The organism is Paenibacillus brasilensis, assembly GCF_009363115.1.
Taxonomy (GTDB): Bacteria; Bacillota; Bacilli; order Paenibacillales; family Paenibacillaceae; genus Paenibacillus; species Paenibacillus brasilensis.
Map to the genome: position 1 here is coordinate 4,423,947 of NZ_CP045298.1, position 115,343 is coordinate 4,539,289.

Below are 115,343 nucleotides of genomic sequence, written 5' to 3' on the forward strand. Positions count from 1 at the left end.
TTGAGAAGTGTGGCATCTGGATTGGAAAAGGCGGGCGTTGTGTCAGATGCCAGTGCATTTGAGGCTGCGGCTAAGGCTCAAAAAATCAATACCAAAATTCGTACCGGTACCTACCAGTTTGCCAAAGGTGAGGATTTCGGTTCTATTATTACTAAAATTACGAAGAAGTCGTCCAACTGACCAGTACGGGAAGTGGACGGCTTTATTTTTTTACTAAAAAGCTCGACAGATTGAAGTAAACGGGTCGCTTTTGCGTGGGTTCAATTATTGTCGAAAAGTTAGTTGCAACGATGCAAGTGTTATGGTATATTAATTGACGGTGTTAAAAACGCACGTCGGTTAATTTCGTAAAGGGTGCTTTCAATAGAAAGTCTTTATGAAAGATGATGTCGGCGGAGGACACACAAAAAACCAAACTTAGGAGGTGTGTGAAGATGGCAGTAATCTCCATGAAACAGCTTTTGGAAGCTGGGGTTCACTTTGGTCACCAAACACGTCGCTGGAACCCGAAAATGGATCGTTATATCTTCACTGAAAGAAACGGTATTTACATCATTGACTTGCAAAAGACAGTGAAAAAGGTTGAGGAAGCTTACAACTTTGTAAAAAGCATTGCAGCTGAGAATGGTACAATCCTGTTCGTCGGCACAAAGAAACAAGCGCAAGATTCTGTTAAAGAAGAAGCAGAACGCGCTGGTCAATTCTACATTAACCAACGTTGGTTGGGTGGAACTTTGACTAACTTCCAAACCATTCAAAAACGTATTGATCGTTTGAAACAGCTTGAATCTTGGGAAGAGGATGGTACATTCGCAGTTCTTCCTAAAAAAGAAGTTATCATTCTTCGCAAAGAAAAAGATCGTCTTGAAAAATTCCTGGGCGGTATCAAGAACATGAAGGGTCTTCCAAGCGCCCTGTTCATCATTGATCCACGCAAAGAACGTATCGCGGTTGCTGAAGCCCGTAAATTGGGTATCCCAATCGTTGGTATCGTTGATACTAACTGCGATCCGGATGAAATCGACTATGTTATCCCAGGTAACGATGACGCGATTCGTGCTGTTAAATTGCTGACTGGTAAAATGGCTGATGCAGTTATGGAAGCAAACCAAGGCGAAGAAACTACAGCATAATATTTCCTTTAGGAAATACCTATATGAATTAAATGAAAAGGGTGGTTGGCAGGTGTATAACCTCTCACTACCCTTTTTTTAAGGGATAAAACTTGTGTATACCACGGAAAACCAAATTTGGAGGGAAATAATATGGCAGTTAATGCTAGCGCAGTAAAAGAGCTTCGTGAAAAAACAGGCGCAGGAATGCTGGATTGCAAAAAAGCGCTTGAAGAAGCAAATGGTGATTTGACAAAAGCGGTTGAAGTTCTGCGCGAAAAAGGACTTGCAGCTGCAGCCAACAAAGCAGGTCGTATTGCTACTGAAGGCGTTGTCGAGTCCTACATCCATGCAGGCGGTCGTATCGGCGTACTGGTAGAAGTAAACTGCGAAACAGACTTCGTGGCTAAAACTGACCAGTTCAAAGATTTTGTACGCGACATCGCAATGCACATCGCTGCATCGAACCCTCGTTATGTTCGTCGTGAAGAAGTGCCACAGGAAGAGATTGAAAAAGAAAAAGAAATCCTGAAAGCACAAGCTTTGAACGAAGGTAAACCAGAAAAAATCGTTGAAAAAATGGTTGAAGGCCGCATCGGTAAATTCTACGAAGAATTCTGCTTGCTGGAGCAATCTTTCATCAAAGATCCAGACAAAACAATCTCCACACTTATCAACGAAAAAATCAGTACGATTGGCGAAAACATTTCCTTGCGTCGCTTTGTTCGTTTTGAGCTGGGTGAAGGTCTGGAGAAAAAAGAAGACAACTTCTACGATGAAGTTATGTCTCAAGTAAAACAATAATTACCAATGAACGGTAATTGAATATGAAAAAACGGAAATGGAACACATCAGTGTTCCTTTTCTTGCAACAGGACACTTATCCTGTTACATAAAATATAAATGATATTGGAGGGTGATCATTTGGAAAAACCTGTGTTTAAGCGTGTAGTCCTGAAAGTTAGTGGAGAATCGCTGTCGGGACCAAACGGTTATGGAATTGATGCAGACACGATTGCATCCATTGCCGAGCAAGTCAAAGATGTTGTGGAACTGGGTGTAGAAGTTGCTATCGTATGTGGAGGCGGCAATATCTGGCGTGGTATCGCTGGTAGCGCCAACGGGATTGATCGGGCAACGGCAGATTACATGGGTATGCTGGCAACGGTAATGAACTCACTTGCCTTGCAGGATGCTTTGGAGCAAATTGAAGTACCTACACGTGTGCAGACATCCATCGCGATGCAACAAATTGCAGAGCCTTATATCCGTCGTAGAGCTATCCGCCATCTGGAAAAAGGCCGGGTTGTTATCTTTGCTGCAGGTACAGGAAATCCGTTCTTCTCGACTGACACTACAGCTGCTTTGCGAGCTGCTGAAATTGAAGCTGAAGTGATTCTGATGGCTAAAAATAAAGTGGATGGTGTATATTCGGCCGATCCGTTTAAAGATAGCACAGCCGAGAAATATGAGCAGCTTACGTATTTGGATGTACTTAATAAAAACCTCGGTGTCATGGATTCCACAGCTTCCTCGCTGTGCATGGATAACAATATTCCGTTGATTGTCTTTGCTATTACAGAGCAAGGTAACATTAAACGTGTCGTGCTGGGTGAGAAAATTGGTACGATCGTCAAAGGGAGTGTAAATTAATGCCACAATCCGTGAAAAAAAGCGCAGAAGAGCGCATGCAAAAAGCAATTCAGGCATTGCAACGTGATCTTTCATCTTTGCGTGCAGGGCGAGCGACACCAGCTTTACTGGACCGTGTGCAGGTTGAGTATTACGGCGCAATGACTCCAGTCAACCAACTGGCGAACGTAAACACCCCTGACAGTCGGACCTTGATGATTCAGCCTTGGGACAAATCCTCCTTGGCAGACATCGAGCGTGCTATCCAAAAATCCGATCTGGGTTTGACGCCTTCGAATGATGGGAATACCATCCGTCTGAGCATTCCTGCTTTGACAGAGGAGCGCAGAACTGAGCTGGTAAAGATGACGAAAAAGAACGGTGAAGAAGCGAAGATCGCTATTCGTAACATCCGCCGCGATGCAAATGATGATATCAAAAAAATGGAGAAAAGTGATATTTCCGAGGACGAATCTCGTAAACATCAGGAAGATATCCAGAAGACGACCGATAAATATATCGCTGAAGTGGATAGAGTTTTAGCTGCAAAAGAAAAAGAAATTATGGAAGTCTAAAAGAATGGCAGCCCCTCCCTTACGGTGGGGTTTGTCTCTTTTCAAGCCTGAGGCACATTTTCAGAGAATGCTGGAGGAACTGGAATGATCAAACGGGTTCGGTCTTGGTGGAACAGGGAACAAAATCAGCAAACACCGGCCATTTCAAAAGACAATATTCCGCAGCATGTTGCTGTCATCATGGATGGAAACGGCAGATGGGCCAAACGGATTGGAATGCCGCGGATTGTAGGGCATCAAAATGGAATGAAGGCAGTGAAGCGCACAGCAATTGCGGCGGATGAACTGGGTATTAAGTATTTGACTATGTTTGCTTTTTCGACTGAAAATTGGACGCGTCCAAAGGACGAGGTTGATTTTCTAATGAGGCTACCACAGGAATTTCTGGCTATTGAGCTGGATGAGCTGATTGAAAGAAATGTGCAGGTACGTATGATGGGAAACAAGGAACACTTACCTTCTCATACCGTTGATGCGCTGACTGAAGCGATTCGGCGAACCGAAAATAATACCGGACTTGTTCTTAATTTTGCATTAAATTATGGAAGTCGACTGGAAATCACAGAATGTATGCAGACGTTGGGACGCCAAATTGAGAGCGGGAAGCTCAAAGCAGAAGATATAACGCCCGATATGATCGGTAACACGTTGCTTTCCAGTGATATGCCAGACCCTGATTTACTGATTCGGACAAGTGGTGAGCTTAGACTTAGTAATTTTATGCTCTGGCAGCTTGCTTATAGTGAGTTATGGTTTACGGATATTTATTGGCCTGAATTTAAGAAAGAGCATTTATACGAGGCAGTGATCGAATATCAGCAAAGATCACGACGGTATGGCGGACTGAAGTAAATGGAGGATGAAAGCCGTTGAGACAGAGATTAATTACCGGTATTCTGGCAGGCGTATTCTTTTTGGCGATGGTCCTGTGGGGCGGCTTGGCCTACCATTTGCTTATTTTGGCAATGGCCCTTATCGGATTTTATGAGTTCGCACGAATGACGCAGGTATCTCCTTTTGGGGGTACGGCATTACTTGGGTACGTGAGCATACTGGCTTTTGTGTTCCCTTATCAACCTTTGGGTTTGCATTCACCACTATCCTTTGCCAGCATGCTTTGGCTGCTAATGATAGCTTTCATGATCATTACAGTAGGAACAAAGAACAAAATCCCTATTCAAACGGTAGCTATGCTATTCCTTGGTACCGTTTATATAGGTTTTGGATTTTCGTATATTGCTGAATCACGTCATATGGAACATGGGCTATTATGGACTTTTTTATTGCTGGCTTGTATATGGGCAAGTGATGCAGGGGCCTATTTTGTAGGTAAAATGGCAGGAAAGACGAAGCTATGGCCTGCGATTAGTCCAAACAAAACAGTCGAAGGGTCCATCGGTGGGATTGTTTTAGCACTGGTTATAGCTCTGCTATTCGCCGGATTGTCAGGAGGACTGCTGCCATGGTCCAAAGCCTTCGGTATTGGCTTGGCTTGTGCGGTTGTGGGGCAACTGGGCGATTTGGTACAATCTGCGTATAAACGAGTGTACGGCATTAAAGATTCCGGTAATCTGCTGCCAGGACACGGCGGGATATTAGACCGCTGCGACAGCTGGATTGTCGTTTTTCCATTTGTACATATGCTGATGCTGCTTCCATGAAACTTACCTGGTGATTATTCGTTCATGCTCAGGATCAATCTCTATGCTGCTCACGCCGCGTCATTCGAAGGATGAAACCAATAGCATAGCTGCCCTGAATAACAAACAATAAGCTCCTGGATAAAAGTGATTTTCAGGATAGGAAGGTGCATCATGAAAAAAATTACGGTACTCGGTTCAACCGGATCTATTGGAACACAAACGCTGGATGTCGTTTCCATGCACCCGGATCAGTTTGCTGTTGAGGCTTTGGCGGGCGGTTCTAATATAAAGCTACTTGCTGAACAGGCGCATTTTTATCAGCCTAAAAAAGTGTCTGTCGGTACCAAGCAGCTGGCGGAGGAAATTCGTCCTTTACTGCCATCCGGCATGGAACTGCATTGGGGAAATGAAGGACTCGTTGAGCTGGCTGCAAATACAGAAGCAGATATGGTTGTGACGGCTGTAATGGGCAGTGTCGGATTGCACTCCACGCTGGCCGCGATTGAGGCTGGGAAGCAGATTGGATTGGCCAATAAGGAAACACTGGTTACTGCTGGTCATCTGGTCACAGAGCGAGCTCGGGCGAAAGGAGTGCCGTTGCTGCCGATTGACAGTGAGCATTCAGCTATCTTCCAATGCTTGAATGGTGAGCGCATGAAAGATGTGGCACACATCACCCTCACGGCATCGGGCGGTTCTTTCAGAGATTTGACAAGAGAACAGCTTCGTACAGTTACGGTGGAAGACGCACTCAAGCATCCTAATTGGTCGATGGGCGCCAAAATTACGATTGATTCAGCAACGATGGTAAACAAAGGGCTGGAGGTCATAGAGGCGCACTGGCTGTTTGGGCTTGACTATGAGCAAATTCACGTGTTGCTTCATCCGGAAAGCATCATTCATTCCTATGTGGAGTTTCAGGATACAAGCATTGTTGCCCAACTAGGGAATCCGGACATGAGAGTACCCATTCAATATGCATTGACTTATCCTGAGCGGATGAAATCCCCGGCAAAACCGCTGTCACTAGCAGAGGTGGGTAAGCTCCATTTTAAGGAAATGGACTTTAATCGTTTTCCTTGTTTAAGACTTGCCTGTGAATGTGGTAAAATGGGTGGTACAGCACCAACCGCATTTAATGCAGCTAATGAGATTGCTGTTGCCCGTTTTCTGCGTGGAGAAATTCCTTTTCTGCATATTGAGTCTATTATTGAACGTGTGCTGGAGCGACATGTCAATGTGGCTAACCCTGATCTGTCTGAGATTGAAGCCTGTGATCGTGAAACTCGCAGCATAGCTGCCGGGCTATAAGGCTGACTTGGGATTGGAAAAGCGAAATGTGATTCTCTTGTGCAGGATTGGAGAATAATGATAATCTAGGAGTACAAACTCGATCTCATTGAAAGGGGAACGAAAACGATTGGAAACGATTCAAATAGTGTTGATGACGGTGCTCATGTTTTTCGTCATAGTGACGGTGCATGAATGGGGGCATTATTATTTTGCCAAACGCGCCGGGATTCTGGTACGGGAGTTTGCGATCGGTTTCGGTCCGAAACTGTTTTCTTATAAAAGAAACGAGACGCGATTTACGCTACGTTTGTTGCCTTTCGGTGGTTTTGCCCGCATGGCGGGAGAAGATCCGGAGGTCAATGAAATTGAAGCCGGACAAACGATTGCTGTACGCGTAACGGACGGTGTCGTTAAAACCATTTATCTGGATCAGCTGGATAACCGTAAAAATGTAGTGCGTGGTGAAGTGTTGGATATTGATCTGGAACAGGCGCTGACTGTAAAATTGGATGTGGATGGCGAAGATCAGCAATACACTGTACACCCGCAAGCGATGATGGTAACCAAAGGACAATCCATTCAAATTGCTCCGAAGGACCGGCAGTATGGCAGTAAAACGGTGGGACAGCGTGCAATGGCTATTTTTGCTGGGCCACTGATGAATTTTATTCTTGCTTTTATTCTGTTTGGTCTGCATATCCAAATGGTCGGGATACAAGTGGAAAACCCCACTTATGTTCAAATTAGTGAAATTACAGCGGGGATGCCTGCTGCTGAGGCTGATTTGCATAAGGGAGATATCATTGAATCGGTTAATGGTACTGCAATTGGTGCGAATGTTGAAAACTTGATCAAGCTGATTGCTGATTCTCAGGATAAGCCGATGAAGTGGAAAGTTCGCCGGGATAATCAAACATTCGATCTCACTATAACACCTCGTGCAATGGAGGGGCAAAAGGGCGGCAAAGTAGGTATCGTGCCTGAACTTCCAAAGCGCCAGGCAGGTGTTGGAGAGACGTTTAAATTTGCCGGACAATCCATGGTAAGAACAACCGATATTATTTTCCAAGGATTTAGCCAGCTCATTCAACGCTTTTCTATTAATGATCTGGGCGGTCCAGTACGTACTTTTGAAGTGACGGGACAAATTGCCAAGCAGGGCATTGAGCAGTTAACGTATTGGACTGCTATCATGAGTCTCTATCTGGGGATATTTAATTTGTTGCCGATCCCGGCACTGGATGGTAGCAGACTTGTGTTCCTCGGTGTGGAGGCGGTTAGAGGACGTCCCATTGATCCGGGTAGAGAGGGAATGGTCCATTTCGTTGGTTTTGCTATGCTATTCCTGCTTATGATCGCGGTCACGTACAACGATATTTTACGCTTAATTAATGGTTAATTAGAGGCGGACTTATATAAAAACGGTCTGTATGGGAGGACATGCATTTCTATGTCGAACGATAAACAGTTTGTCGAGGAAATTACGCCACAGAGCGAAGATTTTTCCCGATGGTATATTGATGTTATTAAAAAAGCAGAACTGATGGATTATTCCCCGGTTCGCGGGTGTATTGTATTCCGCCCAGATGGTTTTGAAATTTGGGAGCACATCAAGGAAGCCATGGATGTACGTTTCAGAGAAACGGGGCATCGAAATGCCTATTTTCCAATGTTCATACCCGAAAGCTTTTTCCAAAAGGAAAAAGAGCATGTGGAAGGATTTAATCCTGAGCTTCCTTGGGTAACCGAGGCTGGAGGGGAAAAGCTGGAAGAGCGTCTTGCAATCCGTCCGACTTCGGAAACGATGATTGGACATATGTACTCCAAATGGATTCAATCCTATCGGGATCTGCCTGTGCTAATTAACCAATGGGCTAACGTGGTACGTTGGGAAAAACGGACATTGCCTTTCTTGCGTACAAGTGAATTTTTGTGGCAAGAAGGTCACACAGCTCATGAAACAGAGGAAGAAGCACGCGAAGAAACGATGAAAATGCTGGAAGTGTACCGTGAGGTCATCGAAGAAGTTCTGGCTATTCCGGTTATTACTGGGCAAAAAACGCCATCTGAAAAATTTGCAGGTGCGAAGGATACCTTCTCATTGGAAGCGATGATGAAGGATGGGCGTGCAGTACAAGCTGGGACTTCCCATTATATGGGGACCAATTTTGCGGTTGCATTTGATATTAAATATTTGAGCCGTGAAAACAATCTGGAGTTCGCACATACAACTTCATGGGGAACAAGTACACGTTTGATTGGTGCACTGATTATGGTCCATGGAGACGATCGTGGTCTGGCTTTGCCTCCTAAAGTTGCACCTACGCAAGTCGTTATGGTTCCAATCGGACCACCTAAGAAGCGTGATGCAGTTATCGCGCGTGCAGATGAATTGTTCACTGAGTTGAAGCAAGCAGGTGTACGTGTGAAAATGGACGACCGTAGCGATGTAAGTCCGGGTTGGAAATTTAATGAATATGAAATGCGCGGTGTACCGGTACGTTTGGAAATCGGACCTCGTGATATGGAAAATGGTGTTTGCGTACTCGTATCCCGTATTAGCGGGGAGAAAAAAATTGTTCAGCAGGACAACCTGGTAGAGGAAGTCCAAGCAATGCTTGCACAGGTACAACTTGAAATGTATGATCGCGCGAAGAATTTTATGGAAGAAAACTTCTATTCCGTCGATACGCTGGATGAAATGAAGGCGCTCATGGAAGAAAAACGTGGCTTTACTTTGGCAGGTTGGTGTGGATCTGAGGAATGTGAAGACAAGGTCAAAGAAGTAACAGGTGCTACAAGCCGTAATATACCGTTTAAAACAACCGAGCAAAAGACCATATGTTTGTGCTGCGGCAAACCAGCCAAGCATACTGTAGTGTTCGCACGGGCGTACTAATAAAGAAGTAAAGCAAACCCATTATACTCACTTCATTTTCTCTGCCAGCAGTATAACTGTACGTGGCAAATGCCCCGTAGGATTTATATTGCCGTGATGGAGGGGTGAGGTGGGCTACGAAAAGCTTTTGCGGTCGGAGATGTTTTTGACGCAGAAGCTTTTCATGTTTTCAGAATGTAGAATTGAACATGAGGAGAACAGCTGTACACTAAGAAGACAGCTAGGCTAGCATCATTAGAAAATGGGGGGAAAGCCATGGGCGGAGCTGAAGAAAAAAGAAAGCGGCTGGAACTGCTGATGAAACAGGTTGTGATGCCTGCAGGAGTGGTTGAACCTTACTTTTTGGACGGTTGGATTGATCAGGTGGAAATTAGCCGTACCAATAAGGATTGGAATATCATCATTGTCAAGGAGACACTTGTCCCTGCTCAGGTGTACCGTACGTTTTGCATTCAGGTACAGGAAAAGATGAATCATATCGCTAAAATAACGTTTCAGTTTCATTATAGTGAGCAGGTTCAGCCTGGTGATATTATCGGCGAATACTGGAAGCTTTTTCTGGAGTGGGTGCATCGTGAAATTCCCTCTGTAAACGGTTGGATGAATCGGGCTGTGCATGAGTGGGAAGATGGGCTATTCATACTGACGATGAGCGATAGCATGTCGCTGGAGCTGGCACGTAAAAAACAGATTGACCAAGCTATTATCAAATTTTACGATAAATATTTTGGACTCTCCATGCGCGTTAAAATTCAGGTGGGTGAAAGTAACCAGGAGGCGTTGCAGCAGTTCCAAGAGAAGAAGATGCAGGAAGAACGCGAAGTTATTCAGAAGATGATGGAAAGTATGGAATCTGAAATGCCGCCTGAAGATGAGGAAGAGGGAGATGTCCGGCTTCAATTTGGTTATGAAATCAAAGAACCACCTGTTCCGATGCAGGATATTCAGGACGAAGAAAAGAAGGTCACGTTACAGGGAACAATCTTCGGTCTGGATAGTAAAGAGCTGCGTAATGGCAGTACACTGTTTACATTCTATTTGACGGACTTTAGTGATTCGCTACAGATGAAAATGTTTGCAAAAACAAAAGAAGATCTAAAGATACTTAGCCTGCTGGCTAACGGAAAATGGGTCAAAGTCCGCGGTCGAGTAGAATACGATCGTTTTATGCAAATTCCCGAGCTGGTTATGATTCCTTCCGATCTGGTTGAAGTACAGGCTCCACCTACTCGCAAGGATAATGCAGAGGAAAAGCGGGTTGAGTTCCATCTGCATACGAAGATGAGCGCAATGGACGCTGTAGCCTCGATTGACCAATATGTCAAAACAGCCGCCAAATGGGGTCACAAGGCGATTGCGGTCACCGATCATGGTGGTGTGCAATGCTATCCTGATGCTGCTAAGGCAGCAAAGAAAAACGGAATTAAAATGATCTACGGCATTGAGGCCAATGTGGTTAATGATGCAGTTGAGGTTGTGATGCAGGCGCAGCCGTTAAATTTGAAAACAGCGACTTATGTCGTTTTTGATATTGAAACTACCGGTTTGTCCGTCACGCAAAATAAAATCATTGAGATAGCGGCTGTCAAAATGCATGAAGGCAAGGAAGTTGACCGTTATGCTACCTTTGTTAATCCGCATGAGCGTATTCCCTACAATATCCAGCAATTGACCAACATTAACGATGAAATGGTCAAGGATGCACCCGATGTGGAACCAGTTATGAAGGAGTTCGTAGCTTTTGCTGGCGATGCTGTGTTGGTTGCCCATAATGCGAGATTTGATGTCGGTTTTATCCAGGCAACTCTTCGAAAGATGGGTTTGCCTGAAATGACCAATCCGGTACTGGATACGCTGGAACTGGCCCGTTTGCTTTTTCCAACCATGAAGAATCACCGCTTGAATACACTGACGACCAAATATAAGGTTGCGCTTGAAAGCCATCACCGAGCCATTGATGATACGGTTGCTTTGACAGAGGTGTTGAATGGTTTGCTTAATGATGCGGAACAAATTAAAGGTATGAAAATGCTCGACCGTTTGAATGACTATGTGGGAAAGGATTTATCGACCGCTCGTCCGTTCCACTGCTGCATTTATGCCCTTAATCCGATAGGTAAAAAAAATCTGTACAAGCTGGTATCGATGTCTCACACCGAATATTTTAAGCGTGTGCCTTGTATTCCTAAATCTAAATTGTCTGAAATGAGAGACGGACTGCTCATCATTTCCGGCTGCGAAAAAGGAGAATTTTTCGAGGCCGTGTTGAACAAATCCGAGGAGGAAGCCGAGGAAATCGCCCAGTTTTATGATGTGCTGGAGATTCAACCTTTAACGATGTATATGCATCTGGTGGAAAAGCAGCTGGTAAGCGGACCTGATGCCCTGAAAACGGCCTTACGCAAAGTATGCGAAATAGGAAAACGACTTGATAAGCCCGTGATTGCTACAGGCAATGTTCACTATTTGGAGACTCGCGATAAGCTGTACCGTGATATCACCATTCACGGCATTACGGGATTTAGCCCGCTAAAGGATATCCGTAAGCCGGATGCTCATTTGCGGACAACGGATGAAATGCTGGCGGAGTTCGAGTATTTGGGTGAGGAAAAAGCTTATGAGGTCGTTGTGACAAACACCAGCGAGCTTGCGGACCGTTTTGAGGAACTGGAACTGTTCCCTGACAAGCTGTTTACGCCATTGCTGGACGGAGCCGACGAGGAAATCCGTAATACATGCTATGAGACGGCTCAATCCATTTATGGTGAACCCTTGCCTGAGGTCGTTGTAGCACGTCTTGAAAAAGAATTGGAACCTATTATTAAATACGGTTTCTCCGCTAACTATCTCATTTCCGAGCGTCTGGTTAAAAAGTCTAATCAGGATGGATACCTGGTAGGTTCACGGGGGTCTGTTGGCTCATCTGTGGTAGCTACTTTTCTCGGTATTTCTGAGGTTAATCCATTGCCTGCCCATTACATTTGTGGTAATCCTGAATGCAGACACAGCGAATGGTTTTTGGACGGAAGTGTACCGAGCGGGTTTGACTTGCCAGATAAAAACTGTCCGAATTGCGGAGGCAAGCTCAAGGGTGAGGGGCAGGATATCCCCTTTGAAACGTTCCTCGGCTTTAAAGGAGATAAAGTTCCGGATATTGACTTGAACTTCTCCGGAGAATATCAGCCTGTCGCACATAACTATACGAAGGTGCTGTTTGGTGAAAAAAGTGTTTTCCGTGCAGGAACCATCGGTACGGTTGCCGAGAAAACGGCGTTTGGTTTTGCAAAAAAATATGAAGAGGCACACCATAAAAAATGGCGCGGGGCCGAGCTGAACAGGCTGGCTTCCGGCTGTACAGGTGTAAAACGCAGTACGGGACAGCATCCAGGCGGGATCGTTGTTGTTCCCGATTATATTGAGGTCGAGGACATTACACCGGTGCAATATCCGGCTGATGATACGAGCTCGGAATGGAAAACGACGCATTTTGATTATCACGCTTTTGATGCGAATTTACTCAAGCTCGATATTCTGGGCCATGATGATCCGACCATGATGAGGATGCTTCAGGATTTGACCGGGGTTGATCCTACGACAATTCCTATGAATGACCCTAAGGTGATGAGCATGTTTAACTCCACGGAGGCACTCGGTGTAACACCGCAGCAAATCCGTACACCTGTTGCAACCTATGGTGTTCCAGAGATGGGGACAAAGTTTGTACGCCAGATGCTGGTAGAGTCGCAGCCGAGTTCTTTTGCCGATTTACTGCAAATATCCGGTTTGTCTCACGGTACGGGCGTATGGCTGGGGAACGCGCAGGAATTGATCAAAAATAATACCTGCAACATCAAAACCGTAATTGGTTGCCGGGATGATATCATGCTCTTTTTGATTTACAAGGCGGGGATGGATGCAGGTCTGGCCTTTAAAATTACGGAGAGCGTGCGTAAAGGTAAGGGACTTAGTGCCGAATGGATTGAGGAAATGAAAAAATGCAAGGTGCCACAATGGTACATTGATTCCTGTCTGAAAATCCAGTACATGTTTCCAAAGGCGCATGCTGCAGCCTATGTTATTTCAGCGGTGCGTACAGCATATTTCAAGCTGTATCATCCGATTGAATATTATGCGACTTATTTCTCAGTACGTGCAGCCGATTTTGATATTGAGCTGTGCTGTCAGGGGTATGATGCGATCGCGAGGAAGATTGTCGAAATCGAGCAGCTTGGTTTTCAGGCACCGCCAAAAGAAAAAGGGATGCTGCCGATCCTGGAAATGGCTTTGGAAATGACAGCTCGCGGTTTCAGTTTCAAATCCATTGATTTGTACCGTTCCGAAGCTACACGCTTCAAAGTGGATGGAGATTCGCTCATCCCTCCGTTCGGAGCCCTTCAGGGGATTGGTGATAATGCGGCGCGTAACATCGCAGCTGCCCGCGAGCAGGGTGAGTTTTTGTCTGTCGAGGATTTTCAGCAAAAGTCGAAGGCCAGTAAAACCATTGTCGAAATGCTGTCCCAGATGGGATGCTTCCGTGGTCTGCCGGAGAGTAATCAGCTGTCTCTGTTTTAATTCGTACCACAGTAGTCAAGCTCTGGCACTTGTCACATAACTACGGTTATGTTATAATTTTTTTGGTAATCATGGAGATAAAACTGTTGCTAAAAGAGTGGGGAAACCCACTCTTTACTGTTTGATACACAGTTACAACGTGAAAACGTTATTTTTGGGCCAAAACCGGTACGCCGGTTTATTTGCAGTGAGCCCGAAATGAACATTACATCAAATAAAAATGGAAAATGCCGGTGATGAAGAAGCATTGTCCATAGTAATGGGGCGTCTTTTTTCACCACAGGAAAGTTTACTTTTGGAGGTTATAATCTTTGAGCACACCAAAGATCAAATCAGCAGTAGAAGAAATGGCCCAACCTTATCTCGATGAGCATGGCTTTGAACTGGTCGATGTCGAGTATGTTAAAGAGGGCAGCAATTGGTTTCTTCGCGTTTTTGTAGACAAAGACGGAGGAATTGATCTGGACGACTGTAGTATGATCAGTGAGTATCTGGGCCAAAAGCTGGATGAGAATGATCCGGTTTCTACAGCATATTTTCTGGAGGTATCTTCACCAGGCGCCGAAAGACCGCTGAAAAAAGCGGAGGACGTTGCTAAAGCGGTAGGCAAAAATGTATTTGTTACTACATACGAGCCGATCAACGGCCTGAAGGAATTTGAAGGTCGTCTGCTTTCTTTTGAGGATGGAGAGCTTACCATTCAAAGCGGACAAAAGAAGCATGCCATACCTTATGAAAAGGTAGCTGGTGCAAGGCTCGCGATCATATTTTAATTCGGGTTTGATTGTTGCTGTTTGACATGACTTCATGTTTTATACCTCGTGTGCTGACCAGGACACAGGTGCCATCATTTGAAAGGGGGAGCAGTAATCCATGAGTATGGATTTTATTGAAGCAATGAACGAGTTGGAAAGAGAAAAGGGGATCAGCAAGGATGTGCTGTTTGAGGCCATTGAAGCAGCATTGATTTCCAGCTACAAACGGAATTTCAACACTGCACAGAACGTGCGTGTTGATATGAACCGCAACTCGGGAGTCATTAAGGTATATGCGCGCAAGCTGATTGTTGAGGAGGTTCTGGACCCTCGCACCGAGATTTCGTTGCCGGCGGCTCGTGAAATTAATCCGCATTTTCAGTTGGAGGATATCGCTGAAATTGAAGTTACACCACGTGATTTTGGACGGATTGCTGCACAAACAGCGAAGCAGGTCGTGACCCAGCGCATCCGCGAAGCGGAACGGGGATTGATCTACAACAAGTTTGTGGACAAGGAAGAAGATATTGTAACAGGAACCGTACAGCGCCAAGACCCGCGCAATATTTATATTGATTTGGGCAAGGTAGAAGCGGTTCTGCCGTTGAGCGAGCTGATGCCGAATGAGAAATTTAATCATCTGGATCGAATCAAGGCTTATATTACCAAGGTAGAGAACACAACCAAAGGGCCGCAAATTATGCTGTCCCGCTCACATCCGGGTCTGCTAAAGCGTCTGTTTGAACTCGAAGTGCCTGAAATTTTTGACGGTGTTGTAGAGATTCGTTCTGTAGCGCGTGAAGCAGGCTTCCGTTCTAAAATCGCGGTTCATTCCCGCAATGAAGAGGTTGATCCGGTAGGCTCCTGTGTAGGACCTAGAGGAACACGGGTACAAACTATTGTGAATGAGCTGCGTGGTGAAAAAATCGACATTGTGCGCTATTCCGATAACGTTGACGAATACGTTGCTAATGCGTTAAGCCCATCTAAAGTACTTGAAGTACAGGTGTTTGAAGAAGAAAAGATGGCACGCGTCATTGTACCGGATTATCAGCTTTCTCTGGCTATTGGCATCAAAGGGCAGAATGCTCGTCTTGCTGCTAAGCTTACGGGCTGGAAAATTGATATTAAGAGTGAAACACAGGCGGAGGAAGAGCTTGGCAGACCAAGAACTTCCACCGATGAAATGCATCAGGATTCCGTGTCAGTAGATTAAGCGGAGTGTAGGGGGGTTAATGCATGAAACAGAGAAAGATACCTTTGCGCAAATGTGTGGCCTGTCATGAAATGATGCCAAAGAAGCAGTTGATCCGTGTCGTCAAAACCCCTGAAGACGAAGTGCTGATTGACTTGACCGGTAAAAAGTCAGGACGCGGCGCTTACTTGTGCGGCAAAGCCGCCTGCTTCAAGCTGGCTCAAAAAAGTAAGGCACTGGATCGAGCATTGAAGCACTCGGTTCATCCTGACATCTATGAGCAGCTAAGTCGTGATTTTGCTGCCGTCGAGGAAGAATTCCTGGCGGCACAAGGCAGCGTGCAGGATGAATAAGGCGCTGTCTGGATTGGGTCTTGCCATGAGAGCTGGCAAGCTGCTAACAGGTGATGAGATCGTTTATAAAGCGATCAGGTCTTCAGAAGCCAAGCTGGTCATTCTTGCGAAAGATGCTTCAATGAATACTCAAAAGAAATTCCGCGACAAATGCGGGACGTACAAAATCCCCTTATTGATAGGATTTGACCGGGAAAGCTTGGGAAGCAGTATCGGCAAACCTGAACGGGTGGTGCTGGCTGTGACAGATCAAGGATTCGCGAAATTGATCATGAAACATGCGGGGATAATGTCGGAGGTGGAGTATATTGAGTAAACAAGAAAGCAAAGACAAAGTGCGGGTATACGAATACGCCAAATCGTTGAACATGAGCAGCAAAGAAATTATCACCATTCTTAAACGGCTGGATATTCCCGTGAACAACCATATGAGCGTCATGGAACATGATGCCGTAGGTAAAGTGGAAAACTTTTTTAAGAATATCAAATCCAATGCTGCGGTCAAGCAAGGTGGAGCAGACACGGCGCAAGTAAGCTCGAACCAGACTCGTTCAAGCCAAACCGGTTCAAGCCAGGCCGCTTCAAGTCAGAACAGTAATCATTCAACTGAGCAAACCAAAAATCAACAGGAAAAGCAGGTAAGTATGAATAGGACAAACAACAACCAAAACAGTAATCGAAGCAGTGCTCCAAGAGCGCAGGGTAGTCAGCAGGGCGGTCAAAACCGCAGTCAGCAAAGTACGAATAAACCGAGTGGTCAGCAAGGCAGCCAGAACCGCAGTAATGGTCAACAACAAGGAGGACAACAGCGTTCCACTAGTAGCACAGGTACGCGTTCTCAAGGAAGTAGCCAGGGTGGTACGGCAGTAAGAACATCTTCATCTACGGGGAGCAGCAATGCGAACCGTAATAGTGGTGGTGGCAACCGTACAGGCAGCAGTAACGGTAATAACCGTTCCGGTCAAGGCCGTTTCGACGATAACCGTCAAGGCGGAGGACGCGGTGGTAACGGTGGCCGTGGTGGTAATAACCGCGGTGGTAACAATCGTGGTGGTAAATTTAACAACCGTGGTAAAGGCCAACCGCAGGAGCGTCGTGAGAAGATCGACAACACGCCTAAGAAAATTATTGTGCGCGGTGAGATGACCGTAGGCGAAACAGCCAAGCTGCTTCACAAGGACGCGTCAGAAGTTATCAAAAAGCTGATTATGCTCGGAACAATGGCGACAATCAACCAGGAATTGGATATGGATACCATTCTTTTACTGGCTGGAGATTTCGGCGTTGAAGTAGAAGTGAAGATTCCGGTAGAAGAAGATCGCTTTGAAACTGTGGAAGAAAATGATGATCCAGCGGATCTGAAAACACGTCCACCAGTTGTAACAATCATGGGTCACGTCGATCATGGTAAAACCACTTTGCTGGATGCTATTCGCTCCACGAATGTAACGGGTGGCGAAGCCGGTGGTATTACACAGCATATCGGTGCATACCAGGTTGAAATCAACGGTAAAAAAATCACCTTCTTGGATACACCGGGTCACGAAGCCTTTACTGCAATGCGTGCTCGTGGTGCTCAAGTTACAGATATGACGATTATCGTGGTTGCAGCTGACGACGGTGTTATGCCACAGACGGTCGAAGCCATCAACCATGCCAAAGCAGCAGGCCTGCCTATTATCGTGGCTGTGAACAAGATTGACAAACCGGATGCGAACCCGGATAAAGTGAAGCAAGAGTTGACGGAATATGAGTTGGTACCTGAAGAGTGGGGCGGAGATACTATTTTCGTCAACGTCTCAGCGAAACAAAGAATGGGTCTGGAAGATCTGCTCGAAATGATTCTGTTGGTAGCTGAAGTGAATGAATACAAAGCGAATCCGGACAAACGGGCACGCGGTACCATCATTGAGGCTGAGTTGGATAAGGGGCGCGGTTCTGTAGCTCGTGTGCTCGTGCAGAACGGTACTCTGAAAGTCGGCGATGCCTTCGTAGCGGGGAACTGCTTCGGGCGTGTACGTGCCATGGTCAACGACAAAGGTCGTCGTCTCAAGGAAGCTGGACCTTCTACACCAGTTGAAATTACTGGTTTGACAGAAGTTCCACTTGCTGGTGATCCGTTCATGGTGTTTGAGGATGAGCGCAAAGCCCGTGCTATCGCTGATAGACGTGCGATCACGCAGCGTCAGTCCGATCTGGGCAGCAACACCCGCGTAACGCTGGATGACCTGTTCCAACACATCAAGGATGGTGAGATGAAGGATCTGAACGTCATTATCAAAGGTGATGTACAGGGTTCTGTCGAAGCGCTGAAGGGCTCCTTGAACAAGATTGAAGTTGAAGGTGTACGCGTAAAAATTCTTCACAGTGGTGCAGGGGCAATCACCGAATCCGATATTATTTTGGCTGCGGCTTCCAATGCTATCGTCATTGGTTTTAACGTTCGTCCAGATAATCAGGCCAAATCTACAGCAGAAGCTGAAAAAGTGGACATTCGTCTGCATCGCGTTATTTACAATGTCATTGAAGAAATCGAGCAGGCTATGAAAGGCATGCTGGATCCTGAGTATAAAGAAAATGTGATCGGACACGCTGAAGTACGTAACGTGTTCAAAGTTACTAAAGTCGGTACGATTGCTGGCTGTATGGTGACGTCCGGTAAAATTACCCGTTCAGCAGAAGCACGTCTGATTCGTGACGGCATCGTGATTTTCGAAGGCAAAATCGACTCACTGAAACGCTTTAAGGACGACGCAAAAGAAGTTGCCCAAGGTTACGAATGTGGTATTACCCTTGATGGCTATAATGATGTTAAGGAATCCGACATTATTGAAGCGTTCGTCATGGAAACAGTGGAGCGCTAACGGCAGAGAGGTGAGCATCCATGGCTAAAATACGTACAGGTCGAGTTGGCGAGCAAATTAAGAAGGAACTAAGCCTACTCATACAAACCGAATTAAAAGACCCCCGTATCGGTTTTATTACGGTGACGGGTGTCGATGTCACAAACGATTTGTCCCAGGCGAAAGTATACTTGAGTGTACTTGGGGATGAAGAACAAAAAACTTCTTCCCTGAAGGCATTGGACAAAGCGAACGGTTATCTTCGTTCTGAACTTGGCAAACGGATACGGCTTCGCCATGTTCCTGAGCTGATTTTCAAAATTGACGAATCTATTGCTTACGGCAGTCGAATTGAAAAGCTGTTGAGTGATATCGACAAGGACGAAAAATAGGAATTCCTGTTGGTGTGAAGAAACCATGAACTGAATGTAAAGGAGACGGCAATGCATACCTATGAACAGGCGCTTCAACAAGCGAAGGAATTTATTCTGGAGCATGATGATTACCTGATCGTATCGCATGTACAGCCGGACGGAGACGCAGTCAGCTCCACCGTAACGGTGGGCTGGCTTCTCTCATGTCTGGGGAAGAAATTTACCATGTTGAATGAGGGAGCTATTCCCAAACGCATGGACTTTTTATGGCATGCCGATGAGATTATGGATATGAGCCAGCAACCGCCAGAACGGAAATACAACCGGATCATTTGCGTGGATTGTGCAGACTACCGTCGTGTTGGTTTGACAGAACAGTTTTTTGCGGAAGATGCCGTTATCCTGAATATTGATCATCATCCAACGAATGATGCGTATGGTACGGTGAATGTAATTAAGTCGGATGCAGCAGCAACAGCGGAAATCCTTTTTGATTTACTGGAAATGTTTGCCGTAAAGTGGGACGTTGAAGTAGCGACTTCTGTGTATACAGGACTGCTGACGGATACAGGAGGCTTCCGGTATTCCAACACTTCGCCAAAGGTGATGTCTATTGTGTCACAGTTGCTCACTTATGGTGTAGATGGTCCATCTTTGTCTGAAAATTTGCTGGAAGAAATGACATTCCCGCAAATGAAGGTGCTGACCAAGGCATTGCAGACGCTCACCATGTCGGAGGATGGTAAAGTCGCCTGGGTGGTTGTTACACTTGAGGATATGGAAGAGTGCGGAGCTGTGAACGAGGACTTGGAAGGGATTGTTAACTATCCAAGAAATATTCGTGGCGTTGAAGTAGGCATTTTCTTTAAAGTGATCAATGAACAAGCGGTTAAAGCCAGCATGAGATCGGCAGGCCGTGTTGATGTAGCTGCGTTAGCCCAGTCGTTTGGAGGCGGAGGCCATGTTCGTGCGGCGGGCTGCCGGCTAGAAGGCAAACTGGAGGATATTATCAAGATCGTTGTAGGGCGGGTGAAAGACGAGCTATGAACCCGTTGAAGAAGGAACAGGCAAGTTGGGAAGGCGTTCTGCCCGTCTATAAACCCGCTGGATTTACCTCTCATGATGTAGTGGCGAAGGCTCGTCGTTTACTGGGGATGAAGCGAATCGGACACACCGGAACGCTTGATCCGCAGGTAACCGGTGTGCTGCCCTTGTGTCTGGGACGTGCTACCCGAGTCGTAGAATACATGCAAGAGCGGCCCAAGGAGTATCGGGCTATGCTGAGATTAGGCATTGCAACCGATACCGAAGATCTTACGGGGACAGTTATTGAAGAAAGTGAACGTCCGGTAGAAGTAACGGAACTGGAAGCCAAAGCGACGCTGGAGCGTTTTGTTGGTACGATTTCTCAAGTGCCGCCGATGTATTCCGCACTCAAAGTGAATGGCAAACGTCTATATGAACTGGCTCGAGAAGGCAAAACCGTAGAGCGCAAAAGCCGCGAAGTAGACATTTACGAGCTGGAAATGACAGGATTTGCTCAGACAGGATCATATGTGGACATTTCCTTCCGTGCTTTATGCTCCAAAGGGACATATATCCGTACACTATGTGTTGATATTGGCCGTGCCTTGGGATATCCTTCGACGATGGTCAAGCTGGAGCGAACCATGTCTGCGGGAATTTCCGCAGAACATTGCCTGACGTTCGAAGAGATAGAGCGCTGCGTAGCGGATGGCAGTTTGGGTGAGCGGCTTATTGCAACCGATCAGGCGATTGACTATATGCCTGAGCATACGGTGGCCGAAGCGAAGGCAACTGCAGCTTTGCAAGGCCAACGTTTGTCGCTGAGTATGATTTCACCACCTGTGGACGACAGCCAGCCCTTCCGTTTGTATAAAGAGGATAAAACGTTTTTAGGTATATATGGACGAGATGAATCAGGGGCAATTGCTCCAATTAAAGTTTTTTTATAAATTTTCAGCGGAGCTGAACAATTCTATAATTACAAGAAAAGCTTCCGCTGGGCGTGGTCGCTTCTGTGAAAGTAACGTCGATAGACGTTTTTCTTACCCCGAATTGTGCTATAATTTTGACGAAGTTAGTCAAATGATGTGAAATGCAGGTGAATGAATATGATTACCGTTTCGTTGTCTTATCCATTGAGCGATGAGCTTTTACAGCAATGGGGGCGTCCACAGGTCACGGCGATTGGTCAGTTCGACGGTCTTCATCTGGGGCACGCAAGCGTCATACACCAAGCCGTTTCGCTGGCTCGGGAACAGAAAGTGCCGGGTTCTGTCATGACATTTCATCCTCACCCAAAGGAAGTCATGAAGAAAGGTGACTATGAAGGTTATTTAACACCGCTTGCGGACAAGCAGACTATTTTGGCCGAAATGGGTGTGGATGTTCTTTATATTATGAGCTTTAACGAGGATTTTTCCAAGGTCAGTCCTGAGGCGTTTATGACAGATGTACTGCTTCCTTTGCAAATTCAAACGGCAGTAGTGGGCTTTGACTTTCGGTTTGGCTACCGAGGGGCAGGGCATGAGGATACGCTTCGCAAGCTTGGTGGGGAGCTGATGACTGTGCACACTGTACCCCCGTTTGAACTGGATGGGGAAAAGGTGAGCAGCTCTGGCATTCGCCGTGCTTTGCAGACCGGGGATCTAACACAAGCGTCTCGCTGGTTGGGACGTCCTTACCGTATACGGGGGACTGTTATGGATGGAGAGAAGCGGGGGCGTACCATCGGATTTCCGACCGCCAATCTCAAATTAGATGATACTTACGTAATTCCGGTCAAGGGTGTATACGCTGTACGGGCACTCGTAGGCAACCGTTGGATAAGCGGTGTCATGAATGTAGGAGTCAAGCCTACCTTTCATGAAGGCGTGCTGAATCCGTCGTTTGAGGTGCATTTATTTGATTTTAATCAGCAGATTTATGGGGAGTCTGTGCTGGTTGAGCTTCATCATTACATCCGTCCTGAACGTAAATTCTCTTCAGTGGATGAGCTGATCAGTCAAATTGGCAATGACGCACAGACAGCTAAAAAGCTGTTGGGCTAAATTATTTACATAAGACAGGCGCTGTGTTATACTGACTTATGTTGTGTAAACAACGATGAACCTTAGCTTGGTTGTCCGCTTTCACCGGCGGCTACGAGGCTAGTGGCGATTATAATGAAGGAGGTGAACAGGATGGCATTGACTCAAGAGCGTAAACAGCAATTGATCGAGGAGTACAAAACTCATGAATCCGATACAGGATCACCTGAGGTACAAATCGCTATCCTTACTGAAAACATCGTCAACTTGCAAAGTCACTTTCGTTCGCACAAGAAAGACCATCACTCCCGCCGCGGGTTGTTGAAAATGGTCGGTCAGCGTCGTAAGCTTTTGGCTTACCTGAAGAAGACTGATGTTAAACGTTACAGTGCGTTGATCGAACGTCTCGGACTGCGTCGTTAATTTTCAGACATGTAATGTGAAAAGAAGCCTGGTTGTTCACCGCTTGTCCCTGCTAAGGCGACGGCGGACAGCAGCCGGGTTCTTTTTTGAAATGGGAGTCTTTTTTGAAATGAGAAACTTTTTTAAAATTACATATCTTATTTGAATGTGAATTTCTTATGAATAAGACTTGCGCAGGAAATACTGGATATGTATAGAACTTTTACAATGGAATGAAATGGAGGGATACCATGGAGCAACGTGTAGAAATGCAGCTCGGCGGAAGAAAGCTGGTGCTGGAAACAGGACGTCTTGCGAAACAAGCCAATGCGGCAGTTAAAGTAAGCTACGGAGAAACAGTTGTGCTTTGTACCGTGACTGCTTCCCGTGAACCGAAAGATCTGGACTTTTTTCCGCTGACAGTAAACTATGAGGAAAGATTATATGCTGTTGGGAAAATTCCAGGTGGATTTATTAAACGTGAAGGACGCCCAAGTCAAAAAGCGATTTTATCCAGCCGTTTGACAGACCGTCCGATTCGTCCATTGTTTCCAGAAGGCTTCCGGAATGACGTACAGGTATTGAATCTGGTGATGAGTGTTGATCAGGATTGTGAGCCGGAAATTGCAGCAATGATCGGAACCTCGGCGGCACTTAGCATTTCGGACGTGCCTTTTAACGGGCCGATTGGTGGAGTTGCTGTAGGCCGTGTAAACGGACAATTCGTGATTAACCCGGACATTGCCCAACAGAATACCAGCGATATGTACCTGGTTGTAGCCGGAACGAAAGATGCCATCATGATGGTAGAAGCTGAAGGTGACGAAATTCCAGAGGAAGTCATGCTGGAAGCCATTATGTTCGGCCATGACGAGATTAAGAACATTGTCGCAGTCATTGAACAATTGGTTCAAGTGGCAGGTAAAGAGAAAATGCAGGTTAAGCTGCATACTGTTGATGAAAAAGTGAACAGTGAAGTACGTGCTTATGCAGCTGGACGTTTGGTGGAAGCTGTTAAAATTGCAGAAAAACATGCCCGTCAAGAGGCGATTGATGCAGTTAACGAAGAGACAATTGCCCACTTTGAAGCACAATACATAGAGACGCCTGAGCTTCTGAAAGACGTGAGCGAAGTTCTCTATGATATCGTTAAAGAAGAAGTTCGTCGTCTGATTACGCATGATAAAGTGCGTCCTGACGGTCGTAAGCTTGATGAAATTCGTCCGATCGAAAGCGACACGAGCATTTTGCCACGTACGCATGGCTCGGGCTTGTTCACACGTGGTCAAACGCAAGCGCTTAGCGTTTGTACACTTGGCGCATTGGGTGACGTACAAATTCTGGACGGTATTGATCTGGAAGAAACGAAACGTTTCATGCACCATTACAATTTCCCTCCATTCAGCGTAGGTGAGGCTCGTCCTTTGCGTGCGCCGGGTCGACGTGAAATTGGACATGGTGCTCTTGGGGAGCGTGCGCTTTCCAAAGTAATCCCTTCCGAAACTGAGTTTCCATACACCATCCGTCTGGTTTCCGAGGTGCTGGAATCGAACGGTTCAACCTCCCAAGCTAGTATTTGCGCAAGCACACTGGCTATGATGGATGCAGGTGTACCGATCAAGGCTCCGGTTGCAGGTGTAGCTATGGGATTGATCAAGGACGGAGATCATGTTTCCGTGCTTACGGATATCCAAGGCATGGAAGATCATCTGGGTGATATGGACTTTAAAGTGGCTGGTACAGCAGAAGGTGTAACTGCTATTCAAATGGATATTAAAATTGACGGTATTGACCGTGAAATTTTGCAGGATGCGCTCAAGCAAGCTAGAGAAGGACGTTTGTTCATTCTTAGCAAGATGATGGAAGCCATCCAAAAGCCACGCGAGCAGTTGTCTCCGTATGCTCCAAAAATTATGACGATGCATATTAATCCAGACAAAATCCGTGATGTTATTGGCGCGGGTGGTAAAATCATTAACAAAATCATCGAAGAAACCGGCGTGAAAATTGATATCGAGCAAGATGGCCGTGTGTTCATCGCTTCCACAAACCAAGAGATGAATGAAAAGGCGCGCTCCATTATTGAAGGTATCGTTAAGGAAGTTGTAGTCGGAGAGATTTACATCGGTACAGTGAAACGGATTGAAAAATTCGGTGCATTCGTCGAGATTTTACCGGGTAAGGACGGTCTGGTGCATATTTCTCAACTGTCTACTGAGCGTGTAGCCAAAGTTGAGGATGTAATTGCTATTGGAGATACGATTACGGTGAAAGTAACTGAAATCGATCAGCAAGGCCGTGTCAATTTGTCCCGTAAGGCGGTTCTGACAGCTGAAGCTCCTGCAAAGTCCTAGGTTCTGATACCGCGGACCACAGTAACAGAAAGTCTATCCGTTTTTTACAGAACACGGGATTTGATAGTATTATTTAAGCTTTTGGAAAGAGGCAGAGCTACGTTTCTGGCTCTTTTTTCATACATATGCACAAGTGTGCCGAAGTGGGCTGCTAGAAGCTTACTGCGTCATAGTTCTTGTCCTCTCCGCATACAATGTGGACAAACGGGCGGGAGGATGAAGGGACCATGAGAAGGGCAAAGACAGCGGCGTGGGTTGTAGCCAGTTTGGCCATCACGCTGATCATCGGGCAGTTTAGCGGGGTTCGTGATTACATTGGTCAATTACGTGACGGACAAGGTACAGAAGTTAACGAGCCTGAGGCTGTAACAACGATGGTGGTTGCGGCTTTACCTGATAATGCGCTTATGCAGCGACTACGTACTGAAGCAGCCCGTCAGCGGCGGGAACCGGTTGATGCCAAGATCGACAGAGTATGGAAGGCTATTCCGGGTTATAACGGACTGGAGGTCGATCTGGAGGCGACCTATCGTAAAGCGATAAAGGCCCCAGACCGCCCAATCCAGTATGTGTATCGGCAATTGGCGCCCAAAGTACATTTGAACCAGCTGGGTAATGTGCCAATTTACAGGGGAAATCCCGAGAAGCCGATGGTCTCCTTCATGATCAATGTGGCTTGGGGAAACGAGTATATCGTACCGATACTGAATACGCTGGATCAGGAAAAGGTCAAGGCTACGTTTTTTCTGGATGGAAGCTGGTTGAAAAAAAATACCGAACTCGCCAAGGAGATTCAAAAAAGAGGACATGAGCTTTCGAATCATGCCTACTCTCACCCCGATATGAGTCGTCTGAGTCGGGAAAGGGCCACACAAGAAATACAGAAGACGGAAGTGCTTCTTCAAGAAATCTTGGGTGTGAAAAACAGCTGGTTTGCCCCGCCGTCAGGTGATTTTAATCAGCAAACCGTTGATCTGGCCGCAGAACTCGGACTCAAAACCGTGCTGTGGACATTGGACACCGTAGACTGGAGGCATCCGTCGCCAGAATCGGTGGTTAACAAAATCAGCAGTCAGGTTGAATCAGGCTCCCTGATATTAATGCACCCTACGGATTCCTCAGCGGCGGCTCTCAAGGGCATGATTCATGCCATTCGGAGTAAGGGACTCGTGCTCGGAACTGTCAGTCAGACGCTTTCCCCTGATCGGCAGCTGCCTGCTCCGGTTGAGTGAACGTCTTTTTTCTGTTAGGATTGAACATTATGGCAAAGTATGCAATTCAGTTTAGGAGGGCCAATCGTGGAAAGAATTCAACTCAAAAACGGCCTAAGAGTGGTCATTGAAAAAATTCCAACCGTGCGTTCAATTTCTTTTGGTATCTGGGTTAAAACCGGCTCCCGGAATGAAACACCGAACAATAGCGGTATTTCTCATTTTATTGAACACATGCTTTTCAAAGGAACAGAGCGCTTCAGCGCAAAGGAAATTGCTGAGCAATTCGACGCCATCGGAGGAAATGTTAATGCGTTCACTTCGAAGGAATATACCTGCTATTATGCAAAAGTGCTGGATGAGCATCTGCCGATTGCGGTTGATGTGTTGTCTGATATGTTCTTTCATTCCAAATTGGATCGTGATGAACTAGCAAGAGAGAAAAATGTGATTCTTGAGGAAATCTCCATGTACGAGGACACACCAGATGATATGGTGCATGATCTTGTATCTCGGGCAGCTTATGGTGAACATCCGCTGGCTTATCCGATACTCGGAACCGAAGGGCATCTGCTTGCTATGGATAGCTCACATCTCAGCCACTATATGAAGGAGCATTATACAATTGATAATACAGTTATCAGTGTGGCTGGCAATGTTGATGATCGACTTATCGAATTGCTGGAACAACATTTTGGACATTTTGATAATTATGGAACCGCTTCGCCGCTAACAGTACCTGCGTTTAACGGTGAACTGTTGTATCATGAGAAAGCGACGGAGCAAAATCACATTTGCTTATCGCTACCCGGATTTGCAACTGGCGACGAACTCCAGTATGCTATGGTATTGCTGAATAACGCGATCGGTGGCGGCATGAGCTCACGTTTGTTTCAAGAAATTCGGGAAAAGCGCGGGCTGGCTTATTCGGTTTATTCCTATCATAGCTCTCATGCGGATAGCGGTTTGTTCACGATCTATGCTGGAACCGCTCCTAAGCAGACCAAGGACGTACTGGACTTAACGCTGGAGCTGCTGCGGGATGTGGCTATCCACGGATTGGACGAGAATGAGCTTCATAAAGGTAAGGAACAGCTAAAAGGAAGCTTGATTTTAAGCCTTGAAGGTACCGGTAGCCGAATGAACCGCCTTGGAAAAAATGAGTTGATGCTGGGCCGGCATTATACGCTGGATCAAATGATCGAACATATCGAGCAAGTGACGGCTGATGATGTGAACAAAGTGCTGGACCGGATGTTCTCGGAGCCGTTTGCTCTGTCGATGGTCGGAGCGAATGATTCAGCGGTTAAGGATATGAGGAGGGACTATTTTGTTAACTTACGTGGAAATTAACAGACTTGAGGGCAATGAAGATATTGAGTTGCCTCGTAAAATGTCAGAGCTTGCATCCGGGTTTGACCTGTATGCAGCGGTACAGGAGGAGCTGGTGCTGGAGCCGGGCAAACGTTGCCTCGTGCCAACCGGATTTGCAATAGCGATGCCAGCGGGACTGGAAGCACAGATCCGTCCGCGTAGTGGACTAGCTCTCAAGCATGGTATTACCTGTCTCAACACACCGGGGACGATAGATGCGGATTATCGTGGGGAAATAAAGGTACTGCTTATTAATTTGGGCGAGGAATCGTTCACGATTACACGTAATGAGCGAATTGCGCAAATGGTATTTCAGGCTGTACCTGAGGTGGAATTGAAACAAGTAGACCAGTTGTCTGAGACAGTGCGTGGTGCTGGGGGCTTTGGCCATACAGGACGCTGAGTCTATGATCATTTTATGCATATAAATACACAAAAAAAGCTGTCCCATCATCATGGGCGGCTTTTTTTGCTTTTCACCCCTTTCCGGGCGCTTGCATAGAATAAAAGCATATCGTGTCTCGGAAAGGAGTGATCTGGATGCTAACAGGAATACGCATCCTTGTTTTGGGTGGCGATGCAAGGCAGCTTGAAGTCATCCGCAAATGTGTGGACATGGATGCTACTGTCAGCGTGGTTGGTTTTGATAAGCTTGAAGCGCCACTTAAAGGAGTATCACTAGAGCCATTGTCAGTCAAGCTGCTGGAATCGTCAGACGCGCTGATTCTGCCGGTTGTGGGATGCGATGAGGAAGGGAATGTGACTGCACTTTTTGGAGCGCAAAAGCTCCAATTTTTGAATGAGCATGCTGCTGCTCTTCCACCGCATTGCGTTGTGTACACAGGGATGGCGAGGACATACTTAAAAGATATTTGTAACAGGCACGATTTGAAGCTAGTGGAGCTGCTGGATAGAGATGATGTAGCCATATACAATTCCATACCTACGGCCGAAGGCGCATTGATGATGGCCATTCAGCATACAGATTTTACGATTCATGGTGCCGATTGCATGGTTCTGGGCATGGGACGGACTGGATTTACCATGGCAAGGGTACTGCAGGGCTTGGGAGCCAAGGTGAAGGTTGGAGTACGGCGGGCAGAGGAAGCGGCGAGAGCGGTGGGAATGGGATGGAGCCCTTTTATGACAAGGGATCTAGCGTGTGAGACACAGGGAGTTGACTTGATTTTTAATACGATACCCTCTATGATAATCACAGCGCAAATCCTGTCTAAATTGCCACTGAGCACCGTGATTATTGATCTTGCCTCCGCCCCGGGCGGATGTGACTTCCGTTATGCGGAAAAACGTGGCATTACGGCTGTGCTTGCCCCCGGCCTTCCCGGTATTGTTGCTCCCAAAACTGCTGGTACCATTATAGCGAATACACTGGTGCAGTTGTTAATGGAAGATAATCCTGAGCGGGGGGATGCACAATGAGTTGGCAAGGGAAAACAGTAGGTTATGCCATTACAGGCTCACATTGCACATTTGAAGAGGTAATGCCTGTTATACAGCGCTTTGTTGATGAGGGTGCTAAGGTCATTCCCATTATATCCAATACGGTACTAACAACGGATACTCGCTTTGGTAGTTCGCAAAGTTGGCAAAAACAGTTGAAAGATATAACAGGGAATGATATCATTTCTACAATTGTGGAGGCTGAACCACTGGGACCCTCCCAAATGCTCGATGTGCTGGTGATTGCACCTTTGACGGGGAATTCGATGAGCAAGTTGGCGAATGCAATGACAGACAGTCCGGTGTTAATGGCTGCCAAGGCGCAATTACGCAACGGTCGTCCACTTCTTTTGGCCATATCTACTAATGATGGATTAGGCTTGAATGCTGCCAATATCGCCAAGTTACTTGTAGCTAAAAACATCTTTTTTGTGCCGTTCGGACAGGACAATCCATTTAAAAAGCCAAACTCGCTTGTGGCTAATATGGAGCTGATTCCGGAGGCTGCTTACGAAGCAATGCAGGGCAAACAGCTTCAGCCGATGATTGTGGAACGCAAGACCCTATGAAGTACTATAGTTAACTGCTGAGCATCCCTCGCCCAGAAGATGATTCGATTATGTATCGGATCTAATTTCTTGTTGGCGGTGGATGCTTTCAGAATAAAAAAATGGTTTTTTAGTCGAGAAGGGGAGATACACCAGATGAGCAATAGAAAGTTTAATGTAGCTGTCGTTGGAGCGACAGGCGCTGTAGGAGAACAAATCGTAAATCTGCTGGAAAAAAGAGATTTTCCTGTGGACAAAGTCAAATTTCTTTCTTCGCCTCGTTCTGCCGGCACGTTAATTAACTTTAAAGGTCAGCAGATTCCAGTAGAGATTGCTACCCCCGACAGCTTTGAAGGAATCGACATTGCCTTGTTTAGTGCAGGTGGAGACGTAAGTAAGGAACTGGCACCACATGCAGTTCGTCACGGGGCAGTTTGCATTGACAATACGAATGCATACCGAATGGAACCGACAGCTCCTCTTGTAGTACCTGAGGTGAACAGCGACAAAATTGCCGAGCATCAGGGTATCATTGCCAACCCCAATTGCTCCACCATTCAGATGGTAGCTGCTTTGAAACCATTATATGATAAGTATGGCATTTCTCGTATAATTGTATCCACATATCAGGCAGTTTCCGGCGCTGGAAGTCGTGCCATTGATGAATTGAATCGTCAAAGTGCAGCGATCCTTCATGGTGAGGAAGTTCAGCCAGATCTGTTGCCGGTGGGTTCATTGCCAGTGAAGCATCAAATTGCTTTCAATGCTATCCCGCAAATCGATAAATTCCAGGACAACGGTTATACACTGGAAGAAATGAAAATGGTGCGTGAAACGAAAAAAATACTGGGTGACGAATCCGTAGACGTAACGGCAACATGTGTACGTATTCCTGTCGTATACGGTCACTCGGAATCTGTCTATGTAGAGCTTAAAAAAGATTATGATTTAGAAGAAATCCGCAATCTGCTTGCTTCAGCTCCTGGAGTAACGCTGGTGGACGATCCTGCTGCGCAGCTTTATCCGCTGGCATCCGAAGCTGCAGGAAAGCCGGATGTATTTGTGGGACGTGTACGCCGTGATTTGGGCAATAGCCGTGGATTAAATTTGTGGGTTGTATCCGACAATCTGCTCAAGGGAGCGGCATGGAACGCGGTGCAAATCGCGGAAATTATTGCTGCAAATGCGGAGTAACGTTCCCAAGGCAGGGAGTAAGATGGGGGAAGAATGATGGGTATTTTAGTTCAAAAATTTGGGGGGACCTCGCTGTCCACACCCGAAGCACGCCAACTTGTGCTGGGACATGTGAAGAGAGAACTGGAACAAAATGTTCAACTGGTTGTTGTTGTATCGGCCATGGGGAGGAAAGGAGAGCCTTATGCGACGGACACGCTGCTCGATTGGGCGGCGTCTAACGGCGATAGTCTTCCGAAGCGCGAACGGGATTTACTGCTGTGCTGTGGTGAAATCATTTCTGCTGCTACATTATGCAGCCTGATGGAGAAGGAAGGTATTCCTGCTACGGTGCTGACTGGTGCACAGGCAGGTTTTGTTACGGATGATCAATACGGCAATGCCCGTATTTTGGATATAAAGCCGGATCGAATTGTGGAAGAGCTGAATCAGGGCCGGGTCGTTATTGTGACAGGTTTTCAGGGACAGACGGCAAACGGTGATATGACTACACTGGGCCGGGGTGGCAGTGATACATCAGCCACTGCGCTAGGTGCTGCTCTTCATGCGGATATGGTTGACATTTATACGGATGTAAACGGCATATTGACCGCAGATCCGCGTATTGTAGAAAATGCCAAGCCGCTTTCGCATGTTAGCTATACGGAAATTTGTAATATGGCTCATCAGGGAGCAAAGGTTATCCATCCACGTGCTGTTGAAATCGCTATGCAGGCGAATATTCCGGTTCGTGTTCGGTCCACTTTCTCTGAAGGAGAGGGTACGCTGGTTACACACCCTGAAGGCTTCAAGGATGTGGAGGCAGACATCGTAGACCGTTTCGTGACCGGTATTGCGTATGTCGGCAACGTCACTCAAATTACCGTAGTATTAAAGCCAGGTTTGGAACATTTGCAGCTGAAGGTATTCAAAGCTATGGCTGAGCACGGAATCAGCGTTGATTTTATTAATGTCACTCCATCCGGAGCGGTTTATACTGTGTCGGATCAGGATGGAAGCAAAGCAGTTGAAGTATTGAACAATTTGGGTCTAGAGCCTAAGATTCTGGCCGGATGTGCTAAAGTTTCAGTCATAGGTGGAGGTATCAACGGGGTACCGGGCATTATGGCGACGATTGTAGAGGCATTAGCAGATTCAGATGTACAGATTCTTCAATCGGCAGATTCCAATACGACCATCTGGGTACTTGTAAAAAAAGATGATATGGTGCAGGCTGTACGCGCATTGCATAATAAATTTGAACTCCATCAGTAGGTGCATGTCCGTGCTCGGACTTGCAAAAAAAGGAGGCAGCATGGTGAACTTCGGCAGACTGATTACCGCGATGGTGACACCTTTTGATCAGCAAGGAGAGATTGACTGGGCTGCATTGTCCTCGTTAATTGATTATTTAATAGAAGAACAACATTCAGAGTCACTGGTCGTATCAGGGACAACAGGGGAGTCCCCTACTCTGAGTGATGATGAAAAAATCAAGCTATTTGCATTTGTTGTAGAAAAGGCAGCCGGACGATGTAAAATCATTGCCGGAACTGGAAGTAATAATACACGTCATTCCATACACCTGACCCGTGCCGCGGAGCAGGCAGGAGCAGACGGTGTGCTTCTGGTAGTGCCTTATTATAACAAACCGAATCAGGAAGGGATGTTCCGGCATTTTGAAAGCATAGCGAACTCTACTTCCCTTCCAGCTTTATTGTATAATGTTCCAAGTCGTACCGCAGCGAGTCTGACAACTGAAACGACGCTGCGTCTTGCACAAATCCCGAACATTGTGGGCACCAAAGAATGCGCATCACTCGCGCAGGTTACACAGATTGCAGCGGCAGCCCCAGAAGGCTTTGTAGTTTATTCAGGTGATGATGCGTCTGGACTACCCGCTATGGCTGTAGGCGCATACGGTATTATCAGCGTAGCCAGCCACGTGGTAGGCGCAGAAATGAAGCAGATGATCGAAGCACTTGTTGAAGGGCGTGCGCAGGAGGCAACAAAGTTGCATCAGCAGTTGTTTCCGGTTTTCAAAGGCTTGTTTGGCTGTCCTCATCCTCTGCCTAATCCAGTCGCTGTAAAATACGCATTGGAATTGCGGGATGTTAAGGTAGGTTCGGTTCGGCTGCCGCTTATTCCTCCTACCGAGGAGGAAGCGGAGTTTATTAAGAAGTTATTTACTCGATAATTAAAAATCCCGCAGTGAGAGTTGACTCATAGTAGGAGTATATTGTCAGAGGTAATCCTATCAGCAAAACCGAGAGAATTTATAGCCTGAAGATCCTTCGGCATGAAGGGCGTTCTTATGGAGCGCCCTTTTTGTCGTGCTTTTAACCATCTGTCTAGATAAATGGACTGGACTAATGCTTTTAAACAGCGATGGGAAACCTAACGTAACAGACAGGATGACTTGTTTTTTCGTATTTTAATCATGTATAATGGGGTCAAGTGACTGGGTGCGGTATTTTTTTGAAAATTAAATAAACAAATCAAGGTACGACGTCCAACTACCATAGGAGGTTTAGATTCATTTGTCTAAAAAAACAAACAACGATAAATTGATGATTTTCGCTTTGGGCGGCGTCGGTGAAATCGGGAAAAATATGTATGTCGTTCAATACGGCAATGACATTGTCGTGGTGGATTCCGGTCTGAAATTTCCGGAAGAGGACATGCTTGGCATTGATATCGTTATTCCTGATATTTCCTACCTTACAGAGAACCGCGACAAAGTAAGAGGCATTGTGCTGACTCATGGTCACGAGGACCATATCGGCGGTTTGCCTTACGTGCTGAAACATTTGAATGTACCGGTATACGGTACCAAATTGACGCTGGGATTGGTGGAGAACAAGCTGAAGGAAGCGAATCTGCTTGGCGAAACCAAACGTATTTTGATCAATGCTGATTCCGAAATCAAGCTGGGTTCCACGCTGAAGGCCACATTCTTCAAAACAAACCATAGTATTCCGGATTCTGTAGGTGTATGCATTGATACTCCTGAAGGTGCTGTTGTTCATACAGGCGACTTCAAGTTTGATCATACTCCGGTTAACGGACAATATGCAGATTTACAGCGTATGGCTGAAATCGGTGCACGTGGCGTACTGGCTCTTTTGTCAGATAGTACCAATGCTGAGAAACCGGGCTTTACACCTTCGGAAAAGAGCGTTGGCATCGTGCTGGAAGATATTTTCCGTAAGTCGAGACAGCGTGTGGTTGTAGCAACTTTTGCTTCCAACGTACACCGTATTCAGCAGGTTATTAATGCTGCGGAAGCGACAGGACGCAAAGTGACGGTTATCGGTCGCAGCATGGTTAATGTCGTAGGAATTGCTTCTGATCTGGGCTATTTGGAAATTCCAGATGGAATGCTGATCGAGCCTGAAGAAGTTGGCAAAATGTCGGCAGATCGCGTAGTTATTCTCTGCACAGGCAGTCAGGGCGAGCCAATGTCCGCTTTGACAAGAATGGCTCGTTCTACACATCGTAAAGTAGATATTCTTCCGGGAGATTCGGTTATTATTGCAGCTACTCCGGTACCTGGTAATGAAAAATATGTGGGTCGCACGATTGATGAATTGTTCCGTTTAGGTGCCAATGTATATTACAGCGCAGCTAATCCGGGGATCCACGTATCTGGGCACGGAAGCCAGGAAGAACTCAAGCTGATGTTGAACCTGATGAAACCTAAATTCTTCCTGCCAATTCACGGTGAGTTTAGGATGCAACGCCGTCATGCTCTTCTTGCTGAAGGAGTAGGTGTAGAGCCTGAAAATATCTTCATCACAGATATAGGTGAAGTCATTGAAATTCAGAACGGCGGGGCACGCAGAGCTGGTAAAGTTACAGCAGGCAACGTCCTAATCGACGGACTGGGTGTAGGGGATGTAGGAAATATCGTATTGCGTGACCGTAAATTGCTCTCACAGGACGGTATTCTGGTTGTTGTTGTAACGCTGAGCAAGCAAGATGGCACGATTAAATCGGGCCCGGATATCATTTCCCGTGGTTTCGTATATGTTCGTGAATCGGAAGGCTTGTTGGATGAAGCCAATCGTATTGTCTCAAGTACATTGCATAAGCTCATGAGTGAAAATGTAAATGAATGGGCTTCCCTCAAGACAAATGTCAAGGATGCACTGGGTCGCTTCTTGTACGAGCAAACTCGTCGCAGACCGATGATCCTGCCAATTATAATGGAAGTGTGAGTCAATTGAAATTTGTTGGAAAACCTGAATTAAAAACTTAAGTCACAGGCACACAGTCGCCTCTCTCCCGCAGGAAATATTGGACGGTTTCCGCGGGTTGAGAGGCTTTTTTGGCTTTTTTAGCTGAGTCGAACGCATGGGAGTGGGTATAAAAGATTCCATTTTCATCCCATACTATAGGGTGAATACGGGTCACATAGATGCGTAAAGCGAAAGGAAGATCACCCAATATGGAACAATACAGCAACTTATCATCTGGCAACGAGGAAACGGAAGCGCCGGATCAACCGGAAGTTGGGCAAAGACCTGCTTTACCTGCAATGGAGGCCTTACAGCAGTTGGGACAAACCTCCATGCCTGGAAGCGAATCCAATATTTTTTGCATGACGATTATCGGCCAAATTGAAGGACATCTCATTTTACCACCTCAAAACAAAACGACAAAATATGAGCATATCATTCCTCAACTGGTCGCGGCAGAGCAAAATCAACGGATCGAAGGCTTAATGATATTGCTCAACACAGTTGGTGGTGATGTAGAGGCAGGGCTGGCTATTGCTGAAATGATCGCTTCCATGAGTAAACCAACGGTGACCATCGTCATTGGCGGAGGACATAGTATCGGTGTGCCGATTGCCGTATCATCTACCTATTCCTATATTGCCGAGAGTGCGACAATGACCATTCACCCCATTCGTATGAGCGGACTGGTCATCGGAGTACCGCAAACGTTTGAGTATATGGAGAAAATGCAGGAGCGTGTCGTGCGTTTCGTCGTTTCCCATTCCCGTATCACGGAAGAGAAGTTCAAGGAACTGATGTTCAAAACCGGGGAATTAAACCGCGATATTGGTACAGCAGTTGGTGGAGCTGATGCAGTAAAATATGGATTGATGGATGCGGTTGGTGGCATCGGAGAGGCACTGAAACAGTTGAACACCATCATTGAAACACGACGCCAGCAAAACGGGATGCCAGGGACTCAGCAGCAGGCCCCATTTGCTTCTTTTTCACCCAATGCTACGGGTAGCCCTACAGGGACACTTTCAGGTGAGCATAATGGGGGGATGCCCCAATGACCTTATATACTGTGATGCCAATGGAAATGGTGTGGGAAGGTATGTGGAAGGAGCCAGAGGGGGTTGCTGAGGTTCGGGTGGATGGTTTGCTTATGCAGGTGCAGCCTCTCGAAAGTCGCCGAGGAGTCATTGTCCGATTGTTGGACTGTCCACTGGAAGCCTACCTGAATCCGCGTTATGAGCCAGGGAAAGTCATCGAGTGGTCGTAGAAGGTGTCGAATAACACAAAAATAGGTCGTGTATTGTTGAAAAAGAACATATGTGCGGATACCGAGTGACGTGGTATAATATTCTTCTGGGGGGTGACCTTGTATGTCCAGAAGAAGAAAAAAGAAAAAGAAAGCAGTGTTTGGCGGAGTACTAAAATTTGAAATTTACGGCATTGTGCTGATTACATTGGCGGTCATTGCGCTATCGGGTGAAGCGGCGGTTGGTCGGTCGCTATCCAAGATGTTCGGGCTTGTACTGGGAAAATTCTATTTTGTTATCCCTCTGATTGGCATTTATTACGGTCTGATGGTGATGATTCACCGTAAATGGCCGAACCAGTGGAACTCCCGTAAAACGGGATTGCTGTTACTGGTATTTGCCTTTACACTTATGAGTTCTATATCATCCATGGAGCAGCGTTTGGGGCCGATTAACGCGCTTCAGCCGGGCGGAGTGATGAGCCAAATACATATAGATATGCGTGAGCAGTTGCTGTCGCCTGACAAGCAAGGTCATACCTCCATGCTGAACAAGGATATTAGCGGCGGGTATGTCGGCGCATTGCAGCTTACCGTTCTGTTGTGGCTGTTCGGACTTACAGGAGCCAAGCTGATTATGATTGTAATGTTTGTTATTTGCTTCATGCTCTTGACCCAGCTGTCTTATGTGGATTTGGTACGGATTGTACGAACCAAGCTACTGGCAGCAGGGGGGATCATACGAAAAAAGTGGAATGGTAAAGCTACTCCACTTTCGGCATCTGGCAGAAGCAATAGAAAAGTTAAGTCCGAGCCCATTCCTCCTTATGAGGAGGATATGGATGATGACTTTGAAGAAATGCAGCCTCCGGCAGGCAAGCAGCCGATTTTCTTTCAGTTGTTTGGTCTTAAAAAATCAGATAAAGCTGACAAGGAAGAGCATTCCGTCCACATGAATGAGGATGATCATGAGCCTCCATATGAAGCTGAGGTTGCACAATCCCATTGGAGAAACGCAGGTCATGGGGAAGAGCGGCCTGATATGGTCGAGCATGCTGAGGAGGAAGCTTCAAATCCGGTAAAAAGGTCACCGATTATTCGGGATTTCTTTGAACAGGTGAAGCATGAGGAAAGAAGATCAGCAGCTGAATCTGAGGAGTCTTTGGCAGGGGCAGAGCAGTCGGATTCTGTCTATGATGAGCGGCTGGATGATAACTTCACGGATGCTGCTGTGAACACAGATATGGATGATGCATCAGCGGCCCAGAGTCCAACGGGAGGTATTGAAGGACAAGCTCAGACGACTGCGACCGGGCTAACTGGTGTAGAGACTGAAGATGTCGATACAGCTATGCCTGCTCCACCGCCGCCTAAACCGTATAAGCTTCCATCGTTTCGTTTGCTGGCCAAACCGCAAAATACGGGCAAAGGTATGGGGCAGAAGGATTACATGCAGACGGCACGCAAGCTGGAGGCAACGCTGGAAAGCTTCGGTGTGCGGGCGAAGGTACTGGAGGTTGTCCGTGGACCTGCCGTAACACGTTATGAAATTCAGCCGGACATTGGTGTGAAGGTCAGCCGGATTGTGAGCCTGACGGATGATATTGCGCTTGCGCTTGCTGCAAAAGATATCCGTATGGAGGCTCCGATTCCTGGCAAATCTGCTATCGGAATTGAGGTTCCGAATAATGAAGTTTCCATCGTAACGATGCGTGAGGTAATGGAGACGACCGTTTTCCAGGAATCAGCTTCCAATTTATCTATTGCATTCGGACGTGATATTGCAGGTCAGACGATTGTCGGTAATTTAGCCAAGATGCCCCATTTGCTTGTAGCCGGAGCAACAGGCTCGGGTAAATCAGTGTGTATTAATGGGATTATCACAAGCATCTTGTACAAAGCAAAGCCAGATGAGGTCAAATTCTTGATGGTCGATCCTAAAATGGTGGAGTTGAACGTGTACAACGGAATTCCGCATTTGTTGGCTCCAGTCGTGACTGATCCGAAGCGTGCCTCACTTGCTTTGAAAAAAATCGTAGTTGAAATGGAAAAACGCTACGAGTTATTTTCCAAATCAGGAACACGTAATATAGAAGGCTATAACAATCTGATGAAAGATAATCCGGCTGCATTTCTGCCATACATTGTCGTTATTGTCGACGAGCTGGCGGATCTGATGATGGTAGCTGCCGGAGATGTGGAGGATGCGATTGCCCGGCTTGCCCAAATGGCGCGTGCCGCAGGCATTCATCTTATCATTGCAACGCAGAGACCTTCGGTTGATGTAATCACTGGAGTTATTAAAGCCAATATCCCCTCACGTATTGCCTTCGGTGTTTCTTCGCAGGTGGATTCCCGTACCATACTGGACATGGGCGGAGCCGAGAAGCTGCTTGGACGCGGTGATATGCTGTTCATGCCGATGGGAGCCTCCAAGCCGGTTCGCGTTCAGGGGGCGTTCATGAGTGATCAGGAAGTGGAGAACATCGTTAACTACGTGCGTGAACAGGGTGAAGCGCAGTATGATGAAACGCTGGTGCCGGAGGTGGAGGAGGTATCGGCTGATGCAGATGAAATGCTGGATGAGCTGTATGATCAAGCCGTCAACATCATTTTGGAAGCTAAGCAGGCCTCTGTATCTCTTCTTCAGCGCCGGATGAGAATCGGTTATACACGTGCTGCACGACTAATTGACTCTATGGAGGCTCGCGGAGTAATTGGCCCTTACGAGGGCAGCAAGCCACGGGAGGTATTAATCTCAATAGAGCAATATCAGCAAAATAAAGTTAGCTCCTGATTATTCGCTTTTATCCAGAACAACATTAAATCGCTGTTTGTACGCTTGGGTGGTTGCTTCAATGTGGCAACTTCATCCGTACAGACAGCGTTTTTTTGTGCTGTTTTTTCAGGTGTTGCGGCTGCTTGTTGAAAGAAGATTAAAAGGGTGAATAGCTTCAAGCGGAGCTTGTCATAATAAACGTAGCCATCCTGTTAATCCCACAAAAGAAAGGTAGATCACAGCATATGAAAAAGACAATGGTCTGGATTTGCACGGGTATTCTCGTAGCCTCGGCTATTACGTACACAGGGCTTTTAAAAAATGAATCTGTACAGCAGCACGCACAACAGAAAGTACAAGCGGCCCAGCCTTCTCAGCCGACATTTAGCTCAGAAGCGATCAATTTTGGTTCTTACGGTCAGGATGTATATGAGTTGCAATCACGATTGAAGTTCCTGGGCTTTTTCGGCGCTCAAGTGGACAGCCATTTCGGTAGCAGTACATTAAAGGCTGTCAAAGGTTTCCAAAAGGAATTTGGTATGACTCCAGACGGAGTGGTCGGAGCGAAAACAAAATTGAGGCTGGTGAACGCAACTCCGAATTGGAAGCCAACAGAAACTCCTTTGCACCGTAGCAACCAAGGCTCTGCAAAGGGACAGACGACGGCTAATAATGATCAAAATGATGAAACGATGGGCTCGGCCAACACGATGGGACTATCTGAAAATGATCTTAAAATCATGGCCAATGCGGTCTATGGTGAATCCCGTGGCGAGCCGTTTGAAGGTCAAGTGGCCGTAGCGGCAGTTATTTTGAACCGGGTCAAATCCCCTAGTTTTCCAAACACACCGTCTGGGGTGATTTTCCAACCGGGAGCCTTTACAGCTGTAGCTGATGGCCAAATCTGGCTCACGCCGAATGAAACTGCGCAGAAGGCAGTACGCCAGGCACTGAACGGCTGGGACCCAAGCGGAGGCTGCCTCTATTATTTTAATCCGAAAACAGCCACCTCCAAATGGATTTGGAGCCGTCCGCAGGTGAAGACGATTGGTGAGCATATTTTTTGCATGTAAATCGCCGAAGCAGCCGGAAGCTTGTCTCCGGTTGCTTCTTGGCTTTTGCATGGTTAGAATAAAGATTGGCACACTTTACCTCTTTACAGGAAAATGGTTCATAGCGGCTCATGCTAATAAAAGGCTAGACGAAATTGACGCCACAAAGGAGTTTTGGACTTGAACAAAACAGGTTTCGAGCGTGGCACGCGCAGACAATTAAGGATTCATGTACTGCCGACCAAACGCTTTAAGACGTTTGCCATATCGTTGTATGTAGGTACTCCACTCCGAGAGGAAACTGTAACCCGAGTGGGACTGACACCATTCGTACTGCGCCGGGGTACAGAATCATATCCGCAGACTACACAATTCAGAGAGCAATTAGAACAATTGTATGGCGCGGGCTTTGGATTTGATGTTTATAAGCGCGGTGACTATCAGATCGTACAATTTCGTATGGATACGATTAATGACAGCTTTGTAAACAGCTCGGACAGCTTGCTGGATCGTTCGTTTGCTTTTCTCGGAGAAGTATTAACAAAGCCAGCCCTGGAAAATGGCGCTTTTCAAAGTGGATATGTTCAGCAGGAACGAGAAAATGTTCGGAAGAAGCTGGAATCTATAGTTAACGATAAAATGCGTTATGCCGCAGAACGCTGCTTGGAGGAAATGTGTAAAGATGAGCCTTATCGTCTGTACCCTCTCGGTCAGCGATCCGATCTCGAACATATAGATGCACAGGGCTTGTATCAGGCTTACGGAGAATGGCTAAATCATGCCAGCATGGATTTATACGTTGTAGGAGATACAACGCTGGATGAAGTTGAGAAGTATGTTGATCGGTATTTTCAGTTAAACCGTTCAGCGGAAACAGGGTATGCTCCCGAACAGCCCAAGTCGGTGGAGCGCGATATTCAAACAGTGGTAGAGCGTCTTGATGTGAATCAGGGTAAGCTCAACATGGGTTTACGTACCCCGATTACGTATGGTGATGATCGTTATGCTTCTGCTCTGATGTACAATGGAATTTTGGGCGGGTATCCGCATTCAAAGCTGTTCGTCAACGTGCGGGAGAAGGAAAGCTTGGCCTACTATGCCTCTTCGCGTTACGATGGTCATAAAGGCATTGGCACGATTCAGTCCGGAATTGAAATTCCTAATTATGAAAAAGCGGTTACGATTATTCGCAAGCAATTGGAAGATACGCAAAATGGAGCGATTACCGAGCTGGAAATGACTCAAACGCAGGCGATGATTCGCAACTTGCTCAAGGAAATGCAGGACTCCGCTTTTGAAATGATTGCCTATGATTTTAACAGACAGCTTTCCGGTAAAGAGCGGACGGTAGATGAGCTGCTGAGCCAGGTGGAGGCTGTCAAGGTGCAGGATGTTCAGGATGCCGCCCGGACGTTCCGACTGGACACTATTTATTTTTTGAGAGACCAGAAGGGGGAATAACGGGTGGAGCACATACCTTATGAGCATTTGCAGGAAACGCTGTACTATGAAGTAATGGATAACGGCTTACACGTCTATGTGTTGCCCAAACCAGGTTTTCAGAAGACCTATGCTACTTTTGCGACAAAATACGGTTCAGTTGATAATCATTTTCGTGTGGAAGGTCAACAGCCGATCAAGGTGCCAGATGGCATCGCACATTTTTTGGAGCATAAAATGTTTGAAGAGCCTGAGGGCGATATTTTTGCTACCTTTTCTTCCAATGGGGCATCGGCTAACGCATTTACGAGCTTTGATCAGACCGTATATCTTTTTTCCGCAACCGAGCGTATTCAGGAGAACTTGACCACGCTGGTCAATTTTGTGCAGCATCCTTACTTCACAGATGAAAATGTAGAGAAGGAAAAAGGCATTATTGGCCAGGAAATCAATATGTATGGGGATAATCCGGACTGGCGGAGCTACTTTGGTCTGATTGAAGCATTATACAAAGTTCATCCGGTGCATATTGACATTGCGGGTACTGTTGAATCCATCAGCACGATCACAAAGGAAACGCTGTATAGCTGCTATGAAGCTTTTTATCACCCAAGCAATATGATTCTTTTTGTGGTCGGCGGGGTGGACCCGGCGGAAGTGATAGAGCTGGTGCGTAACAATCAGGCGAAAAAGGACTATAAGCCGCAAGGAGAAATCGAGCGGATTTTTGATGAGGAACCTACCACAGTTGCAGAACCGCGCCGTGAGGTGAAGCTGGCGGTTTCTCTGCCGAAGCTGCTGTTCGGATTCAAGGAAGCCAAGGTTGGTCTGACGGGTGAAGAGTTGCTGCGTGATGATTTGGAAACCAAGCTGATGCTTGATCTCCTTTTCGGTTCCAGTACAGAGCTGTATCAAAAGCTTTACGATGAGGATTTGATTTCGGACAGTTTTGGTCATGAATATAACTGTACGACTCAGTATGCTTTCTCTGCAATCGGCGGGGATACCAAAGATCCTGATCGGTTGCTGGCGCGAATACGTGAAGAGGTGGAGTCCATCCAGAAGCATGGTTTCGTTGCAGAGCATTTTGAACGGGCACGCAAAAAGAAAATCGGTGGTTATTTGCGTACACTCAACTCACCCGAAAATATCGCACACGAATTTACAAGGCATCGTTTTCGGGGGAGTGATTTTTTTCAGCTGCTTCCGGTCTATGAAAGCATTACACTAGAGGATGTAAATCGCCGTCTCAAAAATCATATCCAGTGGGATCAAATGGCAATATCTCTGGTGGTGAGTCCGTAATGTCTAGGGAGAGGAACCCGATGACCATCAAGAACGGAGCATTAAAAGCCATAGGCGATACGACCGTGCTGATTACAGGAGCGAGTGGGGGAATTGGGGCGGCTATTGCCGAGCGTTTTGCCTCGGTAGGGATGAACGTTGTCATTCACTACATGAAGTCCCATGAAAAAGCGAACGAAGTTGCCCGTCGTTGTATGGTTTATTCGGGCAAGGTAATGACCGTGTCGGCTGATTTGCGCAGCAAGGAGCAGATCGAACGTATGCGGGAAAAGCTTGAAAATCACGGAATGAAGCCGGATATTCTGGTAAATAATGCTGGATTATCTCATTATGGACTGCTATCGGATGTGTCGGAAGCGGAATGGGACGAAGTGATGGCCGTCAACGTTAAGGGAACCTTTTTGTGCTCGCAGGCTTTTATGCCCCATATGATTTCTCAACGCTATGGCCGCATTGTAAATGTGTCATCCGTGTGGGGAATATGTGGTGCTTCGTGCGAAGTGCTGTACTCCACCACCAAAGGAGGAATTAACGCTTTCACGAAAGCGTTGGCTCAAGAGGTTGCACCTTCCGGGGTAACAGTAAATGCTGTAGCTCCGGGTGCAGTGGATACCCCGATGCTGGATCATTTGGATGAGGGGGAAATTACCAGTTTGGAAGAAGAAATTCCTGCCGGGCGATTGGCTCGACCTGATGAAATTTCGTCCCTGGTATATTTTCTCGCACTTCCTGAGTCAGGTTATATAAATGGTCAGGTCATAAGTCCTAATGGAGGATGGGTGACTTAAGGAAAACAGCGCTTGGAGGAATCCACCAGTATAGTAAGCGTCTGAGAAGAGAATATTACAACTGTTGATTTTAAATCTGAATCATCTAAGGAGGATTTAAGCATGTCAACAGTCGTAAAGGATTTTGATGTTTGGAAAAAGTTCCTCGGTCAGCGTGTAGAGCAAGCGGAGAAGCTGGGAATCAGTCAGGATACCATTGCAGAGCTTGCTTATGAAATTGGTGACTTTCTGGATGAAAAGGTCGATCCAGCCAACCATTCCAACCGCGCACTGAAAGAACTGTGGGAAGTTGCCGATGAAAATGAGCGTCACACCATCGCCCGGTTAATGGTCAAATTAGCCAAAAGCAACGCATAAAGCAGGAATCCCACATGAAAAGCTCCCTTTTGGGGGGCTTTTCTGTAATGGTTACAGACCTGTTCTTGTAATTCCATTGTAATTTATATATCATAAACGTGATTGAAGCATACAACTTAATGGATACCTTTCAGGTCTCAATAATTGGTTTTGTCGAATGATGTTATTTTATGATACAATAATGCTTTGATTGGAATTTTTGATGGTTTGAATCTGAATGAGGTGCTAACGTGACGGAGGAAACGAAACAGTGGTACATGGAGTACAAGATACATAAAAATCGACCCGGACTGCTAGGGGACATTGCTTCCATGCTTGGTATTCTGGGGGTTAATATACTGACGATCAATGGTGTTGAAGGCGAAAGACGGGGAATGTTACTGGAAACGGACGATGATGAGAAAATACGCATTCTCGGAGACACGTTGAAAAAAGCCAGCAACATTACAGTCACGGCCTTGCGTGCTCCGAGACTGGTCGATATATTGGCAGTAAGACATGGTCGTTACATTGACCGGGACTCGGATGATCGTAAAACATTTCGCTTTACTCGCGATGAGCTTGGGTTGCTGGTCGATTTTTTGGGTGAAGTATTAAAGAGGGACGGCAATCAGGTCATTGGCCTTCGTGGAATGCCGCGTGTAGGTAAAACGGAATCTATAATTGCCAGTAGTGTATGCGCCATGAAGCGCTGGACTTTTGTATCCTCGACGCTTCTGCGTCAGACAGTGCGTAGTCAGCTTTCCGAAGAGGAAATGAACCCGAACAACGTATTTATTATTGACGGGATTGTGAGTACGATTCGATCAAATGAAAGACATTATCACCTGCTTCAGGAAATTATGAGCATGCCAAGCACTAAAGTAATTGAGCATCCTGACGTATTTGTGCGTGAATCGGGATACAGCTTTGACGATTTTAATTTCATTATTGAACTCCGCAATAATCCGGCTGAAGAAATTATCTATGATACCTTTACAGCCAGTTATACAGAAGAGCTTTAAAAAAAAGCGTAATTATACAAGGAGATGATGACATGTCAGAACTGGGTCAGCAATTAAAGGAGGCCCGGCTGCAAAAAGGATTGAGCCTTGACGATGTTCAGGAAATGACGAAGATACGCAAACGTTATCTGGAAGCCATTGAGACGGGCGATTACAAAGTGCTGCCGGGAAGCTTTTATGTCAAAGCTTTTATTAAAACGTACGCCGAAACGGTCGGTTTAAATCCCGATGAGATTTTGGAAGGACATCAAAGCAATGTACCTGAACCAGAACCGGAAGCGGTCATGGAGCCTGTTACACAGAAACGCTCTAGCCGTCCCGCTACAATTGGGAATCTTAAGTGGTTGCCTACCGCGTTAATGTGGCTTTTTCTAGTTCTTATTGGTGGGGTTATTTATGCTTATTGGGTAAGCAACAATCATACAGCTCCAAAAACAGCAGAAAACACAACACCGATCACAACACCAAGTTCGTCTACTCCTGATACTACGAAGGGTGGAACTACGACGCAACCGCAGGACACAACAACAGCTCAACCGAATAACCAAACGACGGCTCCTAACGGTGGTGGCGGGAAAACCTCTGATACAGGACAGACAGGACAGACTCAGCCAGGTGGTACGGTAACTGATAATCCCAATGGAACCTCACCTGACAACAGCCAGCAGCCGAATACGACTGCGCCACAACAAGGTGTAACTGTGGCACAGGACGGCAAGCAAGGCAAAACGACGATTTTCAAGGTCTCTAGTGCGACTGGGGCCACGGTCAAGGTTGATATTAAAGCAACGGGCGAAAGCTGGCTTGAGGTGTACAAGGGACAAAACTCCCGTGGTGAAAAGCTGAGCTATGGTATGACTAAAAGCGGGGATGCCATGTCTTTTGATATTGGTCCCGAAGGTTTATATATCAAATCAGGACGTTCTTCTGCCACAGACATTTCTGTAGCTGGCCAGCCGATAACCGATAACAAATCGACTACTCGTGTACTGATACAGCAAGGAGAACCTTCTTCTACCGGAACAAGTGCTGGGGTGACGGGTTCACCTACAGATTCGACGACAGGCAGTAATACGGATTCTGCGCAAAGCAGTACAGACTCTACAACTACGAACGGCGAATAAACATCTTCGTGCGAGTAAATACTAATGACTGTAATTCTTGGGATGCCAGTCATTTTATTTCCGCAAAGTGAGGTGTATACGTTATGACCGTCAGCTGGATTGTGACCGGACTGGGGATAATTGTAAGCTTGCTTGGCTATTATCTGACACCGAGTGCTTGGGGCTATGGCATACTGGGCTTTGGCCTTGCTCACATTGTGCTTGGAGTTTTGGATATGTTCCGAACTCCAACCCGCGTCCACTATTAGACATTTGGAATCGTGAAATGAAATAAAGGCGTTTTTGTCAGTGAAACTGGCAAGAGCGCCTTTTTAGTGAGCGGATTATTGGATTTTTGCAAATGACTAGCCTATAATTAGATATTGAACTTTGTTGTGGAAAGGGAAGTGAAACGATGGCTTCAGAAAATTCATTTGATATCGTCTCCAAAATGGATATGCAGGAGTTAACGAATGCCGTTCATCAGACGGAGCGTGAAATTGAAACACGGTTTGATTTCAAGGGGAGTAAAAGTAGCCTAAAGCTTGAGAAAGAAGCTCTTACGATTGCATCGGAAGACGAATACAAGCTGAATGCGGTGATTGATATTTTACAATCTAAAATGGTCAAGCGGGGATTGTCTCTTAAAAATGTGGAGTTTGGCAAGTTGGAACCAGCTTCTTTAGGTTCAGTGCGCCAACGTCTTACGCTCAAGCAAGGGATTGACCAGGATAATGCCAAAAAAATTAACATTCTGATTCGGGATTCCAAGCTAAAAGTGAAAAGTCAGATTCAAGGTGATCAAATTCGCGTGACCGGAAAAAACAGGGATGATTTACAGGCGATCATTCAATTGCTGCGTAAAGCTGATTTGCCATTGGAGCTCCAATTTACGAACATGAAATAAAGCCGTTTTCCCTCAGGCTTTGTGTAGGAAAAAACGTTGCTTGATGTGAGGCAGGTTATTTTGACATGCGTTTTGCACCATATTATACTTGTAACGAAAATGCAGACAATTCAGGTGTACAGCGCTTGTCGGAAGCGATTTACATAGGATTGAATTCAATCCGAAAACTGCCATTTGTAATCAAGTACGATAATCAGGGGAGAGTGTGTTGTGAATTTACCCAACAGAATTACAATTACGCGGATTTGCCTAATTCCGGTGATGATGCTGGCTTTGCTGGTGGATTTTGATTTTTATCCGCCGCCGATTGAGATCGGAGCTTTTAAGTTGCCGTACAATCAGCTGATTGCGGCTATCATTTTCCTCATAGCAGCCAGCACGGATGGTCTTGACGGATACTTGGCCCGTAAAAATAACATGGTCACCAATTTGGGCAAGCTGTTGGACCCCCTTGCTGATAAGCTTTTGGTAACCGCCATTTTGGTTTCTTTGGTAGAAATGGGCAAGATTGATTCGTGGATTGTTGTTGTGATTGTTAGCCGTGAGTTCGCGGTTACGGGTCTGCGTCAGATTGCCTTGCTGGACGGTTCAGTGGTCGCTGCAAGCAATTGGGGCAAATTAAAGACGATCATTCAGATTGTTGCCATTGTAGCGCTGCTCATTAATAATTTCCCGTTTGTTTTTCTGGGTATTCCGTTTGATTTAATAGCGATGTGGGCGGCTGCGTTAGTTACCATTTATTCGGGTATAGATTACTTTGTGAAGAATATTCATTTGCTGAGTTCCTCCAAAGTTTAACAGGATACATTTTAATGGAAGCAGCAATAGGGACCACACTTATTGCTGTTTCTTTACATAATTCCCACAACATTTGAAGTACAGGAGGAAAATGATAATGAAAGCTGAAATCATCGCAGTAGGAACAGAATTATTGCTTGGACAAATCGTGAACACAAATGCTCAATATCTGTCCCAAGAGTTGGCCGCAATCGGAATTGATGTATATTTTCAGACTGTAGTTGGCGATAACATGGATCGGCTTCAGGAAGCGGTACGGCTGGCTCAGAAGCGTGCAGATATTATTTTGTTTTCCGGTGGTTTGGGACCAACTCAGGATGATTTGACCAAAGATGCGATAGCTGCTGTACTCGGACGGAAATTGCACATAGATCGTCTTGCCATGGACAAGCTTGAACAGTTTTTCCGCAACCGTGGGGTAGAAATGACCGAGAACAACCGCCGGCAGGCGCTTTCTATTGAAGGGGCTACCCCACTTGAAAATGAGACAGGGTTGGCTATAGGGGATGCCATCGCGCAGGATGGTAAATTTTATGTGGTTTTACCTGGTCCTCCTAAGGAACTTAAACCGATGTTTGAAAATCAAGCGAAGCCTTGGCTGCTTCAGCAGGCATTAAGCGGTAAGGAAATGCCGATTTATTCGAAAATGCTAAAATTTGCAGGGATTGGTGAGTCCGCGCTGGAAACCCGGCTTCTAGATCTGATTCAATCTCAGACGGACCCGACGATTGCTCCTTATGCCAAGGAAGGGGAAGTCACGATCCGCATATCCACCAAGGCGGCTAGTGAAAGTGAAGCGTTAATCAAGCTGACGGCTACGGAAGCAGAGATTCAACAACGTCTTTCCGAACACATGTATGCAAGCGAGGATGTCACGCTGGAGAAGGTCATCGTGGATCTGATGTCCAAACGCGGGCTAACGGTTAGTGCTGCGGAAAGCTGTACAGGCGGGATGCTGATGGAACACATTACTTCCATACCGGGCAGCTCTGTAATGTTTCAAGGTGGCATCGTGTGTTATTCCAATGAAATGAAGATGAAGCTGCTTAACGTTCCTTATGATTATTTGGAAGGGGATCATGCGCCCGGCGCAGTGAGCAAGGAAGTGGCCCTTGTGCTTGCAGAACAGGCAAGAATGGTCATGGACAGCGATTTCGGACTTTCAGTCACAGGTGTAGCCGGACCCGGATTTTCCGAACGAAAGCCTGTGGGCTTGGTATATATCAGCATTGCTGAACGGGACAAGGAAACGGAAGTATATGAGCTGAATCTCAGCGGAAACCGTGAAACAATTCGTCTGCGATCTGTCAAAGCAATCCTGTACAGATTGTGGCGAAGATTGGTGGAGAACGAGAAGCTCTCCTAATGATGTAGAAATGGCGAATCGTAGAGTTGTTTTTGATAGACTATTCATGATATAATTATAGTATCGGAAGAACCGTTGCAAAGCTTTTTGCCTGCGGTTCTTTTTTTATTTTAAGAGACGGATGCAATTATAGTAGAGAACCGGCTGAGCAAAAAAACGAATGTATGTTCGAAAAAATGCTTGGCAAGCGTGTCAAAACAAGGTATTATTAAAGTACAAACAATGAAGGATGTGAGTTTATTGTCAGATCGTCGTGCTGCGCTGGATATGGCGCTCCGTCAAATAGAAAAGCAATTCGGTAAAGGTTCCATTATGAAGTTGGGTGAGTCCACTCACATGCAAGTGGAAACGATCCCCAGTGGTTCAATTGCTTTGGATATTGCGTTAGGAACGGGCGGCTTTCCAAGAGGCCGGATTATTGAAGTTTATGGACCGGAATCATCCGGTAAAACGACAGTAGCTCTTCATGCTATCGCAGAGGTGCAAAAAACAGGCGGACAAGCCGCCTTTATCGATGCCGAGCATGCGCTTGATCCGTCGTATGCGAGCAAGCTGGGTGTCAATATTGATGAACTGTTACTCTCACAACCAGATACAGGAGAACAGGCGCTGGAGATTGCCGAAGCTCTTGTACGTAGTGGAGCAGTAGACATTATCGTCATTGACTCTGTAGCGGCACTTGTGCCGAAGGCAGAGATTGAAGGCGAAATGGGAGATTCCCACGTCGGTCTTCAAGCACGCTTGATGTCGCAGGCATTGCGTAAGCTGTCTGGAGCCATTAATAAATCGAAAACCATTGCTATCTTTATTAACCAGCTGCGTGAAAAAGTAGGCGTTATGTTCGGTAACCCTGAAACCACACCAGGTGGACGTGCATTGAAGTTTTACTCAACAGTACGCTTGGATGTCCGCCGTATTGAAAGCTTGAAGATGGGGAACGACATTGTGGGTAACCGCACACGTATTAAAGTCGTGAAGAATAAAGTTGCCCCTCCTTTCCGTCAGGCGGAAGTGGACATTATGTACGGTGAGGGTATTTCCAAAGAAGGCAGCTTGATCGACATCGGTACGGAGCATGACATTGTCGACAAGAGCGGAGCCTGGTATTCCTACGAGGGCGAGCGCCTCGGTCAAGGACGTGAGAATGCGAAACAATTTTTGAAGGAAAATCCGAACATTGCTAGCACAATCGAGCAAAAAATTCGGGTGGCGAGTAATTTAATTACGACGGTTGCTCCACCGACAGAAGAAGAGTTGGCGAAGGAAGCTAAAGAAGAGCAGGAATTGCTAGAGCTTGAATAAGCTTGGCTGAATCTTGGTTTCTGTTCTGTCATGTGAACTGGAGCCTGGGGATTATGGCACAGTCCGTTTGAATAGCATAATTCTGATGCCCTGCACAGTTGTGCAGGGCATTTTTGCATCGAACGCGGCCTGTTCTGTCAGTGGAATCTAACTTTTGCGTGGCAAGCGCTCTCAGCTTGCCTTCGTGAATTTCAAAGTGAGGGAAGCACATTGCAATTGCAGAATGAAGATGAATATAGCTCGGAAGAAAATGAACAGCAAGGTATTTCTCATTTTCCGGATAACGAAGGATTGATGATTACCAAGGTGGAGCAGGGACAGGGGCGCAAACGGGGAAGATATATTATTCACTTCGGCCCGTATTCACTGTCCGTGTTGGAAGATGTAATGATCAAGTACAATATGTTTAAAGGAACGTCATTCGACAAAAAAGAATTGGAAGATATCGTTCTAGCAGATGAAAAGCAGCAGGGTTACGTATATGCGCTCCACTATTTGGGGCGAAAGCCGCGTACACGTCAGGAAATTGCACAGCGATTGGTGCAAAAGGAACTGAATCAGGCTGTTATAGAAGAAGTGTTGGCGCGACTGGAAAGGGAACGGCTCGTGGATGATGATTTGTACGCCCGCCAGTGGGCAAGGCAGCGTATAACGAGCCAACGTAAGGGGAAGATGTGGGTAAGGCAGGAACTTCGTCAGAAGGGCATCTCTAAAGCCTCTATCGGTGAAGCTTTAGGAGAGATCACCGATAACGAAGAATGGGAGAGCGCTTTAGTTATTGGACGCAAGAAATGGGAACAGGTACGTGGTGATGTGACGGAGAAAAAACGAAAAACGTATCCTTTTCTCATGAGACGCGGATACTCGGGTGACATGACACGCCGAGTAGTCAATCATCTCACTGCGGCTGAGCAAAACGGAGCTTATGAAGACGAGGAATTATCGCAGTGGGATGAATAGTTGTTAACTGTCGGTCATTCATCGGATGATGACCTGACTGGTCAGGGCAAGCAGGTTATTACATGGAAACAACACGGCAACTTACTAAAGTTTGCATTCCCTTGACAATGCCATTTGTCAAATAATAAAATATATATGAAACGATACTTGTGGAATGCCCTTTTTCCTTCCAAAAAAGCGGAATCCACGGTAAGTTCTCATCGCCAAATAACAAGTGATGCCGCTATGCCAGGCGGAATTGTACATGTGAGAGCATGTGCATATGAAATGAAGCGACCTTGTGTCGTTATCTTAGTTTGACGATTAAAGTAAATGTGACAATTGCAAAAAGTCCCAAGGAATGCCTTGGAGGAACCAACGGGGAGGTGAACAGTATGATGACTGCGATCTGGTTCGTTCTCGTTGCTGTAGCCGCGTTATTCTTTGGGTTCGGGATTGGTTATTTTATTCGCAAATCTATTGCAGAAGCTAAAATCTCCAGTGCGGAAGAAGCTGCCGCGCAAATCGTGGAGAACGCGAAAAAAGAGGCGGAAGCACTGAAGAAGGAAACGGTATTGGAAGCGAAAGATGAAATCCACCGCATCCGTGCCGAAGCTGAAAAAGAAACTCGTGAACGTCGTAATGAAATTCAACGACAGGAACGAAGATTGCTGCAAAAAGAAGAATCGCTGGATAAAAAATTGGAATCGCTGGAACGCAAAGAAGAACAAGTGGCCAACAAAGAGAAACGAATCGATGAAACCCAGCAGCAAATTGATTTGATTTACAAGAGCCAGGTAACTGAGCTGGAGCGTATTTCCAATCTGACGATGGAGGATGCAAGAAGTATTATTCTGACCAACGTAGAGCAGGAAGTTCGTCATGAAACAGCTCAGATGATTAAGGAAATTGAACAGCAGGCCAAAGAAGAGGCGGACAAAAAGTCTCGTGAAATCATCACACTGGCCATCCAACGCTGTGCAGCAGACCATGTAGCAGAAACGACGGTTTCTGTTGTCACGTTGCCAAACGAAGAAATGAAAGGCCGGATTATCGGGCGTGAAGGCCGTAATATCCGTGCACTTGAAACCCTTACGGGAATTGACCTCATTATTGATGATACGCCGGAAGCTGTTATTTTGTCCGGATTTGATCCGATTCGTAGAGAGATTGCGCGTACTGCGCTTGAGAAGCTCGTAGCGGACGGACGGATACATCCGGCACGTATTGAAGAGATGGTTGAAAAATCCCGTAAAGAAGTGGACGAACGAATCCGCGAGTATGGCGAACAGGCCACCTTTGAAGTAGGCGTGCATAGCCTGCATCCGGATTTAATCAAAATTTTGGGGCGTCTCAAGTTCCGTACAAGTTATGGACAGAACGTATTGAAGCACTCGATGGAAGTTGCATACTTGACAGGTCTGATGGCCGGGGAACTGGGCGAGGATGTTGTACTGGCAAGACGGGCAGGATTGCTGCATGACATCGGGAAGGCGCTGGATCACGAAGTGGAAGGATCACACGTTGAAATTGGCGTGGAACTGGCGAAGAAGTACAAGGAACACCCGGTCGTCATCAACAGCATTGCTTCACATCACGGCGACTGCGAAGCGACTTCAGTAATCGCCATGCTGGTCGGAGCAGCAGATGCACTGTCAGCTGCAAGGCCGGGAGCGCGGCGTGAAACGCTAGAGACGTACATCCGTCGTCTTGAGAAGCTGGAACGCATCTCCGAGTCTTTTGAAGGCGTTGAAAAATCATACGCAATTCAAGCGGGACGCGAAGTACGTGTCATGGTACAGCCAGAGAAAATTGATGATGCGGAAGCATTCCGACTGGCCCGCGATATAACGAAAACGATTGAAAATGAACTGGACTATCCTGGTCATATCAAGGTTACCGTCATTCGCGAGACCCGTGCGGTAGAATACGCAAAATAAAAGCATTTCAATGAAAAGTGGCCGCTGCTTGTAGGGCCACTTTTCATTATGTAGGGCAGACTAGGGAGGGTTTTCTATCAACGTATTATTTATTGGAGACATCGTCGGCAGTGTAGGCAGAAAGGCACTGAGGGAAAATCTCCCTTCGTTAAAGTCAAAATATAACCCGCATATTATTATTGTCAATGGAGAAAATGCGGCTTCGGGAAGAGGGATTACTCCAGCCATCGCCAGAGAGTTTTTTGATTGGGGCGTTCATGGGATTACGATGGGGAATCATACTTGGGACAATAAGGAAATATTTGATTTTATAGATGATGAGCCGCGTATTATACGCCCGGCTAACTTTCCGCCGGGAACACCAGGACGGGGGTATACCGTTGTAAAGGGTGGAGGTAAAGAGCTGGCCATCGTTAATTTGCAGGGCAGAACCTTTTTGCCAGCTATTGATTGTCCGTTTCGCGCAGCAGATGACATTGTAGATGAGCTGCGTAAAAAGCACAAGCATATTCTGGTCGATTTTCATGCTGAAGCAACGTCGGAAAAGATCGCCATGGGCTGGCATCTGGATGGACGTGCTTCCATTGTGGTTGGTACACACACACATGTACAGAGTAATGATGATACCATTTTGCCGCAAGGAACTGCATATCAGACAGATGCGGGAATGGTAGGTCCCTATGAGGGAGTGCTTGGTATGCAGAAGGAGGCTGTGTTACAGAAATTCCAGACGCAGCTTCCGGTACGTTTTCAAGTGGACATGGGCAAATGGCATTTTCATGCCATTAGCGTAGAGTTGGATGATAGCAATGGAAAAGCCCGCAAAATTCAGAAAATTAGACTTAAAGAAGATGAATGGCGGATGGATTGACCTTCTTACAAGCTACTCAAGGAAACAATATGGAAAACTGTCACTAAAAAGCAGGAATTTTTTGCTGACCCTCGAATAACATCTAATAGTGGAATCAAACCATCATCATTCCCAGGGGAGGTACTTACTATGGATGTATTAAAAGTATCAGCAAAATCCAATCCCAATTCAGTTGCAGGCGCGCTTGCAGGAGTACTGCGTGAACGCGGAAATGCAGAATTGCAGGCGATTGGAGCCGGTGCACTAAACCAAGCCATTAAAGCGGTAGCCATTGCCCGGGGATTTGTCGCACCAAGCGGAGTGGATTTGATTTGTATTCCTGCTTTTACAGACATTGTTATAGACGGAGAAGATCGGACCGCAATTAAATTGATTGTAGAGCCGAGATAATAAATGAACGTTGCCTGAGCCTGTTTACGCTTCGTAAACGGGCTTTTTTGCTTTGTGGCTTGTTGCGATATGATTTTTAAAATACATTTCGTGCTTCAGCTATGAATGGGGGAAAGTGCATGGACGGTAAGTCAAATACCAAACGGCCAGTTGTTGACTTTCATTGTGATGTACTGTGTAAAATGCAGCTCAATCGGCAGGTGGATTTTAGTCATTCATCACTTGATGTTACAAAAGAGCGATTGCTGGAAGGTGATGTACAACTGCAAACGTTCGCCATATATATATCACAGGTATTGGGCAGGCCAAGAATGGAGCATGTAGTTCGTCAAATTGAGCTGTTCAGGCAGCATGTCGTATCTCCCTTAGGTGGACTTAGAGCCTTGCTATGGCGGGAAGACCTGCAAGAACAAGGCTCACCGACAAAAAAGCTGACGTATTTGGAAGGTAATGAGGTGGATCAGACCCACTCCCCCTGGGCTTTGCTCTCACTAGAGGGAGCAGACGCGCTGGAAGGGAACCCGTTTTATGCCGAACTGTGCTATGCCATGGGAATACGGTTAATTGGGCTGACGTGGAATTATGCAAATTGGGCGGCTGACGGGATTATGGAGCAGCGGGGGGGCGGCTTGACCAACAAAGGGCATGAGCTGGTCAAGCGCTGTAATGAGTTGGGATTGCTGCTGGACGTATCGCATTTGTCTGTACGAGGTTTCTGGGAGGTACTTGAGGAGGCAACATTACCGCCAATTGCCTCGCATTCGAACGCTTTTGCCGTTTGCTCTCATCCACGCAATCTGCGGGATGATCAGATTCGGGCGTTGATCGCATGTGACGGCCGAATCGGGTTGACTTTTGTCACGATGTTTATCCAAGAGCAAGGTTCAGTGAGCGCTGAGGACCTGCTACCGCATATCGAGCATATTTGTGCCTTAGGCGGTGCGCGACATATGATGTTTGGCTCCGATTTTGATGGTATCGAACGTCATGTACAGGGATTGGAGCACCCGGGAAAATACCGCGAGTTCGCAGAATTGCTGTTAAAGCATTATCCTGAGGAACTGGTCAAAGGCTGGTTGGGAGGAAATGCGCTCTGTTATTTGCAAACCAATCTACCCTCTAGAATGTCTTCTTGAATATTTATTCATATAAGGTTTTCCTATAAGCTTATTTTATGTATACACAAAAAACTTTTAAGTCCGATTATCGGAAAGGAAGCAGTAATTGGACGAAACTCAAGACTGATTAGGGCGAAAAAGGGAACTTTGTGTGCTTTCCTTTTCTTTCTTGACGAAATAGGAGTATAATAGCATAGATGTGTAAGTTTTGTATAGAGAAAAAGGAGTGACAACACGATGAGTAAAATCGTACCTGTCGGCGTTTCCGCCCGTCATATTCACCTGACCCAAGAGCATATTGAAATTTTGTTCGGAGCAGGCTATCAATTGACTGAATTTAAACCTTTGTCCCAACCGGGACAATTTGCCGCAAATGAAACGGTGGCTGTAATTGGTTCTAAGGGCCAATTTGATAAGGTTCGCATTTTGGGACCCGCTCGTCCAGCTTCCCAGCTCGAAATCTCCCGTACAGATTCCTTTGCTATTGGTGTAAAAGCACCTGTACGCGAATCTGGCAACATTGAGGGTACACCAGGAATTACGGTAAAAGGACCAGCAGGAGAAGTGGAACTGCAAGAGGGTGTTATTGTAGCAGCTCGCCATATTCACTTCCATACAACTGATGCAGCTAAATGGGACATTAAAGACAAGCAGTTGCTGAAAGTGCGTGTAGGCGGCGAACGTGGTCTTGTGTTTGAAAATGTTATTGCACGTGTATCTGACTCCTTTGCTTTGGATATGCACATTGATACGGATGAAGCGAACGGAGCCGGTGTGAAAAACGGCGACAGCGCTGAAATCGTAGACTAATATACGTATTGGATGCCGGAAGGCTTTGGGAGCTCGATTCTTGCAAAGGAATCGGGCTTTTTTACATATATAGAAAATTTACAAATCCCTGTATATACGTATAGTCACTCGTTCAAATTGCAGCCCGTTGGTCTCTGAGGCTGATCTATGGCTATGGCTTATAAATCATGCTATAATTTAGTGTAATGCCTTTTTCAAAGGATTTTAATGGGCTTAAAAGGATATACATGGATAAGGATTAGCAAAAGCGCGAATGGCGTGAAATAGATGGTGTAAGGAGTGACCAGGAATGGCTAAGGAAACAAAAGATTACTCCAAATATTTTGATTTCTCGGATGCAAAGATTATTTCTGAAGACGAGCATAGCAAAAAGATCCGTATTCGCGGACGTGAAATCAACATTATGGCGGAGCCGAACCATAGAAAAGAAAAGCAGCGCGGTAAAGAGGACGTACAGGTATTGTATGATAACGCAGTCCCGGATGAGCTGAAACATATCGGTGAGGGAAAGCATTATGTTGTATATACATTCGGTTGCCAGATGAACGAACATGATTCTGAAACCATAAAAGGCTTACTGGAGCAAATGGGCTACCAGGCAACCGAGGATCGGAAGGAAGCGGACATCATTTTACTGAATACTTGCGCCATCCGTGAAAATGCGGAGGATAAAGTGTTTGGCGAGCTGGGTCACCTCAAGCATCTCAAAACAGAAAAGCCAGGGCTGCTGCTCGGCGTGTGTGGCTGCATGTCACAGGAAGAGAATGTCGTTAACCGGATTATGCAAAAACATGGTTTTGTCGATATGATTTTTGGAACCCATAATATTCATCGTTTGCCTCAACTCGTCAAGGAAGCACTCTTCAGCAAAGAGATGGTGGTCGAAGTGTGGTCCAAGGAAGGCGACATTATCGAAAACCTGCCGAAGAAGCGTGAGGGAATGCGGGCTTGGGTAAATATCATGTACGGCTGTGATAAATTTTGCACCTATTGCATTGTTCCCTTCACACGTGGGAAGGAAAGAAGCCGTCGGCCAGAGGATGTTATTGCAGAGGTACGGGATTTGGCACGTCAAGGCTTTAAGGAAATTACCTTGCTGGGTCAGAACGTTAATGCCTATGGCAAGGATTTGAAGGATATGAATTACAGATTCGGAGATCTGATGGATGATATGCGCAAGATCAATATCCCGCGTGTACGATTTACCACATCACATCCACGTGATTTTGATGACCATTTGGTTGAAGTGCTCGGTAAGGGCGGCAATTTGGTGGAGCATATTCATCTGCCTGTACAATCGGGTAATACGGATATATTGAAGAAAATGAACCGAAAATATACTCGTGAGCGTGTTTTGGAGCTGGCAGCGAAGATCAAAGCGGCTGTTCCGCATGTTTCTCTGACAACGGATATTATTGTAGGATTCCCGGGTGAAACGGACGAACAGTTTGAAGATACACTATCGCTTGTGCGAGAGGTCGGCTACGACTTTGCCTACACATTCATCTATTCACCACGTGAAGGTACGCCAGCTGCTTCGATGGAAGACAATGTACCTATGGAGGTCAAAAAAGAGCGTCTTCAGCGACTTAACAAGGTTGTGAATGAGAACAGTCTCCGCTTTAATAGTCGACTGCGGGGCGAGGTTGTAGAGGTGTTGGTAGAAGGCGAGAGCAAAAATAACAGTGAGGTGCTCGCCGGACGGACCCGATCCAATAAGCTCGTGCATTTTGAAGGTTCCAAGGATCTGATCGGTACATTTGTTCAAGTGAAAATTACAGAGCCGATGACCTTCTATATCAAGGGTGATTTGGTTCAAACCGCAGTGGCGGTTAACGGATAAAAAAGAAATTCTAGCGAACTGCATGGGGATGACTATCGTATGCAGATCGCCTATGTGAGAAAAGGAGCGATGGACAGTGACAGAGGAGCGGTTGCAACAGACAGAACTTCAATCGGCGGCGCGCCAGCATGATCATTTGGTCAATCGCGATATGATATTGGCAAAAGCCAAAGAGTTAGCTGGTATTTTGGGCAACAGTGAGGAAGTGCAGATATTTCGGAAGGCTGAAGAGAAGGTTCGGGATCATGGGCGCATCCAGCAACTGATTGCAACAATGAAGAAAAAGCAAAAGGAAATTGTAGCATTTGAATCCTTGAAGAATCAAAAAATGATTGCCAAAATAGAGGCTGAGCTTCAGGAGCTGCAGGAAGAGCTTGACGGTATTCCAATTGTAACGGAGTTCCAGCAAAGTCAGGTGGAAATTAACGAGTTGCTGCAAATGGTGATCATGGCTATCCGTGATACGGTTGCAGAAAAGGTAAATGTAGAAGAGGGAAAAAGTACTTCTGCCTCTAATTGTAGTGACTAAAATGAGGTGTAAGGTGTGGAGGCTTAGCTTCCACGCCTTTTTTTAGAAGGCAATCGGAGGCGTGCTTACCGAACTATGTATACTCGCCAGACATGAGGAGTAAGTGACATCGAAGAAGGGATGAATACAAAAGAATGGATCAGTTGCGTAAGATGATAGAGGGGGAAGGAAATACTTTCTGGAGTTACCTAGGATGTGAGCTGGTCGGTGCGGATGAGAACGAGGTACACATCGCTTTGCAGGCTGGCCCGCAGCATACGAATGTAATGGGTATTGTACATGGGGGCGTGCTGACTTCGTTAATGGACCAGGCAATGGGAATGGTCGCCATGGGCTCGCGTCAAATGCAGTCATGTGTAACGACGAACCTGAATGTTCATTTTTTGTCAGCAATGAGGCAGGGGGCACTGCAAGTGAAAGCCAGGATTCTTCATCAGGCAGGCCGCACCATCACTACGGAAGCAGAAGTAAGGAATAGTGAAGGGACACTCGGATGCATGTCTACGGCAACCTTTCGAGTGTTGCATAAACAACCAAATGACTCAGACAAGGCCTAATGCTTGACAAAACTTTTTATTATGTCATAATGAATTTATCAAAACGATATAATATGGTGATGCGAATGGATAACAATCGTACGAACGAAGAGGCGCAGAAGGCGTCGTACAACATTAAGAAATATCGTACCCCGGATGGTGCTCCAGCCGATATCGTTATGTTCACCTTAACGAAGCGGGAACGCAAGACGGTGACGAAGACATTGCCGATCCGGGAACTGAAGGTTATGCTCATCAAGCGCCGCAGATGGCCGTTTGAGGGACTCTGGGCCTTGCCCGGAGGATTTTGTCAGGAAGATGAGTCTATATATGGAGCGGCCAAGCGGGAGCTGTTAGAGGAAACCGGTGTGGACGGCGGACATCTGGAGTATTTAGGTGTATACAGCGGACCGGGGCGTGATCCGCGTGGCTGGATTATATCGCATGCATTTTTTGCATTGGTAGAGGAATGGATGCTGGAGCAGCGGCAGGCAGCGGATGATGCTTCCGAGGTAGGGCTGTTCACGATCCGTGAGGCGCTGGAGGAATTGGAGCTGGCGTTCGATCACCGGGACATCATAGTCGATGCCTATCGGAAAATTCAGTTGCAAATGCTGCAGACTACGATAGCCAAACAGTTTTTGCCGCTACATTTTACATTGGGTGAGCTTTACCAGGTGATTCAGAGTGTCGTACCGGATTTTGAAGAACCGAATTTTATCCGTAAAATAACATCGACCCGCAGCAGGCAAGGGATACTGGAAGAAGTACGGGATGAGGCCGGTAAACCGCTCAGCTCCAATCAGTATTCACAAAGACCGGCTCAGCTGTACCGTTTTAGTGACAGAGTACCGAGGTTGTCTATCTACACATAATGTGACGGGATAGGTCATAAAGAACGCACAATCCCCAACTTTGTCGATGAAGGAGCTGACTGTACGATGAAGGCACTCATTGTTATTGATTACACGAAGGATTTTGTAGATGGTAGCTTGCCTGTAGGTCAACCGGCGATTGATTTGGATGATCGGATTGCAGCAATCACACAGGCGTATGTGGAACAGGGGGACTTTGTTGTCATGGCTGTGGATTTGCATGAGGAAAGCGACCCTTATCATCCGGAGAGTAAGCTGTTTCCCCCACATAATATACGTGGAACGGAGGGACGACATTTATATGGCAAGCTCCAAACCCTCTATGAGCAACAAAGTGCTTCCATCTATTGGCTGGATAAAACACGGTATAGTGCGTTCGCTGGGACCGATCTGGAGCTCAGGCTGCGCGAACGAGGCATTTTGCAAGTTCATCTGATTGGTGTATGTACAGATATATGTGTGCTCCATACGGCTGTAGACGCTTATAACAAAGGCTTTGCTATTACTGTATACAAGGATGCTGTGGCGAGCTTTAATCAGGCAGGACATGATTGGGCTTTGGGTCATTTTGAGGAAAGTTTGGGAGCTGCCGTATGGTCGGCTCAGGATACGATTTTACTACACAAGAAGTGAATAACTTAACGATTGTGCACTAATATCCGATAACAAAATGGAGTCGGATATTAGTGGGCTGGGTAGATGAGGCGGTACGCCGTCGCAATCGCAAAACCGGGGGACAGTCAGAGAGGATGAATACGATGCAGTCAACGAGCCTCGCGTTACATACAGATAAATATCAGATTAATATGATGTACGCCCACTGGGTGAACGGAAGTCATCAGCGTAAAGCTGTGTTCGAGGCGTATTTCCGTAAGCTGCCCTTTGGCAACGGTTATGCGGTGTTCGCTGGTCTGGAGCGCATTGTGAATTACATCTCAAATTTGCGTTTTACAGAAGAGGATATTCGCTACCTGTCAGAACAGGAGGAGAAGTATGATCCTATGTTTCTGGAGGCTTTGCGGCAGTTTAGATTTGGCGGAACAGTTCATTCGATGAAGGAAGGAGCGCTTGTTTTTCCGAACGAGCCTCTGATACGCGTCGAAGGAACGATTATGGAAACGCAGCTGGTGGAGACGGCGATACTGAATTTTATGAATTATCAGACACTGATCGCTACCAAGGCATCACGCATTAAACAGGTGGCAAATAACGACACGCTGCTTGAATTTGGCACACGGCGTGCACAGGAAGCAGATGCGGCAATATGGGGAGCACGCGCAGCTTATGTAGCAGGCTTTGACGCGACATCCAACATGCTGGCAGGAGAGCACTTTGGGATTCCGACGAAGGGAACGCATGCTCATTCCTGGGTGCAGACCTTTATGTCCGAGCAGGAGGCTTTTGACGTGTATGCCAAGGTTTTACCAGATCAGGTCACGCTCCTGGTAGACACCTTTGACACGCTGGAAAGCGGCGTACCTCATGCGATTCGCACAGCAAAGATGCTGGAGAGCCAGGGCAAGCGCATGAATTCAATTCGTCTGGATAGCGGTGATTTAGCTTATCTATCTATCCAGGCGCGGGAAATGCTTGATGCTGAAGGTCTGGATTACGTACAAATTGTAGCTTCTAATGATTTGGATGAAAATACGATTTTTAATTTGAAAGCCCAAGGGGCGCGTATTGATGTATGGGGTGTGGGAACACAGCTTATTACAGCTTCGGATCAACCTTCACTTGGCGGAGTGTACAAGCTGGTTGAACGTGAAGTCGATGGTGAAATGCTGCCAACGATTAAGATTTCGGGCAATCCGGAAAAAGTATCCACACCGGGCAAAAAGGATGTATACCGTATCGTGGATAAAAAGAAGGGAAGAGCTGTTGCAGATTATATTTCTTTTCCAGATGAAGAGCGTCCGCGAAATGGAAAACGTCTGAAACTCTTTAATCCCTTGCATCCTTATATGAAAAAATATGTAGAAAATTATGAAGCTGTACCAATGCTCGAGCCCATTTTCAAAAACGGACAGAAGGTATATGAGCTTCCCGAACTGGATGAAATTCGAGCTTATCATGCTTCACAGCTGAAGCTGTTTTGGCCAGAATATTTGCGGAAGATGAACCCTGAAATTTATCGTGTTAATCTCAGCGAAAAGGTGTGGGGACTGAAGCAAAAGCTGATCGACAGCTACATGCAGCCTGAAGTGGAAGAAAAGGAGTAGTACAAAAAGGCACCTCATGAATGTATGAGGTGCCTTTTTCTATTGTGGCGAGTATGGAAAAAGAGAACTTATTTATCACGCCTGTTGAATAACCACAAAATGGTAGAAAAAAGATCGTCTTTTCTGTAGAATCGTTGGTACCATCCAAACGAATCCGAAAGAAGACGATCTCATGAAAAATTCTATCACGATTACATCTATCCTTCAATCCATGCTGACTCCTGAAGAAGTTCAAAGGGTTGTGAAGTTAATAGGTTATGAAGACAAAGCCCGCAAGTTTACGGTGTACCATTTACTCCAATACTGGTGCATGGCTGCGTTGGAACAATGGGGTAGCTATCGATCCAGCGTAGATTATGCGGCTCTCTGTGGCTTGCCTGTCGTCCACTACTCACGCTTTTCAACCAAAGCCGCCGAAGTCCCGTTTTCCGTATTTAAGGAACTTTTCCATCTACTTGTTTGCAAATGTAACCGGGAAGCACGTCGGAAACTGACTTTCCCCAAAGAATTATTACTCATCGATTCAACCACGATGACGGTGGGAAAAACGCGTTTGCCTTGGGCTCCTTATCCCGAGGAGCGTGCAGGTATTAAACTTCATGTCGCTTTACGAGCAGAAAATGGGCAACCCCTTCAGGTGGTCGAAACGCTGGGCTCCAAGCATGATGGCCCCATGAGTGAAGCGTTGGCTCAACCGGACTACATTTTGGTGATGGACCGTGCTTATGGGAAACTGGAGCGTCTGGATCACTTCAAAACCCATGGACAATCGTTTGTCATTCGGCTTCGCGACAACGTCCATTTGGAAAAGCCTCATGCGCTACGCCGCCTTACGAAGCCAGATTCATCCGTCATTCGGGATATCACTTGCCAGTTGGGAACCCCTCAGTGTCGTTCCACACAACGTCATCGTGTGGTGATGTTTCGGGATTTTGAAGGTCGGGAAATTCGGGTGGTTACCGATTTAATGCAGGTGACCGCAGAACAAATCGCACAGATCTATAAGGCTCGATGGCAGATTGAAGTCTTCTTTCGTTGGATCAAGCAACATTTGAATATCCCAACGCTGTTTGGTACGACTGAAAATGCGGTCTATGGGCAATTATTCTGTGCTCTAATCGTCTATGTCCTGCTCAATTGGCTATTTGTTGCTGCTCAGACTTCATGGCCCCAACATGCCGTTCTTTCCTTTGTGCGATTTTCTCGTCTATTTCTTCTTCAAAACTTACCTGTTGAATGGCTGATTCAGATTCAGCGCGTTCTTCTTCAGTGCACCTCTTGTTTCATGAATTGAGTTACTTATTTTGGTTATTCAACAGGCGTGCTTATTTATATATTTCTCTCATGACATGTCTCAGCTCAGGTACAATAATACGTTCCATTGCCAAACGTACAGCCCCACGTGAGCCAGGCATGGAAAATACAGCTGTTCGTCCTATAGTACCGGCCACAGCACGGCTTAATATAGCCGCTGAACCAATATCCTCAGCAAAGCTTAAATATCGGAAAATTTCCCCAAACCCAGGCAGTTCCTTATCCAATAGGGAGGAGACTGCTTCATATGTGGTATCGCGAGGGGAAATACCGGTGCCACCTGTCAAAAGCACAGCTTCGATGCCATCCTGTGCTGCAGCCTCGGACACCAATTGCCGGATACCTTCATAGTCATCCTTGACGATGACATAACGAGCAACCTCGTAGCCGCTGGTTTCCAGCAAATCCATGAGCAATCGTCCGCCGGTATCCGTTTCCACGGTGCGTGTGTCTGAGACGGTTACAACCATGCAGCTAACCCGCTGCGGAGATTCCCGTCGGTGCTCCTCTACAGAAGTCATATTCATTACCATGTTCACTCCTTGATTAGTGGTTAAGCATACTGTTTTACACACTCTTTTTTACAATAGAGGAATGGTTGTCCGTATGCAAGTCGGGAGTGGAGGATATAAAGCGTTGTGATGAATGTCCTTGCTTTCATGCATTGGAATATAGTACACTTCCTTACATAAGTCGGGATTTTCTGGTTTTGTTTTGCTGGAAGCGTACGCATCAAATGATTAATCTCAATGATTAGTGGGTAATAGTCAGCAGGATCAACAACTGGGAGGTAATGTAATATGAATCATTCATACCAACAATGTGTAGATGCTTGCCTAGAATGTATGAACGCTTGCAATGTTTGCTACGTTGCGAGTTTGAAGGAATATGATCTGGCCATGCTGCGTGAATGTATTCGAGTGAGTAGAGAATGTGCAGAAATATGCGGGTTTGCTGCTCAAATGCTGGAACGAGGAACCGATTTTGCCGAGCAAATTTGTGAGCTGTGCGCTAAAGCTTGTGAAGTATGCGCTGCCGAATGCAGCAAGCATGGACATGATCACTGCAAACAATGCGCAGAAGCCTGCCGCCGTTGCGTTCAGGCCTGCCGCCAATTGGTAGCTGTGTAATTACATATAGTGAGCTGGGCCGGTAGAAGAAAAAAGTTGCTTTCTACTAAATGAATTTGTATAATGATGGGAATTAACGTCGTGGAATGGGAGAGTAGCATTGAAGCTATCATTACAGCGAGCCGGAAATGGTGGAAGCCGGTATGAGGTTTGATGTGAAGCGCACCCGGGAGACGGCTGGTCCAACGAGGAATTCCTTTTAGCGAAATTTCCTCTAGTAGATCAGCCCGGCAGACACCGTTATTGGTCATTGGAGTGAAATCGGCGATTTGTGTAGCTAGCTTTAGCTGTGCAACCCGATTTACGAAGAGTGGTACCGCGGGGATATTGAAGTTCTCGTCTCTTGAATCAGTTCAAGAGGCGGGGGCTTTTTTTATTAGACAAGGATTTTGCAAAATCAGGAGATCTTATGAAAAGGAGAGAGAAAACATGTTGTTGGTAACTGCTGCTAAAGTTTTATTGGCCCATACGGGCCTGGAAGAGAAGGAAGTTTTATCTTTATTGGAGATACCCCCGCAGCCGGAATGGGGAGATTTGGCGTTTCCGTGTTTTGTGTTGGCTAAAAGGCTTCGCAAATCTCCACAGCAAATTGCGCTTGAATTGGCGGAGGCAATAAGCCATGGGGAAGGCTTAAGTGCTTCGGCTGCTGGTGCCTATGTTAATATAACTTTGAATCGATCTGTTCATATTCCGCTTATGCTGGCTGAATTGAGCAAGCCTGATTTCCTCAAGCCAGATATCGGACATGGGCAGCGGGTAGTGATTGATATGTCCTCACCTAACATTGCCAAACCGTTTGGTATCGGCCATCTTCGCTCTACCGTCATCGGTGCTGCCTTGTATCGCATTCTGGGGGAAACAGGACATGTTCCCATCAGCGTAAATCATCTAGGGGATTGGGGAACGCAATTTGGCAAGCAAATTGCAGCTTATAAAAGATGGGGAAATGAGGAGCAGCTACAACAGGATCCGATTGGAGAGTCGCTTAAGCTATATGTGCGTTTTCACCAGGAGGCTGAGCATGACTCGTCTTTGGAGGATGAAGGGCGCGAGTGGTTCCGGCGTTTGGAGAATGGGGATGCCGAGGCTCAGCGACTGTGGGAGTTTTTCGTTAAGGTCAGTCTGAGTGAATTTGATCGTATGTACCAGCGCTTGAACATTACGTTCGACCATGTGCTAGGGGAAAGCTTTTACAATGATAAGATGCAGGCAGTTGTTGCCCAATTAAGAGCGAAAGAACTGCTGGAGGAAAGCGACGGGGCACTCGTGGTTCGTCTGGAAGAAGAGGAGCTGCCACCGTGTCTTATTTTGAAAAAGGATGGGACCACCATTTATCCGACACGTGATCTGGCAACAGCGGTCTATCGTCGTGAAGTGATGAAGGCTGATCGGTTGCTTTACGTCGTTGGCGGGGAGCAGAGGTTGCATTTCCAGCAGGTATTTGCCGTACTGAAGCGTGCAGGGGAGGCATGGGCGGAACAATGTGAGCACGTGCCGTTTGGATTGATGCGGTTTGCAGGAAAGAAAATGTCTACCAGACGCGGCAAGGTTGTGAAGCTGGAGGAGGTGCTGGATGAAGCTGTAGCACGTGCTCAAGCTATTATCACCCAGAAGAACCCTAATTTGCAGGATCAACAGGAAATAGCTGAGGACGTTGGTATCGGGGCGATTATTTTTGGTGATTTAAAAAACAATCGTCTAAATGATGTGGATTTTTCATTAGAGGAAGCACTGACCTTTGAGGGCGAGACGGGGCCTTATGTGCAGTACACTCATGCGCGCATACGCAGTCTTCTGGAAAAAGCCCATGCTCGTACTGGTGCTCATTCAAATTCTAGTGACATCGCACCTGTGCAGGAGAGGCATTCGTCTGACTTGACTGACGACGTATCAAGTGAAATGCTCGGTGATGCAGGCTGGGCACTGCTTAAGCAGCTGGATCACTATCAAGGGCAACTGATACGTGCGGTTCGGCAGCTGGAGCCTTCGATTATGGCGAGATTTGCGTTGGATACGGCCCAGGCGTTCAACCGTTTTTACGCCAAGGAGCGGATTGTTGATGGTGGACAGTGGCGTATTCAGCTGGCGGAACAAACCGCGGATATTCTGGCAAGAACGCTGCAGCTCCTTGGGCTGAAAGCACCTAATCAGATGTAAACAAAGCGAATAAAGGAGAGCGAGATACAGGTGAGTATTCTTGCAACAATGCGCAGTGTAAGTAAACGATATAAGAATGTAGCGGCCTTGGACGATTTTACTTTTACTATTAAGCAGGGAGACTGGATTACAATTGTAGGGAAAAATGGTTCCGGTAAAAGTACACTGCTGCTTTTACTGGCGGGTTTGCTAAGCCCCAGCTCCGGGTCAATTGAGTGGCGGTCCGGAGCTTCGATACATGTCGGCTATGCACCTGATCGGTTGCCGCAGCTGAATTTTACACCTCGGCAGTATTTACAGCATATGGGCCTCATGCAGGGAGTGCAGCGGGACGAATTAAGACGGGAAATTGATTTTCGGCTGGAGCAATTTGCGTTAATGCATGCTGCTGATCGTGATATGCGTGGTTTTTCTAAAGGGATGCTGCAAAAGGTTAACCTGACACAGGCACTTTTGGGTAGGCCGGAGTTATTGTTGCTGGACGAGCCGCTTGGTGGCGTGGATGTGGACACGCAAGCATCAATGATTAAGCTGTTGTCCGAATTAAGTGAACAGGGCATTACAATACTGGCATCCAGCCATGAGCCGGAGCTAGTGCAGCAGGCGGCACGGCAAGTGCTTGTGTTGGATCATGGTCGTCTTGTAGCACAGTACGATCCGCAACGTGTACTACGGACAACGCAGCAGATTGTATGCACAGGGATATCAACGTTGGAGGCAGAGAGTTTGCTCGCTAGTGAGCAGACGGAGTGGATGGTCATTAATCAAGGTGATCATATTCGCGTGTCTGTGGAGAAGGAGGCGGGAGATCGGCTGCTGCTGAATTTGATACAATCGGGAGCCTCTATTGTTTCTGTACATCAGGACGCACAATGGTCCGATGATATTTTTGACGCTGCTAATACTGCTGCAATTTGCAGGCGTGAGGAAGAGGGAACGATCTTATGATTTTTGCTATCCGTTACGTATTACAAAGCTATACGCGTTCACGGCGTTATGTACCGCCTGTAGTGATCTATTTTTTTGCCATGATGCTGATCTATTCTTACAAGCCCAGCCCTATAGCTGACAGCTACAGTGTTACTGCCCTTTTATTATTTTTTGCTTCCGCATGGCTGGGAATCAGTCTGTTGAACCACGAGCACCCCGTACAAAAGCAGTTGTCAGTTCAACATAATCGCCAGCATTGGATTTATTTTAGTGCCGAGTTAATAGCAGCATATATTATGCTTGTTTTTATGACAGGGGTTGCCGTGATTTATCCGGTAGTTTTCAAAATGTTTGTGCACGTTCCTTCTGTGCTGCAATGGGTGGTGGGTATTATAGGTCATTTATCGCTTGCATTACTAGGGTTGTCCCTATCACTGTTTTGCCAGCGGATTTTTATAGCGAAAACGAATCGCAGCCTGTCATTGGTTATCATCGCGCTCACTTTATCACTTGCCGGACCACGCCTAGCGGAGTTGCTTCCGGTGGGAGCTGAATGGATGATATGGATTCTTCCACCTGCTCATATGACTGTAAATGCAGTGATGAATCTCGGACAAATACCGACAGGAGAGGTTGTTTGGTCGTTGCTGTTTCCTGTGTTATATGCTTTTGTGCTGATCGGTGTGTACATAAAGATTGTGAGCAGAAAAGAGCTTAACGGGTTACACTAATCGCAAGAACGGTGCTGTTTTGCAATCCTTTTGTGCATATGTGAAACATTTGCAGCTTCTATTGCGTCGATAAGTATAGAACATAGTTAAAAATGGAGGTGTACCCTCATGAACAAAAATAAAAGTGTGGCAGCTGCTCTGCTCGTCATCTGCTCATTGGCAGTGGCTACGTCAGCTTCTGCTTTTCGTGATATAAAAGGAGCTGAACAGGAGAAAATCGTTAATTCGCTTCAGGAGAAGGGTATTATTCAGGGAATAACCAAGGACAAGTTTGCACCAGATCAAACCCTCACGTATGCACAAGGAGTGCATTTGGTTGTTAATGCCATGGATCTTCAGGTTATGCCTGATTTCACAACGGGTTCCTTTGAAAACATTCCCGCTTCAGCTTGGTATGCCCAATCCTACCGGATTGCAGTCCAACATCAAATCCCATTGTCACCGGATATTAACCCGAGCACTCGCATGACAAGGGAACAATTCGCAAATATTCTGTATAAAGCTGTGAGTGCCACAGGGGAATACCCAACTATCCGTATGTACATTAATGTAGCAGACGGCAAAAAGCTGGATCATGCTTCAAGCGAAGCGGTTCAATTTCTGCTGTTGACCAAAATTGCAAAGTTAGACGAACAGAGCAAGTTTAATCCGGATCGTAAAGTAACTCGAATGGAGGCAGCGGAAATGGTCTATAATGCATCTGAATTTGTGCAAAATCATAAGCCGGTTGAAGCTACTCCTGAAACTCCCGTCGAGCCTTCAGATACGGTTCAGCAGAACAACGTTAGTATGAGCATAGAGAAGGCGAATGACCAGCAGAACAAGGTGACAATCACCCGTTTGCAGGCACCTAATCCGGGTTACGGTATTGAAGTAGATCATATCGACTATGTAGATGATACGAATGCAGTCATTTATTACAAGTTAACAAGTCCAAAGCCAGGGGAAATGAACATCCAGGTCATTACGGATACCCATACAAGTACATTGGTGGACAGCAAATATAAAGTTACGCTGAAAGCTGTAGAAGGAACAGTATCTCCGCCCGTAGGAACAGGTTCATCGGTAGCTAAATAAGACTCTGCAGCCGATTTGAGGAATATAATATAAAAAAATAAAACCAGCAAGTTTCCTATTTACAACAGAAACTTGCTGGTTTTTTAATGCATCATGCTGGTCTTTTGCTAAGGAAACATCGTTTATTTCAAGCTTTATGAGCCGGCTTAAGCGTTTCCGCCAGCCAAGCCGGGTCCACTTTGGCCGGAGACCGCATTCTGCGAAGCGCAAGAACCTGCCCGGTTGCCGGATGTTACAGAGGTCGCGCAGCCATTGCTGGCTGCTACAGCATCTTGCCGGCAAGCAAGCCATCTTGCACGGAAGGTGCAGCAGACGATGAGTCTGTATCTGTTCCAACCGTTCCCGACTGCAGCTGATACATTTGGAAATAACGACCGCCATGAGCCATAAGCTCGTCATGGCTACCACGCTCCACAATTTCACCCCGATGCAGCACCAAAATTTGATCTGCACTGCGAATGGTCGACAAACGGTGAGCGATGATAAAGGTCGTGCGCCCCTTTTTGAGTACCTCAAGGGCGGATTGAATGAGCGCCTCCGTTTCGGTATCAATATTGGCAGTAGCTTCATCCAGAATCAAAATGGCTGGATCGAAGGCCAGCGCACGCGCAAAGGAAATAAGCTGGCGTTGTCCGGCAGATAACGTGCTGCCTTTTTCAATAACGGGTTCATCAAAGCCTTGCGGCAAATGGGCTAACAGTTTGTCAGCTCCAACGTCATGCAGCGCTTTCTCGACCTGTTCTCTGGTGATGCGGCTGTCTCCAAGACTGACATTGGAGGCTACCGTACCTGTAAATAAATACGGATCTTGAAGAACAATGCCCATATGATGGCGAAGCCATTGCTTAGGGATTTCCTTGACAGGCGTTCCGTCAATGGTGATCGTACCTTTCTGCGGATCATAGAAGCGGAACAGCAGATTAATAATCGAACTTTTTCCTGATCCGGTATGTCCGACCAGGGCAACCGTTTGACCGGGCTGTGCTGTAAAGGAAATATGCTTAAGCACATCATCCTTTTTATACGCAAAAGATACGTCGTCAAATTCTACTTGGCCTTTGTAGCGCGGCATAGTGCCGTCTGTCACGGGTTCTCCGGTTTCATCCATCAGTTCAAATACCCGACCTGAGGACACGATGGACGAATCCAGTACAGCGAGTTGGTTGACCATACCTGTCATAGGCTGGAACAGTCGTCCGAGCACATCGACGAAGGCATACAGGACACCTAGCGATATCACACTGTCTGTTGTGCCGAGTGCCTTAGAACCGAAATACCACAACACCACAGCAAAGGCGAGGTTTCTCAACACGTTGACTAAATTGTGCGAAGTAAAAGCGTTCAAATTCAGCATTTTATTCTGATGCTTCATATAGTCATCATTCAATGCTTCGAACTCGGTTTGCGTTTGCTTCTGATGCCGGAATACACGAATAATGGACATCCCCTGAATAGATTCATTGATAATCGCATTGATTTCACTGAGCCTGGATCGAATGATTGTATTGTAGCGTGTGGCAACCTTTCGGTATAACACAATCCACAAGATCAGCAGCGGCACAATGAACAAGGAGATCAGACCCAGTCTGAAATCCAGCAGGAAGAGTGCAACATATACCCCTGTCATTGTCACAATACCGGAGGTGAAGTTTGACAGTACGGCTACGAACAAGTCTTTGACCGCTTCAGTGTCATTCGTAACACGCGATACGACCTTGCCTGCGGGCAGGTTGTCAAAAAAGTAAACCGGCAGCCGCTGAATGTGCGCGTAGAGGTCCAGCCGAAGCCTCTGAATGACCTTGTTGGCAGAGGATTGCAGCCAGTACGTCTTGCCAAACTCGGCAAAGATCGAAACGACCAGAAAGAAGCAATACCAGCCAATCAGCTGAAAGATGCCGGGCATTTCCGGTTTGTAAAAGCTATACAGCTCATCAGCAGTCAAAGCCTTGGCTTCATAGCGAAAGGTGTCGGAGCCGCGTGTCACTGTCAGTGTACCGTTGGCAAAGGCGCGGTTGCCGTCAGCCACTTGGACCGAGCCATCAACAAATACAAAGGATTTGTCAACTTGCAAAATTCTCGCTTCGCGACCTTTGGCTTCTCCGGGCTCAAAGCGGTCTTCACGCTTAAAATGGGTTCCGTCAAAGCTCACAGTGCCGTCCACACTCGTTGTTTCATAAAATGGTTTTTCTATAGCGAGCATATGGTCGTCGATCATCGTTTTGGCGATGAAGGGTCCGGCCAGCTCGGCGGCTACTCCTATAGCCAGTGCGATGAGTGCAGCGATAAAACCTGCTTTGCTCGTCAGGGCGTACTGGAACAGCCTTTTGCCGATATTGGGTTTCATTAAGATACCTCCCCTGAGGTCAGATCAGATTCCACTTGTTGCCGTTCATACTGCTGCCGGTACCAGCCGCCAGCCTCAAGCAGCTCGCTGTGGGTTCCTTCCTCAATAATGCGTCCTTGCTCCAGCACGACGATCCGGTCTGCATGTTCGACAGCCGAGAGACGGTGAGTGGAGATCAGGGTTGTTTTACCCGAGCGCTTACGTCGGATATTTTCAATAATACGTGCTTCCGTTCGGGCATCTACTGCTGACAGTGCATCGTCGAGCAACAAAATATCCGGGTCACCGATAAAGGCGCGCGCCAGCGAGACCCGTTGCTTCTGGCCGCCGGACAGGGCAATACCTTTTTCCCCAACCAGTGTATCCAGTCCATCGGAGAGGGTGCCCAGATCCTGATCAAAGGCGGCAGTACGGATCGCTTCCATAATGTCGTCATCATCTGCACCAGGTTTACCGAACTGAATGTTCTCACGTACCGATTTGGAGAACAAAATTTGCTCCTGTGGCACATATCCGATCCAGCTGTGCAGTTGTTCGACGGCAATGTCCTCCAGCCTTGTGCCAGAAATTAAAATATCACCGCTGCCTGTGGGGTACTCATGTAAAAGTTGTTTGAGCAAGGTGGACTTCCCGCTGCCGGTCCGACCGACAACGCCTAGCGTTTCACCACGTTTCAAATTCAGGCTCACATGCGACAAATTATCGACAGTGGAGGTGGGATAACGGAAGGTAACGTCTTTTATCGTAATGGACTCAGGACGATTAACCGATACGGGATGGGCTGCATCCTGTACGTCTGGCTGGACATGGAGCGTTTCATTGACCCGATCCAGAGATGCGCTACCGCGCTGCATGATGTTAATCAGCTCGCCGATGGCAAACATCGGCCAAATCATCATCCCCAGATACATATTAAAGGAGACCAGCTCGCCCAGCGTGATATCGTTATGAAATACCAGATAAATTCCATAGCCGAGACCGATGACGTAACTAAGTCCTACGCATAAGCGGATTGTGGGTTCAAAGAGGGCGTCCATTCGGGCGACTGCCAAATTTTTGCGAAATACATCCTCGGTAATATCTGCAAAACGCTTTTCATCCATCCGCTCCTGGACATAGGCGCGAATGACCCGGATACCTGCCACTGATTCCAGCACCTGGTCGTTCATATCGCCAAATGCATCCTGTGCGAGTGTGTAGCGCTCGTGAACGGCTTTGCCGTAAATGCTCATGGCCAGCGCAATAAAAGGCAATGGCAGGATCGCCGCCAGTGTCAGCTTCCAGCTAATCAGGGTGCCCATGGCAACGAGTACAACGGTCAGGTAGACCGTGGAGTCAGTCAGTGTCAGCATGCCGAAGCCTGCTGTACTGGCTACGGAGCGCAGATCGTTCGTGGCTCGAGCCATTAAATCACCTGTGCGATTACGCTCAAAAAAAGGCGGCGTCATCCGCAGCAGATGATTCATGAAGCGCGTGCGAAGCAGACGCTCCACCAGATTGGCACCACCGAACAGCTTGTGCATCCATATGTACGTAACGTAGTAGATGACGGCGAGAATACCCAAAATCATAAAAATATAACGCCAAAGGGAGGACCAGGAAATGGTACCGCGCACGATCTCATCAATGGCGCTGCCTAGCAGCCGAGGAGGAGCCAGCTCTACAATACCAACGGCTATCAGCATAAACAATCCAATGAAATATCGGCTTCGTTCTCTTTTAAAAAACCAACCTAAATTTTTGAATACCGAAAACAAGAGGAATCCCATCCTTTCATAACAAGCTCATTCGAGAGTTGTGTACCATTTTGAAAAAACAACAGTAGCTTGTTGCCACGAACTTCATCGGGCAACAGGCACAAAAAAGGCATACCGTCCGCAGACGATATGCCTTAAATCTCAATATCATATGGCGCGCAGGTATTTTCAGCACACTCACCACTGAAAAACTGCTCAAGCACAGACAACCACTCGCATTAAACCATACAACGTAAATGGCCCAATTCCGAAAGGTGCGACAGGGGAGATGCTCCGGTATGAAGTTGTTGTGTGTGTAGATGTGGGTAAAATGTAATATGGAATTTTAGCACCGGAAACACTCCTTTCTTCCTCAAATTGGGTTCATTCTTACGCGAGTAAGCGTTCAAATTGTAATAAATTTCAAAATGGATCTCGTATGGTTGAATCTTAACACCCTTTTTTGCGAATTGTCAAACCTTTTTCAAAAAAATGTATATGACTGTATCCAAAGACCAGCTTGAGCAGGGCGGTTGGTGGTCATTCCAAAAGATGCTATGATATAGTTAACAGGATTTCATTGTACAAGGAGATGAGCGCAACGCATGAGTATACAGGTAACTGAACCTGCGGCACAGTGGTACATTAAGGAGCTTGGCTTGAATGAAGGAGATGCGATCCGTTTTTTTGTTCGCTACAGTTCTGGCGGCGGGTTGCATCCAGGCTTTTCTCTGGGAATTTCCGTAGAGCCTCCGCAGCATCCCGTATTGCAGCATAAAGCGGCTGGCATTACGTTTTATATGGAGGATCAGGATTACTGGTATCTGAAGGGTCATGATCTGCAAGTCAAGTATTTAGAGGAACATGATGACATTATTTACACCTACACCGAGGAAGCGCAAGTGTAATGTCCCAACGACAAAAATAGTATACAAGAGCTGTTCATCGACATGAAAAAGCGGCGGAGCATCGTGCTGCAGGGGTTAACCTGCGTAAGATACTTCGCCGCTTTATTGTGTTTAAGGCGATGAGGCGTATGTTAAGGGTTGTTAAACATCGGATCGTCGACCGCAAAATCAAAATCATCAATGTCATATACATGTACAGGTACAGAAGCTTCAATAATGCGGTGAATCCAGTCCAATTGATCTGTCAAAATGGGCAATGCTTCACGCTGGGCGGTCAGTACCAGCTCGGTTTCGATTGGATCAAAATATTCCCCATAGTGCGCCGTATCCACAGCATTAATAACAATGAGCGAGGTGTTGGCATCGAAAAGAATGGGCAAGCTTTTGGCCCAGGGCATCTGAAGGGCACGCCGTATTTTTTTCTGATTCAATGGTTCTTCAAAATAGCTGATAAGCTCACTTACCTTTCGCTTCACATGCTGATCGTCCATAGGATTATCCATAAGAGGCTCCGCGCTATCCTGAAACTCGTATAGCTCCAGCAGCGATGTATAAGGCACTATATATTCCACAGGGGCGGGAGATGTAAGCAACTGGCCGTATATGGCCACCATTACAGCTTCCGTTACAAATTGTCGAGACATCGGTCAAGCCTCCTGCATTTACCAAATTATGCGATAAGAGTATAACACAAAAGCGGGACTAAATTCAGTCCGACATGCAGATTGCTTTATATATGACCTCAGCCAAGGATTTAGGAGCGGCCGATCAACAAAGACAGCAATCCGGCGGCAATAAGTGGCCCTACAGGAACTCCTTTAAAAAAGGCAACGCCAATGACAGTCCCGATAAGCAGACCTGTCACAATAATAGGCTGACCAGACATCAGGATTGCACCGCGACCGCCAAGATAGGCTACCAGGATGCCGATGGCAATCGCAAGCAGCGACTTCCAGTGCATAAAGGAGTCCATCACTTGATTAATGCTGATTTTACCGCTGGCTAGCGGAGTCATGACCCCAATCGTCAGAATAATAATTCCAATCGTCAAGCCGTACTTTTCGAGCCAAGGGAAAGCAGAATGAAAACTGGTTACCCGCAACAGCAATAATACAACCATGGCGATGGTTACGGTGGAATTGCCGCTGATAATTCCAAGACCAGCTAGCGCCAGTAAAATAAGTGAGCTGTAATCCATTTCAGTGTTCTCCTTAGTTCGTTTGGCTTCGTATATGCTCAGCAATTTGACGTCCATGCCAGCGACCTGTTTCAATGAATACCTCATTGGCATTGCTGCCGGAAGCGATCACGCCTGCGACATAGATACCTGGTATATTCGTTTCCATCGTGGCAGGATCAAACTCGGGTTTATCCATATCTTCGGCCATATGGACGCCGACAGATTCCAGTAGTTTTCGTTCCGGGTGAAACCCGGTCAGTGCCAGCACAAAATCATTTTCCAATCGGAATGCTTCTGCATCCTGCGGAGTGACTACTACATGATCTGGATGAATTTCCGTAATACGAGCACCTAAGTGCAGCGTGATTTTTCCTTTTTGTACCATGCTGTCAAACAGTGGGCGCACCCACGGCTTAATGTATGGAGAAAGCTCGGTCCGACGATATACCATATCAATCGTAGCCCCAACCCGTACCAATTCCATCGCTGCATCTACTGCGGAGTTACTGCCACCGATGACTGCGACCCGGGTTCCTGTGTAAGGATGGGCTTCGCTGAAATAGTGAGTGACTTTATCTAATTCTTCCCCAGGAATGCCCAAATAGTTCGGATGGTCAAAATATCCTGTAGCCACTACGACATAGCGGGACGAATATGTTTGGGATTTTCCACGCTTACTCATGGTATGAACAGTAAATGTACCGTCATCCTGACGAGCAATGGATCGAGCCTCCTCATAATGCTGAATGTTCAGGTTATAGTGTGTCGCTACTTTACGGTAATACGCCAAGGCTTCATGACGAAAAGGCTTGTCATTAGGGGTGCTGAACGGAACATCACCGATCTCCAGCAGTTCGGCGGTGCTAAAAAACTGCATGTTCGTCGGATACAGAAAAATAGAGTGGACAATGTTGCTTTTTTCAATAATAACGGTTTGCAAACCTTTGCGGCTGCATTCGATGGCAGCGGATAGCCCGCATGGACCGCCACCGATAACGATTACGTCGTGCATATAGGTGAACCTCCAATGTATTGGTGTACTGCGTTAATTTATCGCAGGATCAGCATTGTGCATCACTTTCGAATCATTCCGATTTGCATTTTGATCCATGAAAACTGCTCTCTAAATGGATGAAAAATACACAGGTATGTAAGAAGTTTTCAAATAATAATCCTACCGCAATGCGCACATAATATCCAGCCGATTTCAGGAAGAAGTAATGGAGGGATATGATTGCGCTTGCTGATCCGACGCATATGCGTATATTACTCCTTTTGTCCCGTGGAGAGATGCATGGTCAAGCGTTGGCAAAAAAGCTGAATTTATCCCAACCAACTGTTACGCATCATGCTTCCAAACTCCGTGAGGCTGGATTAATCAAAGAACGACGGGAGAAAAATACGGTTTATTTTACATTGAACCCGGAGCTGATCCGGCAGCATGCCGAGGCGACAGTACGTTTTATCTTCGAAAAGGGAGAGGGTGAGGAAGAAATGTCAGAGCTTAATGAAACATTGGAGGCGACGGTTTTACGTAATTTTTTTGCCAAGGACGGCAAGCTGCGCCAAATTCCTGCACAGTACAAGAAAAAGCTGATCGTGCTTCAGATGCTGGCAGAAAAGCTGGAGCCGGGCCGCATTTATCCTGAACGTGAATTAAACGAGCGGATAAAACAGTACCATGAGGATTTTGCGACGATTCGACGTGAGCTGATTATGCATCAGTTTATGTACAGGGAACGGGAAATGTACGAATTGAATCCACGTGAGATGTGGACGCGCTGGGATCAGGTGCCCTAAACGAAACTAAAAAACTGAAAAAAGTTTCGCGGCAGGCTTGACAGACGATTTATCGACTTGTATGATAAAGGAAATTTTAGGAGGAGGCGATGTTATATGCATACGAACAAGAACGGATGGGTTCAGCAGCAGAATGACTTGTCTCCCGCACGGGCGATGCTCAGCTAAGACTATATAATATATAGTTTTGGCTCAGCAGTTGGTTGGACAGTAGAACCAACGAAATCCGCAGGGAGTGCTTTCCTGCGGATTTTTTATGGTTAGGTGTCCTTTTACGGTTGTTGGTTCCGGGAAGTGGTCCGTGTGTAAGACTGCTTGAATGAACGGACGACGGATCATATGGGCCTTAGCCATACAATACATCCTCCGCAGGGATTTCCCTGCGGATTTTTTGCATTGTTTGCTTGCGGGAAAAAAGGTTCACATCTCGAACAACGCTATTTTCGAACAACACAAAGATCAAAAAAACAAAGATAACTCTCAGGAGGAAAACGATGAGTATACATGAATACGGTTGGTCTGATTATTGGAACGGTCATTGGGACCAATGGAAGCAAAGTTTTGAGGAGAGTGCAGGACATTCACAGCTACGGCCTGCCCGCTTGATCGCCGATTATGGTCAAAAAGTCAAGCTTATCACGATGGATGGGGAACGCTGGGGAGCCGCTTCTGGCAAGCTGCGTCATATCATTGATGATCCCGCCGAAATGCCGGCTGTCGGGGATTGGGTGGCGATCACTACACCGGATGAAGTGTCGGATGCTGTGATTCATGCCGTCCTGCCGCGCAAAAGCCGAATATCCCGGCAGGCTGCGGGCTTTGAGACAAAGGAGCAGCTGATAGCGACTAATGTGGATACCCTCTTTCTCGTAAATGCGTTGAATCATGATTTTAATGTGCGCAGATTGGAACGGTATTTGATTATGGCTTGGAACAGTGGGGTGAACCCGGTGGTCGTGTTGAGTAAGAGCGACCTATGTGACGATGTTGAAGCACGGATCGCAGAAGCGGAGGGGGTAGCTCCCGGTGTCCCTGTCATCGTTATTTCTGCTCTGCAAAACGAAGGTAGGGAGCAGTTGGAGGCGTTTCTTCAACCCGGCTGTACCATTGCCTTGACGGGCTCTTCCGGTAGCGGTAAATCAACGATTGTGAACTGGCTGTCCGGGGCCGAAGTTCAGCTTACACAGGATGTGAGGGAGGAAGACAGCCGGGGACGGCATACGACAACTCACCGACAGCTTTTTCCCATCGCCAAGCAAGCTGTCCTGCTGGATACGCCCGGCATGCGTGAGCTTAATCTGTGGGATGATTCCACGGGCGTCGCTCATACCTTTGCCGATATTACCGACATAGCGCAAAATTGTCGGTTTGCGGATTGCAAGCACAAGGGGGAAGCTGGATGCGCAGTGGAGGAAGCTGTGCAGACGGGGGGACTGTCAGAATCGAGGGTGAACAATTATCGCAAGATGCAGCGAGAGCTGGAATATCAGGCACGCAAGGAAGCGGATCGGCGGAGAAAGGATAGCCGTACCAGCACAACCACGGGCCGAAGGGATCAGCGAAGTGGTTGGCGACGGGATGTGGAGTGGTAAGCCAAGCTGCATTGAAATATCATTTGTAAAAATACAAGAAAATTGATGAACTAATCGGCATATGGTGTAAAGGGGTGAGCATATGCCGAATTACAGCATTTTGGTGGATCTATCGGAGCGTCGTTTGTATTTAAAAGATGGCAGTCAGATCGTGCAAAGTTATCCGGTCGGTATCGGTAAGTTGGCTACACAGACACCGTATGGACAATTTACGATCATTAACAAACAGCCCAATCCTGGGGGCCCTTTCGGAGCGTTCTGGATGGGGCTGTCCAAGCCGCATTATGGCATTCACGGCACCAATGATCCTTCATCTATTGGCCAGATGGTGTCACATGGCTGCATCCGAATGCAGAACAAGGATGTGCTTGAGCTTCAGGAGAAGGTAAGCGTGGGCACACCTGTCACGATCCAGTCTTAGCGGATTACTGACCGACAAAGAGTTCGACTTTTAGCTATGTGCGCTGGCCCATTACGATTTGGGCTGGATAGGGATACGGGCTTCAATCCGCTTGGGAGCCCTCTTTGTCGTTCGCAGCTTTGACTAACGATCCCGAAAGACGTTCTCCCCGTGTACCATATACCTGCTTGGCGTTGATCCATATATCTTCGTTCGGCTCATAGCTTATGACCAGGGTGTAACGGTTGGCAAGGCTCGGTTTTTTGACCCTCATGCTGAAGGAGCCGTCAGGCATGACTTTAGTTTGGTCGTCGTAGCCAAACTGCCATCGCCCCGGGAAATCAATCGTGAGCTTGACATCGGAACCCTCCAGCAAATTGCTGCGTGCATAGACATGATAATAATTGCCTTCTTGTTTCACATCAGGCTTAATCCACACCTGAGGGCTGCCGTAGTCTTCTGGTTTGTTCCAGACAGGTTTAACCAGTGGAGTAGTGCGATCCTGCTCGGGATCAAGCTCAGCGCCAATCCGCACTTCTTGCAATAGCCGTTCCTTTTCCTCGTATTGATATACATATGGTCCTTCCAGCTTGTTACCGCCGCTGCCATAAAGATTTCGTATCGCATCGACTTGATCGTCCGGGCGAAACAGAACGGTCAGATCCATACTGCCCTGTATGCCAGGTCGTTGCACTCGGAGTACAAAACTTCCGTCCTTTTGGATCGCTGTCTCATCTGTGTATCCGGTTAACAGGGAGTTTTTGAGCGCGAGATTCCCTTTAATCCGTGCTCCGGCGGGGAGGTTGGAGTGTCCTGTAACCTTGACGGTATTTTCGTCTATACTCACGTTCCCCGATATTTCGACATAGCTGCTGCCTTGCTGATGCACGGGGGAACGGCTGGCAGCTCGCTCATCCAGGGTTAATGCACTCTGATTCGGATTGCCGGTGACAGTATAAGCGCGTGCTTCTGTTTCATGCTGTGCGATACTCCGGGTAGATGCCTTTTCCCTGCTGCACGCAGCCAGAATAATTAGAAGTAATAAAATGTATATCAGGTTACAACCTATTTTGATCATTCGGCGTGTGCTCATGATTTCTGCTCGCTCCTTGTCTGTAGCTATCAGCTTAAGTGGTATCAAACTTTTGAAACTCTATGTATTTACCCGATTTAAAGGGGATGTAATCTACCTCCTGCCGTATCCTACAAGAAGCGTACATGTTTAAACAACCAGTAGAATGGTTAAAAATGGATAGCCTGATCATCCCCAGAATAGCAGGGACAGCATGCTGTAAAGGAGCCTGAGTCATATGTCCATTGACCGTTTTATTTTGAAAAAGCTGGACAACTGCCGGGAAGAATATACACGCGCTAACTTACTGGAACTGTTTAGAATAAGAATAGAGAAGGCGCAGAAGAAGGAACGAGGCGCTAAAAAAGGCTATCGCAGAGTTTTATAAGCAGAATCAGATCAAAATGCACAGATGACGGCAAAGTCACATCGTTCATGTTTCAAATTCGCTGATATGGAGAGGGTGCTCGAGAGCACTCTCTTTTTTTTGTCTGTATTCAGACAAAAAATAGTCCCTCTTAGTAGAGGGACAGTGCCAATGAATCATTTTCACTAACGCTATGCAGGATGGCTTCACAGCCAATAATCTCTATGCTGATCAAAGAGTTAAGACATTTCTGAAGGGCACGCTTGCCGCTGGAGATTTTGTTCTCCAAAGTGTTGCTTAGAAGTTTCAATGTTTTTTGCATAGGCTGCTTGTTATCTTGATTGAAGTAAACGGGAATACGTTTGTTTTGAAATGTAATTAATGTTCTCACAAAAATCACCTCGCCTGAGTTATTTCATGGCTTTATTGTAGAGCCCGTTTCTTAAAATTACCTTAAAAACACCTTATAAAAACATAAAGGTCTGAGAAATTTACAAAGTGTTCACAATAATCTGGATAACAATCGAGTTTAGTTCTATCCAATTGACAAAATGACGTAGATACGACTATTTAAAACTATTAAATATGAATTTGTGATACAATTGGCTCTTTATCATTTGGTAAAATGCGACTAAAGGCTTTATATTATTTTGAGAGTGGGCATTTTGTAACAAATTGACAGTCTAATAGGTGAATGCTACAGTTACGATAGCCATCTTTCTATCGAAAATAGGCTTTTTGTGTGAACTTTACTGTATAAATTAAGGATCGGGAGGGATGACAGATGATCCTGACCGTGCTTTCAGGACGACAGGAAACAGAGTGGTTTGACATCGAGGTAGCTGATGAATATTCGGTGGAGCACTTGAAGCTGATGCTGGGTGTGCGCATTTTTGGGGAGCCTCCGGCAGAGGGAATGCAGTATATTATGGAAGCAAAGTTCCCGGAGGGGCTTTGGTTCAGAGTGGAGGACGACCAGCTACTTACAGGGGCAGGCTTGCGGGAAGGCTGTACGGTGCGTATTCAGCGTGCCTTTTCGACAACCCAGGACGAAGCACCTGTATATGGACGGCGTTCGCTGTTTCAAAACGAAAAAAATGGGTAAATACACACATGAAATTATATGAAACCTTGGTAAAATGAAATAGTAAGCGAAAAGGGGGACTTTTGTCTTGAATGTATTATACCAGCGATCCCCGAGATTAAGGCCGGCGCTCCGAGAGGAGAAGCTGGAGATTTTACGGCCTCCGGCTGAGCCGAGCAAGCCGTCTTTTTCTATTATATCTATACTTATTCCGTTAATGATGACGTTGGTGACTGTAGGTTTTTATGTATATATGAGCAGAACGGGCAAAATGGGCAATAGTAACTATCTGATGTTTCAGATGGTTACGGTGGTCATGATGCTAACGTCGTATACGATTCCTTTTTTCGTATACCTAAATAATAAGAAGGAATACAAGCGCAAGCTGGAGGAACGTGACCGGATGTACCGGGAACAGCTTCAGAAGCATCGTGAAGAGCTTGAATTGAAGCGTGAGGAACAAATTCGCACGCTGTATGAAATTCACGGTGATCCACAAATATGCGCTCAAATCGTCAAAAACCGCAACAGTTCTCTTTGGGAACGATCCCCGGAGGATGAGGATTTTTTACAAGTCCGTATCGGGACTGGACAAGTTCCCTTTCATATTAAATTGCAAATCCCGCGTCCGGACGGCTACGACCGTGACCCTCTGCTCGGGGCTGCGGATGAGCTGGAGGAAGAGTTCCGTCTGGTGGATGCTGCTTCCATCGCATTACCGTTGTTTCAATCCAAAGTGGTAGGACTGGTCGGTGAGCGAGAGCACACTCTTGCTGCCTTAAGAGTGATTCTGGCGCAGGTGGCTGTGCGTCACTCGCCGGATGAAGTGAAAATCGCATCCTTTTATGATGAGCGGGAGGAAAGTGAATGGGCCTGGATGCGCTGGCTTCCGCATGTGTGGGATGATGACAGAACCCAGCGGATGATGTCAGACCGTAGCAGCAGCGCCCATCAATTAGCTGATTTTCTGTTTGCCAGGCTGAACCGCCGTAAAAACAATCGCAGCGAGCGTCACGGTAAAGGGATGGAAGTCCCTTGCTATGTGATTGTTTTGTCCGACAGTCAGCTCATTGAGGAAGAGCCCTTGCTTCCATTATTACTAGAGGACGGACGGGCCATTGATGCATGCACGATCGTGCTGGCTTCCCGTAAGGAAGCATTGCCGATGCAGTGTCAGCTGATTGTGGAGGCTTCCAAGGAGCAGGGAGTATATGCCCGTAAATCAGAATCGGCAGAGGTTGAACAACAGAGTTTTAAGCCGGATCGTTTGTCCAAAGAGGAAGCTGATGCATTGGCACGGTATATGGCTCCTATTCGCTTGAAGCGCTCCTCGGCTTCGGATATTCCGTCTGTACTGCCTTTGTTTGATATGATGAGCGTAGCGGATGTGGAGGAACTGGATGTAACAGAGCGGTGGCGGCGCAACCGTCACCCTGATACTTTACCCGTACCGATGGGTGTGCGAGCAGGCGGCAAGAAGATTATGATTAATCTACATGATAAAATAGAACGTCAGGGACATGGCCCCCACGGTCTGATCGCAGGGACGACGGGTTCAGGGAAGAGTGAGGTTATTCAGTCTATCGTGGCCTCGCTTGCGGCTGAGTTTCACCCGCATGATCTTGCTTTTATGCTGATCGACTACAAGGGCGGCGGCATGTCCAATACGTTCGTCAACCTGCCGCATGTTGTGGGTACGATTACGAATTTGGACAATAACTTGATCGAACGTGCCAAAATATCTCTCAAGGCAGAACTGGTTCGTCGACAGAAAATATTGAACGATGCAGGCAATTTACAGCATATTGATGAGTATTATAGATTACTCCGGCAGCGGCACGAACAGCCGCTGCCTCATCTGGTTATTATAATTGATGAATTTGCACAACTAAAACGGGATCAGCCAGAGTTTATGGACGAGCTAATCAGTATTGCAGCGATTGGGCGGACGTTGGGTGTCCATCTGATCTTGGCAACCCAAAAGCCCGCCGGGGTCGTTGATGATAAAATCTGGAGTAACTCCAGATTCCGTATCTGTCTTCGGGTGCAGAGCGAAGGCGATAGCCGTGATATGCTGAAAATACCGAATGCGGCGTGGATTACCAAGCCGGGACGAGGGTATTTTCAAGTCGGCAGCGACGAGGTGTTTGAAGAGATGCAGTTTGCCTGGAGCGGGGCACCGTATATAGGCAACAGCGATATTTCTTCTGCACTGCCTGTACATGAAGTGAGACTGAACGGGAAACGTGAAGCGCTATTGACGGGCGGCGAACGTGCAAGCTCAGGCTTAAAAGGAGAAGAGGCTCCCAAGCAGCTTCAAATCTTCATTGATTATATTGCAAATGAGGCTGCTAAAGCAGGAATTGAGCGGCTTCAGGGACCGTGGCTTCCTCCACTGCCTGAATTGCTTGATTTAACTCATTTGTCTCCATGTACACAAATGGATAGTGCATCAGCTCCAGAGGAGCTAAAGGCGCTCATCGGACTGGTCGACGATTTGCCGAATCAGCGCCAGGAGTCGATTTATGCAGCACTGGATCATGGCCATTGGGCGGTGTACGGCATGCCGGGCATGGGGAAAACGACCTTTTTACAGACACTGCTGATGTCGACAGCTCAGCGCTTTGATGCGAACCGGTGGAACGGTTATATCATTGACATGGGTCGGACGATGCGCGACTTTGGGGACCTTCCGCAAATCGGTGCTGTTATGATGGCAGAGGAGGACGACCGGATCAAGCGGTTGTTCCGTTATCTGTTCAAGCTGGTTGCTTTACGCAAGGAAATGATTTCCGAAGCTGGCGTCAAAACGATAAGCTCGTATCGTCGTTCTGCGGTCGAGGATGTACCGCAAATTGTCGTAGCTATTGATGGCTACCTTAATTTCCGTAATGCTTATCCGGATGAAAATGAACTGCTGGAATCACTTTTGCGTGAAGGTGGCAGTTTGGGTATCACGTTCATCATCACTGCCAATCGGATTACGGATGTGTTTGAGAAATTCCGCAGTAACATTCCGAATGCTGTTTCTTTTGAATTGTCTGACCCGAGTGATTATTATTACGCGGTAGGACGACCGGCGAAAACGCCAGGATCTTTAATTCCGGGCCGTGCCCTGGTAAAAGGGCATATTCCACCACTTGAGTTCCAGACGGCATTGCCTTCACCGGGAGGAGATGAGACGGAACGTTCGGCACAGCTGCGCCGCAATATCGCGAGCATTGTGCAGGAATGGAAAGGAGCGCACGCTCCAGCCATTCTCCCGTTACCTGAGCGTATTCCGCTAGCGGAACTGCTACAGCAGTGGGATCGAACAAGTGGGCCTTCCGGTGCGCTCCCTTATGAGGTGCCTGTAGGTCTACAGAGTGACGATCTTGAGCCTTTCCTCCTGAATCTGAAAGAGGGTCCTAATTTTATCGTCGGCAGTCCTATGGAGGGAGGAAAAACTTCCTTTCTCATGAGTTGGATCCTGTCGCTGGCTTATTACACCTCACCGGGACAGTTGGAAGTCTTTACGCTTGATACCCGCTATGGAGGCGGTGGACTATCGCGGTTGCGGCATCTTCCTCATGTCAAGGCTGCGGCTGAAAGCGAGGAAGAAATTGGGCCTCTGGTACAGCAAGTGCATGATATTGTTCAACAGCGGAGCAAGGATGGTAATGATCCCGAGTTACTGCTGGTTATTGATGATGCGGATATGTTAAGCAAACAGCTGAACGATTTTATAATAAAGGATCAGCTCTCCGCCATTGTACGGTTGGGACGTGATCGTAATGTGCATGTCGTGCTATCGGGTGTGCCATCTGATTTCCCAACCTTTGGGGTAGACTGGTTCAATGATGTCAAAGCAAGTCAAAGCGGTGTGCTTTTTGGAACGCTGGATTCGAATGATTTATCGTTCTTTCGTATCCCCTATTCGGAAGCGAATGCCGCTGCCGGTGGCCTAAAAGTCCTGCCGCCTGGACAGGGATACTACGTACGGCGCAAATTTACCAGGATAAAAGCGGCAATTCCTTTCTCAGAGCAAGTGAGCTGTGAGGATTGGATAACGAAAATTCGTGACCGATGGCATGTTGTAGTTTGAAGGGAGGTGGCTCATAATGTTAACGTTTCAAGCTTCCAAGCAGAAGTTAATAACCCTCAAGTCGAAGGAACTGTTTTTTCTGGCAGGCGTGCTGGGTTCTGACAGATTGCTTGGGGTGGAAGATCCGTTTAAGGGCTATCTAGCGGAGGAGTTGGCAGAAGAGTGGGAACAGGTAAAAGCTGCTCTTCTGGAAAAGGGTTATCTAAAACGGGTAGATAAGGGCAAAGAGTTGGCAATGCCCCCTACTGTTTTTTCGAGGGTTGCTATCGCCGGATTATCCAACAGGGCTTGCCACATACGCTATACACGGGGAGGCAAGCGGTTTGAAGGCTACCTTCATTGCACGAACGAGCGTGTGGTGGAGCTTGTGAAATCCGCTGATGAACCCGATGAGTATCGCCTGTACGATCTGGGTAATGTGGAAAAGGCATGTGAATCATTGATTGATGAAATGGGCTGGGTCGATCGGCTTGTGCCTGAATCTCCTGCGCTCATGTTCTCCAAGCAGGCATTTAATGAAATTTATAAGCAATCTGAAGGAGAGAATGTGTCTCTAATCAGCAGTAAACTGACCGAAGCTAGCGGAGATGCGGAGGGGGCTGCCAAGCTGGCTCAGTCTTTAAGCTCTCGAGTAGCTGAAGGAGAACTGCAATTGCTGGTTTGGAACGGCAGAGAGTGGGAATCACAACGGGCAGCTTTTGTCCTGTGTCCTGCAATGAGCTGGATATTTCGTATGAGCTCTAATGGTAATGGAGACTGGCTTATTGCGGCTATGACTTCGAGGGATCAGTTTGTGGATTTATTATTAAATTGGCTGAGACAGTCGACAGTAACTGAAGAAGCGACAGAAGAGGGGTGATGGATATGCGCATTCGAGTTGAACCGGATGTGCTTCGGGGGCTTAGCGGGCAGCTACAGCATGCGGCGGAGCAAATTCAACAGTTGACAGCAGGTTTGGAGCAGGCGTTACAATCGCTGGATTGGGATGTATCTGCACGTGAGACGGTCTTGGATCATTGGATGCAGGCCAAGCGAATGTCGGAGCAGATTCATGCTTACCTCCATACATCAGGTGCACAACTGAACCGAAAGGCAGAGGAGTTTCAGTCTGTTGACCACAACTATCAAACAATACTGTCATTTGCCAGTCAGTCATTGGGACGACCTGTCACGATGCTCGATTGGTCGAATCAGCAATCCCCGTCTATTTTGCCCGGGCAAACTTCGGAAGGAAGCGGTCTGATTTCAAACCCGCAGTCTGTCGTACATGCCATTACCGGCATACCGTCTTCGGATGTAGGAACACTGAATCAGGATATTCTGGAGCAGGCATCCTCTGGCAGCCCACAGGATTGGTATTTTACGGACCCGTCTGTAGTGAGAGATCAACCTGTCGCATAGCAGGTTTAATTCCGTGATGATCTTGTTCGATTGCGAGGTTCGAATGAATAATATCATTATTCCCGGCTTTTTGGGACTTATTAGGTGTTGTTTTGTCAGGATCGTACTGTTAGATGCTGTTATATAGTTGAAAAGTGGGATAATTGCATTTAGGACCTTTGCCTTTTGTAGGGAATTCAATAACCATAGTACAATTTGAACCAGTTAAACAATAAAAATTTTTTATCATCAAGGAGGACTCATAAAAATGGCAGGACGCATTTTAATTACACCAGAACAGGTTGATCAGGTGGCTAACCAATTTAAACAAAGCGGTGAGCAAAGCCAGCAAATCGTTTCCAGTCTGACACAGTCCATCTCAGGTATGGAAGGTCAATGGGAAGGTATGACCAAGCAACGTTTCTTCCAAGAGTTTCAGGAAGCTAGCAAACAAATGCAAGCTTTCGTAACGACTTTGAATAGCATCAGCCAGGAATTGACGGCTATCGCTAACAAATTCCGTACGGTTGACCAAGCGAAGTAAGCTGCCAGCCAGGCATTTCTCTATAACTTTACCACTCTATGAAGAAGCAATATGTGAACCATTCCTCACGGTTTAGTATAGATGGTTCCAAGTAGAAACGGTTTGGCTGTCCTTTATCAGGATGATATCCATTTCTGAGATAAATATAAGAACAGAGGATAACGTCAAACGTATACTTTCTTAATATTTTAAGAAAACCGGGCGATCTTAGGACACCCGGTTTTCTTGCCATCCACAGATGTTTATAATAAAGTGAGGAAACTAGCATACTGAACGATATAAGGAGAGGGATGTTTCATGTCTTTTCAACCGAATCCGGGAGACGAATTGATCATAAACGGCACAGCTTATGTGGTTGGACGACATCCAGTTGCACCCGGTTTGGCCTATGCTCAAGCGGGGCGCCAAGGCATTGTATATCAGTTGAATGCTAAAAGTGGAGCGCCACATGAGGCTAAAGCCCTTAAAGTGTTTTTTCCGAAGTTCCGTATCCCGGCTATGGTTTATCAATCTGAGCATATGGAAGCATACGGGGATATTCCCGGTTTGCAGGTGTGCAAGCGTGATGTGCTCACTCCAGAAAGAAACGGAAGTCTGATCGCCGAGCAGCCTGATTTGCTGTATGCGGTACTGATGCCATGGGTTCATGGCACGACGTGGTTCGATTGCCTCACAGATCAACGTCAGCTTGAGGCTTCCGATAGTCTGGCTTTAGCCAGAGCACTGGCAGGGATTGGTTCGGCTATGGAGCAAAAAGGACTGGCGCACTGTGATTTATCAGCGCCAAATGTCATGCTTCCGTTTTTTTCTGAAGTGGAACTGCCTGAAGGCACGTCAGCTGTAGAATTGGTGGACGTGGAGCAAATGTATAGTACCAAAATGGATCGTCCAGACGCTCTGTTGGCAGGTTCACCAGGATATGCCGCACACCGTACCGTTCACAGCGGGTTATGGAGCGCATACGCAGACCGTTTTGCAGGGGCCATTATTATTGGAGAAATGCTGGGCTGGTCTGACCGTGTAATCGTAGATAAAGCGTGGGGTGAAAGCTATTTTGACCAGCACGAAATGCAGACGCCTTGCGAACGATATTTTATTTTACGAAAATCGCTGGAATCCCGCTGGGGAAGCAAAGTGGTAGAGCTGTTCAGTCGTGCCTGGGATAGCCAGGATTTAAGCAGTTGCCCTACCTTTGGCGAATGGCTGGTTGTGCTTAATGGCATTACTGAACAGGAAATTCCTGTTGAAGTAGAAGCGACGGAGCTTGAGGCGACAGAAACTGCACAAGCCGCCGCGGGTAGTTCTTCCTTTCAGACAGCATCCTCTTTAGTTGCACCGCTCGAAGCTGAGCAGGCTGCGCTGCTTAATCAGGCCGCTGAGGAGCAGGGGCAGCGTGGGGTAACGGACAAGCTGTTCCGACAGGCCCGTGATCTGGAGCAGCAAAACAAGCCTGCTGCAGCGCTGGAAGTATATCGGTCGTTATATCATTTTGTAGAAGACGGCAGTCCTCTGCATGTCGAGGTATCGGCTGCTATTACAGGGCTGGAGGAGCAGTTAAATCCTATGACACCAGAGCAGCCTGAAAAATCGGCAGCTTGGTACCGCTCGAAAACGTTTATCGCATCGACAGCGGCTGCGGTCGTTCTCTTAGCGGCTGGAATTCCAACCGTTAAGATTCTTGCGGATCAGTCCAATCAACGGCAAATTGAGGCAGCTAAACAGGAAGAAGCCGTGAAGGCGGCACAAGCCAAGCTGGCTGCAGAACAGGAGGCCGCTCAAAAGGTGTTGGCTGAGAAGCAGCGGCAGGAAGCGGAGGAGCAGGCCAAACAACAGGCTCTTACTCAAAAGCAGCAGGAAGAGCAGAAAAAACAACAGGCTCTTATTGATCAGCAGATCAAATATGAAGCTTATCTTGCCCAAAAGGAAAAGGATAAGCAGGCGGCTGCCAAGCTGGCCAAGCAAAAAGCATATGATCAGCAGGCAAAGTATGAAAAGTATTTGGCCTGGAAAAAGGACCAGGAAGCCCGTGCAGCCCAGGAAGAGGCAGCGCGTAAGGCGGCAGCTGAGGCAGCACACAAGCAAGAAGCGTCGATGCATGCCCGTAACAAGGAGAATGTTCTCCAGCTTATTTCGCTGTATAACAAGGCTTATGCCTCCCAGGAGGGGGGGAGCACGGCGAAGGCAAAGAGCTTTGCCAATCGTTTTAGAGCATTATACGATAGTAATCCATCCTATTATCGTAAGGTAGGTGAAGTAGGATATCGGGCTTCTTCTATCTATAACTTTTTAAGCGATACGAATTTTAGACTGCCTAAAATTTAATTTTGAACTATTCATGATAGATAGGCTGATAGATAGAGATACAAGGTAACTGAGGGGAGCATGTACAAACCATGAATTATACAATACAGGCTTCACAACGTACCCCCGCCCTGATCATTTACCTGATTGACATCAGCGCGTCGATGAACATGCTGATGGAAGGGCGACGGCGTATTGACGTTGTGTATGAGGCTATATCGCTGGCGATTCGGCAGATGGTTTTCCGTTCAACCAAAGGAAATCGTCTGACTGCACGCTATCGGATTGCGATTTTGGCTTACAGTGATGATGTGTATGATCTGTTGAACGGTGTAAAAGGGATTGATGAAATTGCGGCCATTGGTTCGTTGCCTGATTTGACGCCCAAACGGTTTTCAGATTCGGCAAAGGCTTTCTTGCAAGCCGAGCGTATTTTACAGGCGGAGCTGCCAGGGATGCAGGATTGTCCTGCTCCTTTGGTTTGCCATATGACAGATGGGGTATCTACAGGCGATGATCCGGAGCCGATTGCCAAGCGCATTATGAGCATGAGCGTACCGGATGGCAATGTGCTGGTAGAAAATATATTTTTATCTGACAGACTGCTGGAGACACCTATTCAGGACCCTCGTCGCTGGAAAGGCTTGACGCACACTACACCGCTGCAGGATGAGCATGCTGTGAAATTGCGTAATATGTCTTCTGTACTCCCTGAAAGCTATCGGGAAATGCTGTTTGAGGCAGATTATCAGCTGGGTGAAGGGGCGATTATGATGTTGCCTGGAACCTGTGCGGAACTGGTGTCCATCGGTTTTCAAATGTCGGCAGCAACGCCTGTACGGTAAGGAGGTAAAAGCATGAATCCACTGCTGTCCCTGCTCCCCGCGAGCAAAAGAAAGGGAATGAATGCAAGGCTGGCTCAGCATTTTGATTATATAAGCTCTCAGACCGGCGATCAGCCTTTATCATCTCATCACAGTCGTTTTAAGTGTCGTTATGGCTATGGAAGGTCTGCCGAATCTGCCAGCATGGGGGAAAGCGGACAGGATTTTGCCGCAGTGCGTATTCATAAAACCGTCTGTTGCTTTGTCCTTTGTGACGGTGTCGGGCTCAGTTATCGAGGAGATTTTGCAGCCCGTTATTTGGGCTCTTCTTTACTGGATTGGCTGGAAGAGGGACGAGATCTGTCTGCTGAACAATTGAGGATGTATCTCGAACGCTTGGCGGATACAGCTACGGTGGAACTGGATCGGCAGCCTTTGAATCACGAATCAGGCTTGATGCGTTCGGTATTGGAGGATAAACGTCGCCAGGGAAGCCAGTCCATGTATATTTGCGGTAAAATCGAACTGCCGAAGCGCGGTGCGCGTGGGCGTCTTAGACTTGCCTGGCAGGGAGATTCACGCTTGCGACTATGGAACGGTGCGGAGGAAATCAGCGATCTGTTTGCTCATACCTTCTCTACAGCAGAGCGCTGGTCCACAAGCCGTGGACCGATCGGAGGTAAGCCTCATTGGTACGAAAGAAGCATACCCGCAGATATGCCGATGAGACTACAGGTATATAGTGACGGTTTATCCGATTTGGACCCTATTTGCGAGCCTGTCCCTGATGAGCAGATACAAGTATTGCTGGATGCATCCCATACCGGGGGACTTGATGATGATGCTGCATTTATTGAATTGCAGTGGTAAATGAATGAGCAAAAGGACGCTTGCATCCATGCCAATGGCTGTAGGACGTCCTTTTTTGATGCATACATACAAAAAAAACAAACAGTTAAGATAGATTTGGAATGCAATCGAGATACAAGAAGAAAGATGCGCTAATTCGCGTAATATTCGTTCTTTTCCTCCATATTGCAAAGGAATAGCAAAAAACGCGTAAAAATGGTGATTATAAAGTATCCCCTTTTGGGTAATCTTGTGATTATACAGGAAACTGAAGGGAGAGATACATATGAGCTACACATCTGCAGGGAATGCGCGCTTTGAAGGCAAAACGGCTCTAATCACGGGGGCTGGTTCTGGTATTGGCAAGGCAACGGCCATTCAAATGGCGAGAGAAGGAGCGAATGTCGCCCTCTTTGACGTAAGTAATGAGCGGATTTTGGAGACAGAAAAAGAGATTAATGCTATACGTGAAGGCTCGGCACGGGCTTTTGATGTGGATATTGCCGATCCGGTGCGTGTGGAAAAAGCAGTTTTGGAAGCCGTAGAATTGTTTGGCGGGCTGCACATCGTTTTTGCCAATGCCGGAATTAACGGAGTAGTTGGACCGATTGAGGATTTGAGCATTGAGGATTGGCGGCAAACATTATCTACAAATCTGGATGGTACCTTTCTGACGGTGAAGTACACGGTACCCCACTTGAAAAAGAACGGGGGCGGCAGCATTATCATTACCAGCTCCATTAATGGAAATCAGCGTTTTACCAGCTTTGGGATGTCTGCTTACAGCACTTCGAAGGCAGGTCAAACCGGGTTTGCTAAAATGGCTGCACTGGAGCTTGCCAAATTCCGTATCCGTGTCAATGTCATCTATCCGGGTGCCATTTCGACCAATATTGATGAAACAACGGAGAAAGCGGAAAGGTTAAAGCAGATTACCATCCCTGTAAAGTTTCCCGAAGGAGGGCAGCCGTTGGCTAATGGGCCGGGTCAACCCGAGCAGGTAGCTGATTTAGTCACCTTTTTGGCCTCCGATCATTCGCGTCACATTACTGGCGCACAAATTGTGATTGATGGGGCGGAATCCTTATTGTTTTAGCGCTGATGGATTTTTGGTGATAAAAAAATGATGAATGGTGTTTGAGTGTATGGTCTTGGTTATGATGCTTATTTATGGTATATGTATAAAGGAAGATAAAGCGAATTTTCTCTCTCTATTGTTTGGTGCGAATGTGAAGCTCACATAAAATCCCTAGATCCTTCGCACCTCGAAACTTGTCGAAAAAGAACCAAATCAGCCTTCATTGATTAAAGTCAATCCTAGATTCAAGCTTTTTTGGTATCGTTTTTATGAAAATGTACAGAATTGATATCTTTTCTGGATCAATTGGGTACATTTTCGCTGTCGCACTCTATATGAGTGCGTGGATTGAAATATCCGAGCTGCCAGAGGTACTGGGCTTGTGTGACCGTCGCACTCTATATGAGTGCGTGGATTGAAATCTTGAAACCCTGCTCGATTCGCTCGTCGTACACTGTCGCACTCTATATGAGTGCGTGGATTGAAATCTGTGAACAGTAATCCTGCTGTACAGATGTTTATTGGTCGCACTCTATATGAGTGCGTGGATTGAAATTCTCTCAATCTCGTCCTGATCTGCGTCACCGTCAGTGTCGCACTCTATATGAGTGCGTGGATTGAAATGACATTTCTGTTCGCAAGGAAAGTATGCCAAAGGGTCGTCGCACTCTATATGAGTGCGTGGATTGAAATAACTACGACCAGTTCATTGCCATGAAGAAATTTAGGTCGCACTCTATATGAGTGCGTGGATTGAAATAGCCTTGAAATGCCCGGTGCAAAGCTGGGAGAACGATGTCGCACTCTATATGAGTGCGTGGATTGAAATATATAGACCCTTGGAATCAGTTATCGAACGGAATGTCGCACTCTATATGAGTGCGTGGATTGAAATATATAGACCCTTGGAATCAGTTATCGAACGGAATGTCGCACTCTATATGAGTGCGTGGATTGAAATATCAATCGAGTAGGATTCAACCAGGTCACTGTAGTCGCACTCTATATGAGTGCGTGGATTGAAATACTAATGTTTAAAGCGAAGGCTTATAGTGAACTTCGTCGCACTCTATATGAGTGCGTGGATTGAAATCATACAACACAAAAATAATTGTACGGGACTGTATTGTCGCACTCTATATGAGTGCGTGGATTGAAATAGCTGCAGCAGGCACGCTCTCACAGAAGCATCAGGTACGTCGCACTCTATATGAGTGCGTGGATTGAAATCGTTTCCTTTGTTACGCGAGTATAGCGGTTGAGTTCGTCGCACTCTATATGAGTGCGTGGATTGAAATCAATGACTAACGGCAAAGAAGCATCTTGTTCAGGGGTCGCACTCTATATGAGTGCGTGGATTGAAATTGCGTCGCCGTCAATATCCTCTTCAGATTCAGCTGTCGCACTCTATATGAGTGCGTGGATTGAAATCTCAACCACCTTAAAAAACTCCCCGCGCTTATGGTCGCACTCTATATGAGTGCGTGGATTGAAATCCTCCTACTCTTGCTGTTTTTTGGGTATTCACTAATGTCGCACTCTATATGAGTGCGTGGATTGAAATATCTCGATCAAACCCCTTCTTCGTCGGGACGCCGTCGCACTCTATATGAGTGCGTGGATTGAAATAGCCAGTTGAATATAATCCAACTAACGATCATCTAGTCGCACTCTATATGAGTGCGTGGATTGAAATTGGAGCAATTACGCAAGGGAGGCGGAGGAAGCGGTCGCACTCTATATGAGTGCGTGGATTGAAATAATTTCCATTTGTATACGATGTAATCAAAATGAATCTGTCGCACTCTATATGAGTGCGTGGATTGAAATAGCTCGGGCCACTTGGAAACCTCATAGAGCGCTTGGCGTCGCACTCTATATGAGTGCGTGGATTGAAATTCACAATGAAGCAAGAAGAATCCTTTTTTGTTATGTCGCACTCTATATGAGTGCGTGGATTGAAATGTTGCGGGAGGATGCCGAAAACGCTGGTATTGACGTCGCACTCTATATGAGTGCGTGGATTGAAATTGGAAGAATTCCGGACTTTGATGACGGTGACGATGGTCGCACTCTATATGAGTGCGTGGATTGAAATCTGTTCCGCCTTTATCTGAAGCGAGCGTCGTACCAAAGTCGCACTCTATATGAGTGCGTGGATTGAAATTTCGAACTTGACCGCGTCGGTAAGGCGGTTAAGGTCGCACTCTATATGAGTGCGTGGATTGAAATTGCTATCGCAGTAATGTCTGTCAGTGTCGCTAGTCTCGTCGCACTCTATATGAGTGCGTGGGTTAAAATCGGGGCGCGGGTTGCATGTAACTGGCAATCCATGTCCACTCTACATGAAGATGTATTTTTAAAACTCATTTTGTAAGTGTAATTCGAACTTAAAATATTTAATTTTGGTGTATGTCAAGAATCCTCAGAGAAAGAGCTCTGGGGATTTTTTTATGAGTGCTTGATTCGCTCAAAATATTGAATTTTTCTCTAAAATAATTTGTTTGGGAGGAAAATGCAAATCAATGTCGAAAAAAGTAAATAAGTCTTAGTTCAAGAGACTCATTCAGTGGAATGTATAGGCTCATATAGGCCGAAATTAAAGGAGTGAAAAAATGGAGTATATCGCCCACATACGGGAAAGTGACCAAGTGATTCAGACGGTTGCTGAACATCTATTGGAAACTCGACAATTAGCAGAGGCCTTTGGTGATAAAATAGGCATACGACATATTACCGGACTCGCTGGTATGCTGCATGACTTGGGGAAATACACAGAAGAATTCCAGCATTACATACGTTTAGCCGTACAAAATCCTGACAATCCACCGAAACGAGGAAGCGTGGATCATTCTACCGCTGGTGGGAAGTTGTTGTACAAACTCTTTCATATCCAGCCTCAGGGGGCATTTGATCAGCAGGATTTCATGAACAAAGCTTTATTATCCGAAGTTGTAGGGAATGCGATTATTTCACACCATGCCTATTTACAGGATTTTTTAGATCCTACCCTGGAATCAAAATTTTTGGATCGGGTGCGTGACCGCGAATTAGAGGGGTTTGATCATGCAGTCTCCCTTTTTTATGAACAGGTGATGGAGAAATCTGCATTTTTTCGATATGTGAATCAAGCTGGAACCGAGTTGGCTCATTATATGAAACGAGAGGATAAGACAGACATTGAACTCAAAATGATGTTCTTATCCAAGTTTGTTTTCAGTGCTTTGATTGATGCCGATCGCACGAATACCCGTTGTTTTGAAGAAAATAATGCTAAAAACGAGAAGAACAGCAATGCACCGATGAATCGCCAACAGCTATTTCAAACGTATTACGAAAGACTAATGGAGCGTATTAACGATCTGCAATCAGGAGAGAACGCCGACACAACCATTAATCTACTTAGAAAACAAATGTCCGAGCAATGTGAGCAATTTGCAGACAAGCCTTCCGGAATATTAACACTCTCCATACCTACAGGGGGTGGGAAAACGCTAGCCAGTCTGCGTTATGCCCTAAAGCATGCAGTCACATTTGAAAAGAAGCATATCATCTACGTCGTTCCATTCACAACGATTATCGAACAAAACGCTCAGGAGGTTCGTGAAATTATACGGGATGACGCTAACCTTCTGGAGCATCATTCCAATGTGGTCATGAACGAAGTAGAGGACATAGATGGTGAGGATCATGAGCTTGAAGATGTTGTTGTGAATACGCATCAAAAATTAAAGCTGGCTAAGGATAATTGGGATTCGCCAATCATTTTCACGACTATGGTGCAATTTTTAAATGTGTTTTACGCAGATGGCAGCAGAAATATCCGTAGGCTTCACAATTTGAGTGAGTCCGTCATTATTTTTGATGAAGTCCAAAAAGTCCCCACACATTGTATTTCTTTGTTTAATCAAGCACTGAATTTTTTGAAAACATATGCCTCTTCAAGTATTGTTCTTTGCACCGCTACCCAACCGGAATTGGATTTTGTACACAACAAGCTGGACATTGAACCGGATACCGAAATGGTACATGATCTCGATCATGTTATCGAAAAGTTTAAGCGGGTTGAAATTGTTGATAAGGCGACGGATGATACTTTGGATACCGAAAAACTTGCCGATTTTGTTGAGCAAATACTTGCCGATGAATCAAGCATACTCGTTATTCTCAATACAAAAGCAGTGGTCAAAAATCTATATCACCGATTAACAGAAGGAAACGGTACCATCCCGGTTTACCATTTAAGTACCTCCATGTGTCCGGCTCATCGCAATCGCATATTGGAGGAAGTAAAACAACATCTGGAGCATAAAAAACCTGTCGTTTGTATTAGCACGCAACTCATCGAGGCGGGAGTGGATATTAGCTTTGATTGTGTCATTCGATCCTTGGCTGGTATGGATTCCATTGCTCAGGCAGCAGGTCGATGTAATCGCCATGGAAGAGATGGAACGAAGCAGGTGTATGTCATTGATCATGAAGAAGAAGATCTCAAGCGTCTCAAAGAAATCAAAATCGGCAAAGAGATAACCAGGAAAATGTTCATTGACTTAAAACGTGATGAAACCTGCTACGGTGGTAACGTATTATCTGCACAGGCCATGGAAATATATTTTAAAAAATATTATACCGAGCTGGAAACAGACTTGAATTACTTTATACCTCAGCTAAGAAGAAACATGACTGAACTATTATCTGCTAACCGCAGAGAGAATACGTATTATCGTTCTTATTACGATGAAAAAGGTACAATTCTTCCCTTATTCTTAGCGAATTGCTATAAGACAGCAGCAGAACATTTTCAAGTCATTGAGGATCATACGACTGCCATTATTGTTCCATATGGGGATGGAGACAAAGAAGGAAAGGAGATCATCGCTGATCTAAATGGACAGCAAAGCATAGAGGATCTAACAAGCCTACTGCGCAGAGCGCAGCAATTCACCATTAATATATTCCATTATGAGAAAAAACAATTGGATCAGAATAAGGCGCTGGTTTCTTTTCTGGATGGTAAAATATTGGCTTTGACCGAGGGGGCCTATCATGATTCTTATGGGCTTAACCTTGAAAATGATAGTCCGCATGGTGGGTTTTTTATTTAAGAAAGCTTTCATCTGGGACTTAGGGCTTGTTTTTTGCGTTGACTGAATATGCCAAAAGTAATATTCTGGTATTATATTTAGAAAAAAGACCTTGAAAGGAGGAAGCTACCAGTTGAGAAATTCAATTGAATTTAGAGTGTATGGAGATTATGCGCTGTTCACAGACCCGCTAACCAAACTGGGGGGGGAGAAACTAACATACAATGTCCCTACCTATCAGGCATTAAAAGGGATCGTAGAAAGTATTTACTGGAAACCTACGATTACGATGGTTGTGGACAAGGTTCGTGTTCTAAACGCGATCCGAATGGAATCCAAGGGAATTCGGCCCATTGAATACGGCGGCGGTAATACGCTTGCTAATTATACTTATCTCAAAGATCCTTGCTATGAGGTTCAAGCCCATTTTATTTTTAATCTGCATCGTCCCGAGATGGAATATGACCGTAATGAAAACAAGCATCATAACATCCTCAAACGCTCGTTGCTTGCGGGTGGACGCAGAGATATTTTCCTCGGTACACGAGAATGCCAAGCTTATGTGGAGCCTTGTGTTTTTGGTGAAGCACCCGGTTTCTATGATAGTTATGGCGAGATTCATCTAGGAAACATGGTACACGGTATTAACTACCCGGATGAGACAGGCAGGAATCAGCTGGAGGTACGTTTGTGGAATCCGGTGATGAAGGATGGAGTTATTGAATTTATTCCACCGGAGAAATGCCCACAAGTTCGCGTCATAGCAGAGATGCAGCCCAAACGGTTTGATGAAAATAATGTTCAATCCGCTGATGAGCTGCTTGCAGAGTGGGAGGGGTGGGGCATGAAATGAGCTGGCTGCTAAATTTATATGAAACATATAAATCGAATCTTGGCCGTGTGGGTGTGCCCGAGAAAAAGCGTGACGGTCGTGAATACACGCTGTTGCCCATCTCTCATACAACTCAAAATGCACAAATTGAAGTGGAAATTACGGAACAAGGTGATTTTCATTCAGCCAGGGTGCTGGACAAGGACGAGTTCAGCACATTAATTCCTTGCACAGAGAAATCGGCCAGTCGGGCTGGCTCTGTCGTAGCGCCTTATCCGCTGCACGATAAATTAAGTTATGTGGCCGGAGATTTTGTAGCATATGGTGGAAAAGTCAAAAAAGAAGAGCCCTTTGCGACTTACATTCAGCAGTTAGAAGGGTGGGCTAATTCAGAATATGCCACTCCCAAGCTGAAAAGCATCTATCGTTATCTTAGCAAGCGCCAACTGATTAAGGATTTATCGGATCATTCTATTTTATACCTTGATGAGAATCAACAGCTAATAACCAAATGGGACAAGAAGTATGAGCGTTCACCTGGGGAAAAACCACGTATATTTACGGCAGTTCCCGGGGAACTGGAGAGTGCTTTTATTCGTTTTAATGTATATTCACCAGATAAAGCGTTAACTAAAGTGTGGCTGGATACAGAACTATATGATTCATTTATTAGTTACTACAGTCAGTTGCTGGGTGAGGAAGACATTTGTTATGTCACCGGAAAGCAACTCCCGAGCACAGACAAGCATGCAAACAAAATCAGAAATTCCGGAGATAAAGCAAAGCTGATTTCTGCTAATGATACAAGCGGGTTCACATTCAGAGGACGGTTTGCCGATAGCCATGAAGCAGCAAGCATCAGCTATGAAGTATCCCAAAAAGCTCATAATGCCTTAAAATGGCTGATTCATCGTCAAGGTAAAATTATGGATAATCGTGTTTTTCTCGTCTGGGGTAATGATGACCCGGATGTGCTGAGCTTTACCAACAATGACAACATCTTTGCAATGGATTTTGGTCCTGAATCATCCCGGCCGACAGCAATCAAAAGTCATACGAACGAGGAGCTTGCTTTTGATCTGGCCAAAGCCCTGTCGGGCTATCGCAATAAACTGGCCGTCAAATCGACGTCCAAAGCAAACGTCAACATTCTAGTGCTTGACTCAGCAACAACAGGGCGCATGGCTGTTCTGTATTATCGGAATTTGGATAAAAAATTGTACTTTGACAAGCTTATTGATTGGCATTCAAAATGTGCCTGGTTACACCGTTACCAGAAGGACGAGCAAGGTGAGCTATTACAATTCTTTGGGGCCCCGGCGACCAAAGACATTGCTTTCGCGACATACGGCCCTAAGGCAAATGATAAACTCGTTAAAGGTCTAATGGAACGAATGCTTCCGTGTATCGTAGATGGTCGACCCGTTCCGCAGGATATTGTGAGGAGTGCTACTCACCGTGCCTCTAACCCGGTAGCTATGGACAAATGGGAATGGGAGAAAACATTGAGTATAACATGTGCATTGATTAACACACAGGAGGGATACAACGTGTCATTAGATGAAGAGATTAGGGATCGCAGCTATTTATTCGGCAGACTGTTGGCCATTGCTGATGTACTGGAACGAAATGCACTGGAGCGAAGTGGGCAGGATAGGGATAAAAAGCGTTCCACCAATGCCATACGCTATATGAGTGTATTTTCACAGCATCCGGAAAGAACCTGGAGAACGATTCAGAATGCCTTGCAGCCACACCAAGCTAAATTCGGCAAACAACTAAACTATTATTCCATTATGATTGATGAGGTCGCTTCAAAAATCCCATTTGACGAATTTAATAACGAACCGCTGACCGGGAAGTATTTGCTCGGATTTTACAGCCAGCGCTATGAAATCTATCATAACACGGATAAAAAGAGACATGAGGGCAATAACGCAGGAGATGAAAACAACCAAGACGACAACATCCCAGGCATGTGAATGAATAGTGGTGGGTCGTAACAATCTTTTAAAATATAAGGTTACATGAAAAGGAGAATCATCATATGTCTATACTGGATCATAAAATTGATTTTGCCGTTGTATTGTCTGTCGCGAAAGCCAATCCCAATGGAGATCCCCTGAATGGCAATCGCCCGCGGCAAAATTACGATGGTTATGGCGAAATTTCAGATGTGGCTCTGAAACGGAAAATAAGAAATCGTCTGCAGGATATGGGCGAATCTATCTTTGTTCAATCGAATGATCGGAAACTGGATTCATTTCATAGTTTAAGAGAACGTGCCGAAGCGAACCCTGAGCTGGGAAAAATTTTTAAGAGCAAGGAAGGTTCAAGCGAGGAGTTTGCCAAAATGGCCTGTCAGGAGTGGATGGATGTTCGTAGTTTTGGTCAAGTTTTCGCATTCAAAGCGGCGGGTAAAGGGGCAGGGGTATCTGTGGGGATAAGAGGTCCTGTATCTATACATACGGCAACCAGTGTTCTTCCTATTGATATTACCAGCATGCAAATTACCAAAAGTGTAAACTCCGAGCCAGGAAGTGAAAAAGGTTCCGACACGATGGGGATGAAGCACCGTGTGGATTTTGGCGTGTACGTATTCAAGGGAAGCATCAATACACAACTAGCTGAAAAAACAGGGTTTACCAACGAAGATGCTGGAAAGATCAGGGAAGCACTGATTTCCTTGTTTGAAAATGACGTATCCTCCGCCCGTCCTGACGGTAGTATGGAGGTACATAAGGTCTATTGGTGGGAGCACAATTCCAAACTCGGAAAATACTCATCTGCTAAAGTACACCGATCTTTGGAAGTGAAACCGAAAGAAAATGTAAATGCGGCCGACAAATCTTTTGATACACATTATGAATGCATCCTCACTCCGCTCGAAGGCTTAGAGGTCCAAGAGTATGCAGGGCTATAATGAAGAAGATTATTTGCTGCTATCCGGTATACAGCATTTTAATTTCTGTAGAAGACAGTGGGCGTTAATTCATATAGAGCAGCAATGGGAAGAAAACGTGCGGACGATTGAGGGTAATCATTTGCACAGAAAAGCGGATCAGCCGATGATTCGTGAAAAAAGAGGGGATAAGCTCGTCGTACGCGCATTACCTGTACATTCCAGAGAGCTTGGGATCACTGGAATCTGTGACGTGGTAGAGTTTGCGCGAGATCCACTCGGCGTTCCGCTTGCAGGGGAGGAAGGTACGTACCTTCCCTTTCCTGTTGAATACAAGCGTGGTAAACCGAAACGAAATGATTCGGATCATGCTCAGTTAGTCGCACAAGTGATGTGTCTGGAAGAAATGCTCGTATGCGAGATTTCAAAGGGCTACTTTTATTACGACGAGATCAAACATCGCGTAGAGGTCATCATCACGGCGGCTGACCGAGAGCGTGTTCGCACAAGCTTGCAGGAGATGCGGCATTATTTTGAGCAAAACCATACACCTAAAGCCAAAGCGGGACCACACTGCCTGAGCTGCTCACTACATAACATATGTGTTCCCGAAATACTGAATAAAAAATCAGTTTCGAGCTTTATTGAAAGCAGGCTGGCTGAATGAAAAAATTACTGAACACATTATTTGTGACCATGCCGGATACGTACTTGTCACTAGATGGGGAAAATATCGTAATTAAACAAGAAGAGTCCATTCTTGCACGGTATCCTTTGCATAATTTGGAGGCGGTTTGCACTTTTGGCTACTCAGGGGTTAGTCCAGGCCTAATGGGAGCTTGTGCAACACGCAATATAGACTTAACTTTTATGACGCGAAGCGGACGTTTTTTGGCACGAGTTACGGGGGAAAGCCGGGGAAATGTAGTGCTGAGAAAAGAACAGTATCGGATTTCCGATGATGATAGAAGAAGCGCTCTGGTAGCCAGGAATATGATTACAGGTAAGATCTACAACCATAAGTGGATTTTGGAACGGGCGACGAGGGACCACCAACTTCGGATTGACACGGATCGCTTGAAGAAGGTGAGCACATCTTTAACAGAGATCATGAAGCAGGTCCGTGAAGTGGAGGAGCTAGACATTTTACGGGGCTTGGAAGGTACGGCGGCGGTTCAGTACAATTCTGTTTTCGATGAGCTGATCTTACAGCAAAAAGATAATTTTTATTTCCATGGACGCCATAAGCGCCCGCCATTAGATAATGTGAACGCTCTGTTATCCTTTGCCTATACACTGCTGTCCAACGATATGAAATCAGCCCTGGAGGCTGTAGGCTTGGATGCGTATGTAGGTTTTTTGCATCGAGATCGTCCGGGAAGAGCCTCCTTGGCACTGGATGTGATGGAAGAACTTCGAGGCGTATATGCCGACCGTTTTGTGCTGTCCCTGATTAACAAAAAGCTGATTCACGGCAAAGGATTTTACAAGAAAGAAAACGGGGCTGTTATGATGGACGATGATACGAGGAAAATCGTATTGAAGGCCTGGCAGGAACGGAAGCAGGACAAGATTATTCATCCTTATCTGAATGAGAAAATGTCCTGGGGATTGGTGCCTTATTCACAGGCTCTGCTCTTGGCCAGGCATATTCGGGGAGACTTGGACGAGTATCCTCCATTTTTGTGGAAGTAGGTGTGAACACTTGCTCATATTGATTACTTATGATGTAAGTACAGTAGACAGAGAAGGCAGAAAGAGATTGGCAAAGGTTGCGAAAAAGTGTGTTGATCACGGACAAAGGGTACAAAACTCCGTATTTGAATGTATTTTGGATTCGGCCCAGTTCCGCCGTTTAAAATATGAATTAGAAGAGTTGATAGACAAAAAGGAAGACAGCCTGCGTTTCTACAACTTAGGCGATAACTACAAAAAGAAAGTAGAGCATATAGGGACCAAAGAGGCTTACGATATGGAGAGTCTACTTATTTTATAAGGTGCGAATGTGAAGCTCACATAAAAACCCCGGGTCCTTCGCACCTCGAAAATTGTCGAAAATCAATTGAATCAATTACCTTTAGTAAAAGTCAATGGTTGATTCAAGCTTTTTTGGCATCAGTTTTTGCGACAATGTGTGGAATTGATATCATAAGGGTATGAATTACTGCATTTTCGCTGTCGCACTCTATATGAGTGCGTGGATTGAAATCATGGCGCTCTGGTCATTGGTCGTTGTCATCGCTGCCGTCGCACTCTATATGAGTGCGTGGATTGAAATTTTGTCGAACTCGGAAGTTGTTTCTTCCAATTGTGTCGCACTCTATATGAGTGCGTGGATTGAAATTGACAAAAACGCCGGAGTCGCCTCCCGGACGCCGTCGCACTCTATATGAGTGCGTGGATTGAAATTACTTCCTCATAACGTATAGCCGCAAAACAACGTAGTCGCACTCTATATGAGTGCGTGGATTGAAATACCGCATACAGTGCATATCTTATGCTGCTGCATAGTCGCACTCTATATGAGTGCGTGGATTGAAATTCACCTCCCTCCGTGATATTTCTGTAGTCTGCGCTCGTCGCACTCTATATGAGTGCGTGGATTGAAATCAAAGAATACGGGACAACTCACTTTTATCCCGATCATGTCGCACTCTATATGAGTGCGTGGATTGAAATCTCCTCAATGTATGTAACCCCCTATCGCTCAGGTAGGGTCGCACTCTATATGAGTGCGTGGATTGAAATAAGTGCGATGCGCTCGTTGAACCACGTCGTTTTAAGTCGCACTCTATATGAGTGCGTGGATTGAAATCTCGCATGACCGCCGACTGTCGCTCCCGGCGAGGTCGCACTCTATATGAGTGCGTGGATTGAAATCTGTCTATCACTTCGAAATTATTAATAGTCGTTGTCGCACTCTATATGAGTGCGTGGATTGAAATCCCTCAGTTTTTTTTATTAGCTGGCTTTTTAGGTGAGTGGATCGGTTACTCTTAGTTGGACAGAAAAAATAAGGGCTAGTAGAATGAAAACATTAGAATTAGGAGCGGATCTACTATGCCAAGACAAAGACGTACATTTACAGCAGATTTTAAGAAACAAATGGTTCAGTTATACGACAACGGAAAGCCGAGAGCAGCCATTGCGAGAGAGTATGAGCTTAGCCCATCGGCTCTAGATCGCTGGATCAAGCAGGCTCAAACCTCAGGTTCATTCGCTGAAAAAGATAACCGAACTGCAGAAGAGAATGAACTCCTTGCGCTCCGTAAAGAAAATGAGCGACTCAAGATAGAGAATGATATTTTAAAGCAAGCCGCGCTGATCATGGGACGAAAGTAAAAATCATTAAGCAAAACAGTGATAAATACTCGGTATCAGCATTGTGTGAAGTCCTGCAAATCGCTAGAAGCACGTTCTACTATGAAGCGAAAGAAAAAGACAACGAAGACGAAGTAACTACGGCTATCGTAGAGATCTTTCATACCAATCGAAAGGCGTATGGAACGCGCAAGTTGAAAGTCAAACTTCAGGAGCAAGGATACACCGTTTCCAGACGTCGAATTGGACGGATTATGAAAGAGCAGGGCCTCGTGTCCACGTACACGATAGCGCAGTATAAGCCGCACAAGACCGCTTGTAACGAAGCAACAACGGCGAATGTGTTGAAGCGTGAATTTGATCAAACCGAAGCTAAACGTTTCGTAGTCAGCGATCTAACTTATGTGAAAGTTCAGCACAAGTGGCACTACATTTGCGTACTGATCGACTTATTTAATCGTGAAATCATTGGCCATAGTGCAGGTCCCAACAAAGATGCTGCTCTGATTTCCCGTGCCTTTGCCACGGTAGAGGGCGATTTGAGCGACATTCAGTGGTTTCATACGGATCGTGGAAGCGAATTTAGGAACCAAACCATGGACGAACTGCTAGAGACCTTTGACATTGGCCGTTCCCTAAGTATGAAAGGCTGTCCCTACGACAATGCCGTGGCCGAAGCCACCTACAAAGTGATGAAAACAGAATTTGTAAACCAAATGAATTTCCAGAGTCTTCATCATCTAAAACTAGAATTATATGATTATGTGAACTGGTTCAACAAGCATCGTATTCACGGCACATTAAGATACATGACGCCAGTCCAGTACAAAGCTGCAGCCCTTAAAAAAGTTGTCTGATTTACTGTTGACAGTCCAGAGTCGCACTCTATATGAGTGCGTGGATTGAAATATCATCCCACTGGCCGGACACCTTGTTAAGCGCCGTCGCACTCTATATGAGTGCGTGGATTGAAATTCTCTCGCTTTGGTCGAGATGTGAAAAAGGTCGGCCAGGTCGCACTCTATATGAGTGCGTGGATTGAAATTTACAGTAATGTAAGTCGATAACCCAGTGAACGCTGTCGCACTCTATATGAGTGCGTGGATTGAAATCAGACGCGGCAACATACGAGTTCGCGAATGTACTTTCGTCGCACTCTATATGAGTGCGTGGATTGAAATTGTTCCAGATAATAAACATCTAACCTGGTACGTTTGGGTCGCACTCTATATGAGTGCGTGGATTGAAATTAGCGGGCATTGTTATCCTGGGGATACTCCAGATCATCGTCGCACTCTATATGAGTGCGTGGATTGAAATCATCTTCTTAACGTAGGCATCACCTTTACCCAGCTGTCGCACTCTATATGAGTGCGTGGATTGAAATATCTTATATCAGGATGGGAAAAGAATAACCAAGCTCGGGTCGCACTCTATATGAGTGCGTGGATTGAAATATTAGCTCGTCCGGTGGCGTTGGGCTGTGGATAATTGTCGCACTCTATATGAGTGCGTGGATTGAAATCATAGCTTTTCGTCCTCCAGGATACCCAATGATCTGGTCGCACTCTATATGAGTTCAAATTTGTCCAGCATGTGGAAGATTTGAAGGCCTTTAAGTCGCACTCCATGTGACAAATTGACGATGCGGCAGGATTCACGGTTGGTCGTTACGGCATATAGTTTTGCTCGGCTGGTTAGGCGGTGGAATAAGGCAAGGATATGAGACCGTACAGAGGATAAAATGCGGAAGAACCACCGAAGGATGAAAAATCCAGTACGGTGGTTCTTTTTTTTCACTCGTCTTGTATGCCATCATTATAGGGGGAGGCGATGAAGGATGTTCCAGGATTTCAAGCTCGTCAGTGACCGTCCGGTCTCGATACAAGTAAAAGAATACGTCAATCGTTTAATTATAAAAGGGGTGCTTCAGGCGGATCAGAAGCTGCCCTCCACACGAGAAATGAGCGTTCTGCTTAAGGTGAGCCGAAATACAGTCATTGCAGCCTATGAAGGTTTGGAGGATGACGGATTTACGTATGCGATTCCCGGAAAGGGTAGTTATGTGGCCGCAATGATGGGCCAGTCGGATGTAGATAACGGAGGGTCTGATAGCTCTGCCACCTGGGAGATCGACTGGAAGATGAGAATGAACGAGTATGCTGTATCGGCTGTTGATTTGGATATGATGAAGCAGGGCATTCGTGCCCAAAAAGGAACTATCTCGTTTACAAGCATCGCTCCGGATGAGCAGCTGTTTGATCTGGGGGATGTAAGGCGAGCCTTTATGGACCGGATGGCAATCGAAGGGCAGGTGCTGCTCAACTACGGCTATGCCAAGGGCTACAAGCCGCTGATTGATTACCTGATGCATTATATGGAGAACAAGGGCGTCGATATAAGCGGCAAGGATATGCTGATTACAGGCGGGTTTACAGAAGGCTTTGACATTGTGCTGTCGGCTTTACGCCCTTCTGGACGCCGCGGAGCAGCAATTTGTGAAAATCCGACCCATTACACAGCGATCAAAAATTTGAAGCTGCAAGGATTTGAGATTACCGGTATTCCGATGGAGCGTGACGGTATTGATGTGGAGCGGCTAGAAGCGGTACTGCAGACCAATAGCTTCGATCTGGCCTATTTGACACCTTCCTATCACAATCCGACAGGCATTGTCATGTCGCCGGCAAAGCGCAGCGCCGTTATGAAATTAATGACGCGCTATCAGATTCCGATAATCGAGGATGGATTCAATGAGGAGCTGCGCTACTCGGGAGCGCATGTTGCGCCCTTAATAGCGTCAGCAGGGCATGGGAACGGAGTAATCTATATTGGCAGCTTCTCCAAGGTGCTGTTCCCTGGATTGCGAGTAGGCTGGGTACTTGGGGACCGAGCGCTGATTGATACTCTGGAAAGCATTAAGCGTGCGCGCACCATTCATACCTCAACAATCGATCAATCGATTTTATACCAGTATATGCTTAATGGAAATTTCGATAAACATGTAAAAAAAGCACGTACAGAGTATAAGCGCAAGTATGAGCTGACAAAGGCATGCTGTGAAGCACATCTTCCTGAGACGCAGGTGTCTGGTGACGGGGGCTTGCATTTGTTCCTTACCTTCCCGGCAGGCGTGAATACACGCCAACTGCTAGAAGATTGCACAGAACAGGGCGTCATTTTTACACCGGGAGACAGGTTTTTTATTCAAGAAGGCGAAGGGACGAATACATTGCGGCTTGGTTTTTCACGAGTAACGGACGAAAATATCGAACGGGGTATTCAAATAATCGGCAAACAGGCGCGTAGCTTTCCTAAGGCATAAGGATTAAGAAAAGAGCTATAGAGATGAAATATTGTTCTGGAGAAGTACCAGCGATCGAAAGAACAATCCGTATCCACATAATGATTTTGAAGAAAAATGAGGTGTCATGATGAAAATTGGCGTTATTATGGGTGGTATTTCCTCTGAGCGTGAGATTTCTCTGCAAACAGGTCAAGAGATGATCAATCATTTGGATCGCAGCCGTTATGAAGTGATTCCAATTGTGATCGAGCAGCGAGCGGATTTAATCGTGCAGGTCCAGCAGGCAGGCATCGATATCGCGCTGCTGGCACTGCATGGTCAGTATGGCGAGGACGGTACGGTGCAGGGAGCGCTGGAAACACTGGGCATTCCGTATACAGGCAGCGGTGTCTTGGCAAGCAGCTTATGCATGAATAAGCAGTTGTCCAAGACGCTGCTGAAGGCAACGGGTGTGCATACGCCTGCAGGTCTTTGCTGGCAGGGGATGGACGATTATGATCCGCAGGTGGTGGAGCGTTTGGGCTACCCGGTTATTGTGAAGCCGAATACGGGGGGATCAAGCATTGGTATCCAGCTTGTACAGAATGAGAAGGATCTGCTACCGGCTATACAGGAGGCTTGCAGCTTGGATCAAGCGATCTTGATTGAGCCCTATTATAAAGGGACGGAGATTACCTGCTCGATCGTAGACGGCGAGGTATTGCCGATTATTAGTATTAGCTCCGCTCGTTCGAAGTGGTTCGACTACAAAGCGAAATATGAGGTCGGTGGCGCTAAGGAGGAGGTGATCGAGCTTCCTCCCGTTATTGAGCAACGTGTGCGCGAGGCGGCACTGGCCAGCTACCGACTGCTGCAATGCAAGGTCTATGCAAGGGTCGATATGATTTTGTGTCAAGATAGGCCTTACGTGCTGGAAGTGAACACATTACCGGGAATGACCGCCAACAGCCTGCTTCCAAAGAGTGCGGCAGCTGCGGGTATAACCTTTACACAACTGCTGGACCATATTATTGCCATCTCGCTTCATGAGCGGAAACAGGAATGGGGGATGGCGTAATATGTTTATTGAAAAGGGTATAGGGCGGTTTGTATCTTCGCGTGTACGGGATATTCGGCCATCGGGAATTCGCGCTTTTTTTGATCTGAATGCAGCAGGCGGAGAAGGAGATATAATCGCCCTTGGGGTCGGAGAGCCTGATTTCATTACACCGGAAAAGGTACGTGAAGCTTGCATTCAGGCATTGCGTGAAGGACAGACGAAATATACTTCAAATGCCGGCTTAATGGAGCTGCGTGAAGAGATCTCTGCTTATTTTTCCGGCAGCTTTGCGCTTTCTTATGACCCCGAGCAGGAAATGATCGTGACGGTGGGAAGCAGTGAAGCCGTCGACCTGGCACTGCGGGCAGTAATAGAGCCGGGTGACGAGGTGCTGATTCCGGCCCCAAGCTATATTGCCTATGAACCAATTACCCATCTGCATGGCGGTAAAATTATAGAGGTAGCGGCTACGGCAGAGGAGCAGTTCAAGCTGACCCCGCAAGCGCTGCAAGCGGCAATTACGCCTCATTCTAAGGCTTTAATGATCAATTATCCGTGCAATCCGACCGGAACAGTTATGACGGAGCAGGATTGGTTGCCGATTGCAGAGCTTATTATCCAACATAATCTGGTCGTCATTTCGGATGAAGTGTATGCCGAGCTGACTTACGGTAGAAAGCATGTCAGTATCGCTTCCTTGCCGGGCATGAAGGAGCGTACGATTGTCATCAGCGGTTTTTCCAAAGCATTTGCGATGACAGGCTGGCGGGTGGGCTATGCGTGCGGTCCGCGTGAGCTGATTGCCGGCATGCTGAAAATCCACCAGTACACAGCCATGTGTGCGCCCACCATTGCACAGATTGCCGCGCTCGAATCATTGCGTCATGGCTTGGCTGCCAAGGATGAGATGATGGCGAGTTACAATGAACGCCGCAAGCTGTTTGTGGCCGGCTTGAATGCAATCGGGCTTGCCTGTCACGAGCCTGAGGGGGCTTTCTATGCCTTCCCTTCAATTACTTCTACTGGCATGTCATCTGAGCAGTTTGCACTTCGAATGCTGAAAGAAGCGAAGGTGGCGCTCGTACCGGGACATGTATTCGGATCAGGCGGAGAGGGCTTTATTCGCTGCTCATATGCAGCCTCGCTCGTCGATTTGGAGAAGGCGCTGGGGCGGATGGGAAGGTTTATGCAGGTAATGCAGCCGGTATGATGAACAGGGTTAATAACTCAACTTTTGCCGAACGTCTTCATAATATATTTTATAAATACCTTTATGATTTTCGAAAACATAAGTATTTTTCTGATTAATGCAGTGGATATTTCCGAATGTATATACATCCAAAGCCGGAACGTTCAGCCTAGGTGTTAACTGCTGGGACCCTGCTTTTAAATGCGCTATCGATGAATTAAATATATTTGAATGTGCGCTGTCTCTTCGTAGGTGGTGGAACTGGCAGAATTGAAATAAGTTCAGGCAGGTATCTGCTGCTATGGCAAAATAATTTTTTGAAAGCGATCTGTTCAGGTGCGAATGTGAAGCTCACATGAATTCCCCGGGGGATTCGCACCTCAGATTTTGTCGATAGCGTGTCGAATGTGAACAAGTTGTAAATGATCGCAAGGGGATGAGGTAATAATAGATGCGTTTTTGCTGAAATAACGCTAGAATATTACTTAAATAGGGGAGATTAGACCCATTTTCGCGGTCGCACTCTATATGGGTGCGTGGATTGAAATATTTTCCTTTTGGGACGGGATCGGTATCTACATGTCGTCGCACTCTATATGGGTGCGTGGATTGAAATGCCGCAGAGATGGCTTTTTCAGTGTCAGGTTTCAGTCGCACTCTATATGGGTGCGTGGATTGAAATACCAGTAAACGTGTGGTCTGCGATCCCTACGATAAGTCGCACTCTATATGGGTGCGTGGATTGAAATAACGTACTTAGCTCATTTTGAGATCGAGCCAGTACGTCGCACTCTATATGGGTGCGTGGATTGAAATCTCGTATAATTTCTCGTCGACTCCACCAGTGAAGTCGCACTCTATATGGGTGCGTGGATTGAAATTTGAGATACGATAACCAGCCTATCATAAAGCTAAAGTCGCACTCTATATGGGTGCGTGGATTGAAATTTGCACACGGGCCGACGTTTTCTCGGCCTGATCCTTGTCGCACTCTATATGGGTGCGTGGATTGAAATACTATTTCCCGGACCCGGACAACCCGGAGAAACGCCGCGTCGCACTCTATATGGGTGCGTGGATTGAAATCATTAGATCGCCATCCGATGAAACCATTAGGTCTGGTCGCACTCTATATGGGTGCGTGGATTGAAATATAAAAACTATGCTTGGTGTTCAAGCGGCGTACGTCGCACTCTATATGGGTGCGTGGATTGAAATTAATCCTAAGTCCCGAGAAACTTTGGCGAGTGAGGTCGCACTCTATATGGGTGCGTGGATTGAAATCACAACGATTCCCCATTATGAGGACAATGTGCAGGTCGCACTCTATATGGGTGCGTGGATTGAAATCTTTAGGCCGCGCGAAAGGTACTCGAAATTGTCGTCGCACTCTATATGGGTGCGTGGATTGAAATCCGAAGACGATCTATAATAAGGTTTGCCTCGTCCACGTCGCACTCTATATGGGTGCGTGGATTGAAATTTCCAGTTGGCTATGTCCGTCCGAAGTGATTTACTCGTCGCACTCTATATGGGTGCGTGGATTGAAATACTTAATGGAAGAACACGCAATATTGCTAAGCTATAACGTCGCACTCTATATGGGTGCGTGGATTGAAATCGCACAAACATTGTCGGATGAAGCACGCTTTAAGTCGCACTCTATATGGGTGCGTGGATTGAAATTCCAGCTGTTGCAGGCTCTGCAAACTGGTTGAGGGTCGCACTCTATATGGGTGCGTGGATTGAAATCTGTTATCCAATTTGTGCCGTCATGAGTAAACTTAGTCGCACTCTATATGGGTGCGTGGATTGAAATTGTACTGCAATCAGCGGAGAAACTGAAGCAAATATCGTCGCACTCTATATGAGTGCGTGGATTGAAATAATTGGAGTTTCCAGCAGCCAAGTACCCAGAAACAGTCGCACTCTATATGAGTGCGTGGATTGAAATATTAACACTGACTCCTTCATGCTCGTCTTCAGCGTCGCACTCTATATGAGTGCGTGGATTGAAATTATTCCTATTGTGGTATGGCGACAACTTGCAGAGTCGTCGCACTCTATATGAGTACGTGGATTGAAATTTTTGGCAATCACAAGTCACATTTTATAATCGGCCTGTCGTACTCTGTATGGAGTGTGTGGATTGGAAGACAGCCTGTGTTTTTATGGAAAGCTTACTTATTTTATAAGGTGCGAATGTGAAGCTCACATAAAAACCCCAGGTTCTTCGCACCTCGAAAAATGTCGAAAAATATTAAATTTGCTATTTATCCGTAAAAGTCAATAGCTGATCCAAGCTTATTTGGAATCATTTTTTGCGATTATGTTGTGGGATTGATATCATTAGGGTATGAATTGCTGCATTTTCGCTGTCGCACTCCATGTGAGTGCGTGGATTGAAATAAACCTTTATACGATTTTATACAATCGAATGAAGTCGCACTCCATGTGAGTGCGTGGATTGAAATGTATGTGGGTGTGCACGGCTATGAGATGGGAGCCATCGTCGCACTCCATGTGAGTGCGTGGATTGAAATACGAAACGGATCATCGGCTAACGACCTACAAATATCGCGTCGCACTCCATGTGAGTGCGTGGATTGAAATTTAAATCAACCTCTCCTGAGCTGAGCATGTCAGGGTCGCACTCCATGTGAGTGCGTGGATTGAAATTTAGTTTAATTTAAATTTAATCTAAGAAATCATTTCGTCGCACTCCATGTGAGTGCGTGGATTGAAATATTTCGGCGTAACCGCAGGGCGTAAATTCTCGTCGCACTCCATGTGAGTGCGTGGATTGAAATTCCCCATCGCTATACTGCCAAAAGTCCCAGCTTGTGTCGCACTCCATGTGAGTGCGTGGATTGAAATTTCAAGGAAGTCGCTGTCCGAGATGCTTTCATTCAAGTCGCACTCCATGTGAGTGCGTGGATTGAAATAATCCTCACCTCGCTTAGTTCTACCCTCTCAATCAGGTCGCACTCCATGTGAGTGCGTGGATTGAAATCTCTCCCTTACCGTCCTTAGCCTTCCGATCGTTTTCGTCGCACTCCATGTGAGTGCGTGGATTGAAATTGATACCAACTTGCATGTAACTGCCGCCAAGCAAGTCGCACTCCATGTGAGTGCGTGGATTGAAATATGTATCTCTAAAAATTTGCACTTTTTTGATATGTCGCACTCCATGTGAGTGCGTGGATTGAAATATGAGTGCTATCAGCATAATCATGCCAAGCGCAGTCGCACTCCATGTGAGTGCGTGGATTGAAATTGGATTGCTGACCATCGCGGAGGTACGCAAGCAACGTCGCACTCCATGTGAGTGCGTGGATTGAAATCTGCTCCCATGCTGAAGCTCAGTAAGCCCTTTTGCAGTCGCACTCCATGTGAGTGCGTGGATTGAAATTACTTCCCACACTGCGGACATTGACCCCGAATAAGTCGCACTCCATGTGAGTGCGTGGATTGAAATTTTTACGAGATGCCGGAAATACCTGAGTTTACTGTCGCACTCCATGTGAGTGCGTGGATTGAAATCCATATGTTATCCGGATGCTGTGGCAGCATCGAGCAAGTCGCACTCCATGTGAGTGCGTGGATTGAAATAAATTCTGGTTGGTTATATTTTGTGCTGTCCCATGTCGCACTCCATGTGAGTGCGTGGATTGAAATAAACGGGTGTCCCAGTGTACGACGAGCGAATCGAGCGTCGCACTCCATGTGAGTGCGTGGATTGAAATTGACCATGAATCCGGTCAATACCATGACATATGCAGGTCGCACTCCATGTGAGTGCGTGGATTGAAATACCACGCCAGATGCAGGCGATAGGATACCTGGAACAGTCGCACTCCATGTGAGTGCGTGGATTGAAATAACTGCTGCAGGTGCATTAGCAGTTAAACGGACGAAGTCGCACTCCATGTGAGTGCGTGGATTGAAATTCTGCACCGGAATAATTAAGAGAATATTTAACGGAGTCGCGTCGCACTCCATGTGAGTGCGTGGATTGAAATTCCAAATATAACACAAAAGTTGGGAGGAAAGACTAAGTCGCACTCCATGTGAGTGCGTGGATTGAAATTGACTATCAGATCCCGTAGACTTACCGTCCATAGGGTTATTTTACGCTTTGGGATATAAGATGAGTGCTATGGGTATCTATGCAATTTTGGTAGGAATTGTGACTGGAGAAATA

The 115,343-nt window shown here is 46.4% G+C and carries 97 protein-coding genes, 5 CRISPR repeat arrays and 1 other annotated feature (1 of these 103 only partly in view); of the genes, 89 read left to right on the forward strand and 8 right to left on the reverse strand.

Going from position 1 to position 115,343, the window contains the following annotated elements; translation table 11 throughout:
* The 59 genes from GCU48_RS21115 to GCU48_RS21400 form a co-directional block, all read left to right on the forward strand.
* Positions 1 to 180 carry the final stretch of an endolytic transglycosylase MltG gene (locus GCU48_RS21115; protein WP_152381351.1) on the forward strand. The gene continues 468 nt to the left of window position 1, outside the view, so the window shows 180 of its 648 coding nt (coding positions 469-648); its start codon lies beyond the left edge, outside the window; its stop codon occupies positions 178 to 180.
* Between the two features lie 254 nt (positions 181 to 434).
* On the forward strand, positions 435 to 1,133 hold the full coding sequence (gene rpsB / locus GCU48_RS21120) for a 30S ribosomal protein S2 (RefSeq protein ID WP_007430055.1): 699 nt from the start codon (positions 435 to 437) through the stop codon (positions 1,131 to 1,133).
* A gap of 132 nt (positions 1,134 to 1,265) precedes the next feature.
* Positions 1,266 to 1,916 (forward strand): translation elongation factor Ts, encoded by a 651-nt coding sequence (gene tsf / locus GCU48_RS21125; RefSeq protein WP_025719842.1) that lies wholly within the window; start codon positions 1,266 to 1,268, stop codon positions 1,914 to 1,916.
* A 120-nt stretch (positions 1,917 to 2,036) separates the two neighbouring features.
* Positions 2,037 to 2,765, forward strand: a complete 729-nt coding sequence (gene pyrH, locus GCU48_RS21130; protein ID WP_013309918.1) for a UMP kinase — start codon at positions 2,037 to 2,039, stop codon at positions 2,763 to 2,765.
* The gene (gene frr, locus GCU48_RS21135; RefSeq protein ID WP_025719844.1) at positions 2,765 to 3,319 is read left to right on the forward strand and encodes a ribosome recycling factor; all 555 of its coding nucleotides are present in this window, start codon (positions 2,765 to 2,767) and stop codon (positions 3,317 to 3,319) included. The genes pyrH and frr overlap by 1 nt, the downstream gene beginning before the upstream one ends.
* 84 nt (positions 3,320 to 3,403) lie before the next feature.
* Positions 3,404 to 4,171, forward strand: coding sequence for an undecaprenyl pyrophosphate synthase (locus GCU48_RS21140; protein ID WP_152381352.1), 768 nt, complete (start codon positions 3,404 to 3,406; stop codon positions 4,169 to 4,171).
* A 17-nt stretch (positions 4,172 to 4,188) separates the two neighbouring features.
* Positions 4,189 to 4,980 (forward strand): phosphatidate cytidylyltransferase, encoded by a 792-nt coding sequence (locus tag GCU48_RS21145; RefSeq protein ID WP_152381353.1) that lies wholly within the window; start codon positions 4,189 to 4,191, stop codon positions 4,978 to 4,980.
* Positions 4,981 to 5,133: 153 nt separating this feature from the next.
* On the forward strand, positions 5,134 to 6,273 hold the full coding sequence (locus tag GCU48_RS21150; RefSeq protein ID WP_152381354.1) for a 1-deoxy-D-xylulose-5-phosphate reductoisomerase: 1,140 nt from the start codon (positions 5,134 to 5,136) through the stop codon (positions 6,271 to 6,273).
* A gap of 109 nt (positions 6,274 to 6,382) precedes the next feature.
* The gene (gene rseP, locus GCU48_RS21155; RefSeq protein WP_025719850.1) at positions 6,383 to 7,654 is read left to right on the forward strand and encodes an RIP metalloprotease RseP; all 1,272 of its coding nucleotides are present in this window, start codon (positions 6,383 to 6,385) and stop codon (positions 7,652 to 7,654) included.
* Between the two features lie 51 nt (positions 7,655 to 7,705).
* Positions 7,706 to 9,154 (forward strand): proline--tRNA ligase, encoded by a 1,449-nt coding sequence (gene proS / locus GCU48_RS21160; protein WP_025719851.1) that lies wholly within the window; start codon positions 7,706 to 7,708, stop codon positions 9,152 to 9,154.
* Positions 9,155 to 9,409: 255 nt separating this feature from the next.
* On the forward strand, positions 9,410 to 13,726 hold the full coding sequence (locus tag GCU48_RS21165; protein WP_152381355.1) for a PolC-type DNA polymerase III: 4,317 nt from the start codon (positions 9,410 to 9,412) through the stop codon (positions 13,724 to 13,726).
* 311 nt (positions 13,727 to 14,037) lie between these two features.
* On the forward strand, positions 14,038 to 14,499 hold the full coding sequence (rimP, locus tag GCU48_RS21170) for a ribosome maturation factor RimP (protein ID WP_152381356.1): 462 nt from the start codon (positions 14,038 to 14,040) through the stop codon (positions 14,497 to 14,499).
* 100 nt (positions 14,500 to 14,599) lie between these two features.
* A complete protein-coding gene (gene nusA / locus GCU48_RS21175; RefSeq protein ID WP_007430066.1) occupies positions 14,600 to 15,697 on the forward strand; it encodes a transcription termination factor NusA in 1,098 nt (365 codons plus the stop codon).
* A gap of 23 nt (positions 15,698 to 15,720) precedes the next feature.
* Positions 15,721 to 16,029: an RNase P modulator RnpM gene (gene rnpM, locus GCU48_RS21180; RefSeq protein WP_007430067.1), complete on the forward strand. Its 309-nt coding sequence runs from the start codon at positions 15,721 to 15,723 to the stop codon at positions 16,027 to 16,029.
* The gene (locus tag GCU48_RS21185) at positions 16,022 to 16,345 is read left to right on the forward strand and encodes a L7Ae/L30e/S12e/Gadd45 family ribosomal protein (protein WP_007430068.1); all 324 of its coding nucleotides are present in this window, start codon (positions 16,022 to 16,024) and stop codon (positions 16,343 to 16,345) included. Before rnpM ends, GCU48_RS21185 begins: the two co-directional genes overlap by 8 nt.
* Positions 16,338 to 18,893: a translation initiation factor IF-2 gene (gene infB, locus GCU48_RS21190; protein ID WP_152381357.1), complete on the forward strand. Its 2,556-nt coding sequence runs from the start codon at positions 16,338 to 16,340 to the stop codon at positions 18,891 to 18,893. Before GCU48_RS21185 ends, infB begins: the two co-directional genes overlap by 8 nt.
* A 20-nt stretch (positions 18,894 to 18,913) precedes the next feature.
* Positions 18,914 to 19,264 carry a 30S ribosome-binding factor RbfA gene (rbfA, locus tag GCU48_RS21195; RefSeq protein WP_025719857.1) on the forward strand — a complete coding sequence of 117 codons (351 nt, stop codon included), beginning with the start codon at positions 18,914 to 18,916 and terminating at the stop codon, positions 19,262 to 19,264.
* 51 nt (positions 19,265 to 19,315) lie between these two features.
* Positions 19,316 to 20,293 carry a DHH family phosphoesterase gene (locus tag GCU48_RS21200; RefSeq protein ID WP_152381358.1) on the forward strand — a complete coding sequence of 326 codons (978 nt, stop codon included), beginning with the start codon at positions 19,316 to 19,318 and terminating at the stop codon, positions 20,291 to 20,293.
* Positions 20,290 to 21,222, forward strand: coding sequence for a tRNA pseudouridine(55) synthase TruB (gene truB / locus GCU48_RS21205; RefSeq protein ID WP_025719860.1), 933 nt, complete (start codon positions 20,290 to 20,292; stop codon positions 21,220 to 21,222). The genes GCU48_RS21200 and truB overlap by 4 nt, the downstream gene beginning before the upstream one ends.
* Positions 21,223 to 21,381: 159 nt before the next feature.
* Positions 21,382 to 22,320: a bifunctional riboflavin kinase/FAD synthetase gene (locus GCU48_RS21210; protein WP_152381359.1), complete on the forward strand. Its 939-nt coding sequence runs from the start codon at positions 21,382 to 21,384 to the stop codon at positions 22,318 to 22,320.
* A 132-nt stretch (positions 22,321 to 22,452) separates the two neighbouring features.
* A complete protein-coding gene (gene rpsO / locus GCU48_RS21215) occupies positions 22,453 to 22,722 on the forward strand; it encodes a 30S ribosomal protein S15 (RefSeq protein ID WP_007430074.1) in 270 nt (89 codons plus the stop codon).
* A gap of 230 nt (positions 22,723 to 22,952) precedes the next feature.
* Positions 22,953 to 25,055 (forward strand): polyribonucleotide nucleotidyltransferase, encoded by a 2,103-nt coding sequence (gene pnp, locus GCU48_RS21220; protein ID WP_152381360.1) that lies wholly within the window; start codon positions 22,953 to 22,955, stop codon positions 25,053 to 25,055.
* A gap of 227 nt (positions 25,056 to 25,282) precedes the next feature.
* The gene (locus GCU48_RS21225; RefSeq protein WP_152381361.1) at positions 25,283 to 26,287 is read left to right on the forward strand and encodes a polysaccharide deacetylase family protein; all 1,005 of its coding nucleotides are present in this window, start codon (positions 25,283 to 25,285) and stop codon (positions 26,285 to 26,287) included.
* Positions 26,288 to 26,353: 66 nt separating this feature from the next.
* The gene (locus tag GCU48_RS21230; protein ID WP_152381362.1) at positions 26,354 to 27,619 is read left to right on the forward strand and encodes a M16 family metallopeptidase; all 1,266 of its coding nucleotides are present in this window, start codon (positions 26,354 to 26,356) and stop codon (positions 27,617 to 27,619) included.
* The gene (dut, locus tag GCU48_RS21235) at positions 27,597 to 28,043 is read left to right on the forward strand and encodes a dUTP diphosphatase (protein ID WP_025719868.1); all 447 of its coding nucleotides are present in this window, start codon (positions 27,597 to 27,599) and stop codon (positions 28,041 to 28,043) included. Before GCU48_RS21230 ends, dut begins: the two co-directional genes overlap by 23 nt.
* Positions 28,044 to 28,180: 137 nt before the next feature.
* On the forward strand, positions 28,181 to 29,080 hold the full coding sequence (dpsA, locus tag GCU48_RS21240) for a dipicolinate synthase subunit DpsA (RefSeq protein WP_025719870.1): 900 nt from the start codon (positions 28,181 to 28,183) through the stop codon (positions 29,078 to 29,080).
* On the forward strand, positions 29,077 to 29,670 hold the full coding sequence (locus GCU48_RS21245; RefSeq protein WP_152381363.1) for a dipicolinate synthase subunit B: 594 nt from the start codon (positions 29,077 to 29,079) through the stop codon (positions 29,668 to 29,670). The genes dpsA and GCU48_RS21245 overlap by 4 nt, the downstream gene beginning before the upstream one ends.
* A 135-nt stretch (positions 29,671 to 29,805) precedes the next feature.
* Positions 29,806 to 30,843 (forward strand): aspartate-semialdehyde dehydrogenase, encoded by a 1,038-nt coding sequence (locus GCU48_RS21250; RefSeq protein ID WP_152381364.1) that lies wholly within the window; start codon positions 29,806 to 29,808, stop codon positions 30,841 to 30,843.
* Between the two features lie 36 nt (positions 30,844 to 30,879).
* Complete coding sequence (gene dapG / locus GCU48_RS21255) at positions 30,880 to 32,097, forward strand: aspartate kinase (RefSeq protein ID WP_152382220.1); 1,218 nt, start codon at positions 30,880 to 30,882, stop codon at positions 32,095 to 32,097.
* Positions 32,098 to 32,137: 40 nt separating this feature from the next.
* Positions 32,138 to 33,019 carry a 4-hydroxy-tetrahydrodipicolinate synthase gene (dapA, locus tag GCU48_RS21260; RefSeq protein ID WP_152381365.1) on the forward strand — a complete coding sequence of 294 codons (882 nt, stop codon included), beginning with the start codon at positions 32,138 to 32,140 and terminating at the stop codon, positions 33,017 to 33,019.
* Between the two features lie 343 nt (positions 33,020 to 33,362).
* Positions 33,363 to 35,042 carry a ribonuclease J gene (locus GCU48_RS21265; protein ID WP_025719878.1) on the forward strand — a complete coding sequence of 560 codons (1,680 nt, stop codon included), beginning with the start codon at positions 33,363 to 33,365 and terminating at the stop codon, positions 35,040 to 35,042.
* Between the two features lie 230 nt (positions 35,043 to 35,272).
* Positions 35,273 to 36,121, forward strand: a complete 849-nt coding sequence (locus GCU48_RS21270) for a ClpP family protease (RefSeq protein WP_025719880.1) — start codon at positions 35,273 to 35,275, stop codon at positions 36,119 to 36,121.
* Positions 36,118 to 36,330, forward strand: coding sequence for a YlzJ-like family protein (locus GCU48_RS21275; protein ID WP_025719882.1), 213 nt, complete (start codon positions 36,118 to 36,120; stop codon positions 36,328 to 36,330). The genes GCU48_RS21270 and GCU48_RS21275 overlap by 4 nt, the downstream gene beginning before the upstream one ends.
* Positions 36,331 to 36,433: 103 nt before the next feature.
* Positions 36,434 to 39,106 carry an FtsK/SpoIIIE family DNA translocase gene (locus GCU48_RS21280; RefSeq protein WP_152381366.1) on the forward strand — a complete coding sequence of 891 codons (2,673 nt, stop codon included), beginning with the start codon at positions 36,434 to 36,436 and terminating at the stop codon, positions 39,104 to 39,106.
* Positions 39,107 to 39,333: 227 nt separating this feature from the next.
* Complete coding sequence (gene sleB / locus GCU48_RS21285; protein WP_152381367.1) at positions 39,334 to 40,161, forward strand: spore cortex-lytic enzyme; 828 nt, start codon at positions 39,334 to 39,336, stop codon at positions 40,159 to 40,161.
* Positions 40,162 to 40,320: 159 nt separating this feature from the next.
* On the forward strand, positions 40,321 to 41,601 hold the full coding sequence (gene yfmF / locus GCU48_RS21290; protein WP_152381368.1) for an EF-P 5-aminopentanol modification-associated protein YfmF: 1,281 nt from the start codon (positions 40,321 to 40,323) through the stop codon (positions 41,599 to 41,601).
* A 3-nt stretch (positions 41,602 to 41,604) separates the two neighbouring features.
* On the forward strand, positions 41,605 to 42,885 hold the full coding sequence (yfmH, locus tag GCU48_RS21295) for an EF-P 5-aminopentanol modification-associated protein YfmH (RefSeq protein WP_152381369.1): 1,281 nt from the start codon (positions 41,605 to 41,607) through the stop codon (positions 42,883 to 42,885).
* A gap of 20 nt (positions 42,886 to 42,905) precedes the next feature.
* Positions 42,906 to 43,673 carry an elongation factor P 5-aminopentanone reductase gene (ymfI, locus tag GCU48_RS21300; protein WP_025719893.1) on the forward strand — a complete coding sequence of 256 codons (768 nt, stop codon included), beginning with the start codon at positions 42,906 to 42,908 and terminating at the stop codon, positions 43,671 to 43,673.
* 102 nt (positions 43,674 to 43,775) lie between these two features.
* Positions 43,776 to 44,030 (forward strand): DUF3243 domain-containing protein, encoded by a 255-nt coding sequence (locus GCU48_RS21305; RefSeq protein ID WP_025719894.1) that lies wholly within the window; start codon positions 43,776 to 43,778, stop codon positions 44,028 to 44,030.
* A 230-nt stretch (positions 44,031 to 44,260) separates the two neighbouring features.
* Positions 44,261 to 45,034 carry a DUF3388 domain-containing protein gene (locus GCU48_RS21310; RefSeq protein WP_025719896.1) on the forward strand — a complete coding sequence of 258 codons (774 nt, stop codon included), beginning with the start codon at positions 44,261 to 44,263 and terminating at the stop codon, positions 45,032 to 45,034.
* A 32-nt stretch (positions 45,035 to 45,066) separates the two neighbouring features.
* Positions 45,067 to 46,158: a helix-turn-helix domain-containing protein gene (locus GCU48_RS21315; RefSeq protein WP_152381370.1), complete on the forward strand. Its 1,092-nt coding sequence runs from the start codon at positions 45,067 to 45,069 to the stop codon at positions 46,156 to 46,158.
* A gap of 83 nt (positions 46,159 to 46,241) precedes the next feature.
* Complete coding sequence (locus GCU48_RS27090; protein WP_167518738.1) at positions 46,242 to 46,406, forward strand: hypothetical protein; 165 nt, start codon at positions 46,242 to 46,244, stop codon at positions 46,404 to 46,406.
* 146 nt (positions 46,407 to 46,552) lie between these two features.
* Complete coding sequence (locus GCU48_RS21320) at positions 46,553 to 47,044, forward strand: YajQ family cyclic di-GMP-binding protein (protein ID WP_152381371.1); 492 nt, start codon at positions 46,553 to 46,555, stop codon at positions 47,042 to 47,044.
* Between the two features lie 210 nt (positions 47,045 to 47,254).
* On the forward strand, positions 47,255 to 47,842 hold the full coding sequence (pgsA, locus tag GCU48_RS21325; RefSeq protein ID WP_025719900.1) for a CDP-diacylglycerol--glycerol-3-phosphate 3-phosphatidyltransferase: 588 nt from the start codon (positions 47,255 to 47,257) through the stop codon (positions 47,840 to 47,842).
* Positions 47,843 to 47,939: 97 nt separating this feature from the next.
* Positions 47,940 to 49,208: a competence/damage-inducible protein A gene (locus tag GCU48_RS21330; protein ID WP_152381372.1), complete on the forward strand. Its 1,269-nt coding sequence runs from the start codon at positions 47,940 to 47,942 to the stop codon at positions 49,206 to 49,208.
* Positions 49,209 to 49,448: 240 nt separating this feature from the next.
* Positions 49,449 to 50,510, forward strand: a complete 1,062-nt coding sequence (gene recA, locus GCU48_RS21335; protein WP_025719904.1) for a recombinase RecA — start codon at positions 49,449 to 49,451, stop codon at positions 50,508 to 50,510.
* A 210-nt stretch (positions 50,511 to 50,720) separates the two neighbouring features.
* Complete coding sequence (locus tag GCU48_RS21340) at positions 50,721 to 51,470, forward strand: regulatory protein RecX (protein WP_152381373.1); 750 nt, start codon at positions 50,721 to 50,723, stop codon at positions 51,468 to 51,470.
* A 374-nt stretch (positions 51,471 to 51,844) separates the two neighbouring features.
* Entirely contained in the window at positions 51,845 to 53,389 is a 1,545-nt protein-coding gene (gene rny / locus GCU48_RS21345) for a ribonuclease Y (RefSeq protein ID WP_013309958.1), read from the forward strand.
* 76 nt (positions 53,390 to 53,465) lie between these two features.
* Positions 53,466 to 54,260, forward strand: a complete 795-nt coding sequence (locus GCU48_RS21350; protein ID WP_025715730.1) for a TIGR00282 family metallophosphoesterase — start codon at positions 53,466 to 53,468, stop codon at positions 54,258 to 54,260.
* Between the two features lie 129 nt (positions 54,261 to 54,389).
* Complete coding sequence (locus GCU48_RS21355) at positions 54,390 to 54,650, forward strand: stage V sporulation protein S (RefSeq protein WP_007430104.1); 261 nt, start codon at positions 54,390 to 54,392, stop codon at positions 54,648 to 54,650.
* Positions 54,651 to 54,769: 119 nt separating this feature from the next.
* On the forward strand, positions 54,770 to 55,786 hold the full coding sequence (locus GCU48_RS21360; RefSeq protein WP_152381374.1) for a dipeptidase: 1,017 nt from the start codon (positions 54,770 to 54,772) through the stop codon (positions 55,784 to 55,786).
* Between the two features lie 219 nt (positions 55,787 to 56,005).
* The gene (gene pduL, locus GCU48_RS21365) at positions 56,006 to 56,578 is read left to right on the forward strand and encodes a phosphate propanoyltransferase (protein ID WP_025715732.1); all 573 of its coding nucleotides are present in this window, start codon (positions 56,006 to 56,008) and stop codon (positions 56,576 to 56,578) included.
* 289 nt (positions 56,579 to 56,867) lie between these two features.
* On the forward strand, positions 56,868 to 58,421 hold the full coding sequence (gene miaB / locus GCU48_RS21370) for a tRNA (N6-isopentenyl adenosine(37)-C2)-methylthiotransferase MiaB (RefSeq protein ID WP_152381375.1): 1,554 nt from the start codon (positions 56,868 to 56,870) through the stop codon (positions 58,419 to 58,421).
* Between the two features lie 76 nt (positions 58,422 to 58,497).
* Positions 58,498 to 58,950, forward strand: a complete 453-nt coding sequence (locus GCU48_RS21375; protein WP_152381376.1) for a YlbF/YmcA family competence regulator — start codon at positions 58,498 to 58,500, stop codon at positions 58,948 to 58,950.
* 134 nt (positions 58,951 to 59,084) lie between these two features.
* A complete protein-coding gene (locus GCU48_RS21380; RefSeq protein WP_152381377.1) occupies positions 59,085 to 59,507 on the forward strand; it encodes a PaaI family thioesterase in 423 nt (140 codons plus the stop codon).
* Positions 59,508 to 59,572: 65 nt separating this feature from the next.
* Positions 59,573 to 60,361, forward strand: coding sequence for an NUDIX domain-containing protein (locus tag GCU48_RS21385; RefSeq protein WP_025715736.1), 789 nt, complete (start codon positions 59,573 to 59,575; stop codon positions 60,359 to 60,361).
* A 66-nt stretch (positions 60,362 to 60,427) separates the two neighbouring features.
* A complete protein-coding gene (locus GCU48_RS21390; protein ID WP_152381378.1) occupies positions 60,428 to 60,994 on the forward strand; it encodes a cysteine hydrolase family protein in 567 nt (188 codons plus the stop codon).
* Positions 60,995 to 61,119: 125 nt separating this feature from the next.
* Positions 61,120 to 62,583 (forward strand): nicotinate phosphoribosyltransferase, encoded by a 1,464-nt coding sequence (locus GCU48_RS21395; protein WP_152382221.1) that lies wholly within the window; start codon positions 61,120 to 61,122, stop codon positions 62,581 to 62,583.
* Positions 62,584 to 62,755: 172 nt separating this feature from the next.
* Positions 62,756 to 63,877 (forward strand): IS4 family transposase, encoded by a 1,122-nt coding sequence (locus tag GCU48_RS21400; protein WP_152381379.1) that lies wholly within the window; start codon positions 62,756 to 62,758, stop codon positions 63,875 to 63,877.
* A gap of 31 nt (positions 63,878 to 63,908) precedes the next feature.
* Here GCU48_RS21400 and GCU48_RS21405 read toward each other — a convergent pair whose 3' ends face one another.
* Positions 63,909 to 64,424: a MogA/MoaB family molybdenum cofactor biosynthesis protein gene (locus tag GCU48_RS21405; RefSeq protein ID WP_152381380.1), complete on the reverse strand. Its 516-nt coding sequence runs from the start codon at positions 64,422 to 64,424 to the stop codon at positions 63,909 to 63,911.
* A 273-nt stretch (positions 64,425 to 64,697) separates the two neighbouring features.
* On the opposite strand from GCU48_RS21405, the gene GCU48_RS21410 reads away from it, so the two are divergent.
* The 5 genes from GCU48_RS21410 to GCU48_RS21430 all read left to right on the forward strand — a co-directional run bounded on the left by GCU48_RS21410 (position 64,698) and on the right by GCU48_RS21430 (position 69,922).
* Positions 64,698 to 65,027, forward strand: coding sequence for a four-helix bundle copper-binding protein (locus GCU48_RS21410; protein ID WP_152381381.1), 330 nt, complete (start codon positions 64,698 to 64,700; stop codon positions 65,025 to 65,027).
* A 73-nt stretch (positions 65,028 to 65,100) separates the two neighbouring features.
* Positions 65,101 to 65,374 (forward strand) — a binding site (T-box leader).
* A gap of 82 nt (positions 65,375 to 65,456) precedes the next feature.
* On the forward strand, positions 65,457 to 67,184 hold the full coding sequence (gene argS, locus GCU48_RS21415; RefSeq protein ID WP_152381382.1) for an arginine--tRNA ligase: 1,728 nt from the start codon (positions 65,457 to 65,459) through the stop codon (positions 67,182 to 67,184).
* A 30-nt stretch (positions 67,185 to 67,214) separates the two neighbouring features.
* Positions 67,215 to 68,132, forward strand: coding sequence for an ATP-binding cassette domain-containing protein (locus tag GCU48_RS21420; protein ID WP_152381383.1), 918 nt, complete (start codon positions 67,215 to 67,217; stop codon positions 68,130 to 68,132).
* Positions 68,129 to 68,845 (forward strand): hypothetical protein, encoded by a 717-nt coding sequence (locus tag GCU48_RS21425; protein ID WP_152381384.1) that lies wholly within the window; start codon positions 68,129 to 68,131, stop codon positions 68,843 to 68,845. Before GCU48_RS21420 ends, GCU48_RS21425 begins: the two co-directional genes overlap by 4 nt.
* Positions 68,846 to 68,953: 108 nt before the next feature.
* A complete protein-coding gene (locus GCU48_RS21430; protein WP_152381385.1) occupies positions 68,954 to 69,922 on the forward strand; it encodes an S-layer homology domain-containing protein in 969 nt (322 codons plus the stop codon).
* 262 nt (positions 69,923 to 70,184) lie between these two features.
* Here the strand turns inward: GCU48_RS21430 and GCU48_RS21435 are convergent, their stop codons facing one another.
* Positions 70,185 to 72,266 carry an ABC transporter ATP-binding protein gene (locus GCU48_RS21435; RefSeq protein WP_152381386.1) on the reverse strand — a complete coding sequence of 694 codons (2,082 nt, stop codon included), beginning with the start codon at positions 72,264 to 72,266 and terminating at the stop codon, positions 70,185 to 70,187.
* Positions 72,266 to 74,023: an ABC transporter ATP-binding protein gene (locus tag GCU48_RS21440; protein WP_152381387.1), complete on the reverse strand. Its 1,758-nt coding sequence runs from the start codon at positions 74,021 to 74,023 to the stop codon at positions 72,266 to 72,268. The genes GCU48_RS21435 and GCU48_RS21440 overlap by 1 nt, the downstream gene beginning before the upstream one ends.
* Positions 74,024 to 74,607: 584 nt before the next feature.
* Between GCU48_RS21440 and GCU48_RS21450 the strand changes: the two genes are divergently transcribed.
* Positions 74,608 to 74,910: a HesB/YadR/YfhF family protein gene (locus GCU48_RS21450; protein WP_152381388.1), complete on the forward strand. Its 303-nt coding sequence runs from the start codon at positions 74,608 to 74,610 to the stop codon at positions 74,908 to 74,910.
* A gap of 131 nt (positions 74,911 to 75,041) precedes the next feature.
* Here GCU48_RS21450 and GCU48_RS21455 read toward each other — a convergent pair whose 3' ends face one another.
* The 3 genes from GCU48_RS21455 to GCU48_RS21465 all read right to left on the reverse strand — a co-directional run bounded on the left by GCU48_RS21455 (position 75,042) and on the right by GCU48_RS21465 (position 77,102).
* Positions 75,042 to 75,554 carry an ADP-heptose synthase gene (locus tag GCU48_RS21455; protein ID WP_152381389.1) on the reverse strand — a complete coding sequence of 171 codons (513 nt, stop codon included), beginning with the start codon at positions 75,552 to 75,554 and terminating at the stop codon, positions 75,042 to 75,044.
* A 110-nt stretch (positions 75,555 to 75,664) separates the two neighbouring features.
* Positions 75,665 to 76,108 carry a DUF441 domain-containing protein gene (locus GCU48_RS21460; protein ID WP_025716867.1) on the reverse strand — a complete coding sequence of 148 codons (444 nt, stop codon included), beginning with the start codon at positions 76,106 to 76,108 and terminating at the stop codon, positions 75,665 to 75,667.
* 13 nt (positions 76,109 to 76,121) lie between these two features.
* Entirely contained in the window at positions 76,122 to 77,102 is a 981-nt protein-coding gene (locus tag GCU48_RS21465) for a YpdA family putative bacillithiol disulfide reductase (protein WP_152381390.1), read from the reverse strand.
* Positions 77,103 to 77,320: 218 nt separating this feature from the next.
* On the opposite strand from GCU48_RS21465, the gene GCU48_RS21470 reads away from it, so the two are divergent.
* From GCU48_RS21470 to GCU48_RS21480, 3 genes are all read left to right on the forward strand, one after another.
* Positions 77,321 to 77,890, forward strand: a complete 570-nt coding sequence (locus GCU48_RS21470) for a DUF2087 domain-containing protein (RefSeq protein ID WP_152381391.1) — start codon at positions 77,321 to 77,323, stop codon at positions 77,888 to 77,890.
* A 494-nt stretch (positions 77,891 to 78,384) separates the two neighbouring features.
* On the forward strand, positions 78,385 to 79,482 hold the full coding sequence (gene rsgA / locus GCU48_RS21475) for a ribosome small subunit-dependent GTPase A (protein WP_152381392.1): 1,098 nt from the start codon (positions 78,385 to 78,387) through the stop codon (positions 79,480 to 79,482).
* 82 nt (positions 79,483 to 79,564) lie between these two features.
* On the forward strand, positions 79,565 to 79,903 hold the full coding sequence (locus GCU48_RS21480) for a L,D-transpeptidase (protein WP_025716871.1): 339 nt from the start codon (positions 79,565 to 79,567) through the stop codon (positions 79,901 to 79,903).
* Positions 79,904 to 79,985: 82 nt separating this feature from the next.
* Here the strand turns inward: GCU48_RS21480 and GCU48_RS21485 are convergent, their stop codons facing one another.
* The gene (locus GCU48_RS21485) at positions 79,986 to 80,975 is read right to left on the reverse strand and encodes a flagellar motor protein MotB (RefSeq protein WP_244315815.1); all 990 of its coding nucleotides are present in this window, start codon (positions 80,973 to 80,975) and stop codon (positions 79,986 to 79,988) included.
* Positions 80,976 to 81,192: 217 nt separating this feature from the next.
* Here GCU48_RS21485 and GCU48_RS27095 point away from each other — a divergent pair, with 217 nt between their 5' ends.
* Complete coding sequence (locus GCU48_RS27095; RefSeq protein ID WP_167518739.1) at positions 81,193 to 81,342, forward strand: hypothetical protein; 150 nt, start codon at positions 81,193 to 81,195, stop codon at positions 81,340 to 81,342.
* 130 nt (positions 81,343 to 81,472) lie between these two features.
* Here GCU48_RS27095 and GCU48_RS21490 read toward each other — a convergent pair whose 3' ends face one another.
* Positions 81,473 to 81,712 (reverse strand): hypothetical protein, encoded by a 240-nt coding sequence (locus GCU48_RS21490; RefSeq protein ID WP_025716873.1) that lies wholly within the window; start codon positions 81,710 to 81,712, stop codon positions 81,473 to 81,475.
* Positions 81,713 to 82,105: 393 nt separating this feature from the next.
* Here GCU48_RS21490 and GCU48_RS21495 point away from each other — a divergent pair, with 393 nt between their 5' ends.
* From GCU48_RS21495 to GCU48_RS21590, 20 genes are all read left to right on the forward strand, one after another.
* Positions 82,106 to 82,426, forward strand: a complete 321-nt coding sequence (locus GCU48_RS21495; protein ID WP_010346287.1) for a hypothetical protein — start codon at positions 82,106 to 82,108, stop codon at positions 82,424 to 82,426.
* A gap of 67 nt (positions 82,427 to 82,493) precedes the next feature.
* A complete protein-coding gene (gene essC, locus GCU48_RS21500) occupies positions 82,494 to 86,489 on the forward strand; it encodes a type VII secretion protein EssC (protein ID WP_152381393.1) in 3,996 nt (1,331 codons plus the stop codon).
* 16 nt (positions 86,490 to 86,505) lie between these two features.
* A complete protein-coding gene (locus GCU48_RS21505; RefSeq protein ID WP_152381394.1) occupies positions 86,506 to 87,348 on the forward strand; it encodes a hypothetical protein in 843 nt (280 codons plus the stop codon).
* 5 nt (positions 87,349 to 87,353) lie between these two features.
* Positions 87,354 to 87,890, forward strand: coding sequence for a WXG100 family type VII secretion target (locus GCU48_RS21510; RefSeq protein WP_025716876.1), 537 nt, complete (start codon positions 87,354 to 87,356; stop codon positions 87,888 to 87,890).
* 247 nt (positions 87,891 to 88,137) lie between these two features.
* Entirely contained in the window at positions 88,138 to 88,413 is a 276-nt protein-coding gene (locus GCU48_RS21515) for a WXG100 family type VII secretion target (RefSeq protein WP_007430133.1), read from the forward strand.
* 297 nt (positions 88,414 to 88,710) lie between these two features.
* Positions 88,711 to 90,735, forward strand: a complete 2,025-nt coding sequence (locus tag GCU48_RS21520; protein WP_152381395.1) for a serine/threonine-protein kinase — start codon at positions 88,711 to 88,713, stop codon at positions 90,733 to 90,735.
* Between the two features lie 71 nt (positions 90,736 to 90,806).
* On the forward strand, positions 90,807 to 91,559 hold the full coding sequence (locus GCU48_RS21525; RefSeq protein ID WP_025716878.1) for a vWA domain-containing protein: 753 nt from the start codon (positions 90,807 to 90,809) through the stop codon (positions 91,557 to 91,559).
* Positions 91,560 to 91,571: 12 nt separating this feature from the next.
* Positions 91,572 to 92,408 (forward strand): hypothetical protein, encoded by an 837-nt coding sequence (locus tag GCU48_RS21530; protein WP_152381396.1) that lies wholly within the window; start codon positions 91,572 to 91,574, stop codon positions 92,406 to 92,408.
* Positions 92,409 to 92,673: 265 nt separating this feature from the next.
* A complete protein-coding gene (locus tag GCU48_RS21535; RefSeq protein ID WP_152381397.1) occupies positions 92,674 to 93,483 on the forward strand; it encodes an SDR family oxidoreductase in 810 nt (269 codons plus the stop codon).
* Between the two features lie 305 nt (positions 93,484 to 93,788).
* A CRISPR array of direct repeats spans positions 93,789 to 95,766; the repeat unit is 32 nt; unit sequence GTCGCACTCTATATGAGTGCGTGGATTGAAAT.
* Positions 95,767 to 96,080: 314 nt separating this feature from the next.
* Positions 96,081 to 98,570, forward strand: coding sequence for a CRISPR-associated helicase Cas3' (cas3, locus tag GCU48_RS21540; RefSeq protein ID WP_152381398.1), 2,490 nt, complete (start codon positions 96,081 to 96,083; stop codon positions 98,568 to 98,570).
* Between the two features lie 112 nt (positions 98,571 to 98,682).
* Positions 98,683 to 99,402 carry a type I-C CRISPR-associated protein Cas5c gene (cas5c, locus tag GCU48_RS21545; protein ID WP_152381399.1) on the forward strand — a complete coding sequence of 240 codons (720 nt, stop codon included), beginning with the start codon at positions 98,683 to 98,685 and terminating at the stop codon, positions 99,400 to 99,402.
* The gene (gene cas8c, locus GCU48_RS21550) at positions 99,399 to 101,363 is read left to right on the forward strand and encodes a type I-C CRISPR-associated protein Cas8c/Csd1 (protein WP_152381400.1); all 1,965 of its coding nucleotides are present in this window, start codon (positions 99,399 to 99,401) and stop codon (positions 101,361 to 101,363) included. The genes cas5c and cas8c overlap by 4 nt, the downstream gene beginning before the upstream one ends.
* Positions 101,364 to 101,428: 65 nt before the next feature.
* Complete coding sequence (cas7c, locus tag GCU48_RS21555) at positions 101,429 to 102,304, forward strand: type I-C CRISPR-associated protein Cas7/Csd2 (protein ID WP_025716884.1); 876 nt, start codon at positions 101,429 to 101,431, stop codon at positions 102,302 to 102,304.
* Complete coding sequence (gene cas4 / locus GCU48_RS21560) at positions 102,291 to 102,950, forward strand: CRISPR-associated protein Cas4 (protein WP_152381401.1); 660 nt, start codon at positions 102,291 to 102,293, stop codon at positions 102,948 to 102,950. The genes cas7c and cas4 overlap by 14 nt, the downstream gene beginning before the upstream one ends.
* On the forward strand, positions 102,947 to 103,978 hold the full coding sequence (cas1c, locus tag GCU48_RS21565; protein WP_025716886.1) for a type I-C CRISPR-associated endonuclease Cas1c: 1,032 nt from the start codon (positions 102,947 to 102,949) through the stop codon (positions 103,976 to 103,978). The genes cas4 and cas1c overlap by 4 nt, the downstream gene beginning before the upstream one ends.
* A 10-nt stretch (positions 103,979 to 103,988) precedes the next feature.
* Positions 103,989 to 104,279: a CRISPR-associated endonuclease Cas2 gene (gene cas2 / locus GCU48_RS21570; protein WP_152381402.1), complete on the forward strand. Its 291-nt coding sequence runs from the start codon at positions 103,989 to 103,991 to the stop codon at positions 104,277 to 104,279.
* A 181-nt stretch (positions 104,280 to 104,460) separates the two neighbouring features.
* A CRISPR array of direct repeats spans positions 104,461 to 105,229; the repeat unit is 32 nt; unit sequence GTCGCACTCTATATGAGTGCGTGGATTGAAAT.
* A gap of 114 nt (positions 105,230 to 105,343) precedes the next feature.
* Positions 105,344 to 106,461 (forward strand): IS3 family transposase gene (locus tag GCU48_RS21575; RefSeq protein ID WP_152378784.1). Its coding sequence is split into 2 segments (ribosomal slippage): positions 105,344 to 105,590 and positions 105,590 to 106,461, totalling 1,119 coding nucleotides; the frame shifts between segments, so codons are not numbered across the junction.
* Between the two features lie 20 nt (positions 106,462 to 106,481).
* Positions 106,482 to 107,129: direct repeats of the CRISPR family, unit length 32 nt; unit sequence GTCGCACTCTATATGAGTGCGTGGATTGAAAT.
* A 315-nt stretch (positions 107,130 to 107,444) separates the two neighbouring features.
* Positions 107,445 to 108,929 carry an aminotransferase-like domain-containing protein gene (locus GCU48_RS21580; protein WP_152381403.1) on the forward strand — a complete coding sequence of 495 codons (1,485 nt, stop codon included), beginning with the start codon at positions 107,445 to 107,447 and terminating at the stop codon, positions 108,927 to 108,929.
* A 109-nt stretch (positions 108,930 to 109,038) separates the two neighbouring features.
* On the forward strand, positions 109,039 to 109,968 hold the full coding sequence (locus GCU48_RS21585) for a D-alanine--D-alanine ligase (RefSeq protein ID WP_152382222.1): 930 nt from the start codon (positions 109,039 to 109,041) through the stop codon (positions 109,966 to 109,968).
* A 1-nt stretch (position 109,969) separates the two neighbouring features.
* Positions 109,970 to 111,160 carry an aminotransferase class I/II-fold pyridoxal phosphate-dependent enzyme gene (locus tag GCU48_RS21590; protein WP_152381404.1) on the forward strand — a complete coding sequence of 397 codons (1,191 nt, stop codon included), beginning with the start codon at positions 109,970 to 109,972 and terminating at the stop codon, positions 111,158 to 111,160.
* A gap of 495 nt (positions 111,161 to 111,655) precedes the next feature.
* Positions 111,656 to 113,227: a CRISPR direct-repeat array (repeat unit 32 nt; unit sequence GTCGCACTCTATATGAGTGCGTGGATTGAAAT).
* Positions 113,228 to 113,516: 289 nt separating this feature from the next.
* Positions 113,517 to 115,229: direct repeats of the CRISPR family, unit length 32 nt.
* Positions 115,230 to 115,343 lie beyond the last annotated feature (114 nt).

Coding starts and splice junctions, on each gene's coding strand:
- rpsB (WP_007430055.1), top strand. CDS start 435: ATGGCAGTAATCTCCATGAAACAGCTTTTGGAAGCTGGGGTTCACTTT.
- tsf (WP_025719842.1), top strand. CDS start 1,266: ATGGCAGTTAATGCTAGCGCAGTAAAAGAGCTTCGTGAAAAAACAGGC.
- frr (WP_025719844.1), top strand. CDS start 2,765: ATGCCACAATCCGTGAAAAAAAGCGCAGAAGAGCGCATGCAAAAAGCA.
- GCU48_RS21140 (WP_152381352.1), top strand. CDS start 3,404: ATGATCAAACGGGTTCGGTCTTGGTGGAACAGGGAACAAAATCAGCAA.
- GCU48_RS21150 (WP_152381354.1), top strand. CDS start 5,134: ATGAAAAAAATTACGGTACTCGGTTCAACCGGATCTATTGGAACACAA.
- proS (WP_025719851.1), top strand. CDS start 7,706: ATGTCGAACGATAAACAGTTTGTCGAGGAAATTACGCCACAGAGCGAA.
- GCU48_RS21165 (WP_152381355.1), top strand. CDS start 9,410: ATGGGCGGAGCTGAAGAAAAAAGAAAGCGGCTGGAACTGCTGATGAAA.
- nusA (WP_007430066.1), top strand. CDS start 14,600: ATGAGTATGGATTTTATTGAAGCAATGAACGAGTTGGAAAGAGAAAAG.
- rnpM (WP_007430067.1), top strand. CDS start 15,721: ATGAAACAGAGAAAGATACCTTTGCGCAAATGTGTGGCCTGTCATGAA.
- GCU48_RS21185 (WP_007430068.1), top strand. CDS start 16,022: ATGAATAAGGCGCTGTCTGGATTGGGTCTTGCCATGAGAGCTGGCAAG.
- rbfA (WP_025719857.1), top strand. CDS start 18,914: ATGGCTAAAATACGTACAGGTCGAGTTGGCGAGCAAATTAAGAAGGAA.
- GCU48_RS21200 (WP_152381358.1), top strand. CDS start 19,316: ATGCATACCTATGAACAGGCGCTTCAACAAGCGAAGGAATTTATTCTG.
- truB (WP_025719860.1), top strand. CDS start 20,290: ATGAACCCGTTGAAGAAGGAACAGGCAAGTTGGGAAGGCGTTCTGCCC.
- GCU48_RS21210 (WP_152381359.1), top strand. CDS start 21,382: ATGATTACCGTTTCGTTGTCTTATCCATTGAGCGATGAGCTTTTACAG.
- rpsO (WP_007430074.1), top strand. CDS start 22,453: ATGGCATTGACTCAAGAGCGTAAACAGCAATTGATCGAGGAGTACAAA.
- pnp (WP_152381360.1), top strand. CDS start 22,953: ATGGAGCAACGTGTAGAAATGCAGCTCGGCGGAAGAAAGCTGGTGCTG.
- GCU48_RS21225 (WP_152381361.1), top strand. CDS start 25,283: ATGAGAAGGGCAAAGACAGCGGCGTGGGTTGTAGCCAGTTTGGCCATC.
- dpsA (WP_025719870.1), top strand. CDS start 28,181: ATGCTAACAGGAATACGCATCCTTGTTTTGGGTGGCGATGCAAGGCAG.
- GCU48_RS21245 (WP_152381363.1), top strand. CDS start 29,077: ATGAGTTGGCAAGGGAAAACAGTAGGTTATGCCATTACAGGCTCACAT.
- GCU48_RS21250 (WP_152381364.1), top strand. CDS start 29,806: ATGAGCAATAGAAAGTTTAATGTAGCTGTCGTTGGAGCGACAGGCGCT.
- dapG (WP_152382220.1), top strand. CDS start 30,880: ATGGGTATTTTAGTTCAAAAATTTGGGGGGACCTCGCTGTCCACACCC.
- dapA (WP_152381365.1), top strand. CDS start 32,138: ATGGTGAACTTCGGCAGACTGATTACCGCGATGGTGACACCTTTTGAT.
- GCU48_RS21270 (WP_025719880.1), top strand. CDS start 35,273: ATGGAACAATACAGCAACTTATCATCTGGCAACGAGGAAACGGAAGCG.
- GCU48_RS21275 (WP_025719882.1), top strand. CDS start 36,118: ATGACCTTATATACTGTGATGCCAATGGAAATGGTGTGGGAAGGTATG.
- GCU48_RS21280 (WP_152381366.1), top strand. CDS start 36,434: ATGTCCAGAAGAAGAAAAAAGAAAAAGAAAGCAGTGTTTGGCGGAGTA.
- sleB (WP_152381367.1), top strand. CDS start 39,334: ATGAAAAAGACAATGGTCTGGATTTGCACGGGTATTCTCGTAGCCTCG.
- ymfI (WP_025719893.1), top strand. CDS start 42,906: ATGACCATCAAGAACGGAGCATTAAAAGCCATAGGCGATACGACCGTG.
- GCU48_RS21305 (WP_025719894.1), top strand. CDS start 43,776: ATGTCAACAGTCGTAAAGGATTTTGATGTTTGGAAAAAGTTCCTCGGT.
- GCU48_RS21315 (WP_152381370.1), top strand. CDS start 45,067: ATGTCAGAACTGGGTCAGCAATTAAAGGAGGCCCGGCTGCAAAAAGGA.
- GCU48_RS27090 (WP_167518738.1), top strand. CDS start 46,242: ATGACCGTCAGCTGGATTGTGACCGGACTGGGGATAATTGTAAGCTTG.
- GCU48_RS21320 (WP_152381371.1), top strand. CDS start 46,553: ATGGCTTCAGAAAATTCATTTGATATCGTCTCCAAAATGGATATGCAG.
- GCU48_RS21330 (WP_152381372.1), top strand. CDS start 47,940: ATGAAAGCTGAAATCATCGCAGTAGGAACAGAATTATTGCTTGGACAA.
- rny (WP_013309958.1), top strand. CDS start 51,845: ATGATGACTGCGATCTGGTTCGTTCTCGTTGCTGTAGCCGCGTTATTC.
- GCU48_RS21355 (WP_007430104.1), top strand. CDS start 54,390: ATGGATGTATTAAAAGTATCAGCAAAATCCAATCCCAATTCAGTTGCA.
- GCU48_RS21360 (WP_152381374.1), top strand. CDS start 54,770: ATGGACGGTAAGTCAAATACCAAACGGCCAGTTGTTGACTTTCATTGT.
- pduL (WP_025715732.1), top strand. CDS start 56,006: ATGAGTAAAATCGTACCTGTCGGCGTTTCCGCCCGTCATATTCACCTG.
- miaB (WP_152381375.1), top strand. CDS start 56,868: ATGGCTAAGGAAACAAAAGATTACTCCAAATATTTTGATTTCTCGGAT.
- GCU48_RS21380 (WP_152381377.1), top strand. CDS start 59,085: ATGGATCAGTTGCGTAAGATGATAGAGGGGGAAGGAAATACTTTCTGG.
- GCU48_RS21385 (WP_025715736.1), top strand. CDS start 59,573: ATGGATAACAATCGTACGAACGAAGAGGCGCAGAAGGCGTCGTACAAC.
- GCU48_RS21390 (WP_152381378.1), top strand. CDS start 60,428: ATGAAGGCACTCATTGTTATTGATTACACGAAGGATTTTGTAGATGGT.
- GCU48_RS21395 (WP_152382221.1), top strand. CDS start 61,120: ATGCAGTCAACGAGCCTCGCGTTACATACAGATAAATATCAGATTAAT.
- GCU48_RS21400 (WP_152381379.1), top strand. CDS start 62,756: ATGAAAAATTCTATCACGATTACATCTATCCTTCAATCCATGCTGACT.
- GCU48_RS21405 (WP_152381380.1), bottom strand. CDS start 64,424: ATGAATATGACTTCTGTAGAGGAGCACCGACGGGAATCTCCGCAGCGG.
- GCU48_RS21410 (WP_152381381.1), top strand. CDS start 64,698: ATGAATCATTCATACCAACAATGTGTAGATGCTTGCCTAGAATGTATG.
- argS (WP_152381382.1), top strand. CDS start 65,457: ATGTTGTTGGTAACTGCTGCTAAAGTTTTATTGGCCCATACGGGCCTG.
- GCU48_RS21425 (WP_152381384.1), top strand. CDS start 68,129: ATGATTTTTGCTATCCGTTACGTATTACAAAGCTATACGCGTTCACGG.
- GCU48_RS21430 (WP_152381385.1), top strand. CDS start 68,954: ATGAACAAAAATAAAAGTGTGGCAGCTGCTCTGCTCGTCATCTGCTCA.
- GCU48_RS21435 (WP_152381386.1), bottom strand. CDS start 72,266: ATGAAACCCAATATCGGCAAAAGGCTGTTCCAGTACGCCCTGACGAGC.
- GCU48_RS21450 (WP_152381388.1), top strand. CDS start 74,608: ATGAGTATACAGGTAACTGAACCTGCGGCACAGTGGTACATTAAGGAG.
- GCU48_RS21455 (WP_152381389.1), bottom strand. CDS start 75,554: ATGTCTCGACAATTTGTAACGGAAGCTGTAATGGTGGCCATATACGGC.
- GCU48_RS21460 (WP_025716867.1), bottom strand. CDS start 76,108: ATGGATTACAGCTCACTTATTTTACTGGCGCTAGCTGGTCTTGGAATT.
- GCU48_RS21465 (WP_152381390.1), bottom strand. CDS start 77,102: ATGCACGACGTAATCGTTATCGGTGGCGGTCCATGCGGGCTATCCGCT.
- GCU48_RS21470 (WP_152381391.1), top strand. CDS start 77,321: ATGATTGCGCTTGCTGATCCGACGCATATGCGTATATTACTCCTTTTG.
- rsgA (WP_152381392.1), top strand. CDS start 78,385: ATGAGTATACATGAATACGGTTGGTCTGATTATTGGAACGGTCATTGG.
- GCU48_RS21480 (WP_025716871.1), top strand. CDS start 79,565: ATGCCGAATTACAGCATTTTGGTGGATCTATCGGAGCGTCGTTTGTAT.
- GCU48_RS21485 (WP_244315815.1), bottom strand. CDS start 80,975: ATGAGCACACGCCGAATGATCAAAATAGGTTGTAACCTGATATACATT.
- GCU48_RS27095 (WP_167518739.1), top strand. CDS start 81,193: ATGTCCATTGACCGTTTTATTTTGAAAAAGCTGGACAACTGCCGGGAA.
- GCU48_RS21495 (WP_010346287.1), top strand. CDS start 82,106: ATGATCCTGACCGTGCTTTCAGGACGACAGGAAACAGAGTGGTTTGAC.
- GCU48_RS21505 (WP_152381394.1), top strand. CDS start 86,506: ATGTTAACGTTTCAAGCTTCCAAGCAGAAGTTAATAACCCTCAAGTCG.
- GCU48_RS21510 (WP_025716876.1), top strand. CDS start 87,354: ATGCGCATTCGAGTTGAACCGGATGTGCTTCGGGGGCTTAGCGGGCAG.
- GCU48_RS21515 (WP_007430133.1), top strand. CDS start 88,138: ATGGCAGGACGCATTTTAATTACACCAGAACAGGTTGATCAGGTGGCT.
- GCU48_RS21520 (WP_152381395.1), top strand. CDS start 88,711: ATGTCTTTTCAACCGAATCCGGGAGACGAATTGATCATAAACGGCACA.
- GCU48_RS21525 (WP_025716878.1), top strand. CDS start 90,807: ATGAATTATACAATACAGGCTTCACAACGTACCCCCGCCCTGATCATT.
- GCU48_RS21530 (WP_152381396.1), top strand. CDS start 91,572: ATGAATCCACTGCTGTCCCTGCTCCCCGCGAGCAAAAGAAAGGGAATG.
- GCU48_RS21535 (WP_152381397.1), top strand. CDS start 92,674: ATGAGCTACACATCTGCAGGGAATGCGCGCTTTGAAGGCAAAACGGCT.
- cas3 (WP_152381398.1), top strand. CDS start 96,081: ATGGAGTATATCGCCCACATACGGGAAAGTGACCAAGTGATTCAGACG.
- cas8c (WP_152381400.1), top strand. CDS start 99,399: ATGAGCTGGCTGCTAAATTTATATGAAACATATAAATCGAATCTTGGC.
- cas7c (WP_025716884.1), top strand. CDS start 101,429: ATGTCTATACTGGATCATAAAATTGATTTTGCCGTTGTATTGTCTGTC.
- cas4 (WP_152381401.1), top strand. CDS start 102,291: ATGCAGGGCTATAATGAAGAAGATTATTTGCTGCTATCCGGTATACAG.
- cas1c (WP_025716886.1), top strand. CDS start 102,947: ATGAAAAAATTACTGAACACATTATTTGTGACCATGCCGGATACGTAC.
- GCU48_RS21580 (WP_152381403.1), top strand. CDS start 107,445: ATGTTCCAGGATTTCAAGCTCGTCAGTGACCGTCCGGTCTCGATACAA.
- GCU48_RS21585 (WP_152382222.1), top strand. CDS start 109,039: ATGAAAATTGGCGTTATTATGGGTGGTATTTCCTCTGAGCGTGAGATT.
- GCU48_RS21590 (WP_152381404.1), top strand. CDS start 109,970: ATGTTTATTGAAAAGGGTATAGGGCGGTTTGTATCTTCGCGTGTACGG.